Annotated in this window: 96 protein-coding genes, 36 tRNA genes, 1 rRNA gene, 1 pseudogene, 1 riboswitch and 1 other annotated feature (1 of these 136 only partly in view); of the genes and pseudogenes, 113 read left to right on the top strand and 21 right to left on the bottom strand. The window is 37.4% G+C overall.

Going from position 1 to position 115,343, the window contains the following annotated elements; genetic code table 11:
* Positions 1–27 precede the first annotated feature (27 nt).
* The 48 genes and pseudogenes from LG296_RS14140 (at position 28) to LG296_RS13905 (ending at position 16,559) form a co-directional block, all read left to right on the top strand.
* A tRNA-Gly gene (locus LG296_RS14140) sits at positions 28–102 on the top strand.
* A 5-nt stretch (positions 103–107) separates the two neighbouring features.
* Positions 108–196: transfer RNA gene (locus LG296_RS14135), tRNA-Leu, on the top strand.
* 7 nt (positions 197–203) lie between these two features.
* Positions 204–280, top strand: a tRNA-Arg gene (locus LG296_RS14130).
* Positions 281–292: 12 nt separating this feature from the next.
* A tRNA-Pro gene (locus tag LG296_RS14125) sits at positions 293–369 on the top strand.
* 27 nt (positions 370–396) lie between these two features.
* Positions 397–472 (top strand) — tRNA-Ala (locus LG296_RS14120).
* A gap of 22 nt (positions 473–494) precedes the next feature.
* A tRNA-Met gene (locus tag LG296_RS14115) sits at positions 495–568 on the top strand.
* A gap of 7 nt (positions 569–575) precedes the next feature.
* A tRNA-Ile gene (locus tag LG296_RS14110) sits at positions 576–652 on the top strand.
* 17 nt (positions 653–669) lie between these two features.
* Positions 670–762: transfer RNA gene (locus tag LG296_RS14105), tRNA-Ser, on the top strand.
* A 25-nt stretch (positions 763–787) separates the two neighbouring features.
* Positions 788–862, top strand: a tRNA-Met gene (locus LG296_RS14100).
* Positions 863–865: 3 nt separating this feature from the next.
* Positions 866–941, top strand: a tRNA-Asp gene (locus LG296_RS14095).
* A 22-nt stretch (positions 942–963) separates the two neighbouring features.
* A tRNA-Phe gene (locus LG296_RS14090) sits at positions 964–1,039 on the top strand.
* A 6-nt stretch (positions 1,040–1,045) separates the two neighbouring features.
* A tRNA-Gly gene (locus tag LG296_RS14085) sits at positions 1,046–1,119 on the top strand.
* Positions 1,120–1,124: 5 nt separating this feature from the next.
* Positions 1,125–1,201, top strand: a tRNA-Ile gene (locus LG296_RS14080).
* 11 nt (positions 1,202–1,212) lie between these two features.
* A tRNA-Asn gene (locus LG296_RS14075) sits at positions 1,213–1,287 on the top strand.
* A gap of 3 nt (positions 1,288–1,290) precedes the next feature.
* A tRNA-Ser gene (locus LG296_RS14070) sits at positions 1,291–1,381 on the top strand.
* A gap of 9 nt (positions 1,382–1,390) precedes the next feature.
* Positions 1,391–1,462, top strand: a tRNA-Glu gene (locus LG296_RS14065).
* A 108-nt stretch (positions 1,463–1,570) separates the two neighbouring features.
* Positions 1,571–1,686 (top strand): 5S ribosomal RNA (rrf, locus tag LG296_RS14060).
* A 10-nt stretch (positions 1,687–1,696) separates the two neighbouring features.
* A tRNA-Val gene (locus LG296_RS14055) sits at positions 1,697–1,772 on the top strand.
* A 6-nt stretch (positions 1,773–1,778) separates the two neighbouring features.
* Positions 1,779–1,854 (top strand) — tRNA-Thr (locus tag LG296_RS14050).
* Between the two features lie 7 nt (positions 1,855–1,861).
* Positions 1,862–1,936: transfer RNA gene (locus LG296_RS14045), tRNA-Lys, on the top strand.
* Positions 1,937–1,955: 19 nt separating this feature from the next.
* Positions 1,956–2,040 (top strand) — tRNA-Leu (locus LG296_RS14040).
* A 40-nt stretch (positions 2,041–2,080) separates the two neighbouring features.
* A tRNA-Gly gene (locus tag LG296_RS14035) sits at positions 2,081–2,155 on the top strand.
* 5 nt (positions 2,156–2,160) lie between these two features.
* Positions 2,161–2,249: transfer RNA gene (locus LG296_RS14030), tRNA-Leu, on the top strand.
* A gap of 7 nt (positions 2,250–2,256) precedes the next feature.
* A tRNA-Arg gene (locus LG296_RS14025) sits at positions 2,257–2,333 on the top strand.
* Between the two features lie 12 nt (positions 2,334–2,345).
* A tRNA-Pro gene (locus LG296_RS14020) sits at positions 2,346–2,422 on the top strand.
* Between the two features lie 27 nt (positions 2,423–2,449).
* Positions 2,450–2,525: transfer RNA gene (locus LG296_RS14015), tRNA-Ala, on the top strand.
* 22 nt (positions 2,526–2,547) lie between these two features.
* Positions 2,548–2,621, top strand: a tRNA-Met gene (locus LG296_RS14010).
* Positions 2,622–2,628: 7 nt separating this feature from the next.
* A tRNA-Ile gene (locus LG296_RS14005) sits at positions 2,629–2,705 on the top strand.
* 17 nt (positions 2,706–2,722) lie between these two features.
* Positions 2,723–2,815: transfer RNA gene (locus LG296_RS14000), tRNA-Ser, on the top strand.
* A 25-nt stretch (positions 2,816–2,840) separates the two neighbouring features.
* Positions 2,841–2,915 (top strand) — tRNA-Met (locus LG296_RS13995).
* A gap of 3 nt (positions 2,916–2,918) precedes the next feature.
* Positions 2,919–2,994: transfer RNA gene (locus LG296_RS13990), tRNA-Asp, on the top strand.
* 22 nt (positions 2,995–3,016) lie between these two features.
* Positions 3,017–3,092: transfer RNA gene (locus LG296_RS13985), tRNA-Phe, on the top strand.
* A 6-nt stretch (positions 3,093–3,098) separates the two neighbouring features.
* Positions 3,099–3,172: transfer RNA gene (locus tag LG296_RS13980), tRNA-Gly, on the top strand.
* 5 nt (positions 3,173–3,177) lie between these two features.
* Positions 3,178–3,254: transfer RNA gene (locus LG296_RS13975), tRNA-Ile, on the top strand.
* 11 nt (positions 3,255–3,265) lie between these two features.
* Positions 3,266–3,340 (top strand) — tRNA-Asn (locus tag LG296_RS13970).
* A 3-nt stretch (positions 3,341–3,343) separates the two neighbouring features.
* A tRNA-Ser gene (locus LG296_RS13965) sits at positions 3,344–3,434 on the top strand.
* 9 nt (positions 3,435–3,443) lie between these two features.
* Positions 3,444–3,515 (top strand) — tRNA-Glu (locus LG296_RS13960).
* A gap of 189 nt (positions 3,516–3,704) precedes the next feature.
* Positions 3,705–4,090: pseudogene (locus LG296_RS13955) on the top strand (IS1595 family transposase); the annotation flags it as partial.
* A gap of 169 nt (positions 4,091–4,259) precedes the next feature.
* Entirely contained in the window at positions 4,260–4,460 is a 201-nt protein-coding gene (locus LG296_RS13950; RefSeq protein WP_107937830.1) for a transcription initiation factor TFIIIB, read from the top strand.
* A gap of 652 nt (positions 4,461–5,112) precedes the next feature.
* Complete coding sequence (locus LG296_RS13945) at positions 5,113–5,634, top strand: TraR/DksA C4-type zinc finger protein (RefSeq protein ID WP_107937829.1); 522 nt, start codon at positions 5,113–5,115, stop codon at positions 5,632–5,634.
* 82 nt (positions 5,635–5,716) lie between these two features.
* A complete protein-coding gene (locus LG296_RS13940) occupies positions 5,717–6,646 on the top strand; it encodes a dipeptidase (RefSeq protein ID WP_107937828.1) in 930 nt (309 codons plus the stop codon).
* Positions 6,647–6,910: 264 nt separating this feature from the next.
* Positions 6,911–8,296, top strand: coding sequence for an isochorismate synthase MenF (locus LG296_RS13935; protein ID WP_107937827.1), 1,386 nt, complete (start codon positions 6,911–6,913; stop codon positions 8,294–8,296).
* Positions 8,289–10,004, top strand: a complete 1,716-nt coding sequence (gene menD / locus LG296_RS13930) for a 2-succinyl-5-enolpyruvyl-6-hydroxy-3-cyclohexene-1-carboxylic-acid synthase (RefSeq protein WP_107937826.1) — start codon at positions 8,289–8,291, stop codon at positions 10,002–10,004. Before LG296_RS13935 ends, menD begins: the two co-directional genes overlap by 8 nt.
* Positions 10,001–10,819 carry a 2-succinyl-6-hydroxy-2,4-cyclohexadiene-1-carboxylate synthase gene (menH, locus tag LG296_RS13925; RefSeq protein ID WP_107937825.1) on the top strand — a complete coding sequence of 273 codons (819 nt, stop codon included), beginning with the start codon at positions 10,001–10,003 and terminating at the stop codon, positions 10,817–10,819. The genes menD and menH overlap by 4 nt, the downstream gene beginning before the upstream one ends.
* 113 nt (positions 10,820–10,932) lie before the next feature.
* On the top strand, positions 10,933–11,751 hold the full coding sequence (menB, locus tag LG296_RS13920; protein WP_107937824.1) for a 1,4-dihydroxy-2-naphthoyl-CoA synthase: 819 nt from the start codon (positions 10,933–10,935) through the stop codon (positions 11,749–11,751).
* 625 nt (positions 11,752–12,376) lie between these two features.
* Positions 12,377–13,639, top strand: a complete 1,263-nt coding sequence (gene ltrA, locus LG296_RS13915; protein ID WP_107937924.1) for a group II intron reverse transcriptase/maturase — start codon at positions 12,377–12,379, stop codon at positions 13,637–13,639.
* A gap of 124 nt (positions 13,640–13,763) precedes the next feature.
* Positions 13,764–15,029, top strand: a complete 1,266-nt coding sequence (locus LG296_RS13910; protein WP_107935468.1) for a sensor domain-containing diguanylate cyclase — start codon at positions 13,764–13,766, stop codon at positions 15,027–15,029.
* Positions 15,030–15,122: 93 nt separating this feature from the next.
* Complete coding sequence (locus tag LG296_RS13905) at positions 15,123–16,559, top strand: o-succinylbenzoate--CoA ligase (protein WP_107935469.1); 1,437 nt, start codon at positions 15,123–15,125, stop codon at positions 16,557–16,559.
* Positions 16,560–16,601: 42 nt separating this feature from the next.
* Here LG296_RS13905 and LG296_RS13900 read toward each other — a convergent pair whose 3' ends face one another.
* A complete protein-coding gene (locus LG296_RS13900; RefSeq protein WP_107935470.1) occupies positions 16,602–17,633 on the bottom strand; it encodes a metal ABC transporter solute-binding protein, Zn/Mn family in 1,032 nt (343 codons plus the stop codon).
* A 150-nt stretch (positions 17,634–17,783) separates the two neighbouring features.
* Positions 17,784–18,017: a membrane protein insertion efficiency factor YidD gene (gene yidD / locus LG296_RS13895; protein ID WP_107935471.1), complete on the bottom strand. Its 234-nt coding sequence runs from the start codon at positions 18,015–18,017 to the stop codon at positions 17,784–17,786.
* Between the two features lie 333 nt (positions 18,018–18,350).
* Here yidD and LG296_RS13890 point away from each other — a divergent pair, with 333 nt between their 5' ends.
* The 4 genes from LG296_RS13890 (at position 18,351) to LG296_RS13875 (ending at position 20,534) form a co-directional block, all read left to right on the top strand.
* Positions 18,351–18,797: a Dps family protein gene (locus LG296_RS13890; RefSeq protein WP_107935472.1), complete on the top strand. Its 447-nt coding sequence runs from the start codon at positions 18,351–18,353 to the stop codon at positions 18,795–18,797.
* Between the two features lie 138 nt (positions 18,798–18,935).
* The gene (locus LG296_RS13885; protein WP_107935473.1) at positions 18,936–19,250 is read left to right on the top strand and encodes a transposase; all 315 of its coding nucleotides are present in this window, start codon (positions 18,936–18,938) and stop codon (positions 19,248–19,250) included.
* Between the two features lie 53 nt (positions 19,251–19,303).
* Entirely contained in the window at positions 19,304–19,771 is a 468-nt protein-coding gene (locus LG296_RS13880; RefSeq protein WP_107935474.1) for an NUDIX domain-containing protein, read from the top strand.
* Positions 19,755–20,534 (top strand): S9 family peptidase, encoded by a 780-nt coding sequence (locus LG296_RS13875; protein ID WP_107935475.1) that lies wholly within the window; start codon positions 19,755–19,757, stop codon positions 20,532–20,534. Before LG296_RS13880 ends, LG296_RS13875 begins: the two co-directional genes overlap by 17 nt.
* Before the next feature lie 62 nt (positions 20,535–20,596).
* Here the strand turns inward: LG296_RS13875 and pckA are convergent, their stop codons facing one another.
* Positions 20,597–22,183, bottom strand: a complete 1,587-nt coding sequence (gene pckA / locus LG296_RS13870; RefSeq protein WP_107935476.1) for a phosphoenolpyruvate carboxykinase (ATP) — start codon at positions 22,181–22,183, stop codon at positions 20,597–20,599.
* A gap of 198 nt (positions 22,184–22,381) precedes the next feature.
* Positions 22,382–22,495, top strand: a riboswitch (SAM riboswitch).
* 453 nt (positions 22,496–22,948) lie between these two features.
* Here pckA and metK point away from each other — a divergent pair.
* On the top strand, positions 22,949–24,145 hold the full coding sequence (gene metK / locus LG296_RS13865) for a methionine adenosyltransferase (protein WP_107935477.1): 1,197 nt from the start codon (positions 22,949–22,951) through the stop codon (positions 24,143–24,145).
* A 72-nt stretch (positions 24,146–24,217) separates the two neighbouring features.
* Here the strand turns inward: metK and LG296_RS13860 are convergent, their stop codons facing one another.
* Together LG296_RS13860 and LG296_RS13855 are read right to left on the bottom strand one after the other, a co-directional pair.
* The gene (locus tag LG296_RS13860) at positions 24,218–24,772 is read right to left on the bottom strand and encodes a hypothetical protein (RefSeq protein ID WP_107935478.1); all 555 of its coding nucleotides are present in this window, start codon (positions 24,770–24,772) and stop codon (positions 24,218–24,220) included.
* A gap of 118 nt (positions 24,773–24,890) precedes the next feature.
* Positions 24,891–25,403 carry a gamma carbonic anhydrase family protein gene (locus LG296_RS13855; protein ID WP_107935479.1) on the bottom strand — a complete coding sequence of 171 codons (513 nt, stop codon included), beginning with the start codon at positions 25,401–25,403 and terminating at the stop codon, positions 24,891–24,893.
* Positions 25,404–25,515: 112 nt separating this feature from the next.
* Between LG296_RS13855 and LG296_RS13850 the strand changes: the two genes are divergently transcribed.
* Both LG296_RS13850 and LG296_RS13845 read left to right on the top strand, forming a co-directional pair.
* Entirely contained in the window at positions 25,516–26,319 is an 804-nt protein-coding gene (locus LG296_RS13850) for an alpha/beta hydrolase (RefSeq protein ID WP_107935480.1), read from the top strand.
* 167 nt (positions 26,320–26,486) lie between these two features.
* On the top strand, positions 26,487–27,986 hold the full coding sequence (locus tag LG296_RS13845) for a sodium:alanine symporter family protein (RefSeq protein ID WP_107935481.1): 1,500 nt from the start codon (positions 26,487–26,489) through the stop codon (positions 27,984–27,986).
* Positions 27,987–28,032: 46 nt separating this feature from the next.
* Here LG296_RS13845 and LG296_RS13840 read toward each other — a convergent pair whose 3' ends face one another.
* Both LG296_RS13840 and LG296_RS13835 read right to left on the bottom strand, forming a co-directional pair.
* Positions 28,033–28,605, bottom strand: a complete 573-nt coding sequence (locus LG296_RS13840) for a class I SAM-dependent methyltransferase (RefSeq protein WP_107935482.1) — start codon at positions 28,603–28,605, stop codon at positions 28,033–28,035.
* Positions 28,606–28,635: 30 nt separating this feature from the next.
* Complete coding sequence (locus LG296_RS13835) at positions 28,636–29,607, bottom strand: TIGR01212 family radical SAM protein (protein WP_107935483.1); 972 nt, start codon at positions 29,605–29,607, stop codon at positions 28,636–28,638.
* Between the two features lie 312 nt (positions 29,608–29,919).
* On the opposite strand from LG296_RS13835, the gene LG296_RS13830 reads away from it, so the two are divergent.
* The 10 genes from LG296_RS13830 (at position 29,920) to LG296_RS13785 (ending at position 42,454) form a co-directional block, all read left to right on the top strand.
* A complete protein-coding gene (locus LG296_RS13830; protein WP_107935484.1) occupies positions 29,920–31,113 on the top strand; it encodes an MFS transporter in 1,194 nt (397 codons plus the stop codon).
* Positions 31,114–31,199: 86 nt separating this feature from the next.
* Positions 31,200–31,414, top strand: a binding site (T-box leader).
* A 345-nt stretch (positions 31,415–31,759) separates the two neighbouring features.
* Complete coding sequence (leuS, locus tag LG296_RS13825; protein WP_107935485.1) at positions 31,760–34,174, top strand: leucine--tRNA ligase; 2,415 nt, start codon at positions 31,760–31,762, stop codon at positions 34,172–34,174.
* Positions 34,175–34,813: 639 nt separating this feature from the next.
* Positions 34,814–36,010: a class I SAM-dependent rRNA methyltransferase gene (locus LG296_RS13820; RefSeq protein ID WP_107935487.1), complete on the top strand. Its 1,197-nt coding sequence runs from the start codon at positions 34,814–34,816 to the stop codon at positions 36,008–36,010.
* 13 nt (positions 36,011–36,023) lie between these two features.
* On the top strand, positions 36,024–36,206 hold the full coding sequence (locus LG296_RS13815) for a hypothetical protein (protein WP_107935488.1): 183 nt from the start codon (positions 36,024–36,026) through the stop codon (positions 36,204–36,206).
* 328 nt (positions 36,207–36,534) lie between these two features.
* Positions 36,535–37,296 carry a uroporphyrinogen-III C-methyltransferase gene (gene cobA, locus LG296_RS13810; protein ID WP_107935489.1) on the top strand — a complete coding sequence of 254 codons (762 nt, stop codon included), beginning with the start codon at positions 36,535–36,537 and terminating at the stop codon, positions 37,294–37,296.
* A gap of 16 nt (positions 37,297–37,312) precedes the next feature.
* Positions 37,313–38,071 (top strand): sirohydrochlorin chelatase, encoded by a 759-nt coding sequence (locus LG296_RS13805; RefSeq protein WP_107935551.1) that lies wholly within the window; start codon positions 37,313–37,315, stop codon positions 38,069–38,071.
* On the top strand, positions 38,064–38,210 hold the full coding sequence (locus LG296_RS13800) for a YezD family protein (RefSeq protein ID WP_107935490.1): 147 nt from the start codon (positions 38,064–38,066) through the stop codon (positions 38,208–38,210). The genes LG296_RS13805 and LG296_RS13800 overlap by 8 nt, the downstream gene beginning before the upstream one ends.
* A 23-nt stretch (positions 38,211–38,233) precedes the next feature.
* Complete coding sequence (locus tag LG296_RS13795; protein WP_107935491.1) at positions 38,234–40,060, top strand: assimilatory sulfite reductase (NADPH) flavoprotein subunit; 1,827 nt, start codon at positions 38,234–38,236, stop codon at positions 40,058–40,060.
* Positions 40,061–40,073: 13 nt separating this feature from the next.
* Positions 40,074–41,795: an assimilatory sulfite reductase (NADPH) hemoprotein subunit gene (gene cysI, locus LG296_RS13790; RefSeq protein WP_107935492.1), complete on the top strand. Its 1,722-nt coding sequence runs from the start codon at positions 40,074–40,076 to the stop codon at positions 41,793–41,795.
* Positions 41,796–41,857: 62 nt separating this feature from the next.
* Positions 41,858–42,454 carry an NAD(P)-binding protein gene (locus LG296_RS13785; protein WP_404427077.1) on the top strand — a complete coding sequence of 199 codons (597 nt, stop codon included), beginning with the start codon at positions 41,858–41,860 and terminating at the stop codon, positions 42,452–42,454.
* Between the two features lie 379 nt (positions 42,455–42,833).
* Here the strand turns inward: LG296_RS13785 and LG296_RS13780 are convergent, their stop codons facing one another.
* Complete coding sequence (locus tag LG296_RS13780; protein WP_404427076.1) at positions 42,834–44,090, bottom strand: NAD(P)/FAD-dependent oxidoreductase; 1,257 nt, start codon at positions 44,088–44,090, stop codon at positions 42,834–42,836.
* A 293-nt stretch (positions 44,091–44,383) separates the two neighbouring features.
* Here LG296_RS13780 and LG296_RS13775 point away from each other — a divergent pair, with 293 nt between their 5' ends.
* A complete protein-coding gene (locus tag LG296_RS13775; RefSeq protein WP_107935495.1) occupies positions 44,384–45,997 on the top strand; it encodes a polysaccharide biosynthesis protein in 1,614 nt (537 codons plus the stop codon).
* A gap of 14 nt (positions 45,998–46,011) precedes the next feature.
* On the top strand, positions 46,012–46,719 hold the full coding sequence (locus tag LG296_RS13770) for a pseudouridine synthase (protein ID WP_107935496.1): 708 nt from the start codon (positions 46,012–46,014) through the stop codon (positions 46,717–46,719).
* Between the two features lie 183 nt (positions 46,720–46,902).
* Here LG296_RS13770 and LG296_RS13765 read toward each other — a convergent pair whose 3' ends face one another.
* Complete coding sequence (locus tag LG296_RS13765; protein WP_107935497.1) at positions 46,903–47,124, bottom strand: DeoR family transcriptional regulator; 222 nt, start codon at positions 47,122–47,124, stop codon at positions 46,903–46,905.
* Positions 47,125–47,440: 316 nt separating this feature from the next.
* Here LG296_RS13765 and pepV point away from each other — a divergent pair, with 316 nt between their 5' ends.
* The 5 genes from pepV to LG296_RS13740 all read left to right on the top strand — a co-directional run bounded on the left by pepV (position 47,441) and on the right by LG296_RS13740 (position 52,905).
* The gene (pepV, locus tag LG296_RS13760; RefSeq protein WP_107935498.1) at positions 47,441–48,835 is read left to right on the top strand and encodes a dipeptidase PepV; all 1,395 of its coding nucleotides are present in this window, start codon (positions 47,441–47,443) and stop codon (positions 48,833–48,835) included.
* A gap of 19 nt (positions 48,836–48,854) precedes the next feature.
* Positions 48,855–49,709, top strand: a complete 855-nt coding sequence (gene dat / locus LG296_RS13755; protein WP_107935499.1) for a D-amino-acid transaminase — start codon at positions 48,855–48,857, stop codon at positions 49,707–49,709.
* 200 nt (positions 49,710–49,909) lie between these two features.
* Complete coding sequence (locus LG296_RS13750; protein ID WP_107935500.1) at positions 49,910–50,908, top strand: nuclease-related domain-containing protein; 999 nt, start codon at positions 49,910–49,912, stop codon at positions 50,906–50,908.
* A gap of 210 nt (positions 50,909–51,118) precedes the next feature.
* Positions 51,119–51,769 (top strand): tRNA (guanosine(46)-N7)-methyltransferase TrmB, encoded by a 651-nt coding sequence (gene trmB, locus LG296_RS13745; RefSeq protein ID WP_107935501.1) that lies wholly within the window; start codon positions 51,119–51,121, stop codon positions 51,767–51,769.
* 260 nt (positions 51,770–52,029) lie between these two features.
* Entirely contained in the window at positions 52,030–52,905 is an 876-nt protein-coding gene (locus LG296_RS13740; RefSeq protein ID WP_107935502.1) for an MBL fold metallo-hydrolase, read from the top strand.
* Positions 52,906–52,956: 51 nt separating this feature from the next.
* Here the strand turns inward: LG296_RS13740 and LG296_RS13735 are convergent, their stop codons facing one another.
* Positions 52,957–53,271, bottom strand: coding sequence for a hypothetical protein (locus LG296_RS13735; protein ID WP_107935503.1), 315 nt, complete (start codon positions 53,269–53,271; stop codon positions 52,957–52,959).
* A 248-nt stretch (positions 53,272–53,519) separates the two neighbouring features.
* On the opposite strand from LG296_RS13735, the gene LG296_RS13730 reads away from it, so the two are divergent.
* From LG296_RS13730 to LG296_RS13690, 9 genes are all read left to right on the top strand, one after another.
* The gene (locus LG296_RS13730) at positions 53,520–54,596 is read left to right on the top strand and encodes a M42 family metallopeptidase (RefSeq protein ID WP_107935504.1); all 1,077 of its coding nucleotides are present in this window, start codon (positions 53,520–53,522) and stop codon (positions 54,594–54,596) included.
* Positions 54,597–54,672: 76 nt separating this feature from the next.
* The gene (locus tag LG296_RS13725; RefSeq protein WP_107935505.1) at positions 54,673–55,194 is read left to right on the top strand and encodes a DUF84 family protein; all 522 of its coding nucleotides are present in this window, start codon (positions 54,673–54,675) and stop codon (positions 55,192–55,194) included.
* A gap of 175 nt (positions 55,195–55,369) precedes the next feature.
* Positions 55,370–55,897, top strand: coding sequence for a hypothetical protein (locus LG296_RS13720; RefSeq protein ID WP_107935506.1), 528 nt, complete (start codon positions 55,370–55,372; stop codon positions 55,895–55,897).
* Positions 55,898–56,055: 158 nt separating this feature from the next.
* On the top strand, positions 56,056–56,871 hold the full coding sequence (locus LG296_RS13715) for a DUF1444 domain-containing protein (protein WP_107935507.1): 816 nt from the start codon (positions 56,056–56,058) through the stop codon (positions 56,869–56,871).
* Entirely contained in the window at positions 56,868–57,485 is a 618-nt protein-coding gene (gene ytpR / locus LG296_RS13710; protein WP_107935508.1) for a YtpR family tRNA-binding protein, read from the top strand. Before LG296_RS13715 ends, ytpR begins: the two co-directional genes overlap by 4 nt.
* Before the next feature lie 294 nt (positions 57,486–57,779).
* A complete protein-coding gene (locus tag LG296_RS13705; RefSeq protein ID WP_404427075.1) occupies positions 57,780–61,079 on the top strand; it encodes a DNA translocase FtsK in 3,300 nt (1,099 codons plus the stop codon).
* A gap of 279 nt (positions 61,080–61,358) precedes the next feature.
* Positions 61,359–62,675, top strand: a complete 1,317-nt coding sequence (murC, locus tag LG296_RS13700) for a UDP-N-acetylmuramate--L-alanine ligase (RefSeq protein WP_107935510.1) — start codon at positions 61,359–61,361, stop codon at positions 62,673–62,675.
* A 90-nt stretch (positions 62,676–62,765) separates the two neighbouring features.
* Positions 62,766–63,248: a DUF948 domain-containing protein gene (locus LG296_RS13695; protein WP_107935511.1), complete on the top strand. Its 483-nt coding sequence runs from the start codon at positions 62,766–62,768 to the stop codon at positions 63,246–63,248.
* A 20-nt stretch (positions 63,249–63,268) separates the two neighbouring features.
* Positions 63,269–63,727: a YtxH domain-containing protein gene (locus LG296_RS13690; protein WP_107935512.1), complete on the top strand. Its 459-nt coding sequence runs from the start codon at positions 63,269–63,271 to the stop codon at positions 63,725–63,727.
* Positions 63,728–63,906: 179 nt separating this feature from the next.
* Here LG296_RS13690 and LG296_RS13685 read toward each other — a convergent pair whose 3' ends face one another.
* Positions 63,907–66,060 (bottom strand): cell division protein FtsA, encoded by a 2,154-nt coding sequence (locus LG296_RS13685; protein WP_107935513.1) that lies wholly within the window; start codon positions 66,058–66,060, stop codon positions 63,907–63,909.
* 173 nt (positions 66,061–66,233) lie between these two features.
* On the opposite strand from LG296_RS13685, the gene LG296_RS13680 reads away from it, so the two are divergent.
* Both LG296_RS13680 and ccpA read left to right on the top strand, forming a co-directional pair.
* Positions 66,234–67,319, top strand: a complete 1,086-nt coding sequence (locus tag LG296_RS13680) for a bifunctional 3-deoxy-7-phosphoheptulonate synthase/chorismate mutase (RefSeq protein WP_107935514.1) — start codon at positions 66,234–66,236, stop codon at positions 67,317–67,319.
* A 180-nt stretch (positions 67,320–67,499) separates the two neighbouring features.
* On the top strand, positions 67,500–68,501 hold the full coding sequence (ccpA, locus tag LG296_RS13675; protein WP_107935515.1) for a catabolite control protein A: 1,002 nt from the start codon (positions 67,500–67,502) through the stop codon (positions 68,499–68,501).
* A gap of 39 nt (positions 68,502–68,540) precedes the next feature.
* On the opposite strand, the gene LG296_RS13670 is transcribed toward ccpA, so the two are convergent.
* The 3 genes from LG296_RS13670 to LG296_RS13660 are packed head-to-tail and all read right to left on the bottom strand — an operon-like array spanning position 68,541 to position 71,002.
* Entirely contained in the window at positions 68,541–69,698 is a 1,158-nt protein-coding gene (locus LG296_RS13670) for an acetoin utilization protein AcuC (protein WP_107935516.1), read from the bottom strand.
* The gene (locus LG296_RS13665) at positions 69,695–70,345 is read right to left on the bottom strand and encodes an acetoin utilization AcuB family protein (RefSeq protein WP_107935553.1); all 651 of its coding nucleotides are present in this window, start codon (positions 70,343–70,345) and stop codon (positions 69,695–69,697) included. The genes LG296_RS13670 and LG296_RS13665 overlap by 4 nt, the downstream gene beginning before the upstream one ends.
* 24 nt (positions 70,346–70,369) lie before the next feature.
* Positions 70,370–71,002, bottom strand: coding sequence for a GNAT family N-acetyltransferase (locus LG296_RS13660; protein ID WP_107935518.1), 633 nt, complete (start codon positions 71,000–71,002; stop codon positions 70,370–70,372).
* Between the two features lie 307 nt (positions 71,003–71,309).
* Between LG296_RS13660 and acsA the strand changes: the two genes are divergently transcribed.
* From acsA to LG296_RS13635, 5 genes are all read left to right on the top strand, one after another.
* A complete protein-coding gene (acsA, locus tag LG296_RS13655) occupies positions 71,310–73,037 on the top strand; it encodes an acetate--CoA ligase (protein ID WP_404427074.1) in 1,728 nt (575 codons plus the stop codon).
* A gap of 335 nt (positions 73,038–73,372) precedes the next feature.
* Positions 73,373–74,407, top strand: a complete 1,035-nt coding sequence (argC, locus tag LG296_RS13650) for an N-acetyl-gamma-glutamyl-phosphate reductase (protein ID WP_404427073.1) — start codon at positions 73,373–73,375, stop codon at positions 74,405–74,407.
* Positions 74,408–74,428: 21 nt separating this feature from the next.
* Entirely contained in the window at positions 74,429–75,640 is a 1,212-nt protein-coding gene (gene argJ / locus LG296_RS13645; protein ID WP_107935555.1) for a bifunctional glutamate N-acetyltransferase/amino-acid acetyltransferase ArgJ, read from the top strand.
* The gene (argB, locus tag LG296_RS13640) at positions 75,603–76,394 is read left to right on the top strand and encodes an acetylglutamate kinase (protein WP_107935524.1); all 792 of its coding nucleotides are present in this window, start codon (positions 75,603–75,605) and stop codon (positions 76,392–76,394) included. The genes argJ and argB overlap by 38 nt, the downstream gene beginning before the upstream one ends.
* A 39-nt stretch (positions 76,395–76,433) precedes the next feature.
* On the top strand, positions 76,434–77,585 hold the full coding sequence (locus LG296_RS13635) for an acetylornithine transaminase (protein WP_107935526.1): 1,152 nt from the start codon (positions 76,434–76,436) through the stop codon (positions 77,583–77,585).
* 76 nt (positions 77,586–77,661) lie between these two features.
* Here LG296_RS13635 and LG296_RS13630 read toward each other — a convergent pair whose 3' ends face one another.
* A complete protein-coding gene (locus LG296_RS13630; protein ID WP_107935557.1) occupies positions 77,662–80,619 on the bottom strand; it encodes a transglycosylase domain-containing protein in 2,958 nt (985 codons plus the stop codon).
* A 470-nt stretch (positions 80,620–81,089) separates the two neighbouring features.
* Here LG296_RS13630 and tyrS point away from each other — a divergent pair, with 470 nt between their 5' ends.
* From tyrS to LG296_RS13605, 5 genes are all read left to right on the top strand, one after another.
* Complete coding sequence (gene tyrS, locus LG296_RS13625; protein WP_107935528.1) at positions 81,090–82,358, top strand: tyrosine--tRNA ligase; 1,269 nt, start codon at positions 81,090–81,092, stop codon at positions 82,356–82,358.
* Between the two features lie 97 nt (positions 82,359–82,455).
* Entirely contained in the window at positions 82,456–82,659 is a 204-nt protein-coding gene (locus tag LG296_RS13620) for a hypothetical protein (RefSeq protein WP_107935530.1), read from the top strand.
* Positions 82,660–82,759: 100 nt separating this feature from the next.
* Positions 82,760–82,930: a hypothetical protein gene (locus tag LG296_RS13615; protein ID WP_404427072.1), complete on the top strand. Its 171-nt coding sequence runs from the start codon at positions 82,760–82,762 to the stop codon at positions 82,928–82,930.
* Positions 82,931–83,042: 112 nt separating this feature from the next.
* Positions 83,043–83,522, top strand: a complete 480-nt coding sequence (locus tag LG296_RS13610) for a YetF domain-containing protein (protein ID WP_328588989.1) — start codon at positions 83,043–83,045, stop codon at positions 83,520–83,522.
* A gap of 38 nt (positions 83,523–83,560) precedes the next feature.
* On the top strand, positions 83,561–84,904 hold the full coding sequence (locus tag LG296_RS13605) for an FAD-dependent oxidoreductase (protein ID WP_235867545.1): 1,344 nt from the start codon (positions 83,561–83,563) through the stop codon (positions 84,902–84,904).
* A gap of 102 nt (positions 84,905–85,006) precedes the next feature.
* Here the strand turns inward: LG296_RS13605 and rpsD are convergent, their stop codons facing one another.
* Complete coding sequence (gene rpsD, locus LG296_RS13600) at positions 85,007–85,609, bottom strand: 30S ribosomal protein S4 (RefSeq protein WP_107935534.1); 603 nt, start codon at positions 85,607–85,609, stop codon at positions 85,007–85,009.
* Between the two features lie 474 nt (positions 85,610–86,083).
* Between rpsD and LG296_RS13595 the strand changes: the two genes are divergently transcribed.
* Positions 86,084–87,961, top strand: a complete 1,878-nt coding sequence (locus LG296_RS13595; RefSeq protein WP_107935536.1) for a sensor domain-containing diguanylate cyclase — start codon at positions 86,084–86,086, stop codon at positions 87,959–87,961.
* 132 nt (positions 87,962–88,093) lie between these two features.
* Here LG296_RS13595 and LG296_RS13590 read toward each other — a convergent pair whose 3' ends face one another.
* Both LG296_RS13590 and hisJ read right to left on the bottom strand, forming a co-directional pair.
* A complete protein-coding gene (locus LG296_RS13590) occupies positions 88,094–88,573 on the bottom strand; it encodes a GAF domain-containing protein (protein ID WP_107935538.1) in 480 nt (159 codons plus the stop codon).
* Between the two features lie 84 nt (positions 88,574–88,657).
* A complete protein-coding gene (hisJ, locus tag LG296_RS13585) occupies positions 88,658–89,449 on the bottom strand; it encodes a histidinol-phosphatase HisJ (RefSeq protein WP_107935540.1) in 792 nt (263 codons plus the stop codon).
* Between the two features lie 319 nt (positions 89,450–89,768).
* Here hisJ and ezrA point away from each other — a divergent pair, with 319 nt between their 5' ends.
* The 10 genes from ezrA to LG296_RS13535 all read left to right on the top strand — a co-directional run bounded on the left by ezrA (position 89,769) and on the right by LG296_RS13535 (position 101,480).
* Positions 89,769–91,478, top strand: a complete 1,710-nt coding sequence (gene ezrA, locus LG296_RS13580) for a septation ring formation regulator EzrA (RefSeq protein WP_181417921.1) — start codon at positions 89,769–89,771, stop codon at positions 91,476–91,478.
* A gap of 140 nt (positions 91,479–91,618) precedes the next feature.
* Positions 91,619–92,767, top strand: coding sequence for a cysteine desulfurase family protein (locus tag LG296_RS13575; RefSeq protein WP_107935544.1), 1,149 nt, complete (start codon positions 91,619–91,621; stop codon positions 92,765–92,767).
* Positions 92,764–93,972: a tRNA uracil 4-sulfurtransferase ThiI gene (gene thiI, locus LG296_RS13570; RefSeq protein ID WP_107935546.1), complete on the top strand. Its 1,209-nt coding sequence runs from the start codon at positions 92,764–92,766 to the stop codon at positions 93,970–93,972. The genes LG296_RS13575 and thiI overlap by 4 nt, the downstream gene beginning before the upstream one ends.
* 97 nt (positions 93,973–94,069) lie before the next feature.
* Positions 94,070–94,276 (top strand): alpha/beta-type small acid-soluble spore protein, encoded by a 207-nt coding sequence (locus tag LG296_RS13565; RefSeq protein WP_107935549.1) that lies wholly within the window; start codon positions 94,070–94,072, stop codon positions 94,274–94,276.
* Positions 94,277–95,748: 1,472 nt separating this feature from the next.
* Positions 95,749–95,958, top strand: a complete 210-nt coding sequence (locus tag LG296_RS13560) for an alpha/beta-type small acid-soluble spore protein (RefSeq protein WP_107934301.1) — start codon at positions 95,749–95,751, stop codon at positions 95,956–95,958.
* Between the two features lie 382 nt (positions 95,959–96,340).
* Positions 96,341–97,927 (top strand): acyl-CoA synthetase MbcS, encoded by a 1,587-nt coding sequence (gene mbcS, locus LG296_RS13555; RefSeq protein WP_107934299.1) that lies wholly within the window; start codon positions 96,341–96,343, stop codon positions 97,925–97,927.
* Positions 97,928–98,172: 245 nt separating this feature from the next.
* Positions 98,173–99,183: a signal peptide peptidase SppA gene (sppA, locus tag LG296_RS13550; protein ID WP_107934297.1), complete on the top strand. Its 1,011-nt coding sequence runs from the start codon at positions 98,173–98,175 to the stop codon at positions 99,181–99,183.
* A gap of 13 nt (positions 99,184–99,196) precedes the next feature.
* Positions 99,197–99,796 carry an RDD family protein gene (locus tag LG296_RS13545; protein WP_107934295.1) on the top strand — a complete coding sequence of 200 codons (600 nt, stop codon included), beginning with the start codon at positions 99,197–99,199 and terminating at the stop codon, positions 99,794–99,796.
* Positions 99,797–99,931: 135 nt separating this feature from the next.
* Positions 99,932–100,435 (top strand): thiol peroxidase, encoded by a 504-nt coding sequence (tpx, locus tag LG296_RS13540; protein WP_107934293.1) that lies wholly within the window; start codon positions 99,932–99,934, stop codon positions 100,433–100,435.
* 115 nt (positions 100,436–100,550) lie between these two features.
* Positions 100,551–101,480 (top strand): class I SAM-dependent methyltransferase, encoded by a 930-nt coding sequence (locus tag LG296_RS13535; protein WP_107934291.1) that lies wholly within the window; start codon positions 100,551–100,553, stop codon positions 101,478–101,480.
* 175 nt (positions 101,481–101,655) lie between these two features.
* Here LG296_RS13535 and LG296_RS13530 read toward each other — a convergent pair whose 3' ends face one another.
* Complete coding sequence (locus tag LG296_RS13530; RefSeq protein ID WP_107934289.1) at positions 101,656–102,105, bottom strand: universal stress protein; 450 nt, start codon at positions 102,103–102,105, stop codon at positions 101,656–101,658.
* Positions 102,106–102,461: 356 nt separating this feature from the next.
* Here LG296_RS13530 and ald point away from each other — a divergent pair, with 356 nt between their 5' ends.
* Entirely contained in the window at positions 102,462–103,574 is a 1,113-nt protein-coding gene (gene ald, locus LG296_RS13525) for an alanine dehydrogenase (RefSeq protein ID WP_107934287.1), read from the top strand.
* Positions 103,575–103,623: 49 nt separating this feature from the next.
* Here ald and LG296_RS13520 read toward each other — a convergent pair whose 3' ends face one another.
* Positions 103,624–104,712 (bottom strand): Xaa-Pro peptidase family protein, encoded by a 1,089-nt coding sequence (locus LG296_RS13520; RefSeq protein ID WP_251398648.1) that lies wholly within the window; start codon positions 104,710–104,712, stop codon positions 103,624–103,626.
* Positions 104,713–104,946: 234 nt separating this feature from the next.
* On the opposite strand from LG296_RS13520, the gene LG296_RS13515 reads away from it, so the two are divergent.
* Both LG296_RS13515 and LG296_RS13510 read left to right on the top strand, forming a co-directional pair.
* Positions 104,947–105,624 carry a metal-dependent hydrolase gene (locus tag LG296_RS13515; RefSeq protein WP_251398650.1) on the top strand — a complete coding sequence of 226 codons (678 nt, stop codon included), beginning with the start codon at positions 104,947–104,949 and terminating at the stop codon, positions 105,622–105,624.
* A gap of 144 nt (positions 105,625–105,768) precedes the next feature.
* Positions 105,769–107,076, top strand: a complete 1,308-nt coding sequence (locus LG296_RS13510) for a DRTGG domain-containing protein (protein ID WP_107934315.1) — start codon at positions 105,769–105,771, stop codon at positions 107,074–107,076.
* Positions 107,077–107,135: 59 nt separating this feature from the next.
* Here LG296_RS13510 and LG296_RS13505 read toward each other — a convergent pair whose 3' ends face one another.
* Complete coding sequence (locus tag LG296_RS13505; RefSeq protein WP_107934281.1) at positions 107,136–107,441, bottom strand: YtpI family protein; 306 nt, start codon at positions 107,439–107,441, stop codon at positions 107,136–107,138.
* Positions 107,442–107,563: 122 nt separating this feature from the next.
* On the opposite strand from LG296_RS13505, the gene LG296_RS13500 reads away from it, so the two are divergent.
* The 6 genes from LG296_RS13500 to pfkA form a co-directional block, all read left to right on the top strand.
* A complete protein-coding gene (locus LG296_RS13500; protein WP_251398652.1) occupies positions 107,564–108,511 on the top strand; it encodes a bifunctional oligoribonuclease/PAP phosphatase NrnA in 948 nt (315 codons plus the stop codon).
* Between the two features lie 21 nt (positions 108,512–108,532).
* A complete protein-coding gene (gene dnaE / locus LG296_RS13495) occupies positions 108,533–111,616 on the top strand; it encodes a DNA polymerase III subunit alpha (RefSeq protein ID WP_251398654.1) in 3,084 nt (1,027 codons plus the stop codon).
* A 259-nt stretch (positions 111,617–111,875) separates the two neighbouring features.
* Positions 111,876–112,523 (top strand): FadR/GntR family transcriptional regulator, encoded by a 648-nt coding sequence (locus tag LG296_RS13490; RefSeq protein ID WP_107934276.1) that lies wholly within the window; start codon positions 111,876–111,878, stop codon positions 112,521–112,523.
* An 18-nt stretch (positions 112,524–112,541) separates the two neighbouring features.
* On the top strand, positions 112,542–113,414 hold the full coding sequence (gene accD / locus LG296_RS13485; protein ID WP_107934274.1) for an acetyl-CoA carboxylase, carboxyltransferase subunit beta: 873 nt from the start codon (positions 112,542–112,544) through the stop codon (positions 113,412–113,414).
* Positions 113,407–114,414 carry an acetyl-CoA carboxylase carboxyl transferase subunit alpha gene (accA, locus tag LG296_RS13480; RefSeq protein ID WP_107934272.1) on the top strand — a complete coding sequence of 336 codons (1,008 nt, stop codon included), beginning with the start codon at positions 113,407–113,409 and terminating at the stop codon, positions 114,412–114,414. Before accD ends, accA begins: the two co-directional genes overlap by 8 nt.
* A 469-nt stretch (positions 114,415–114,883) precedes the next feature.
* A protein-coding gene (gene pfkA / locus LG296_RS13475) for a 6-phosphofructokinase (RefSeq protein WP_107934270.1) crosses the window boundary here: on the top strand, positions 114,884–115,343 show its beginning. 500 nt of this gene lie beyond the right edge of the window; the window shows 460 of its 960 coding nt (coding positions 1–460); it begins with the start codon at positions 114,884–114,886; its stop codon lies beyond the right edge, outside the window.

The raw sequence follows: 115,343 nt of genomic DNA, 5'->3' as shown, positions 1-115,343 counted from the left end.
GATTACAAGAATATTTATTATGCACATGCGGAAGTAGTTCAGTGGTAGAACACCACCTTGCCAAGGTGGGGGTCGCGAGTTCGAACCTCGTCTTCCGCTCCAAATGTGCCGGGGTGGCGGAACTGGCAGACGCACAGGACTTAAAATCCTGCGGTAGGTGACTACCGTACCGGTTCGATTCCGGTCCTCGGCACCATTATTATGCGCCCGTAGCTCAATTGGATAGAGCGTCTGACTACGGATCAGAAGGTTGTGGGTTCGACTCCTGCCGGGCGCGCCAATACAATACATACGAGAAGTAGCTCAGCTTGGTAGAGCACTTGGTTTGGGACCAAGGGGTCGCAGGTTCGAATCCTGTCTTCTCGACCATGCAACACTAATGAAAATTCCTTTTATGGGGCCTTAGCTCAGCTGGGAGAGCGCCTGCCTTGCACGCAGGAGGTCAGCGGTTCGATCCCGCTAGGCTCCACCAATTTTTTAAATATATATATCCTGGCGGCGTAGCTCAGCTGGCTAGAGCGTACGGTTCATACCCGTGAGGTCGGGGGTTCGATCCCCTCTGCCGCCATCTTGAAGGACCTTTAGCTCAGTTGGTTAGAGCAGACGGCTCATAACCGTCCGGTCGCAGGTTCGAGTCCTGCAAGGTCCACCATAGGAGATATAATATACGGAGGCATACCCAAGTCTGGCTGAAGGGATCGGTCTTGAAAACCGACAGGCGGGTTACACCGCGCGTGGGTTCGAATCCTACTGCCTCCGCCATTTTTTAAAATATAAATAATATTATCGCGGGGTGGAGCAGTGGTAGCTCGTCGGGCTCATAACCCGAAGGTCGCAGGTTCAAATCCTGTCCCCGCAACCAAATGGTCCCGTGGTGTAGCGGTTAACATGCCTGCCTGTCACGCAGGAGATCGCCGGTTCGATCCCGGTCGGGACCGCCATTTAAATCAAATTAGGTTAGATGGGTCAGTAGCTCAGTTGGTAGAGCATTAGATTGAAGCTCTAAGTGTCGGCGGTTCGATTCCGTCCTGACCCACCATTTTTTGCGGGTGTAGTTTAATGGTAAAACCTCAGCCTTCCAAGCTGATGTCGTGAGTTCGATTCTCATCACCCGCTCCAAGTATGGGCCTATAGCTCAGCTGGTTAGAGCGCACGCCTGATAAGCGTGAGGTCGATGGTTCGAGTCCATTTAGGCCCACCATACAAGAATATTCCGAAGTAGCTCAGTGGTAGAGCAACCGGCTGTTAACCGGTTGGTCGTAGGTTCGAGTCCTACCTTCGGAGCCATATGGGGAAGTACTCAAGTGGCTGAAGAGGCGCCCCTGCTAAGGGTGTAGGTCGGGCAACCGGCGCGAGGGTTCAAATCCCTCCTTCTCCGCCATATCAGTTAGGCCCGTTGGTCAAGTGGTTAAGACACCGCCCTTTCACGGCGGTAACACGGGTTCGAATCCCGTACGGGTCATATAAAAATATTTTTTTATAAAAAGGCTTGAAATAATATACATTTATGGTATTATAAATCTTGTCTTAATTAAATGTACTTTATTAAATTAAGTAAAGTCATTCATAGTCTAGTGATGATGGCAAAGAGGTCACACCCGTTCCCATACCGAACACGGAAGTTAAGCTCTTTAGCGCCGATGGTAGTTGGGGGATTCCCCCTGTGAGAGTAGGACGTCGCTAGGCATATTACCCAGGAGGATTAGCTCAGCTGGGAGAGCACCTGCCTTACAAGCAGGGGGTCGGCGGTTCGAGCCCGTCATCCTCCACCATAGAATGCCGGTGTAGCTCAGTTGGTAGAGCAACTGACTTGTAATCAGTAGGTCGAGGGTTCGACTCCTTTCGCCGGCACCATTTTTTAGAGCCATTAGCTCAGTGGTAGAGCATCTGACTTTTAATCAGAGGGTCGAAGGTTCAAGTCCTTCATGGCTCACCAGTTTTATTTATACTTAAATGCGGGTGTGGCGGAATTGGCAGACGCACTAGACTTAGGATCTAGCGCCGCAAGGCGTGGGGGTTCGACTCCCTTCACCCGCACCATTTAAGTTTTAAAGATTACAAGAATATTTATTATGCACATGCGGAAGTAGTTCAGTGGTAGAACACCACCTTGCCAAGGTGGGGGTCGCGAGTTCGAACCTCGTCTTCCGCTCCAAATGTGCCGGGGTGGCGGAACTGGCAGACGCACAGGACTTAAAATCCTGCGGTAGGTGACTACCGTACCGGTTCGATTCCGGTCCTCGGCACCATTATTATGCGCCCGTAGCTCAATTGGATAGAGCGTCTGACTACGGATCAGAAGGTTGTGGGTTCGACTCCTGCCGGGCGCGCCAATACAATACATACGAGAAGTAGCTCAGCTTGGTAGAGCACTTGGTTTGGGACCAAGGGGTCGCAGGTTCGAATCCTGTCTTCTCGACCATGCAACACTAATGAAAATTCCTTTTATGGGGCCTTAGCTCAGCTGGGAGAGCGCCTGCCTTGCACGCAGGAGGTCAGCGGTTCGATCCCGCTAGGCTCCACCAATTTTTTAAATATATATATCCTGGCGGCGTAGCTCAGCTGGCTAGAGCGTACGGTTCATACCCGTGAGGTCGGGGGTTCGATCCCCTCTGCCGCCATCTTGAAGGACCTTTAGCTCAGTTGGTTAGAGCAGACGGCTCATAACCGTCCGGTCGCAGGTTCGAGTCCTGCAAGGTCCACCATAGGAGATATAATATACGGAGGCATACCCAAGTCTGGCTGAAGGGATCGGTCTTGAAAACCGACAGGCGGGTTACACCGCGCGTGGGTTCGAATCCTACTGCCTCCGCCATTTTTTAAAATATAAATAATATTATCGCGGGGTGGAGCAGTGGTAGCTCGTCGGGCTCATAACCCGAAGGTCGCAGGTTCAAATCCTGTCCCCGCAACCAAATGGTCCCGTGGTGTAGCGGTTAACATGCCTGCCTGTCACGCAGGAGATCGCCGGTTCGATCCCGGTCGGGACCGCCATTTAAATCAAATTAGGTTAGATGGGTCAGTAGCTCAGTTGGTAGAGCATTAGATTGAAGCTCTAAGTGTCGGCGGTTCGATTCCGTCCTGACCCACCATTTTTTGCGGGTGTAGTTTAATGGTAAAACCTCAGCCTTCCAAGCTGATGTCGTGAGTTCGATTCTCATCACCCGCTCCAAGTATGGGCCTATAGCTCAGCTGGTTAGAGCGCACGCCTGATAAGCGTGAGGTCGATGGTTCGAGTCCATTTAGGCCCACCATACAAGAATATTCCGAAGTAGCTCAGTGGTAGAGCAACCGGCTGTTAACCGGTTGGTCGTAGGTTCGAGTCCTACCTTCGGAGCCATATGGGGAAGTACTCAAGTGGCTGAAGAGGCGCCCCTGCTAAGGGTGTAGGTCGGGCAACCGGCGCGAGGGTTCAAATCCCTCCTTCTCCGCCATATCAGTTAGGCCCGTTGGTCAAGTGGTTAAGACACCGCCCTTTCACGGCGGTAACACGGGTTCGAATCCCGTACGGGTCATAATTTAAAGAAAAAAGTCCTAAAGGTTTGATTAACAAACCTTTAGGACTTTTTTTATTTATCGCTCTGTTAAAGGATGATGTTGAAAATTGATACCTTTCATATGAATGGTTATAATGAGAACAAATATTCTTATTGGAGGGTTCAATGATGTGTAAATCGTTTAGACATTTATTAAAACATATTGATAAATTATCGCATATAATAGGTTCGAAAATAACACCTAATAATGTATTTGTAACAGATGCTTGGAGAGCCTATGAAAAGTATGCCAATGAATGAAAAAGGGATAGAACACTACCGTATTAAATCAGACGATGGAAAACACGTTATCAAAGGTTTACATTATATCCAAAATGTAAATGAACTTCATTCACGTTTAAAACATTGGATACATCGTTTTAAAGGGGTAGCTTCTAATTACCTCGATAATTACCTTGCTTGGTTTTTTATTTGTGGATAGTCATAGTAATGAAAGTACAAAACATAATATCAAAGAATTTCTGTTGACATCATTTATTTTTAAAATGACAGAAACCTATCGAAGTTTAAGGTTATCGAAATTTAATATGTAATACTTATTTGATTATGACGGCTTTCGCCAGATTATGTGGACTTACAGTGTTAAAACGAAATAAAGTTCCCAAACATCAATTTTAGATATTTGTCATTAGTTATTAGATAAGTTATGATTTATAATGTAAATTAATTGAAATTATGTTAATTAAAAGTGGAGGTTTTCGAATGAATCAACCTGCAAAAGTAACTGAATGTCCGAAATGCGGTGGAAAAGAATTAGGTAAGGGTAAGCAAAGTGGATATGGAGCGGTGCATAGTTATAGTACAATTATAGGAGTAGCCGTTGAACATATTATTTGTACGGAATGTGGATATATAATTGAAAGCTATGTGAAAAATCCAACTAAATTTAAAGGGACGCGTTAAATTTAGTTCAAGCAATAAAGTGCTTTAATTGGAATTGAACTTCAACACTTAGGTGCAAAGTTGAAGGAGAGTATTTAAATTGAAGATATTTTAGTTCATTAAAGGTTTATAAGATATACATAATCATTCAAAATAAAGTTGCAAATAAAATTTTGAGGGACAGTTAAAAAAGGCACGAACGTTAATTTAAAAACGTTTCGTGCCTTTTATTGTGAACAGTTTTTAAGCGTTATTTTATACAGATGGTTCAAATGATTAATACAACTATATTTGTGTTTGGGGTGTATTCACTATAACGAATTTAATCGTGTATATGTCTTATTGTTGTATATCCATATTTCTCTTACTATACCAAAAGTGGGAAGCCCAGATAAATCCAGGCTTCCCAAATTATTAACAACAATTAAATATACAGAGCCTTATTTATAAATCTGATTTGTTCTAAGTATCTCGATATCTCGGATAATCATTCACTTTTCGTAAAACCTATTTAACACCAATGTCGAAATAGATAGTACACAATTTATGCATGATTTAACTAACCATTTAACCTTCCCTATTCAATACTGTTTTTACACGTTGTACAAATTTTACTATGTTTAAAAAGTTAAATAAAGGAAAGCTTAATTATAGGAAAAAGGAGGACAACAATATGAAACAATCCGATATGCAGCAATTAAAAAATACATTATTAGAGGAATTGAGAGATTTAAAAGAAGGTCTTGAAACGCATGATGATATCGAAAGCACGGAGTTATCAAATTATGATAATCATCCTGGTGACATTGCATCAGATTTAACTATACAGCTAACAGAATATGCGATGGATGATTTTAAACAAGAAAGTATCGACAAAATTGAAGCAGCCCTAAATGCAATGGAAGAGGGGACTTACGGTGAATGTAAAGTTTGCCATCAAGAAATTCCTTTTGATCGACTTGAGGCTATTCCAACAACATTAACTTGTGTTGAACATAGTCAAGAGAAGGTCGATATGGAAACACGACCAGTTGAAGAGGAAATTATGAATGAACTTTCACAAAAATCATTAAAAACTGTTGACTTTGAAGACGGTTCAGGGGAGTTTCCTTCATCGGATAGTCCACAGGATGTACCACAAGAGGTTATCCATCAAAATAACCAAGAAACAACCATCCGTGATCAATTCCAATAAAGAAAAAGTTTTCATCTAGATATATGGAATTTATGCCACCATTTCCTATACAATATAGTTATATTGAATTGGTGGGGGATACATGAATATTATTGATTTGCATTGTGATGTATTGGAGAAATTAACTCGACTTGAAAATGTGAATTTCCAAAATGATGCTAGACTAAGTGCAAGCCTTGAAAAATTAAAAGCAGGAAATGTAAAGGTACAGGTATTTGCAATCTTTGTTCATTCGAATCTTCCTGACAACGAGAAGTTCTTAGCAGCAGCTCGACAAATTGAAGCTTTTCATACAAAAGTTTTAGCAGAGCCAGAAATGGTACACATCACTGAATGGGAACAATTAAATCAGCTTGAAGATGGACAAATTGGAGCAATTTTAAGCTTAGAAGGCTGTGATTGTATTGGTGAAGACTTATTGAAGCTTGAGCATATTTTAAATGCAGGTGTGAAATTAGTTGGTTTAACCTGGAATCATGAGAATGGAGTTGCCTACGGTGCTTCTGAGGATCCTTCAAAGGGATTAAAGCCTTTTGGTAGAAAAGTTGTTCAATTACTAAATGATCGTAATATTATAATTGATGTATCTCATTTAAATGAGCAAGGTTTCTTTGAATTATTACCTTTAGCTAAAAAGCTTGTCGCTAGTCATAGTAATGCAAGAGCCATTTGCAATCATCCGAGAAATCTAACGGATATCCAAATTAAAGAATTAGTAAAACATGGCGGAAGAATGCATGTTGTATTTTATCCTCCATTTATTGAAAGTGGAAAAGAAAGTACAACTATCGAATATTTAGTGAAGCATGTAGAGCATATCGCTTCCTTAGTGGGAGTCCAGCATATTGGCTTTGGATCTGATTTTGATGGGATGGGTCTTTCTATTGAAAAGTTAGCAAACGCTGGAGAGTATGAAAACTTTATAAAAGCCTTACTAAAAAGGTTTACCTATGAAGAGGTATCAATTATGGCAAATAGAGGTTTCCAGAAATATGCCTTAAAAATTAATTAGCGCTAGAGTTAAATTCTCTGCGCTTTTTTTAATTGGCAAGATTACTCAGTCTTAACAGATAAAATTGAATGAGGAAACAATATCAATATTGTATATGTAAAAAAAGTGATATGATAGAATAGATAACGTAAATTCGACAACAATACACATGAGCTATTAGAAAGGTTTATTTCCTGCTATTTTTAGTAGGAATAAATCAAATTTTTCATAAATAAAATGGCTCAAGTTTTCTAGGCAATACTGCCTTTGATGGAGGGAAATTCGATGCATCAGAAGTGGTTACATACCACTGAAGTAGAAGTGGAAACAATTAATTCAAAATTATCCTTCTATATTGAAACAATAGAAGTAAGTAGATTATCGGCATTAGCTTTCTATGCTGCTGGTGAATCACAATATAAAGGACAACGCTTTTTTTGGCAAAATCGTGAGAAAACATTCACATTAGTTGGCCTTGGACATGCTTATAAAATTGAAAATAATAGTGGCGATGAGCGCTTTGATCAAATTGAAAAGCAATGGAAAGAGCTAACTAAAAATATAGTAAAAGAAGAAACTGAACCACAGCCAATCTTATTTGGCGGGTTTACCTTTGATCCGAAGAATGACAAAAATGGAGAGTGGGACCGTTTTCCACAAAGCTTTTTTTCAGTAGCTACATATCAATTAGTAATACGTAATGATAAGGCTTACATCAGCATTCATTTAATAACAGATCAACACAATAGTCTTAAAGAATTTGAGCAGCTGCGAAAAGAACGAGACCAGTTAATTCACGCTGCACAAGTTAAAGAGCTGAAAACCTATAGTAAACCGCTTATGACAAATTATCGTGAGCCATTTAAAGACGAATATCTACAAACAATTTCAACTGTTACAAACCTTATTAAAGCAAATGAGGCAAAGAAGGTTGTAATTGCTCGTTCTTTAGAAATGGAGTTTCAGGATACAATAAGCTCACCACAAGTATTGTCCCATGTAGTAAATGAGCAACCAGAAAGCTATTTATTTGGCTTAGAGCATGAGGATCTTCTATTCTTTGGAGCGTCTCCTGAACGATTAGTAAAGGTGGAGAATGGACAAGCCTATTCTTCATGTGTTGCTGGGTCCATTAAACGTGGGAAAACGGCAGAAGAAGATCAGCTACTTGGCGAGAGCTTATTAAATGACGCGAAAAATTTAGGTGAGCATCAATATGTTGTTGAAATGATTGCTAATACTTTTGAAAAAAATTGCATTCAATACAAGGTGCCAAAGCGTCCGAAGCTATTAAAGATTCGCGATATTCAACACTTGTATACGCCAGTTGAAGGGAAGCTTTCACCAGATGCAACTATCCTGCAGCTTGTAAAACTTCTACATCCAACACCGGCTTTAGGTGGCGTACCACGGCAGGAAGCGATGGCTGTAATACGTCAAAATGAATACATGAACCGTGGATTATATGCAGCACCTCTTGGGTGGATTGATGCAGAGGGAAATGGTGAGTTTGCAGTAGCTATTCGTTCAGCAGCATTAAAGGATAACAAAGCTTATTTATATGCTGGAGGCGGTATCGTTGCAGATTCGGAGCCAATTTCAGAATATGAAGAGACATTAGTAAAGTTCCGACCAATGTTACGTGCTTTAGGAGGACAATTGCATGAATGACCGTGAAATATTAACAAGCTATGTATATAAGATGGTTGTAGCATTAATGCAAAATGGAGTTGAGGATGTGGTTATTAGTCCAGGTTCTCGTTCAACGCCTCTTGCCTATGCGTTTGCTTCAACTAAAAGCTTATCGATCTATAGACAGGTAGATGAACGCTCAGCAGCTTATTTTGCTCTTGGTATTGCAAAGGCTAAAGCGAAGCCAGTAGTTCTTTTATGTACTTCAGGAACTGCTGCAGCTAATTATTACCCTGCAATTGTAGAAGCAAAATATGCGCGAGTACCATTGATAATCATTACTGCGGATCGCCCACATGAGCTGCGTGAGGTAGGGGCTCCACAAGCGATAAATCAAATTTCCTTATATGGCGAGCGAGTGAAATGGAGTGCAGAGTTCCCGATTCCAGATGAAGCAAATGTAACTTTGCCCTATGTGGAACGCCATATAGCTAGAGGGGTTAGTATTGCCACTTCTGCACCATTGGGACCAGTTCATTTTAATGTGCCGTTTCGAGAGCCATTATTAATAGATTTTCAGGAGGAGCTGGAAGCACCAACATTTAGAAATAGTTATGTCGGTCAAATCATGCCTTCGCAAGCAGCAAAGGACGATTTAACAGCTATTATTAACCAAACAAAAAGAGGGTTTATAATTGTAGGTGAACTTGCTCTTGGTACTGATTTAAAGCTAATGTGGTCATTTATTCGTAAAGTGAAATGGCCAGTCCTAGTTGAGAGTCTATCAAATTTAAGAGCAAATATTCCAGAGGATTGTGAACAGTATCTCATTTCTACATATGATGCATTATTGAAAAACACATCATTTAAACAACAGGTGGTTGCAGATACAGTCATTCGTTTTGGGGCTCAGCCTGTTTCGAAATTTTTAACGAATTTCTTAATTGAAACTCTTCCAACAAATTATATTGTTATTGATGAAGACCCAATGTTTCGTGATTCAGCCGCTGTATCAACACATTTTATCCACGGGACAATTGGTGAGTGGATTAGTGAGTTAAATATAGATACTTCAGAATTTAGCGGAGAATATTTATTGCAATGGCGTAAAAGTGAGGAAATTGCAGTTAAGCATATTCTTTCATATCCCACACTTGAACACGATGAAGGGGCAGCTGTTCGCTATTTAATCGAAAACTTACCAAGCGGTAGTGATCTTTTTGTAAGTAGCAGTATGCCGATTCGTGATATTGATACTTTCTTAGTTCCTACAGATAAGGATATCCAAGTTTTTGCAAATCGTGGAGCAAACGGGATTGATGGTGTTATGTCCACTGCAATCGGCTTTAGCCAAGCTAGGAAAAATAGAGATATGTATTTATTAATAGGAGACTTGGCCTTATTGCATGATGTAAATGCCTTAATTGCCACACGATATCAGCCATGTAAAATCAACATCATCGTGTTTAATAACGACGGTGGCGGAATCTTCTCCTATTTAGCTCAATCTACAGTTAAGGAATACTATGAGGACTTATTTGGTACGCCAACAGCACTCCAATTCGCGGATGTTGCCAAGATGTATGAAATGGAATATATACAGATTAAAGATTTTCATGAAATAGATAAATTATTAGAGCCGCAAAATAACCCATTACGCTTAATTGAGATTTTTACTAATCGCCAGGAAAATGTCATTAGCCATAGGAATCTTTGGCAACGTATTCATGGAGAGCTAGAGCAATGAAACTCAAGGTACGCGGTGTTACAGTAAATATTCGAATCTGGAACGAGCATTTAGAGCAGACTATCGTTATGCTTCATGGGTTTACAGGGAGCGTTTCAACCTGGAACACTGTAGCACAATCCTTATCTGATTATCGTGTGGTGGCAATTGACCTAGTTGGGCATGGGCAAACAGATTCACCAAAGGATATCGCAGCCTATACAATGGATGAGCAACTACTTCAGCTAAATGAAATTTTTCAACAGCTTAAGCTTCATCATTTCATATTACTTGGCTATTCAATGGGAGGAAGGGTTGCGTTAGCTTATGCTACAGCTTTCCCTAGGGAGATATCGCATCTCCTGTTGGAAAGTGCCTCTCCTGGTTTAAAGAGTGCTCAGGAACGAGCTATAAGACGCTCATCAGATGAAGGTCTTGCTGCTATAATTGAAGCGAACGGGTTAGAAGCATTTGTAGACAAATGGGAGAACATCCCTTTATTTGCTACACAAAAAAAGCTCTCCTTAAACGCTCAACAAGCGATTAGAGAAGAACGACTATCCCAATCCGAGATAGGTTTAGCAAATAGCTTAAGAGGGATGGGAACAGGCGCTCAAAGCTCTCTTTGGTCAAGGCTAGAGGAACTAAAGATGCCTGTTACATTAATTACCGGTGAATTGGATGAAAAGTTTTGTAAAATTGCTGAAGAAATGCAAGCGCTTTTACAAAATGCACAGAATGTGACAGTTAAACAGGCTGGTCATGCGATTCATGTGGAAAATCCTGAACAATTTGCTACAATAGTAAAGGATGCTATAAAGATTAAAGAAAGCTAACCTAAGTACGTCATTATTAATTCCGTACAAAAAGGTACATTCCTTCAATTAAAAGGATTAGCAAACGCTAATCTTGGAAGCATTAGAAAAGAAATAATATAGGGGGTAAAAAAATGACTCGTGAATGGACAAGTTTACATACTTACGAAGATATTAAGTATGAATTGTATAACGGTATTGCTAAAATTACGATTAATCGTCCGGAAGTTCGTAATGCATTCCGTCCAAAAACAACAGCAGAATTAATCGATGCATTTTCTCGTGCACGTGATGATGAGCGAGTAGGCGTTATCATCTTAACTGGTGAAGGCGAGCTTGCATTCTGCTCAGGTGGAGATCAAAAAGTTCGTGGACATGGTGGTTATGTTGGAGACGACAATATCCCACGTTTAAATGTGCTTGACCTGCAAACTTTAATCCGTAAAATTCCAAAGCCAGTTGTTGCAATGGTAGCAGGGTATGCTATCGGTGGAGGTCACGTTTTACATATCGTATGTGACCTAACAATCGCTGCAGAAAACGCTCGCTTTGGACAAACAGGTCCACGTGTAGGTTCATTTGATGGCGGTTATGGTGCAGGCTATTTAGCTCGTATCGTAGGTCATAAAAAAGCACGTGAAATCTGGTTCTTATGTCGTCAATATAATGCACAAGAAGCACTTGATATGGGATTAGTTAATACAGTTGTTCCTTTAGAGCAATTAGAAGACGAAACAGTTAAATGGTGTGAGGAAATCCTTGAATTATCACCAATGGCTTTACGCTTCTTAAAAGCAGCATTCAATGCTGACTCTGATGGCTTAGCAGGTATTCAACAGCTTGCAGGTGATGCAACACTTCTTTACTATACTTCAGACGAAGCAAAAGAAGGTCGCGATGCATTTAAAGAAAAACGTAAGCCTGATTTCGGTCAATTCCCAAGATTCCCTTGATTTAAGAAGAATTATTTATACTAATATGGGTAAATTAAAGCAAGAGAAGAAAAGACTTCTCTTGCTTTTTTCTTGTGCGCCCGGCATGCGCATGAACTATAGGGTGTAAGTCCCGAACCCCGAAGACAGAAGTAGAGGTTAGCCAAGAGCAAGGGTGTCCGTGGCGACGCGGAATCTGAAGGAAGCTGGAGGCAAAACACCGGTCCGAGGAACACGAATCTCATACAAGGCTAGTTACGACTGGATGAGTTTGCAAGACAAAACAAAGTCCTTTCTGTCGAAGGTCATACCTAGTAAATGAGGCGGATAGATGGTGTGAAAGTGCATGTGCTTACCCGGGGAGGTCTGATGGAAACATGAAGTACCCTTCATAACCTACTTGGTGACAAGTAGCTGAATCATCAGAAGTCAGCAGAGGTCATAGTACGATTGGGTCTAGAACCAGTCGGAAGGACTGAACAATTAAGAGAGATTAGCCCTTGGCTTTCCATCTAGAATGAATGAGCACAGAAAACAGAGAAACCTCACGCTTAGAAAGTAGTGGTGAATCCCACGAGGGTATTTGCGGAGGGTGGAGTTCAGATGGGCATAAGAAGATAAGCTAATCACGGAAAGGAACGAAATGGTGATGTTGAATCAAATTCTTGAACGGCAAAATATGATACAAGCGCTAAAGCGAGTTGAAGCGAATAAAGGAAGCCATGGAGTAGACATGATGCCCGTACAAACCTTACGACAGCACATGCTCGAAAATTGGGAAACCATTAAATCGCAGATTTTGAATGGAACCTATGAACCGCAACCAGTACGTCGAGTCGAAATCCCGAAACCAGATGGTGGTGTGCGTTTACTAGGTATCCCAACCGTGACAGACCGTTTGATTCAACAAGCTATCTCGCAGATTTTATCGAAGGAATATGACGAAACATTTTCGGACCACAGTTATGGATTCCGTCCAAATCGGAGCGCCCATGACGCCGTTCGGAAAGCAAAGGGTTATTTAAAGGAAGGTTATCGATGGGTAATTGACATGGATTTAGAGAAATTCTTCGATAAGGTTAATCATGACCGACTAATGGCAACATTAACGAAACGAATTTCAGATAAACCTTTATTAAAACTTATTCGTAAATACCTCCAAGCCGGTGTCATGATAAATGGAGTGGTTTCAAGTACAGAAGAAGGAACACCACAAGGTGGACCTTTAAGTCCTCTACTTTCAAACGTAGTTCTAGATGAACTTGATAAAGAGTTGGAGGAACGTGGACATAAATTCGTTCGATACGCAGATGATTGCAATATTTATGTGAAAACGGAACGTGCGGGGTTAAGAGTAATGGCGAGTGTACAAAGATTTATTGAGGGAAAACTTCGTTTAAAAGTAAACCAAAAGAAATCAGCAGTAGATCGTCCTTGGAACCGAAAGTTCTTAGGTTTTAGTTTCACGAATCACAAAGAACCAAAAGTTCGTCTTGCGAAAACAAGTCTAGTCCGAATGAAGATGAAAATACGAGAGATTACCTCAAGAAAGATGCCATATTCCATGGAATACAGAATCGAGAAGTTAAACCAGTATCTAATGGGGTGGTGTGGTTATTTTGCATTAGCAGATACAAGTTCCACATTCAAATCACTAGATAGCTGGATTAAAAGAAGATTAAGGATGTGTCTATGGAAGAATTGGAAGAAACCTCGAACAAGAGTCAGAAATCTTACTCGATTGAAAGTTCCTTTTGGAAAAGCATACGAGTGGGGAAACACCCGGAAAGGGTACTGGCGCATTTCTAATAGCCCCATATTACACAGAACCCTCGGCAATTCCTATTGGGAAAGCCAAGGGCTGAAAAGTCTGCAAGTTCGTTACGAAACTTTGCGTTATTCATCTTAATTGAACCGCCGTATACGGAACCGTACGTACGGTGGTGTGAGAGGTCGGGAGTTAATCACTCCCTCCTACTCGATTGCGTTTTGACTTTTAATACTTACGTATATAACTTAAGGAGAGATGAAAAATGAACCATTCTCCTGACAACTTTAATTATCGATCACTTTTTGATTTGAACAATGATGCAATTTTAATAATCAATTTATCAGGTGAAATACAAAATGGAAATGCAGCTAGCGAAAAGGTTATCGGTTATTCATTAAGTGAGATGCAAAATCAAGCGTTTATATCTTTCATTGAAGACAAGGAACAAGCCAGAAGATGCTTTGCTGATATGATGAGTGGGATTAAAACAGATACAAATATTCAATTGCTCCATAAGAATGGAAAACGAATTAATTGTTTAGTGAAATGTATTCCTTTGGATAAATCCGACATAAAAAAAGGCTTATTTTTAGCCTTAAAGGATATGACTGAATACGATTCATTAATGAATAAGTATCACCAAAGTGAATTGTTTTTCAAAATAATAGCGGAAAATGTACAGGATGTTATTCTTTTAATGAATGAACATCGAGAATATCTCTATGTTTCACCTTCTGTTGAGGGTATGTTTGGATATGATAAGAAAACCGTAGAAGGAATGCTGCAGCAGGATCCATTCTTTTACAATCACCCAGATTATTCTGAGCAGTTAAATCAAGTCTATATTGATTCGAGGAAAACCGGAAAACCATTTCAAATCATCATTAAAATACTCCATAAAGTGAATGGATGGATTTGGACTGAAGTGAAGGGGACTCCTGTATTCGATGAAGAAGATAATTTCAGACAAATGGTTTTAGTAGCTAGTGATATTTCAATGCAAAAAGAAATGCAAGAAAAGTTAGAGTATTATGCTTATCATGATCCGTTAACTGGATTGCCAAATCGTCGTTATTTTGAAAAATGCCTAACCGAATCCATTGAAAAACTTAACTTAACAGAGCAGTTTTTTTCACTAATCTTATTTGATATTGATGATTTTAAGACTGTAAATGATACCTGGGGACATGAGATAGGAGATCAGGTGATACAGGAGGTTGCGAGACGAACGCGACAGGTAATTGGAGAAGAAGGCATTGCTGCAAGGCTAGGCGGCGATGAATTTATAGTACTGTTATATAGATGTGATAATGAAGAAGCATTAAAAGAGGTTATCCAAAAGCTTCAAAATATAATGCTTGAGGAAATTGTTACTGAGAAAACTTCAATTGCTATAACAAATAGTATAGGTGCAACAATTTGTACGACAAAGTACATGAGTGAAACGTATTATTTCAAAAGTGCAGATGTTGCCCTTTACGAGGTTAAGCATGAAGGCAAGAACCAATATCATATCAACAATTCATGAATCTGAGGCTTTCCTTACTAGGTGAGCCTCTTTTAGTTTGAAGTTTTCTCTATTAGCGTTAAAATATATATGCAGGAATTGGGGGGAGTGGCAATGTATCCAAACTGGATTTTACAGCGTGCACAATTGACACCAGCACGTAGAGCATTGAGTTTTGAAGAGCAATCTTGGACTTTTGAAGAACTAAAAAATATATCAGTTAAACGAGCAACACAATTAACTGCTTTGGGCATTAAACCTAAGGAACGAGTAGCGATTCTTGGCCCTAGTGAACCAAGCCTTATTTTTATGATGTATGCATGCATGCATCTCCAATGTGAAATGGTGATGTTAAATCGTAAGCTATCAAAGGTCGAGCTACAATATCAAATTGAGGATGCACAGGTAGAAAAAGTATTGGTAGCTGATGAGGATGCTTTACTGCTACCAGATATTCATACGCCGATTGTATTCTCTGCAGTTGAAAGTACGGTGGGTAAATCCCTTGAGATAAGTAAAGAATGGTCCCTAGATCAAACCGTTACGATTATGTATACATCTGGAACTACTGGATTACCTAAGGGCGTGCGTCAAACAGTAGGGAACCATCAAGCAAGTGCTTTAGCATCTGTATTAAATATCGGCTTATCTGAAGAAGATGTCTGGCTTTGTACGGTACCATTGTTTCACATTAGTGGGTTTTCAATATTAGTTCGTTCTTTATTATATGGGAATGCTGTAAAGCTTTATAAAAAGTTTGACAAGGATCAAGCGGCATTGGATATTGCAGAGGGACAAGTCACACATATGTCTGCAGTAGCAGTGATGCTTCAGCGTGTCCTACAAGAGCTAGAAGATAGAGGACTTGAAGCCTCACCTAAATTTAAAATGATTTTGGCCGGTGGTGGACCAGTTCCTGAAAATTATATCAAGCGAGCGCATCGCTTAAATCTAATGGTTTCACAAACTTATGGAATGACAGAGACGTCTTCTCAAACAGCTACCCTTTCAAATGAAGACGCCTTGAGAAAATTAGGTTCTGCTGGGAAGCCGTTATTCTTTAATCAAATTAAGATAGCTGGCGTCGCGTCTCCGGGAGAGATGGGGGAGATATTAATTCGTGGACCCCATGTGACACCGGGTTATATTGGAAGTTTTTCGGAGAGAAGCTCGACAGTTGATGGATGGTTACATACTGGGGATATTGGATACTTAGATGAGGAAGGTTATTTATTTGTAGTAGATCGCCGCTCTGACCTACTCATTTCAGGTGGAGAAAATATCTATCCAGCTGAGATAGAGAATGTTCTGCTGAGCCATCAGGCGGTTGGTGAGGCTGGTGTTTGTGCCATAGATGATGAAACCTGGGGACAGGTTCCAGTAGCGTTTATCGTTTTAAAGGAAGATGTTCGTGAGGATGAGCTAATAGAGTTTTGTAAAGAACGATTAGCAAAATATAAGGTACCTAAGTATTTTCATGTTGTACCGAATCTGCCGCGAAGTGGATCAGATAAATTGCTCAGAAGAAAGCTTAAAGACTTATTAAACTAACAAAAACGGTTCAACTCAAATGAAGAGATGAACCGTTTTCTATTATTGTAAAGCTTGACTCAATGTTTCAATATTCTTTTCCATCAGCGTGAAGTAGATTTCATTATTTTTAATATCCTCTTCAGTTAAAACACTTAAATTATGCAATTCAAGCGAGTCAGCGCCAACTTCGTTTTGAATAACTGAAGAAAGCTTTGAAGAAACGTTTTGTTCAAATAAAATATAAGAAACTTGTAGCATTTCAGCCTGATCGACAATTTCAGTTAACTCTTTCTGTGATGGCTCACTTTGTGAGTTAATCCCTGCAATAGCAATTTGCTCTAATCCATATTGCTGTGCGATATAACCAAATGAAGCATGAGAAACAAAGAAAGTTTTTGATGTAGCCTTTGACGCCATTTTTTCAAATTCTTGGTCAAGAGATTCTAAATCAGAAATCAACTGGTCATAGTTTTCATTTAATAGTTGTTCTTGTTCAGGTAAAGCAGCAACAAGCTCGTCTTTTACTGCACGTGCTAAATCCTGTGAAAGTGTTGGAGATAGCCAAAGATGTGGATCTGTTTCGCCATGGTTATGACCTTCATGACCTTCTTCTTCATCCTCTTCATGACCGTCACCTTCATGATCATGGTCGTGCTCTTCATGTCCCTCGTCTTCGTGGGCATGCTCCTCTTCTGCAGATGCTTGAAGCTGATCATCTGAGATAGCATCTGATGTGGCAACTAATTTTACGTTTTCATTTTTTAACGTGTTTTTAGCGTTTTCAACAAATCCTTCAAGTCCTAATCCGATATAGAAGAACAGGTCTGCATCTGCTAAAGCCATCATATCCTTTTGAGTTGGTTCAAATGTATGTTCATTTGTTCCAGGTGGGTAAATAGAAGTAACATTGACATACTCGCCACCAATACGCTCCGCAAAGTAGCTTAAAGGATAAACCGTTGTGTAAACATTAATTGTATCCGCATCTTTTTTTGTAGTTGCTGCTTCATTATTAGTAGTGGAAGTGCTATTACATGCTGTTAGTCCAAGGAAAAGGGCAGCAATTAATAGTAAATAAGAGAATTTTTTCATTTCTTTTCAAACCCTTCTAAATAGTAATTGTTACTATTTGCAATTTCAACATTCTCAATAATACATGAAGAAATGAAAAAAAACAATTAGAAAAAATATATTTTCTAAAAAAATATTAATCAATAATTGTCATAACAAAAGGCCCTCGAATTATTTTTTCTTCGAAGGCCATTTTTCTGGTACCGGGTCAAAGCCACCAGGATGGAATGGTTGGCATTTTAATATTCTTTTTGTCGTTAGGTAAAGTCCTTTAAGGGCCCCATGTTTTTGAAATGCCTCTAGCCCATATTGAGAGCATGTTGGGTAAAAGCGGCAAGACGGAGGGGTAACTGGTGAAATCACTTTACGATAAAATGTTATAAGCCAAATAAAAGGATACTTCATGAATTTTTCTTCTCCTGCTTCACTTGAAAAGTCTGCTGCGGCTTTGGATCAATTGTTTGAGTAAATATATTTTTTCTTTTGTTCATAATAAAAAGGATAGCGCAAATAATAATAACGAAGTACATAACAGCAACTAGAATTATTATAGCTAAAGTAGTATCCATAACAATCACCTCAAACATTATTATAAATCATATAGACAAGACTAGGGTAAACAATTCCAACAGTTATAAGTCTTTATATATATGGAGATGTTTTAAACAATGCTATGAAGGTTATAGTAATGGTGTCATTAGAAAGTAAAAAAATTAATTTAAATAAGAGGTGGATATTATGGCAAACAAACCATTAGTAGAACACTTAAACGATTTAGTTGCAACAACTTCAGTACTTTATACAAAGCTTCATAATTATCATTGGTATGTAAATGGACCATCCTTCTTTACATTACATGCAAAATTCGAGGAGCTTTATAATGAGGTCACATTAAATTTAGATGAAATTGCGGAACGTATTTTATCTAAGGGTGGAAAACCGGTTGCAACCTTAGCAGAGCATCTAGAGATGTCTCATATTAGAGAAGCCACTGGTACAGAAACAACTGAGGAAATGGTTGGTACAACAATTACTGACTTTAAAACGATTATGGGCTTTCTTAAAGAAGCAATGCAGCAGGCTTCAGAAGAAGGTGATGACCGTACAGAAGACATGCTAAATGCAATGGCGCAAAGCTTTGAAAAACATGTCTGGATGCTTTCGGCGTTCTTAAATGAGCGATAAGAATATAAATAATATGGCCCAAAAGATATATCTAAATACTTTTGGGTTTTTTGTTAAACTTTAAAACTTACTAATACAACTCACTTTTTTGCGGTATGAATAGTTCACTTTTTTCCGCGGCATACTGTTGAAAAGGAGTTGATTATTATCGATACTACAATTTATGTTTCTGTCGCTAATCAGTCTTACAGCTATTTGCCGCTAGGATTGCCTTGTGAATTTAAACTGCAATTAGAAGAACAGAAAGCACGTTTGTTTGAAAAGTTATTTTTACAGCTAAATTCTTTGGAATTCGATAATATTGTTCGTGCTCACTTACCATATATCCCATATCACTTGGACGAATCTAATGATGAAATTGATACAAGAATGAAAAAAATATATGCGTTAATCCATGAATTTGGTGACGAACATACGAAAAAATTTGTTGAAGAATTGCCTTATTTCCATTGATTCCAATACATCCCTTAGCTAGACTTATTAGTAAGAAGGAAGTGGCTAAAGGGATGTTTAATTTTATCGATGAAAATGGATGTAAATGTGAGCTAAGCTTTGAAAAAGGGCCTTATGAAATAGAACCGAAGCATGTTTTAGTATTGGTGTATTACGAGGGGAAATGGCTATGCACCATCAACAAAAAGCGGGGCATAGAATTTCCAGGTGGAAAAATAGAACCAGGAGAAACATTAGAAACAGCAGCAATTCGTGAGGTTTATGAAGAAACGGCAGTTCAAATTGATGATTTGAAATGGTTTGCGTATTATGTTGTTCATGATGCGCCTCCATTTTGTAAAGCAGTGTTTACAGGAAAAGTGGAAAGAATCGATGAGTTTGTCGAAGAGCATGAAACACTAGGGATGACCTGGCTTACTTCTGAGGAATTAGAGAATCATCCAAATTTAAGCTTCTATATGAAAGATGCAGGAATGAAAAAGATGTTACAGGAAGTGAAGCATCATGAAAGAAAATGGTAGTATTGAAATGATTAGAAGCTATCCATCGCCGAACCCACATGTTATCTTGCAGGAAATTGTCTATTGGTCGCAGGGGCTTCGTGTGAAAGGATTATTAGCAAAACCTAAAAAAGAAGGACAGTACGAAGCGTTACTGTATTTGCGTGGTGGTCTTCAGTCAATCGGCATGGTTCGTGCACCGAGAATAGCCCAATTTGCGAGTCAAGGCATAGTTGTCTTTGCCCCTTATTATCGTGGTAATCGAGGAGGGGAAGGGCGTGACGAGATGGCTGGAGAGGACCGTTTTGATGCAGTGAATAGCATTGAATTTCTAAAAAAGTGTGCAAATGTTAAGAAAGTACATTTATTTGGTTTCTCTCGTGGAGGCTTAATGGCTTTATGGACTGCCATTTTAAGAGATGACATCAAATCTGTTGTTACATGGGCTGGTGTTTCAGATGTTACCTCAATGTACATGGAACGTGTAGACATGAGGAGAACATTGAAACGTATTATTGGAGGCTCTCCAAATAAAGAACAGGAAAAATACGATGAACGAAATCCTCTTTTAAAGGTCGATATGATAAATGCCCCAGTTCTTATCATTCATGGTACTGATGATGAGAATGTTAGCATAGAACAAAGCTATGATTTAGAAAAAACATTAATCAAAGAAAAAAAGCAGGTAGAGACATGGTTCTCTTCAGGCTTAACTCATTACTATCCTCCACATATTAACCGACAAACAGTTAGGGCTTTAAGTGAATGGATGAAAATGAAATAAAAAAAGCGGACGTCTCTTTTTTAAGAGAAAGTCCGCTTTTATATTGTTCAATGTTATCGGAATTAAGCTATTGGTCCACCTTTTTTTAAGATATCTTCAGAAACGTTAGAGAACTTTGTGAAGTTTTCTTTAAATAGGTTAGCTAAGAAATTAGCTTTTTGATCGTATGCTTCTTTGTCAGCCCATGCAGCACGAGGATCTAACACTTCACTTGGTACACCTTCCACAGCTGTTGGAATGTGTAAGCCAAAGATTGAATCTTGTGTCGTTTCAACGTCACTAAGTTTTCCATCGATAGCAGCACGAACCATTGTGCGAGTATAAGAAAGCTTCATACGAGTACCCACACCGTATTCTCCACCAGTCCAACCAGTGTTTACTAAGAATACTTGAGAGCCGTGCTCATCAATTTTTTCACCTAACATCTCAGCGTAGCGTGTAGCTGGAAGAGGTAAGAAAGGTGAACCGAAGCAAGTAGAGAATACTGGCTCTGGAGAAGTAACTCCACGCTCTGTACCTGCTAATTTTGAAGTAAAGCCACTTAAGAAGTGGTACATCGCTTGTTCTTTTGTTAATCTACTGATTGGAGGTAACACACCAAAAGCATCAGCAGTTAAAAATACGATAGTTTTTGGATGACCTGCAACAGAAGGCATAACAATATTATCGATAAAGTTAATTGGGTAAGCAGCACGCGTATTTTCAGTTAAAGTACTATCATCGTAGTTAGGAATACGAGATTTTGAATCTACTACTACGTTTTCTAATACTGTACCAAAACGAATTGCATTATAAATTTCTGGTTCTTTTTCAGCAGAAAGGTTGATAGTTTTTGCATAGCATCCACCCTCAATGTTGAATACACCATTATCTGACCAACCATGCTCATCGTCACCGATTAGTTTGCGGTTGCTATCTGCCGATAAAGTTGTTTTACCAGTACCAGATAATCCGAAGAATAATGCAACATCTCCTGCTTCACCTACGTTTGCAGAACAGTGCATAGAGAAAATATCATTTTCAGGAAGTAGATAGTTCATAATTCCGAAGATAGATTTTTTCATTTCGCCAGCATATTCGGTACCACCGATTAAAATAATTTTCTTTTCTAATGATACGATGATAAATGTTTCAGAGGCTGTTCCATCAACTGCTGGATCTGCTTTAAAGTTTGGTGCTGATACAATTGTAAATTCAGCATTATGAATAGGTAATTCTGCTTCAGTTGGACGGATGAATAATTGATGACAGAAAAGATTATGCCATGCATATTCGTTAATAACTTGGATTTGCAGCTGAGAGTCTTTGTCAGCACCAGCATATCCTTTGAATACAAAAAGCTCATCTTTTTCTTTTAAATAGTTGACAACTTTTACATATAGATTATCAAACACTTCAGCAGAAATCGGACGGTTAACATTACCCCAGTCGATTTTATCTTTTGTGCTTTCTTCTTCTACGATATATTTATCTTTAGGAGAACGACCAGTATATTTGCCTGTTTCAGCACTTATGGCACCATCAACAGTTAATGTAGCTTCTCCACGTTCTGTAGCTTTTTCCACTAATTGTGGTACGGATAATTGAACTTTAATATTTTCGCCGTTTAATAATTCCTTCAGCTCATTAGCAATTTCTACTGAATTCATCGATTAAATACCATCCTTTTTATAGAATTCCCAAAATGGTGGGAGGTTTGATTATTTTCAAAAATTAGTATAACACATTGAATTAATTAGTCTATACTAATCCAACATTTATTTTTAAATTTTTAAACTTTAATAGAATTATTCAAAAACGATTGACAAGTGAATCTACTTTCCGTAAGATTTACTCTTGAACGGATACTCTTATCCCGAGTTGGTGGAGGGTCAAGGCCCTATGAAACCCGGCAACCTGCGTTATTCATTTAACGCGATGGTGCCAACCTGATGCAAGGGAATACCCTTGAACGATAAGAGTGAAAGGTAATGTCATGAAACCACAATTCCTTTTACTCATGTACTTAACAATGAGTGGAGGAATTTTTTTTTCTAATTAGAACAGAATGATAAGGATAGTATAGCATTTCTTTCTATTTTTATCTGAGCCTTTCTAAATCCATGTATTTGTGAAGAGATCGTCTATACATTTTAGAATGTAGTTTAAATAAGTCCTGTACTTAGTCTTTACTAAATAACTAAGATTAATTACAGTGACAACTGTTAGGCTAAAAATTGTTCCATTACTGTTTTATACATAATAATAAAACAATAATTCAAATTTTCCTAATTAAATTTTAAAAAGTGGGAAAAAATGGGCAAGTTAAAAGGTAACGGCAGGAATACCGATCTAGTAGAACGGGTTTAACATGGATAATGAGTACCGTATCAAAAACGAGAAATTATCTCGCTATAAACTTAGGAGGAAACGAAATGACAAATCGTCGACTGTTTACATCAGAAAGTGTGACAGAAGGGCACCCAGACAAAATTTGTGACCAAATTTCTGATGCAATTTTAGATGCAATTTTAAGAGAAGATCCAAATGCACGTGTAGCTTGTGAAACTACTGTAACAACAGGTTTAGTACTTGTAGCAGGTGAAATTACAACATCTACTTATGTAGATATTAAAGGTATTGTTCGCGATACAGTAGCTGAGATTGGCTACACTCGCGGAAAATATGGTTTCGATGCAGAAAACCTTGCCGTACTAGTTGCCATTGGTGAACAATCAGCAGATATAGCCTTAGGTGTTGACCAAGCTTTAGAAGCTCGTGAAGGTTCAATGACTGATGCAGATATCGAAGCAATTGGGGCAGGAGACCAAGGTTTAATGTTTGGTTTTGCATGTAATGAAACACCAGAGCTTATGCCTTTACCAATCAGCCTTGCACATCGATTAGCTCGACGCTTAACAGAGGTAAGAAAATCTGAAGAGCTTACGTACCTACGTCCAGATGGAAAAACTCAAGTAACAGTTGAGTATGATGAACAAAACAGACCAGTTCGTGTAGATACTATTGTTATCTCAACACAGCATGATGAAGAAGTAACTTTAGAACAAATTCAAGAAGATATTAAAGAAAAGGTTATTAACGTAGTGGTTCCTGAAGAATTAATTGATGCGGGTACTAAATACTTTATCAACCCAACTGGCCGTTTTGTTATCGGTGGGCCTAAAGGAGATGCCGGCTTAACTGGCCGTAAAATTATTGTTGATACTTACGGTGGTTATGCTCGTCATGGTGGCGGTGCTTTTTCGGGTAAGGATGCAACAAAAGTTGACCGCTCTGCAGCATATGCGGCAAGATATGTAGCAAAAAATATTGTAGCAGCAGGTTTAGCTGAACGTGCAGAAGTACAATTAGCTTATGCTATTGGCGTTGCTCGTCCAGTTTCTATTTCAATTGATACATTTGGAACTGGAATTGTGAAAGAAGAGCAATTAGTAGAATGGGTAAGTGAATTATTCGACTTACGTCCTGCAGGCATTATTAAAATGCTGGATTTACGTAGACCAATTTACAAGCAAACAGCAGCCTATGGACACTTTGGTCGTACGGACTTAGATGTACCTTGGGAAAATACAGATATTGCTAGCCTTTTAAAAGACAAAGCAGGTCTATAATACTAACATCAATCCTTGCAGGGGAATAGATATAAATAGGTAGAGCCTAGTTGCGCTCTACCTGTTTTCATTTCAAGGGAAATCCTGTTCTAAGGGGATGTTATAAAATTGAGTTTTGTTGTAGATATTGCTTTTTATGGAGGAGTCTACTGCACCTGTTGCTTCAAACTCAAATGAATAGCCATCGCTGAAGGTGAAGGTGTAGGTTTCTTTATCATTATAATCTTCTGGATAGACATGGCTTATGTGAGATAAATCAGACCATTCGTAAACTACTTTACTACCAAACAAAGGATTATACTCGATATAATCTTCATCTAAATAGACATAATAATTTACGCCCATAAAAAAGATAGTGAAAAATCCAAAAGCCGATAAAATCAGAACAACTATCTTAGTAATAATCTTTTTAATGAAATACAGCACTATTAATGAAATAAAGGCAATGAAAAAGGCTAAAGAATATACAACTAGATTTTTGCCAAAGGATATAAATGCAATTTTATTTGGCTCCTCAAATACAACTACAGATAATATTACAGGGGTCAATAACACGATTATTGGAGCAATAATAATAACGAGTATTGCTAATACCCAGTAGATACTTTTAGTTTCATATTGGTTCATCTCATTCTCCTTATATATAGTTTATGTAATGATTCAAAGACTCAGAGTTTTGAAAAAAAATAGGTATAAGCAAGAAGCGTTATACCTGAAAATTTAGAGTTTCTACTATCATATGTTGTTAAGGCTGAAGTGATTTGTAAATTTGTCCTTTTTCTACATATTCGCGAATGATACGGTCCATATCCTCCCGATCTTCAGGCGTAACTTCACGAACTACCTTTGCTGGTCTCCCCATTGCCAAGCTATTAGGGGGGATTTTTTTACCTGGAGGAACAAGACTCCCAGCACCGATAAAAGCTCCTTCTCCAATTTCTGCACCGTCCAAAATAATAGAACCCATTCCGATTAAAGCGCTTTTTCGAATAACACAACCATGTAATGTAACCTGGTGGCCTACAGTTACTTCGTCTTCAATAATTACCGGATTATTCGGACTTTGGTGAATACAGCTCAAGTCTTGTATACTACAGCGTTTTCCAATAATTGTTGGCGCGACATCACCACGAATCACCGTATTAAACCATATAGTAGATTCTTCCTCTATAGTGACATCCCCTGTAACTACAGCATTATCTGCGATATAGACAGATGGGTCTATTTTAGGATTTTTATCTTTAAAAGGGTAAATCATCGAAAATCTCCTCATTTCTCAGTATGATATAGTATAGCGTAACAAATATAGCAAAGAATGAAAATTAGAATGCAAGTTTGCCCATTTTAATTGGGTAGGAGGGCAAGAAGTTATGTGGAAATGGGAAGCAGAGGGACAAGCAAAAGCTGTTGTTGTTCTTTTACATAGTGCGTTCGAGCAGCATCAATGGTATGCATGGTTAATCGAAAAGCTTCGAACAGAGGGCTTTACAATCGTCATGGGTGATTTACCTGGTCATGGAAAGAATTCAAAATATGCAAAAATTCATGATGAAGATATAAAGGAATACTCGGATTTTATTAAAAAGCTAATGCAAAATGCGGTACTATATCAGCTACCTGTTTTTATCATTGGGCATGGCTTAGGAGCTACTTTAGCGATTAACTTTTTGAAAAAAAATGAAGTAGAATGTGCAGGCTTAATCCTGACATCACCATGGCTAAGTTTAAGAAAAACTACGAATTTATTAACAAATGCCATGACTAACTTAGGAAATCTGGCTTCAAATAAAAAAATCTCTTTAAAATTCGACAAGAAAATGCTAACTAGAAATAATGACGGCTATCAGGAGTTAGTAGATAAAATTCCTTACCATTCCTATGCAACGGTTGGATGGTATAAGGGTGTACAGAACCTTATGAAAAATATTATTTCTGAACAAGAAAGTAATTTGTCATTGCCGATTTTATTAATAACAGCCAAGCAGGATAAAATTACTGATCCAGCTGTAGTTCGTAAATGGTTATTCAATCAAAAATCGACAGAGGTTCAATATAAGGAGTGGCCATATAGTTATCATAATCTATTCCATGATAATGAAAGAGAAGAAATTTTCATCTACTCAAAGGATTTCATGAATAACGTTCTTAGAGCACTCGGTTATATAATTAAATAAAAAATTTTCAGTACTCAGTCCACCATAACTGAGTATTTTTTGTATTTAAAGGGGATATATTAGTAGATTATAAATCTTTAATTATCGAAAAATATTGAATAAATTCAATTTGTGTAATATATTGAATTTTATAACAATAAAATATACATAAAAAAAGAGGTGTTCAGATGGAAGGTTTAGTAAAAGCGCTAAACGACTTTTTTTGGGGTCCATGGTTTATCTATGGAATCTTGATCGTGGGGATTTTCTTCTCGATTATGACTCGTTTTTTGCAGGTACGACATATTAAAGACATGTTTGCTCTAATGTTTAAAGGTAAAAAATCTGAGAAAGGAATTTCTTCTTTCCAAGCTTTATCAATTGCACTTTCTGGTCGTGTAGGGACTGGTAATATCGCTGGTACTGCTACAGCAATTGGTTTTGGTGGTCCAGGGGCAGTGTTCTGGATGTGGGCGATTGCCTTCATAGGAGCAGCTACAGCCTATGTAGAATCGACATTAGCTCAAATCTACAAAGAAGAAAAAGAAACTGAGTATCGAGGTGGTCCTGCCTTCTATATTGAAAAAGGAATGGGACAAAAATGGTTTGCTGTAATTTTTGCAGTAGCAGCTTTAATTGCAATGCTGGTGTTAATGCCTGGTGTTCAGTCAAATGCGATTGCTGGTGCAGTTCAAAGTGCTTTTGGTATTGAAGCGTGGATTACGGGACTAGTTATTGCTATTTTACTAGGTATTATTATTATTGGTGGAGTTAAATGGATTGCCAATGCGGCTCAAATTATTGTTCCATTTATGGCGATTGCTTATATTTTAATGGCTCTTGTTATCGTCTTCATGAATATTTCTGAGGTACCAAGTGTAATCGGACTTATTTTCTCTAGTGCTTTCGGTGCTCAAGAATTATTTGGTGGATTAATAGGGTCGGCTATTGCTTGGGGAGTTAAACGTGGGATTTATTCAAACGAAGCGGGTCAAGGTACAGGTCCTCATCCAGCAGCTGCAGCTGAGGTTTCTCACCCTGCCAAACAAGGTTTAGTTCAAGCAGCCTCAGTTTACATTGATACTTTACTAGTTTGTTCGGCTACTGCATTTATGATTCTATTTACAGGAATGTATAATGTGCATGATGAAAAGGCTGCAGATCCAGCAGCTACATTCGTTCAAGTTGGGGAATTCAATTCCGGTCAATTATCAGGGGAAGAGCAAGTTACATTTGCTAAAAGCATTGAAGCAGGTGCAGCTTATACTCAATATGCAGTAGATTCTTCTTTACCTGGCTTTGGCGCACCATTTGTTGCGATTGCATTATTCTTCTTCGCATTTACAACGATTATGGCCTATTACTATATTGCAGAAACAAATGTATCTTACCTATTCTCGGGTACTTACGAAAAGATTGGTATTTGGATAGCGAAGATTGCCATCTTAGCAGCTGCATTTTACGGGACAGTTAGAACATCAAATTTAGCGTGGGCAATGGGTGACGTAGGGTTAGGATTGATGGTATGGATAAATGTCATTGCTATCTTAATCATCATGAAGCCAGCGATTCTCGCGTTGAAGGATTATGAGCAACAGAAAAAAGAAGGAAAAGATCCAGTCTTCGATCCTATTAAATTAGGTATTAAAAACGCAACATTCTGGGAAAAGAATAATAAAGACCAATAATAAAAAGCGTGAAGTAAACAAAAACTAGTTTACTTCACGCTTTTTCTCATTCAGGAAATTGTTTTACCTTTTCTAGTGCAACGATAAAGGGCGGGTCATTTTTTTGATTGATAAATTCATAGCGCAATACATGAACATATTTTTGTGGGAGGGAGCTAACGAAACGTAAAACCTCGTCACGTTCGGCTATTCCTCCTTCATGTCCATGGTATATCACAAGTACAATGACACCACCAGTTTTTAATAGCTTAAGTAATTGTTCAATAGCAATTACTGTTGTATTTCCTTGAGTAATGATTGAATGGTCAGCACCAGGTAAGTACCCTAGATTGAATATCGCACCAGCAATTTCTTGCTGAACGTAATTAGCCACGTTTTCGTGGCCATCCAATAGAACAGTAGCATTTCTTGCACCGTGTTCAGACAGTCTTTTTAAGGTAGAATCTATGGCTTGCTGCTGAACATCAAATGCATAGACATGCCCAGATTCTCCTACAAGCTGAGATAAGAATAAGGTATCATGTCCGTTCCCAGCTGTACCATCTACGGCAATCTCGCCTTTTTCAATTGTCTGCATTAAAAGGTTTTGAGCATATTGTAATACACGTTGTAGCTTCAAAATTCTTCACATCCTCTTATTAACTGGCGATTATAAGATTCCATTAGTAGATGTAGATGGAACATATAGTTTTCCTTGCCAGCTACCGCGACGTTCAAGCTCGGCATCGATTCCGTTAAGAACCTCCCATTTGTTAACACTCCACATTGGTCCAATCATTAAATCAATCGGTCCATCACCTGTAATGCGGTGGACTATCATTTCCGGTGGAATAATCTCTAATTGGTCAGCTACTAATTGGATATACTGATCTTTTTCTAGGAATTCGAGCATTCCTTTTTCATACTGCTTTACTAAAGGTGTTCCTTTTAACAAATGTAGAAGGTGGATTTTAATTCCTTGAACATCCAGCTTCGCCACTTCTCTAGCAGTTTCCATCATCATATCGTAGTCCTCTAACGGTAAGCCGTTGATGATATGCGTACATACGCGAATATTATGCTTGCGCAGCTTTTCTACACCCTCTATATATGTAGCATAATCATGGGCACGGTTGATTAAATTCGCTGTTTTTTCATGGACAGTTTGTAAGCCTAGCTCTACCCATAAATAGGTTCTCTCATTTAACTCTGCTAAGTATTCCACTACATCATCTGGTAGGCAATCTGGACGAGTCGCAATACTTAACCCCATTACACCTTCACAAGCAAGAGCAGCCTCGAATTTTTCTTTTAACACATGTAGTGGTGCATGAGTATTTGTGTATGCTTGGAAATAGGCCATCGTCATGCCATCTTTCCATTTATGCTGCATTTTATCTTTGATTTTTTCAAATTGGACTGGTATTGGATCTACGCGGTCTCCTGCAAAATCTCCACTTCCAGCTGCACTACAAAAAGTACAGCCTCCAAAGGCAACAGTGCCATCACGATTAGGACAATCGAAGCCTGCATCAAGTGCAACCTTGAATACCTTTTTACCGAATTCATCTCTTAAATAGCGATTCCATGTATAGTAACGTTTCCCATCAGAAGGGAAAGGGAATTGATGTTGTTCTGACATATAATTTCACTCCTCTAACAAATCATTCTACCATGAAAAAGTACTTGTGGCACTTGAACAAAGCTGACATTTTACTGTAATTCTAATGAAGTATGGAAATTATCGTTCTATTAACCAATCAATTCATTATCGAAAAAATATTTTGATAATCCATAATATATTGTTTCTTTTATTCCTGACAATTTTTCTTGTGCTTTTGAAAAAAGGAGACTACTATTATTTTTTGGTGAACTAAAAAATAAACAAAATGAGAAGAACATCAACTTTTAAGTTAAAGGGTGCTTTTGCTAGTTTTAATGGAGGAGTATGGAAATGCCCAAAAATGTATGGTTACTCGTGATCGGTACATTTATAAATATTACAGGAAGCTCGCTTATTTGGCCTTTAAATACAATTTACATGCATGACCATTTAGGACAATCACTATCAGTTGCTGGGTTTGTTCTAATGATGAATGCAGGTGCGACTGTGTTAGGGAATTTAGTGGGTGGATATTTGTTCGATAAATTCGGCGGCTATAGATCGATTATGCTCGGAATTTCGATCACGGTCTTTTCATTAATAGGAATTACAATCTGGCACGGCTGGCCACATTATGTTTACTTTTTAATCGTGATGGGCTTTGGAAGTGGAATTGTTATACCGGCAATGTTCGCTTTAGTAGGAGCTGTTTGGCCAGAAGGTGGAAGAAAAGGCTTTAATGCCATTTATTTAGCACAAAATCTTGGCGTTGCAGTCGGTCCAGCTCTAGCAGGTCCAATTGCCGAAATGAGCTTCGACTATTTATTTATCTCAAATTTAGGCTTGTATATCCTATTTTTACTTTTAGCTCTTATAACATATCGTCATATGGTACCGGTAATCGAAAAAGAGAAGAGTGAGACAATCGTTGAAAGTCATTCATCAAAGGCCAATTTTTACTCATTGCTTATTCTGTGTAGTGCATTTTTACTGGCATGGGTCGCTTATTCACAATGGTCCACGACACTTTCAACACATATACAAGGTCTCGGAATTGGGTTGAAAGAGTATAGTTTACTTTGGTCTATCAATGGTTTACTAATCATTACGCTTCAGCCTATTATTAGCCCCCTTGTACAAAAGTACGAGAAGCAAATAAAAGCTCAGTTAGTTGTGGGAATGCTAATCATGATGTTTTCATTCAGCATCATACTGTTTGCAGAGAGCTTTAAAATGTTCGCAATTGCCATGATGGTTTTAACTTTAGGAGAAATTTTTGTGTGGCCAGCAGTACCTACGATTGCCAATATGCTAGCACCTAAAGGGAAGGGCGGTACTTATCAAGGGGTTGTAAATAGTATTGGCTCCATCGGAAGGATGATTGGACCTTTCGTGGGAGGAATTATTGTAGACGTCTATAATATGGATGCCTTAATTATTGTGTTATGTGGACTATTTATAATTGGAATTATTCCTTGCCTTATTTATGATCGCCCACTCAAAAGGAAAAATAGCCAATATACTAATCATATTCCAGAGAATTGAATTTAAAATAAGGAAATTTTAACTAGTCCAAATAGGAAAGACTTGTTTATTTTTCCTGGATACATTAAAATGATTAAAATATGAAAAGTACGACAATGAGAAGGAATAGTAAATTTTGAAGCTTTTAAGAGAGCTAGCGGGTGGTGCGAGCTAGTAAGTCTAGAAATTGAACTCGCCTTGGAGTCTGTTTTAGTGAAGCTAGTAGCTAAAACCGTTTTTCCACGTTATGGAAGTTAAGCTGAGTGTAGTGTCACTAATTTGGGTGGTACCGCGGGAGTTAAAAATATCTCTCGTCCCTTTCTAAGGAAAGGGGCGAGTTTTTTTATTTTTTAAATATTTTGTCAACTTCATCCAAAGTAACTATTTACTTCTAGTAAAAGTCTAGTCAAAGTGCTCATGGACGATGATTAGTTTTACCATTATTAGGATAATCTACTTTTGTTACAGCTTTTGTTAACTTCATTCAGTAGAGGTTCAAACCTTTAAAGAATGAAGTTATAGCCACCAGCGGATACCACAGATTTCTAGAGGTAGTTTTCAAGCTAGCTTGATAAAATCTGGGTGAAAATACGCCAAGGTGTAATTTATAATCCATTCCTTCATGTCGACACAGAGTGCCCATTCAATATTAAGGAGGAGTAAGTACATGAGTTTTAATCATCAGCAAATCGAAAAAAAATGGCAGCAATTCTGGCTAGAAAACAAATCGTTTAAAACGTTAGACGATTCATCAAAGCCAAAGTTCTATGCATTGGATATGTTCCCGTATCCATCAGGAGCGGGCTTACACGTTGGTCACCCAGAAGGTTACACAGCGACAGATATTTTATCGCGTTTTAAACGTATGCAAGGGTATGATGTATTGCATCCAATAGGTTGGGATGCATTTGGTCTTCCAGCAGAGCAATACGCTTTAGATACTGGAAACGATCCTGCTGAATTTACAGCAAAAAACATTGCGACATTCAAGCGTCAAATTCAAGAATTAGGTTTCTCTTATGATTGGGATCGTGAAATCAATACGACAGATCCTAGCTATTATAAGTGGACTCAGTGGATTTTTACAAAGCTTGTTGAAATGGACTTAGCTTATGTAGACGAAATTCCTGTAAACTGGTGTGAAGCATTAGGTACAGTACTTGCAAATGAAGAAGTAATTGATGGAAAATCTGAGCGTGGTGGGCACCCTGTTGAACGTCGACCAATGCGTCAGTGGGTACTGCGTATTACGAAGTATGCTGATCGCCTACTAGATGATTTAGAAGAAGTTGACTGGCCAGAATCGATTAAAGACATGCAACGCAACTGGATTGGTCGTTCTGAAGGGGCACAAGTGAAATTTACTGTTGCTGGTACAGAAGACCAATTTGAAGTATTCACAACTCGTCCAGATACATTATTTGGTGCAACATACTGCGTGTTAGCTCCCGAACATAAATTAGTCGATGAAATTACAACTGCCGAACAACGTGAAGCAGTAGAAGCCTACTTAGAAAAAGTAAAAATGAAATCTGACCTAGAACGTACAGATTTAGCAAAAGAAAAAACAGGCGTTTTTACAGGAGCATTTGCTATTAATCCAATTAACGGAAAAGAAATTCCAATTTGGATTGCTGACTATGTATTAGCAACTTATGGTACTGGTGCGATTATGGCTGTTCCTGCTCATGACGAACGTGACTATGAGTTTGCTAAAGAGTTCGGTTTAGAAATCATTCCAGTTCTTGAAGGTGGAGACATTGAAAATGAAGCCTTCACTGGAGATGGTGCACATATCAACTCTGATTTCTTAAATGGTTTAAACAAAGCAGATGGTATTGCTAATGCCATCAAATGGCTTGAAACGAATAGTGTGGGCGAAAAGAAAATTACTTATCGTTTACGTGACTGGTTATTCTCTCGTCAACGTTATTGGGGTGAGCCAATTCCAGTAATTCATTGGGAAGATGGCACAATGACAACAATTCCTGTAGAGGAATTACCATTAGAATTACCGAAGACAACAAATATTCGTCCTTCAGGTACTGGTGAGTCTCCATTAGCTAATATTGAAGAATGGGTGAATGTTGTAGATCCAGTTACAGGGAAAAAAGGTCGTCGTGAAACAAATACAATGCCGCAATGGGCAGGCTCAAGCTGGTACTTCTTAAGATATATCGATCCAAATAATAATGAGGCACTTGCCGATGCCGAGCTATTAAAGCGCTGGTTACCAGTTGATATTTATATTGGTGGTGCAGAGCATGCCGTACTTCACTTACTGTACGCTCGTTTCTGGCACAAAGTCCTTTATGATTTAGGTGTTGTTCCTACAAAAGAGCCATTCCAAAAATTGTTCAACCAAGGAATGATTTTAGGTGAAGGTAACGAAAAAATGTCTAAATCAAAAGGAAATGTTGTAAATCCTGATGATATCGTAAGTTCGCATGGTGCTGATACACTTCGTTTATATGAAATGTTCATGGGGCCATTAGATGCATCAGTTGCATGGTCTACAAATGGTTTAGATGGTGCACGTCGTTTCTTAGACCGCATCTGGCGTCTATATACAACTGAAGAGGGTACTCTATCTGAAAAAGTACAACCAAGCTCAGATACAGCACTTGAAAAATCATATCACCAAACAGTGAAAAAGGTGACAGATGATTACGAAAATCTGCGTTTCAATACAGCCATTTCACAAATGATGGTATTTATTAATGATTGCTATAAAGCTGACGTTTTCCCGACTGAGTATGCAGAAGGCTTCGTGAAACTATTAGCTCCAATCGCACCTCATGTTGCCGAAGAGCTTTGGGCAATTCTTGGACACTCAGGCACATTAACTTATGAAGAGTGGCCAGCATTTGATGAGTCGAAGCTTGTAGATGATGAAGTAGAGGTAGTCGTACAAGTAAACGGTAAATTACGTGCGAAAGTAAAAGTAGCAAAAGATGTAACAAAAGAGCAGCTTGAAGAAGTAGCTAAAGCTGATGAAAAGGTTCTAGAATTTACTGAAGGCAAGCAAATCGTTAAAGTCATTGCAGTCCCAGGTAAACTAGTGAATATCGTAGTAAAATAAAATTAAAGCAGAATGTAGTCCGATTTCGGAGATTGCATTCTGTTTTTTCTTTTGGGGAAAGCGAATGAGTAAGTAAGAGTCTCAGTGACTGATTCAGCAGGATAGAGCGGTTATGGGGAAGAGAGAACAGCCATCAGTTCCCCAAACAGCAGGATAGAGCGGTTATGGGGAAGAGAGAACAGCCATCAGTTCCCCAAACAGCAGGATAGAGCGGTTATGGGGAAGAGAGAGCGAGACTCAGTGCCCCGAACAGCAGGATGGAGCAGTTATAGGGAAGAGAGAGCGGGACTCAGTGCCCCGAACAGCAGGATAGAGCGGTTATGGGGAAGAGAGAACAGCCATCAGTTCCCCAAACAACTAAAATAAGTCGTAACTGGGCAGTGACCAAAATTCTCAGTGCCCAAGAAAAGTCAAAAACAGCTATAACGGCGAAACGAGCACTAAATTTGAAACCCATAAAAATCACAAAGTGGACACAAGAGTTTCCAAGTCCGTTTGTTTCATAATTAAAATACCTGCTGTTTCACGAACTTAATCGCTTTTTTGCTGAAACAATGTCATAATAAACAGACTTGAAGACTTTCTTAGAGAAATTTTAAAAAGAGATAAAGTGAAACTATATATAGTTAGGATGACTAGATGAATCAGTTAGTTGAATTAAAACTAAAACCGAATTTTGTAGCAGAGGTTTCAAATGGATATCCTCTTATTTTAAAAGAGGCAGCAGAAACAATTGATGAAGCATTAGAGGAAGGAACGCTTTTAAAAATTGTTCGCCCTAATGGAAAATATATCGCAACGGGTTATTACGGAAAACAAAATAAAGGTATAGGCTGGGTTCTTACAAATAACCAAACAGAGGAAATCGACGAAGCCTTTTTTAAAGTGAAGTTCCAGCAAGCATTTATAAAGCGAGATTCATTCTACAATATAGAAGATACTACAGCCTTTCGTGTATTTAATGGCGAAGGGGACGGAATCGGTGGACTAACAATCGATTATTATGATGGTTTTTATTTGATCAGCTTCTATAGCCAGGGGATTTATTCATTCCGTGAAACTATTTTTGCTGCACTAAAAGAAACTGCAGAGCTTCGTGGTATTTATGAGAAAAAACGTTTTGATACCAATGGTCAATATGTAGATCAGGATGATTATGTTGAAGGGGAAGTTGGAGAATTTCCTATTATTATAAAAGAGAACGGCATGAATTTTGCTGTCAATCTTAACGATGGGGCGATGACTGGTATTTTTCTTGACCAAAGAGATGTTCGACTAGCCCTTCGTGAACGATTTTCTGAAGGGAAAACTGTTTTAAATACTTTTTCATATACTGGAGCCTTCTCCGTTGCTGCAGCATTAGGCGGCGCTTATGAAACGACAAGTGTTGACCTTGCTAAAAGAAGCTTGCCAATGACTATTGAGCAATTTAGTGTAAATGGAATTGATTATGAGCAACAGCAAATTAAGGTTATGAATGTATTTGATTACTTTTCCTATGCTGCTAGACATCAATTAAAATTTGATGTGGTTGTCCTTGATCCACCTAGCTTTGCCCGTACGAAAAAAATGACATTTAGTACTTCAAAGGATTATCCGAAGCTAATTGGGGAAGCGTTAGAAATTACAGCTGCTAAGGGGATTATCGTTGCTTCAACAAATAATGCGAGCTTTAATATGAAGAAATTTAAAACTTTTATCGATAAAGCTTTTAAAGAAAAAAATCAGCGATATAAAATCCTAGAACAACATCAGCTTCCAGAGGATTTTGTGATATTAGAGGATTATCCAGAATTTAATTATTTAAAGGTATGTATTATTCAATTACTTAAATAAGGAATGAGTTACTATGAAATATTCGAAATCTACAATGCTTAAATTAGTAAATGAAGAACGTGAGCTTCATGACGAACTTAAGCGTATTAAAAGTGAAATGGGTCTAGAAAAGAATTTAGCTCTAAAGGCACTTTATCATTCAGCAGTATCTGATGGTGGACGCTTTCAGGTACGCTATCAAGAACTAGATCGATAATCAAAATGCTTGGAGGCTTAATCTCCAAGCATTTTTTTAATGGAGCAAAGGATATCGCGATTAATTGAAATTTTTAGAAAGTGTTGTTGACACTTAAATCCATTAATTTTATTATGTATATAAGTTTACTATGAATTAAATAAGCTGACTAGAAAACTAGAGGCCCTAAAAACACTTTAAATCGAGGTAATTTGTCGACCAAAGTTTTAGGGTCATAAAAATTATTTTTAATAGACAGAAAAATCATATTTTTTAAAAACATAGTTGACCAATAAGAATTGTTATGTTTATATTAAAGTATTATTTTGTGCTACGTAGGGGGTTCATAATGGGGAAAGTATATATAGTTGGAGCAGGACCAGGGAGTGTAGATCTTATTACAGTCAAAGGGTTAAAGTGTATCCAGCAAGCTGATGTAATTCTTTATGACCGCCTGGTAAATAAGGAACTATTAGAATTTGCAAAGCCGAACGCGGAGCTTATTTTTGTTGGTAAATTACCAAACTTACATGGTGTCATTCAAGATCGAATCCATAGACTCCTAGTCGAGCATGCAGGTGAGGGAAAGGTAGTAACACGTTTAAAAGGTGGAGATCCCTTTGTATTTGGTCGTGGGGCAGAAGAAGCAGAGGTATTAGTTGAAGCTGGCATTCCTTTTGAAATCGTTCCAGGGATTACCTCAGGTGTAGCAGCCCCTGCATATGCAGGAATTCCTGTTACTCATCGTGATTTAGGATCTAGCTTTGCACTTGTGACAGGGCATATGAGAGAAGGAAAAGATGATACGATTAACTGGAAGGGTTTAGCTGAATCAGTTGATACGCTTGCCATTTACATGGGGGTAGGCAATCTGCCATACATAACAGAGCAGCTAATGAAATATAATCGTAGTCCAAAAACGCCTGTCGCCCTTATCCATTGGGGAACAACAGAACACCAGAAAACAATTACAGGTACATTAGAAACAATTGTAGACATAGCAAAAAATGAGGAGATCCAAAATCCAAGTATGATTCTTGTTGGTGAAGTTGTTAGAATGAGAGAAAAAATTGCGTGGTTTAAAGAAAAAAAACAAGGAATTCCAGTTTAGAAAGAAGGGGAAAAGTTTGAAAGCAGTACTTTATGTTGCACATGGTAGCCGTGTAAAAGCTGGTGTAGAAGAAGCGAGACAATTCATTGAAACAGTAAAGCCTCAAATTAATGTAGCGATTCAAGAAATTTGCTTCCTTGAGTTAGCGGATCCTTCTATTGTAGAAGGAGTGTCTGCATGTGTTGCAAAGGGTGCAACAGAAATTGCTATTATTCCTATTCTTTTATTAACTGCAAACCATGCCAAACAAGATATTCCCCTAGAAATTAATAAAGCTAAGGAAATGTATCCAAGTGTTACATTCACATTTGGTAAACCCTTTGGCATTAATGAAAAATTGATTGATAGTTTACAAGAAAGAGTGCACCAGAAGAGCACAAAGCAAAATGAAGAAATTGAAGTTTTATTAATTGGACGAGGAAGCAGCGATGAAAGAGTTCAAATCGATTTTCAACAAATTGCAAATAACCTAAAACGAAAATATAACTATGCATTGGTCGATATTTGTTACTTATACGGAAAAGGTCCTTCATTTGAAAATGCATTAGAGCAATTACAAACCAATCGCGAAAAGCCGGTATATGTAGTGCCATATATTTTGTTTACCGGTCTTTTAAAAATTGGTATTCAAAAGAAGATGGCTGAGCTTGGTTTTTCAGACGATGAAGTAGTACTTTGCGACTGTCTTGGATATGACGAAAACGTACGTCAGGTGCTAATCGAGCGAGTAAAAGAGACGTTATATTCGTATAGGGAGAGTGTTCTAAATGGATAAAAAACAAGAAAACTTTGAGCAGGCAGTAGAAAACCTTAAAAAGATGATGAGCACGATGAAATATGGCTCAATTACTTTAATTGTTCAGGATAACATCATCGTGCAAATCGAAAAAAATGAAAAAATTCGATTGAAATAATTTGACGAAGAGGTGTGGAAAAAGTGAAGTTAGACGTAACGAATAGCCCTTTTAACGAGCAACAAGTTCAGCAACTAAATGAAGTTTTCGCAACATTAACACAAAACCAAAAAATTTGGTTAACGGGTTACTTAAGTGCAACTGCTTTAGTAGAACCACTAGCTGCAAATGCACCAGCTGGAAATGAGCAGCCATCGAATGTTGTGGTGCTGCCAACTCCAGTAGAAAAAGCTCCTTCAAAGCATATTACAATTTTATATGCTTCCCAAACAGGAAACGCAGGTGGGCTAGCTAAAAAGTATGGTGAGCAGCTGAAGAAAGCAGGCTTTGAAGTAAATGTTTCTTCTATGAGTGACTTCAAAACAAATGCTCTGAAGAAATTAGACCATTTACTTGTCATTGCCAGTACGCATGGCGAGGGCGAGCCACCAGATAATGCAATTTCATTCCATAGCTATCTATATGGAAAACGCGCTCCAAAATTAGATCATGTTAAATTTGCAGTACTTTCTTTAGGAGATAGCTCCTATGAGTTCTTCTGTAAAACAGGTATTGATTTTGACGAGCAATTAGAAAAGCTTGGTGCACAGAGATTAGTAAACCGTGTTGACTGCGATCTTGACTATGACGAACCAGCTGCGAAATGGTTTGAGTCTGTCAAAGAGAAGCTCCAGGATGGCGAGGTTAGTCAGCAAACAATACAAGAAAGTGCGCCTACAGTTCTAGAAGCATCTGTTGAATATACACGTAAAAATCCATTCAACGCTGAAATTTTAGAAAAGATTAACTTAAATGCTGTTGGTTCAAATAAAGAAACAATCCATTTAGAATTGTCTCTTGAGAATTCAGGAATTACATTTGAGCCAGGTGATAGTTTAGCAATTTACCCAACGAATAATAAAGGTCTGGTTAACACATTAATTTCTACACTAGGCTTTGACGCTGAGAAATCAGTAAATGTTGAGGATAAAGAGGTTACATTGAAAGATGCTTTGACAAATTTACTTGAAATTACAGTACTTTCTAAACCTGTCATGCAAAAAATTGGTGAATTCACATTAAATGAGGAATTCCATGCTTTACTGGCAGATCGAGATTCATTTAAAGCCTATACTCATGGCCGAGATTTAGTTGACGTTGTCGAAAAATTCGCTCCTTTTAGCTGGAATGAACAAAGCTTTGTTAATGTCTTAAGAAAACTGCCTGCAAGACAATATTCAATTTCTAGTAGTCTAGCTGCATATCCAGAGGAAGTCCATGTCACAATTGGAGCTGTACGTTACGAAGTGGATGGTCGTGAACGACTTGGTGTTTGTTCAACAGACGTTGCAGACAACTTAGAAATTGGAGACAGTGTAAGAGTTTATGTTCAAAAAAATCCGAATTTCAAATTGCCGGCAGATGACGCGCCAATTATTATGGTTGGTCCAGGTACTGGTGTAGCACCATTCCGTTCCTTTATACAGGAGCGTGAAGAGCGCGGAGCTGAAGGGAAGAGCTGGTTATTCTTCGGAGATCAGCATTTTGTAACAGACTTTTTATATCAAACTGAGTGGCAGGGCTGGCTGAAGTCTGGTGTCCTAACAAAGCTAGATGTAGCCTTCTCACGTGACAAAGAAGAAAAAGTGTATGTACAACATAAAATGCAAAAGCATGCCGCTGAGCTATTCCAATGGTTAGAGCAGGGAGCTACTTTCTACGTATGTGGAGATAAGAATCATATGGCAGCGGACGTTCACAATACTTTGCTACATATTATTGCAGAGCAAGGAAACAAAACTGAAGAACAAGCAAAAGAATATCTTGATGATTTACGCAAACAAAAACGCTATCAACGAGATGTATATTAAGGGGGAAGTACGAATGGTAAAAAAAATTGTATTACCACCTCAAGAAGGTAAACCTAGTGATGTTGAGGAAATAAAAGCAGAAAGTAATTACTTGCGTGGCTCTCTTGTTGAATCTATGGAAGAAGAACTAAGCTCTGGTATCTCTGATTGGGATAACCGTCTTATGAAGTTCCATGGAAGCTATTTACAAGACGATCGAGATGTGCGTTTAGAGCGTGAACAAAAGAAATTAGAGCCTGCTTATCAGTTCATGGTGCGCGTACGTATGCCAGGTGGTGTCGCAACAGCAGAGCAATGGCTGAAAATGGATGAACTAGCTGAAAAGTATGGGAATCAGTCCTTTAAAATCACAACGCGTCAAACAATTCAATTCCACGGTATTTTAAAGTGGAATATGAAGAAACATATGCAAGAATTAAATAGTGTTTTATTTGATACGATTGCAGCCTGTGGAGACGTAAACCGAAATGTAATGTGTAATGCTAACCCCTTCCAATCTGAATTGCATCAAGAGATTTTTGAATGGTCTTCTAAAATTAGTGAGCATTTACTGCCTCGAACAAATGCGTATTATGAGATTTGGTTAGATAAAGAAAAAGTAGTGGATACACAGGAAGAACAAGAACCGATTTATGGCTCACTTTACTTGCCGCGTAAATTTAAAATCGGTATAGCTATCCCACCAGCAAATGACGTTGATGTATTCTCGCAGGATATCGGGCTAATTGCTGTTTTAGAAGGTAATGAGCTAGTGGGCTTCAATGTTGCCATTGGTGGCGGCATGGGAATGACTCATGGCGATACAGCAACATATCCACAGCTTAGCCGTTTAATTGGCTACGTTTCGAAGGATAAAATCGTTGATGTGTGTGAAAAAATCATGACAGTACAACGTGATTATGGGGATCGTTCTGTACGTAAATATGCACGTTTTAAATATACAGTCGATCGTCTAGGCTTAGATACTGTTAAAGCAGAAATCGAATCTCGCCTAGGTTACCAGTTTGAAGATGCTAAACCATTTAGCTTTGAGCATACTGGGGATCGTTACGGCTGGATAAAGGGTGAAGATGGTAAAAACCATTTCACTTTATTTATTCAAAACGGCCGTGTGAAGGATTTTGACAATTACCCATTAAAAACAGCATTACGTGAAATTGCCGAAATTCATAAAGGTGAGTTCCGATTTACTGGAAATCAAAATGTGGTGATTGCAAATGTTAGTTCTAGAGCTAAAAAAGCGATCAATGAAATTATTGAGAAATATCAATTAACTGAAAGCGACAACTATTCAGCATTACGTCGCAATTCAATTGCTTGTGTAGCGCTGCCAACATGTGGTCTAGCTATGGCTGAGGCAGAACGTTATCTACCTTCATTAATTGAGAAGATTGATGGAATTCTAGATGACAATGGCTTACGTGATCAAGATATTACAATTCGTATGTCAGGCTGTCCAAATGGCTGCTCACGTGCTGCGATGGGTGAGATTGGATTTATCGGGAAAGGTCCAGGGAAATATAACTTCTATCTAGGAGCAAGTCATACAGGTTCTCGTTTAAATAAAATTTATAAAGAAAACATTGGGGAAGAAGAAATCCTATCTACCCTTCGTCCAATTATCGAACACTATGCAAAAGAACGCTTAGATAACGAATACTTTGGTGATTTCGTCATCCGTGCCGGCTACGTTAAAGCAGTTACAGATGGTCGCCAGTTCCATAATCAAGCTTAATAGTTTATATTAAAGGCTGTATTTTACGTACAGCCTTTATTTGTATGTTAGGAGGGAAACGGATGTATCCTGTAATGCTGGATCTAGAGAATAAACGAGTGCTAATTGTAGGTGGGGGAGAAGTGGCAACTAAAAAAGCGAAGATGCTGCTCGGACAAGGTGCGAAAATCGTTGTGGTAAGCCCTACTCTTACTCAAAAACTTTATACATATGTTGTAAATGGAGACGTTGAATGGGTTGAGAGAGAATTTAAAACTAGTGATACAAAGCATGTCTTTCTTGTAATTGTTGCGACAAATAATCGTAGAGTTAATGCTCTAGTTAAAGAGAGTTGTGATGGAAATCAGCTTGTGAATGTCGTGGACTCTCCTAATAATAGTAATTTTTATAATATGGCTTATTTGGAACGAGGAAAGCTAAAGATTGCGATATCAACGGAAGGTGCGAGCCCTCTTTTAGCCAAACAAATAAAGCAGGATTTAAATATGTTTTTTGACGAGAGCTACGAAGAATATTTGAATTTTTTATTGACAGCTAGAGAGAAAATAAAGCTGTTGATTAATGATGAAGGCAGAAAATATGAACTGTTGCAGGAGTTATTGCAGGAGAAGCTTCGGAAAGATGTAGAGGAACGGGAGCGTTTTCTTTCTAATATATAAGAGTTTAGCTGGAGCAGATGGCGAGGGTATAGTAGAGTGTCAGTGCCCCGAAAAACGGAGAAGTGTTGTAATCGGTAAGAGAGAATCGATGTCAGTGCCCCGAAAAGAGGAGAAGCATAGTGATCGGTAAAAGAGAATCGGTGTCAGTGCCCCAAAAAGAGGAGAAGCGTAGTAATCGGTAAAAGAGGGACGTTCTCAGTGCCCCGAAAGCATCGAAAAGGCGTAACCGGTAAAAGAGACAAGCATCTCTCAACTCGAAAACACCCAAACACCTAACGGTAGTAGTAGCTTTATCAAAAAATAGAAAAAGGACAACTAACCAAAGCTTTTCCAATAGCTTTCATCAGTCGCCCTTTATCTTCTTGTAACCTTAATATAATTATTTCATCGAACCTGCACTCATGCCAGCGATGCGACCGGTTACTAGTGCACTAGTGATATTGTATCCACCTGTGTATCCGTGAATGTCTAAAATTTCACCGCAGAAGAATAGACCTGGTTTCATTTTTGAGGCCATCGTTTTAGGTTCAATCTCTTTTACGGAAACGCCGCCGCCTGTTACAAAGGCTTTTTCAAGGGGCTGTGTACCGTGAACATCCATAGTAAAGCCTACAAGCTCACGAGCCAATTGACGAATTTTTTCCTGTGAAAGCTCAGCAACTGTAATGGACGGGTCGATACCTGCACGTTCCATTAGAAACAGTAGCCATCTTTCTGGAGCCACAGATTTCCAAACATTTTTCACTGATTTTTTCGGGTCTTCTTTACCCAGCTTGTTTAAAAATTGTAAGCAGGTTTCTTCGTTGAAATCTGTTAATGTCTGAATTTGAAGCTGGACAGGTGCACCGCCATTTTTTTTGCGTTCTTTAACGATGAATTGGCTGCATCGTAAAACAGCAGGACCACTTACACCAAAATGGGTAAAAAGCATGTCCATTTGATGTGTGATGATGGCTTTTCCTTTTTTATTTAGAACTGAAACGGCAATATCTCGTAAAGCAAGACCCTGTAATTCACGAGATTGAATGAAAGGCTCTTTTGATGTCACGGGCACTTCTGTAGGATAAAGCTCTGTTACAGTATGCCCAGCACGTTCTGCCCACGGATAACCATCACCAGTAGAACCTGTTTGTGGTACAGCTTTACCACCTACAGCAACAACGACTGCTTTGGCTAAAAGTTCTGTTCCATCAGCTAAGCGCACGCCAAGAATTTTCTCGTCATCCATTAATAATTTCGCAACAGCTGTGTGAAGCTTGATGTCTACATGAAGACGCTTCAATTCTCCTACTAATGCTTCTACAACATCAGAAGCACGGTTGGAAACAGGGAACATGCGGCCGTGATCTTCTTCTTTAAGTGCTACGCCAAGACCTTCAAAAAACTCGATTATATTTTCATTGTTATAAACGGTAAAAGGGCTATAAAGGAAGCGGCCATTTCCTGGTATATGCTTAATAATTTCATCAGCAGATAAACGATTTGTAACATTACATCTGCCACCGCCTGAAATCGCTAGCTTTTTACCGAGCTTGCTTCCTTTTTCTATTAATACAACTTTTTTCTTTTGTTCTGCAGCTGCGATGGCTGCCATTAATCCGGAGGGACCTCCGCCAATTACAATTACATCAATCATTTTTGTTTCTCGCTTTCTAGAAGTTTCTCATTTATTTAATGCCTATAGACTTAACTACTCTCCACATTATACATAATTATGAAGAAACTATTTGAGTTAATCGACTTTCACATGTAAACTAACATGTAGATTCGTTTTCGAAACAATAATTGTTTGAAATCGTCGACTATTTCAGTCGGCTTTTATTTTTCTAATAATAACATTAAAGATACAGCTTACTTAGTATAGTAATTCTAAAAAGCCTATTTTTTAATACATATTTTTAACAATTTCATAAAGATTGGGATGTTTTTATGTCATCATTAATGAAGGGAACGGCGATATTAACAGTCGGTTTGTTTCTGTCGAAGGTTCTTGGGTTAGTTTATCTTTTCCCATTCTATTCAATCGTTGGTGGGGAAGAGACTCTGGGCTTATACCAATATGCGTATATCCCTTATAATATTATGTTATCTATTGCGATATCTGGATTACCTCTTGGCGTATCAAAATTTGTTTCGAAGTATAATGCAATCAATGACTATGAAGCAGGTAGAAAGCTCTTTAAATCTGGAATTTTAGTAATGTTTATAACTGGGGTTATCTCATTTGTGCTCCTTAATTTGCTGGCAAATCCAATAGCGAATATTGTTATTAAAGATGATGAACAGATATATACGGTAGATCAAATTGCTTCTGTAATTCGCTGGGTAAGTTTTGCATTGTTGGCAGTTCCAGTGATGAGTTTAATACGTGGTTTTTTCCAAGGGTATAGCCATTACATGCCGACTTCCGTTTCGCAATTAGTTGAACAAATTGTTCGTATAATTGTGTTGCTTGGTGGATCATTTGTGGTTGTTGTCCTATTAGGAGGAAAACCTGAAACGGCAATTAAATTTGCTGTGTTCGCAGCCTTTATAGGTGCAATTGGTGGATTGTTCGTTCTATATTTTTATTGGAAAAAATACAAAACGGAGTTTAACACACTTAAGCTAGAGAGTGTTTCATCTGGGGAACTATCATACAAAGATATATATACCGAAATTATTAAGTATTCGATCCCGTTTGTATTTGTTGGAATGGCGAGCTCCTTATTCCAATTAGTCGATATGCTAACGTTTAATAGTGCAATGATTTCCATTGGGTTAGCTAGTGTGACTGATACGTATTTAACGATGCTAAATTTGACAACGCAGAAAATTGTGATTATCCCTGTAATGCTGGCAACAGGCTTTTCTATGGCCTTGATTCCATCGATTACCAAACATTATACACTTGGAGAATTTGACATTCTTCGAAGCTCATTAGATAAAACCTATCAAATTTTACTATTCATCACAATTCCGGCCAGTATTGGAATTTCGATATTAGCACCAGGTATTTACCACGTGTTATTTGAACAGAGTGAGATGGGGGCAGAAGTTCTGGCACACTATGCCCCTCTGGCTATTCTATTTGCACTATTTTCAGTAACAGCAGCAATTCTTCAAGGTATCGATTATCAAAAGTGGATTATTTTTAGTTTATTAACAGGGGTATTGGTCAAGCTGACATTAAATACACCGCTGATTAGATTAATGGAAGTGGATGGAGCTCTATTAGCTACGGCTCTAGGATATGGGGTTACAATCATCATTAATATAATCGTTATTCATAAAGCATTGCATTATAGTTCTAAGCTCGTATTTAGACGAATTATTTTAATATGTATTTTAACTTTAGTGATGGCTATCTCCGTGTTAATTGTGAATAAAGTACTTTATTCAATAACAGTTCCTTCTGGTAAACTGCTTGAAGCTCTTTACTTGATGCTTTCTGTAGGTGTTGGAATGGTTGTTTATGGATATCTGTCATTCCGTTTAAAGCTTGCTCAAAAATTATTGGGTGGGCGAATTACAAAAATAGCAAACAAATTCGGATTTAAATAGGAGGGTCTAGTCAAATGCGGTTAGATAAATTATTAGCAAATATGGGCTATGGGACCCGTAAAGAAGTGAAACAATTATTAAAGCAAAAGGGAGTAACCGTGGATGGAGATGTTGTAAAAGACTCCTCCATGCATGTGGATCCTGAAGTACAGGAGGTCAGTGTTTTTGGTGAAAGGGTCGACTATACGGAATTTATCTATCTGATGATGCACAAGCCTCCTGGGGTGATTTCAGCTACAGAAGACAATGTTGATAAAACAGTTATAGACTTATTAGATCCCTTAGCACAGCATTTCAAGCCATTTCCAGTTGGTCGGCTGGACAAAGATACAGAAGGCTTGTTATTGATTACTAATGATGGTCAATTGAGTCATAATCTGTTGTCGCCAAAAAAGCATGTACCAAAAACCTATTACGCCAAAATTGATGGGGAAGTTACCCAGTCTGATATTGAGGCGTTTAAACAAGGTGTGGAATTGGATGATGGATATGTAACTAAGCCTGGAGAACTTGTAATATTAAGCTCAGGCCCACGTTCGGAGATTGAGCTTACTATTCAGGAAGGAAAGTTCCATCAGGTTAAGCGAATGTTTGAATCTGTCGGAAAGAAAGTAACTTACCTGAAAAGGTTATCGATGGGAAGCTTAGTGCTGGATGAGTCTCTTGAATTAGGAGATTACCGTGAGTTGACTGAAGAAGAATTAAAAAGCTTAATAAACTAAATACTTCTGACAAAGAACAAAAAGAATGACCCCGACGAAAGGTCATTCTTTTTTTATATTAAAATATGTTACTAATCGTAATGTCAGCAACAGTTCGCATAAGCTTAAGGTGAAAAATACTAAAGAAGTGTTTTACAGCAAACTTTCCTCATGAGTGAAACAGCGGAATTTGTTGCATTCTATCTAAGATGATAATTTAACTTTTTTCTTCGTCGTTGTCCATCTGCCTCGACTTGGGCTTGTTACCAGGTCATTAAAGGCTAACACATTCAAATCTCTTTGAATGGTGCGAGGAGTGATATTGAACTCTTCGACTAAATCCTGTGTAGATACTGTTCCTCTATCAAGGATAAACATGTACACGTCTTTAATACGATTAAGCATTCTGTCAGTAGTTGGTTTCATAAAAAATGAACCACTCCTTCGGTCTTAATTCTCATGGCAAAGACTAGCGGACGACATTAGTGCAGAGGCACCAGGCTAATTAAATTTCTGCCTTAGACATCCCCTTTATAAATTTTTTTGTCAAGTATTTTACTATGACAAGGACATTATATCAGCAATCTATTAATTTTTCCATAATTCTCAGTTAATTAATACAATTTTTATAATAGGTTTATAATTCGATAATACGAACAATAAGACACTTTTATGACAAATATGCTTGTACTTTCTTTTAGAAGGAGTAAAATGGTCGTAATTAAGTAAAGAGGTGGTAAAAATGGATTGGATAAAATTAGCTGAATCTAGAAAGGCAGAGCTAGTTTCAGAATTGCAACAGTTAATCCAAATTGAAAGTGTACTTGATCCTGAAACGTCAAGCGGGAATGCTCCTTTTGGTGAAGGTCCATTAAAGGCATTGCAGTATATGCTTACAATTGGAGAGCAGCAAGGATTTACTGCAAAAAATATTGATAACTATGCTGGTCATCTTGAAATGGGTGCAGGGGAAGAACTACTAGGTATTTTATGTCATGTAGATGTAGTGCCTGTGGGTGATTCTTGGACACATCCTCCATTTAAAGGGGAAGTTGTTGATGGAAAATTATATGGCCGTGGAGCAATTGATGACAAAGGGCCAACGATGGCTGCATATCTAGCGATGAAAATGATCAAGGACGCTGGAATTGAACTGGATAAAAGAGTTCGAATGATTATTGGGACAGATGAAGAAAGTGGCTTCCGTTGTGTTGATCATTATTTCACGAAAGAAGAAATGCCAACAATCGGCTTTGCTCCTGATGCAGATTTTCCTTTGATTAATGCTGAGAAGGGTATATCAATCTTAGACTTTTCTCAAAAAGGAAACATAGAAGAGGATGAGCAAATTATTGCTTTTAAAGCTGGCGTGCGTTCAAATATGGTACCAGATACAGCAAATGCGATTATTCAAAATGTAACACCTTCAATCGAAGAAGCGTTTAAAGCCTTTTTACAAGAAAATAGCACAGAAGGTACATTAACGAATGAAGACGGTAGATATATAATAACTATGAAGGGTAAAGCAGCACATGCAATGGAGCCTGAAAAAGGAAGAAATGCAGCTGTACTATTATCTAAATTCCTTCAAAATATAGTAACTACGAAGGCGAGTCTGGAATTTGTTTCATTTATGGTCAATACGTTTGATGAAGATCATTATGGAAGCAATGTAAAGCTAGATTACTACGATGAAATGTCCGGTCATACCACATTAAATCCAGGTGTTGTCTTATTCCACCAAAAACGCGGGGGCCATGTTCAGGTTAGTATGCGTTATTCAGTTAGCTATCCATTTGAAGAGAAAATTACAGAAGCAACTCAGCAAGCAGCTGCTTTTGGCTTTGCACTTGATGTTGCATCAAATTCAGCTCCACACTATGTTCCAGAAGAAGATGAATTTGTTCAAACATTACTGAATGTTTATCGAAAATATACTGTAGATAACTCGAAGCCATTATCAACTGGTGGAGGCACTTATGCACGAACGATGAAAAAAGGTGTGGCATTCGGCATGCTATTCCCGGGTGAGCCAGATGTTGCTCACCAAGCTGACGAGTTTGTAGTAGTCGATAATTTGGTAAGAGCAGCAGCTATTTATGCTGAAGCGATTGTAGAGTTAGCAGGAAAAAAATAAAGGTAAAAGGATTGGTTTTATGAGCTACGCTTTGTGGAATGATAAAATTGTAGAAGACAAATTAGTATCCATTGATAAGGAAGATAGAGGCTATCAATTTGGTGATGGTGTTTATGAAGTTATCAAAGTATATGATGGTGAGATGTTTACTGCTACAGAGCACATTGACAGATTCTATGCTAGTGCAGAAAAAATTAAAATTACCATTCCTTATACAAAACATAAGTTACACCAACTATTGCATGAATTAGTTGAAGCAAACGAATTGAAAACAGGTAATTTATACTTCCAAATAACACGTGGTGCTTCTTCACGTAACCACCTATTCCCTGGAGATGACGTACTACCGGTGTTAACTGGAAATGTAAAAGAAGCAGCTCGCTCTGTTGAAAATTGTAAAATTGGTGTAAAAGCTACATTTGCAGAGGATATTCGTTGGTTACGCTGTGATATTAAATCACTTAATCTGTTAGGTGCAGTACTTGCAAAACAAGAAGCACATGAAAAAGGTTGTTATGAAGCGATTTTACACCGTGGGGAAACAATTACAGAAGGTTCCTCTACTAATGTATTCGGCATTAAAGATGGTGTTTTATATACCCACCCTGCAGATAATTTTATTTTAAGAGGGATTACTCGAACTGTAATTTTAACATGTGCAAATGATATTGGACTTCCTGTAAAAGAAGAAGCATTTACAAAAGACGAGGCTCTACAAATGGATGAATTATTCGTTTCTTCAACAACATCGGAAATTACTCCTGTTATTGAAGTTGATGGAAATGCCATTAATGGTAGAGAAATTGGTGAGTGGACTCGTAAGTTACAAAAACAATTTGAAACAAAGCTCCCTGTTGTGAGTTCGACAATTTAAAAGGACTATAAATAGTCTTATAATTAGTGGGTAGGATAACATCTATCCACTATTTTTTTTGTACTTCGTCATGTAAAATTGTAATGATGTACTCAAAATAATAGAGAACCAAATGTAAATGGTAAAACTATTTAAAGTGAGTCTGCAATCGAGATGCAGTATGTAAATGCGTACAGTATTGACTAGAAGGAGTGTTTTGATTGTCTCAATTAATAAAACTTCAAGATTATATTTCGAGGTATCAAATAGATTTATCGAGATACCCTACTCAATTTGTTCGCTTAAAGAAAATTCAATGGGATCGAGTAAGAGAGCAATGGGTATCTGGTGATGAACTTCCTCAGTGGCAGCATATGGAACAACAAGAAAATGAGAAGGAAAGCAAAAAAACATTTTCTTTTTTTGATAAATTTAAAATTAAGCGTTCTCCAAAGGAAACAGATGATATAGAGGCTGTTGAGATTATGAATGATCTCATAAGTCAGGAGGGTGAGATTCCCGAGGAAGAGTCAACTCTGTTTTTTGAGCCGAACATCGTATATAAACCAAATACAATCGAAGAATTGAAGAAATTGTTTTTGGATCAGTTTTTCCATTTTCAAATTAAGTGGGCAAGCTCCACTATTCGGGAGAAGTCCTATGTGGATCCAAAATTTTTGCGTGATACCTTGCTTCGAAGCATTCTACAAGGGCTTCCGGATAGTTTTTTAGTATTCTACTATCCAATAATAAAAGTAAAAAAAGCGCCTGTTGAGTTAGATATTGTACTACTCACACCAACAGAATGCTTATGTATTACAGTGGTTGAACAAGAGAATCAAGCTGTTTTTGTTGGAGAGGGAGATCGTTTTTGGACGAAAAAGTTCGGTAAAACTAGCAATAAATTATTAAACCCATTAATCCAGTTAAATCGAATGGAATCTATTATTTCCAAGATATTTCTCGAAAATGAAGTAGAGATGCCAATTCGTAAAATTCTTCTTTCTCGAAATGGCTACTTCGACTATCCTGGCACAATCTTTAATGTTCAATTTATTGATAAAAGAGAATTCCCTAATTGGATGCAAAATCTAAAGCATTACTCTTCGCCAATGAAGCATATGCAAATGCGTGCAGCAAAAGTGTTACTACAAACTGTCCAAACGACTTCCTTTAATCGAGATATTTGGAATGCTGAAAATGAAAAGGAGAAAGATTAACACAAAAGAGGAGAACTTTTGTAGCTTGAACATGGAGCTGGCTATGGTTTTTCATTATTAAAGGAATTTGTTCAATAGCAAGCTGAACAATTCACTTTATACATAAAATATAGCAATCCGATGAAAACATAAGAAAAATGAGCTATAATGACAAAAGATTTGAAAATAAAAAGGTATTTGTTATGAACAACTAGAAATGAGGATTAGGCAGTGAGATTAAGAAATAAACCGTGGGCAGAAGAATATATTGCAAGTCATCCGGAAGTAATTATTCCAAATCCCGAAGAATATAAAGGGAACTGGCAGCGTATTTTTGGTAACGATAATCCGATTCATATTGAAGTAGGAACTGGGAAGGGGCAATTTGTTACTGGAATGGCTTTATCGAATCCCGATATCAACTATATTGGAATTGAATTATATACAAGTGTTATTGTAGTTGCCTTAGAGAAAGTGATTGAAGCGAATACGCCGCCAAACTTACGACTGTTAAAAGTGAATGGGGCGGATTTAGATAAGTATTTCACTAAGAATGATGTAAGCCGAGTTTACCTGAACTTCTCAGATCCTTGGCCAAAAACACGTCATGCAAAACGCCGTTTAACACATGAAGGCTTCTTGAAATTATATGAGTCAATTCTAATTGATAACGGGGAAATTCACTTTAAAACAGACAACCGCGGATTGTTCGAATACTCGTTGGTCAGCATGTCTGAATACAAAATGCTGTTAAAATATGTTTCGCTGGATCTTCATGTTAATATGCCAGAGGACAACATTATGACGGAGTACGAAGAGAAATTCTCAGCCAAGGGCCAGCCGATTTATAGATTAGAAAGCCAGTTTATATCACAAAAGTAAAACTAGATTAAGCTCGGCACTACATCTAAAAGGAAATCTGCGGCGAAAGCTTGCGACAGCTGCACATCTACCGATTAGAAGCACAATTTATATCGCAAAAGTAAAAATAACAGAATCGGTACTATATCCCAAGGGAGATTTGCGGCGAAAGCAGCACATTTATAGATGAGAACTAGGCTTACGATGAATACAACAATATCATCGTAAGTCTATGGTTTTAAGTCTGAATTTTCGAACTAACATTCAAGGGGGAGAAATGGATGGATAAGCTTCAATTTCACAATATGACATTATCATGGCTCAATGGGGGCGTCACTTCACTAGATGGCGGAGCAATGTTTGGGGTAGTGCCAAAACCACTATGGGCACGAAAATATCCGGTAAATGAAAAAAATCAAATCGAATTAGCCTGTGAGCCGATTTTAATTCAATTTGAGGGAAAAAACTATTTAATCGATAGTGGAGTAGGCTTCAATAAGCTAACGGAAAAACAGCTACGAAATTTTGGCGTAACAGAAGAGTCAACAATACTTGAGAGTTTAAAAGAATTAGGACTGAGTGCTTCAGACATAGATGTAATTCTGATGACTCATCTACACTTTGACCATGCCGGCGGACTTACACGCTGGGAGGGGGAAGAGTTAGTCCCAACATTCCCGAATGCTAAAATCTATACAACTCAAATCGAATGGGATGAAATGCGAAACCCTAATATTCGTTCTAGAAATACGTACTGGAAGGAAAATTGGGAGCCAGTCCAGCATCTTGTTGAGACATTTGAGGGGCAAATAACGTTAACACCTGGAATTGAAATGATTCATACTGGCGGACATAGTGATGGACATGCCATCATTAAACTGACACAGCAGGATGAGACAATACTGCATATGGCAGATATTATGCCGACACATGCCCATCAAAATCCATTATGGGTATTAGCCTATGATGACTATCCGATGACAAGTGTGTTTGCTAAGGAAAAGATTTTAAAAGAAGCTCTTGCAAATGAATATAAATTTATCTTCTACCATGATGCTTATTTCCGAATGATTCAATGGGAGCAAAATGGCAAAGAGGTAAAGGATTCATTGAAGCGCGGAAAAGAAGCTAAAATACAATTTCAAACTAATTCATAAAAATAAGCTGTTCGATTAGCATGTAATCGAACAGCTTTTTATAATACCAAATTATGACTTTACTAAATCAATTACTACACCAGATCTAGCATCTGCTGCAAACTCGAATGTTTCCATTTCACCGTTGTTCATGCGTGTAATACCGCCTCGATATACGGGAATGGTCATAACGCCATTGTTAAAATCCTCGGTTTTCATATAAATCCAAGAACCATCAATTGGTGTTTCCTTTTTAAATTCATCTTTTACATTGTCTAAAACTTGATTGGCAGGTACAAAAGGTGAAATTCTTTCAGAAGTTTCTTTAATGATGATTGCGGCAGCTAAACCTGTAGCCACGCCTATTAAAAAATCTCTTAATTTCATTTGTCATCCTCCTTTGAACTATTAACCATTTTAACATTATTTAGAAAAGAAGTCTTGTCCGACACAGTGGGAAATAGTGAATCTTCTTAAAATTATTAATGGATAAAAGCAAAATATCAGCCCATGCTTTAAAAAGAAATAAATAAAAAGATTTGAAAAATTCTCCTTAATTTCAATTCGACTAGCGAAATATTATTTCACTTTATGTTAAAATAGAATCGTATCTAACTAAATAGGGAGTGTTCTGTATGAATACTGAAACATTACAATTATTTAAAACATTAACTGAATTACCTGGTGCTCCTGGTAACGAGCATGCAGTGCGTAAGTTTATGCGCGGCGAATTAGAAAAATACTCTGATGAAATTATTCAAGATAATCTAGGTGGAATTTTTGGAGTAAGAAAAGCAGTAGATGAGAATGCTCCTAAAATTTTAGTTGCCGGTCATATGGATGAAGTAGCGTTCATGGTAAAAAACATTACTGAGAATGGAATGCTTCAATTCCAAACATTAGGTGGTTGGTCAAACCAGGTCTTACAAGCGCAAAGAGTAACAGTTTACGCGAAAGAAAACGAGATTCCTGGGGTCATTGCATCGATTCCTCCGCATTTACTTAGAGGAACAGATAACAAGGGTGCAATGGAAATTAAAGATATGCTGATTGATGTTGGTGCTGATAGTAAACAGCATGCCCTAGAAATGGGAATTCGTCCTGGTCAGTCAATTATTCCAGTTTGTCCATTTACACCAATGGCAGATCCAAAAAAGATTATGGCAAAAGCATGGGATAACCGATATGGCTGTGGTTTGGCAATCGAATTATTAAAAGAGCTTAAGGACGAAAAAGTAAGCAATCATCTATACTCAGGTGCAAATGTGATGGAAGAGGTTGGCTTACGTGGTGCACAAGTGTCAGCTACAATGATTAAACCAGATATATTCTTTGCTTTAGATGCTTCAGCGGCGAATGATACAACTGGTGATAAAACACAATTTGGCCAATTAGGTAAAGGGACGCTTCTTCGTATCTATGATCCAACTATGGTAACACATAGAGGCCTTCGTGAATTTATATTAGATACTGCTGAAACAAATGATATTCCATATCAGTATTTTGTCTCTCAAGGTGGAACAGACGCTGGTAAAGTGCATACGCAAAACGAAGGAATCCCAAGTACAGTTATTGGAATCTGCTCTCGTTATATTCACACTTCCGCATCTATTATTCATGTTGATGATTATGCTGCAGCAAAGGAGCTACTTGTTAAGCTTGTAAGAACGCTTGATAGAAGCACTGTGGATACAATCATTAATAATGGTTAAAATTGGTTAAAGGAAAAGGTGCCGTTTTGGCATCTTTTTTGCTGGAGAAGCGTTTAAAATTAGGAGATGAACAAAATTGTTAGTAGCAATCGGTACAAAAAATAGAGCAAAGACAGCAGCCATTCAAAATATCATAAACAGTTATTTTGAGGATGTTCAATATATTCAAGTAGGGGTTTCATCTAACGTATCTGAACAACCCTTTTCGAGTGAAGAAACGAGACAAGGAGCGATTAATCGTGCGCTAAATACGTTGGAACAAGCTAAGGCAGATCTGAATTTTGGTCTTGAGGGCGGAGTGCAGGAAATTAAAAATCAAATGTATTGTACAAATTGGGGAGCAGTTGCTTTAAAGGACGGAACTGTTATCTCAGCTGCAGGGGCACAATTTTTGTTACCAGAAGAGATTGCAGCTGAGTTGCGTGCAGGTAAAGAATTAGGGCCAGTGATGGACATTTATACAAAACAACAAGATACTAGATCAAGTTCAGGTGCTGTAGGAGTGTTTACAGCGGGTCTGATCGATCGTACTGAAATGTTCGAGCATATAGTGAAATTGCTCATTGGCCAATATTTGTTTGCTAATAGAGATGTATAAATCTTGCTGCCCCTAGCATAAGTCTAACTATTCCTATCGCTAAATTTCTTGGTGATAAGGCTTAGTACTCTCCTGGCTATCAGTCTCTATGAAAATATTACTAATTATAATTGAGTTGCATCGGTACCTATTTATCATTTAAAATAAATAGTTGAATAGAAAGTGAGGCGTACATATGAAACGAAAATGGTTTCTAGCTGCTACTGCTAGTGTTCTATTAGTGACATTAACAGGCTGTGGAAAAACCGTTGAAGAGCAAATTGATACAGGTGTAGCAAGTGCTCAAACAGTTTTTGAAGAAAACCCTCAACAATCAAATAAAACAATTGGTAAGATAGAATTATATGTTCCTACAGGTTTTAATGTTGAAGAAAGCGAAGACCTGAATAATTTAATTATTACTAAAGGCAAGGAAAGCTATATTCTTTTTGTGAATTATTATGAGAAGGAAGATAGTAATTTACATTATGAATTATTAAAAAATGATTCCTCAAAAAAAATCATCAAAGAAGAGACTGTTGAATTTGATGGGGCATTTGGCTTTAGTGCAGTACGAGAGTATGATAAGGAACAATTTGAACTGATTGTTAGTAGTGGTGGGGTTAAGATGTCTACGATTTCTGAAGATAAAAACATCGACCAGAAGCTTGTAGATATGATGACGATTGTTCGTTCTGTTAAAATTGCAGAAGAAAAAGAATAAGTAGCGAACAAACTAATCGACTAGAAATAGAGTATTTTGATACAATAGGATAAGATTATTTTTACGGTTCACTTTGCGTGAGCCGTTTATTTTTGTTAAGTGATAATAAGCACGAATTTAATTACATACCTCTTGGTAATTAGAAAGGATGTGAGCAGATGAAATCAAAAGAACTTGTAGAACAATTAAAGAGTCGTTTAGGCTTGGATATCTTTGAGTATAAATTCGATAAAGAAAAAGATACTTTACGACTTAATCATAAGACTTTAAACCGTGGGATGGATATCTCCCTTCCAGAGATTATATCCAAATACCAAACATTGAAAGAGAAAGCCATAGATGAAGTTGTCTATACTATTCAACAAACCTTCTCTGCCATGGAAAAAGAACGTACAGAAGGATTTCATGATTTATCTTCCGTTTATCCAGTAATTCGTTCAACTTCTTTTCCATTACAATCAAACGAAGGCTCTCCATTTTTAACAGCTGATCATACAGCAGAAACACGCATTTACTACGCGTTGGATTTGGGAACCACTTACCGATTGATTGATGAGTCAATGCTTGAAAAATTAAAGGTGAGCGCAAATCAAGTAAGAGAGGCAGCTCGTTTTGCTGTAAGAAAGCTACCTACCGGCACGAAAAGAGATGAGGTTGCAGGTAATATCTTTTATTTCTTAAATCAAAACGATGGTTATGATGCTAGCCGTATTTTAAATGAAGCATTTCTAAAAGAAATGGAAAGTAATATTGAGGGGGATATGACCGTATCAGTTCCTCATCAAGATGTGTTAATTATTGGTGATATACGCAATGAAGTAGGGTATGATGTATTAGCACAAATGACGATGCATTTCTTTTCTGTAGGTGCAGTCCCAATTACATCCTTATCATTTGTCTATGAAAAAGGCGAGTTAGAACCAATCTTTATATTGGCAAAAAACAGAGTGGAAAAGGAGCAAGATGAAAAATGATCGTAGCTTATAACAAGCCTTTTGTAGGGGACGTACTATTAGTCCAACTAGCAACGGAGAAAATCGTTAACACTGAGGTAGAAAAGGTTGGCGATATCGCTATTTTAAAGGAGCAAGCAACAGGGGAAGTTAAAGCTTTCAATATCTTTAATGCGAGCAAATATATCGATTTAGAAGCACAAGGAAATGTAGAGGTAACACCTGAAATCGTAGAAAAAATTGAAGCTGCATTAACAGCTAACGATGTAACTCTTTCTTTAGATGTTGACTTCTCACCTAAATTTGTAATCGGATATGTTGAAGAAAAAGAAAAACATCCAAATGCAGATAAGCTAAACATTTGTAAAGTAAATGTTGGGGATGAAGTATTACAAATCGTTTGTGGTGCACCAAATGTTGAGGCAGGACAAAAAGTAGTTGTTGCTAAAATCGGTGCCGTAATGCCTTCAGGATTAGTTATTAAGGATTCTGAATTACGTGGTGTAGCTTCTAGCGGAATGCTTTGTTCAGCAAGAGAATTGGCAATCCCGAATGCTCCATCTGCTAAAGGAATTTTAGTATTAGATGGAGATGCAGCAGTAGGCTCTCCTTTCGAAATTCCATCAAATCTATAATAAATATATGAATTATTAGAGGATATCTCATAAAATTGAGGTATCCTCTTTTTCTTTTCATAGAAATGTTTTAACATTGTTATCTTATTGAAATGTAATTATGATATGATTTTGCTTGTTAAGGTAGATTTATATTATTTACCTTCAAAGCTAGTTTTTGAATAATTTGGTTAAACCAAATGTAAAATGGCACGAAATTCCTTATGAAATTGGAATCATTAGTTAAATAATAGTGCCTACTTACATATAATTACTTTATAATAAAATAGCTATGCTGATAGAAAAGAGTGATAAATGATGAATTGGTTTAAAAAACAAATTAATAAACTATTTGATAGTGATATAGATGACGAAGAATTTTATGAAGAAGTATACGAAGATGAAATAACCACTACAAATAAAAATGCTGAAGATCAAAATCAATTGAACGATGAAAATCAAAATAAGAAAAAGAGCTTTAAATTTCCGATCATCGCTGATGGAGACATGGAATCACCTATTGAGTCATCTCGGTCAGCTAATAACGATTCTCACAATCGAATTACAAGTAAATTTGAAGAGTCGAAAAGAGAAATGAAGTATTTTTACCAACCTAATGCGATTTCTAAAGTGTACGACGTTGAAGTTTCAGGGATAAGAGATTTACTAGAAAAACGCCAACGGATTAAAGGGCATTCGAACGTTATCAATCGTCAGGAATCTACCAAATTAAGGCGTATTGAAAAGGTAAAACCATCTGATTCTATTAAAAAGGATTATAGAAATACAGCTCCTGTACAGAAAAATCCGGTTGAACAAGAAGATCCGCTCGTTCCAAAACATAGATTTGTCCCAACACAGGTCCCTTCGCCTGTTTATGGCTTTAAAAAACCTAGTAAAATAGACGAGTTGCTTTCAAAGAAACAGGAAAAGACAGAGTCAAAGTCAATTGAACAAGAGAATGATCTTATTGAGAGTAAAGTAATTTTAGATACCAAAGATGATGTACAGTATGAACAGAGAGTAGCAGCTGTGCTTTCAGAGGACTCGAAAAGAAATGAACAGAGTTTAAATTTAGAGCAAGAGGTAAGCTACACAGCGCCTACACAAGTTCCATTTACTAGCTTCATTGAAATAGAGGATGAAGTCGAAGAAAAACCAAACGTCCCAAAAGAAGAATTATATGAAAAAGTAGAAGAGTTTCCGATTTTAGCTGAGGCTGTTGACGAGGTAAGCTTTTCAAAAGAGAGAAATACAGCAAGTGTCCAGCCAGTGCAAGCTGACCAGCAAGCACAAATGTACAATGAAGCTGCTGTGACAGTATATGAAGAAGAGCCTCTTGAAATTGGAAAAGTGCCAGTTCAAGTTTATGAGATGGAACAAGCTGAAGCACAAAAATCTGCTGAACATGATTTGCTGGAGCAGCAACGTGAAGAATATTTTGAAACAGAACACTCTTATGAAGAAACAGAATCGGCCCAGTATGATTTAGAGACTGAAATCTACAGTGAGATTTCTGATACAGTACAAGCTGAAAAAGTTGATAATTCGATGGTGCTATATGAAGAACCAAAGAATATGTCACCTTTAGAGGTAGACTATAAGAAAGAAACGATCCAATATCCAGTCCAAAGTGCACAGGTACAGAGGTTAGTTTCTATTGCCTTGAGTGATAGTGAGATTGAGGAAGACACTGAATTACAAGGTGGGCAAGAAGACGCCCTTATGACACATCCTGAAGAATTTGAGGTTGTTAACGGAGTAACCGAGCCAATTGAATACGAAGTTGAAAATCTAACTGGTGAAAACCAAGAACAAAAGCTGGAGGAACTGCAATCTAAAGGCAGTAAAATACCTTTTAATGTGTTAATGCTGAAATCTGACAAAGAAAAATATGCGGCCAAATTAGCACAAAAACAAATGCTTCAACATAATGATGATAATAACAAAATGTATAGGCAGACAACTACGACTGAAGAACCACATGAAAAGCAAGAGCAGCATGTGAGTTCTGAGGATTTAGCTCCGTTGCCAGAGCTTATTGTAGAAAAGCAAGATCATGGACCAATTGTCATGCAGGAAGAAATGGTTCAAGAAGAAACTCTTGTGATTCAATCTCCTGAAACTGTGTCCTTACAAGAAGAGAATAAGGAAACGCCTAAAGAAACTGCTGTAACTAGTAAAGAGGTGAAAGCGCCACCGAAGATTTATGTGAAGCCTTCTTTGGATTATTTATCTCCACCAGAAGAAAAAACAGAAGATCGTGAGTGGTTAGAATCACAGGCAGATATTTTAGTTGAGTCGTTATCCTATTTCCAAGTAACAGCACAGGTGGAGGCCATTACACAGGGGCCAGCCGTTACACAATTTGAGATAACAGTAGGTCATGGAACTAAAGTAAGTAAGATTCGAAATCTGTCTGATGATTTAAAGCTTGCTTTAGCAGCAAAGGATATCCGTATTCAAGCACCGATTCCAGGTAAAAGTACAATCGGTATTGAAATACCAAATCGTATTTCAAGAGCTGTGCAATTATCTGAAGTTACATGCAGTGATTCCTTTAAAGACTCTGAGTCACCTCTGGAAGCTGCTTTAGGTCTAGATTTAACTGGTAAGCCTGTCACAATTGATTTGCGAAAAATGCCACATGGTTTAATTGCAGGGGCAACAGGCTCGGGGAAATCAGTATGTATTAACTCAATATTAATTAGCTTATTGTATAAAGCTGATCCAAATGAATTAAAGCTAATGCTAATCGACCCGAAAATGGTTGAACTTGCACCATTTAATAATATTCCACATTTAGTTAGTCCTGTTATTAGTGATGTGAAGGCAGCAACAGCAGCATTAAAATGGGCAGTAGAGGAAATGGAAAGACGCTATCAATTATTTGCTCATGTAGGTGTTCGAGACTTGCCAAGATATAACAAATTAGCCGAGTCAAAAGGTGAGTTTGGACACAAATTACCTTATATTCTAATCGTTATCGATGAGCTGGCAGATTTAATGATGATGTCACCAGCTGACGTCGAGGAAGCAATTTGTCGAATTGCCCAAAAAGCTAGAGCTTGTGGTATTCACTTAATTGTAGCTACTCAACGACCATCTGTTGATGTTATTACTGGTCTCATTAAATCCAATATCCCGACTCGTATTGCATTTGCAGTTTCTTCACAGATTGATTCACGTACGATTATTGATAGTCAAGGTGCAGAAAGATTACTCGGAAGAGGGGATATGCTCTACTTAGGTAATGGAATGAGTGATCCAATTCGTCTGCAGGGTACATTTGTAACAGATGATGAAATTGAAGAAATTATCGAGCATGTAAGAGCACAGGGAGAACCAGATTATTTCTTCCAACAAGATGAATTATTGAAAAAAACAGAAATGATTGAAGAACAGGATGAGTTATTCGAAGAGGTTTGCCGATTTGTTCATGAACAGGGTTCTGCTTCCACTTCTTCGATTCAAAGAAAATACCATATCGGTTATAATCGTGCAGCACGTTTAATTGATATATTAGAAAGTCAGGGCTTTGTTTCAGAGCCAAGAGGAAGTAAGCCGAGAGAGGTATATATTACAGACTCTGATCTAACAACAATGTTTGAGTAATGAGGGGGAGTCCCTCTCATTTTTTTGCAAGATAAAGTAAAATAATTCCAATAAGCGAGTGTGTTTAATGCTATGAAAACATGTGCACTCGCTAAATTTTCTAGACTAAATATAAAAATACGAATAAATGAGTGAATAGGTAGATAAATAAAGATATTTTTACAATATTCTTTATTAAAAATAGTGCTATAATGGGGTAAGTTTTGTTAAATTGGCACAAACTAACTTAAATTACAAACGTTCATTCATTGGGAGCTATGTATCCCGGGAGGTTTTAATATGACATTTTATCATTTTACAGGAATTAAAGGTTCAGGCATGAGTTCATTGGCTCAAATTTTATTTGATTCAGGAGAACTGGTTCAGGGCTCTGATTACGAGACGTACTATTTTACAGAAAAACCGCTTAGAGAGCGAGATATGACGATATTGCCATTTAGTGCTGACAATATTAAAGAGGGCATGACTGTTATTGCAGGAAATGCTTTTCCTGATGAGCACCCAGAAATCGTACGTGCGAAAGAATTAGGTGTAGAAGTGATTCGTTACCATAAGTTTTTAGGGGACTATATTAATCGTTATACATCCATCGCTATTACTGGTGCACATGGTAAGACATCAACTACGGGTCTAATGAGTCACGTAATTGCAGGCTTTATGCCAACTTCTTTTTTAATTGGTGATGGAACTGGTTCTGGTAAAGAAGATGCGAGCTTCTTTGTTATGGAAGCTTGTGAATATCGACGTCACTTTTTAGCTTATCACCCAGACTATGCAGTAATGCTAAATATTGATTTTGACCATCCAGATTATTTCTCCGGAATTGATGATGTATATTCAGCATTCCAGGAGTTAGCATTACAAGTAAACAAAGCGATTATTGCATGTGGCGATGATGAGCATCTGCAAAAAATCCAAGCAAATGTACCTGTAGTTTATTATGGTTTTGGTTCTCATAATGATTTTGAAGCTAGAAATATTGAGAAATCAACAGAGGGTACAACTTTTGAGGTTTATGTACGTAATGAGTATTACGATAAGTTCTTCATTCCTCTATATGGCGACCATACAATACTAAATGCACTTGCGGTTATTTCGCTATGTCATTATGAAGGAATTCCGGCTCAATTGATTCAAGAACGCTTACGTACCTATGGTGGTGTAAAAAGACGTTTTACGGAGACGAAAATTGGGAATAGTATTCTTGTAGATGATTACGCACATCATCCAACAGAAATAAGAGCAACAATACAATCAGCACGTCAGAAGTATCCTGATCGACAAGTTATAGCTGTCTTCCAACCGCATACATTCAGCCGTACTGCAGCATTTTTAAAAGATTTTGCTGACAGCTTATCTCAGGCAGATGCAGTTTATTTATGTGATATCTTCGGTTCAGCTCGTGAAAAGCAAGGAGCTCTTTCGATTGAAGATTTACAGGCCTTAATAACAAATAGTAGAGTCCTTCAAACTGATAACATTGTACATTTGAAAGAACATACCGATGCTGTTTTCTTATTTATGGGTGCAGGAGATGTTAATAAGTATCAAAGTGCATTTGAGAATGTATTGAAAAGTAACGAAGAAACAGCTTAAACGCCTATGTTTAGGCTGTTTTTTCTAAACAGAAGGATTCACTATAGATTTGTCGAATAATAGGAAGTAGTAGACGTAGGAGGTTTTTTTATGGAAATCATTTTATACATCGCAGCATTACTTGCAGCAATCGGTTTTTTAGTTTTATGTATTAGTGTTGGGATGACCCTGTTCGGCTTGAAAAATACTTTGAACAGCATTGCAGGTACAATTGCTGGTATCGAAGGACAAATGGAAGGGATTACACGTGAGACAACCTCTCTTTTAGCGAAAACTAATACTCTTGCAGAAGACATTGCAGACAAATCAGAGAAGCTAAACAGTGTAGTAGACGCAGTAAAAAATATTGGTGTTTCGGTAAATGGCTTAAATACGTCGATCAACCAAATAACTTCATCAATTACAACTGAAGTAAGTAAAAATGAAGAAAAAATAGCTCAGGTAGTTCAATGGGGTAATGTGGCTATGGAAATCGCTGACAAATGGAAGCAGCGAAAAACAATTGATCAGACAGACGTAGATGAGGCTACTGAAGATATCATCAAGAAATCTTCTAAATTCAAGCGCAGATAAAACAAAAGGGGATGGTAGTAATGTCAGGGGAAAAACCAAACTATAACGAAGTAAAAAATGAATTACCAAATTTACCTCAAGTTTATACAGGAAATGACGCAATTTACGAGGAGGAGTCGGTGAACATGAAGGATTTTGTTATTGGAGCATTAGTGGGTGGAATTGTTGGAGCAGCTGCAGGTTTATTACTCGCACCGAAAACAGGCAGAGACTTACGTAATGATGTGGTAAGTCAGGCAGAAGTATTAAAAGATAAAAGTGCTACATTATCTTCAACAGCAAAAGAAAAAACAGTACAAATTTCGAACCAATTAAAAGAACAGTCAACACAGCTAGTGGATAAAGTGAAATATAAGGCCTCAAAGGTTCCAACAGTATTCGATGACGGCACTGTTTCATATGAAGGCGAAGAACCATTAGAGAACGAAACTTACGAGGGTGTCGACATGTCTGAAGAATCTAAACCATCTTCAATTTAATAAAAGCCCGGTGAGGAAAAACTTTATGTTTTTCTTTACCGGGTTTTTATTTTTGGAATGGTAACGAATTTTGATAGCGCACTCTACTCCTATAGAAGTAAAATACTCCTCCAAACGTTCGAGCTCCAGTATAAAAAAGTGCCTTTCATTTGAATAATGAAAGACACATTTAGGCTTTACTATTGTATCGTTTGTTCGGTTAAAATAATCTCCAGCTGATCGCCGCCAAAAATCTCTGCATCGAAAGAAGAAGGCTCGCCATTTCGTAAAATTGTAAATTGCCCTTTAAAGTTCACTGGTAATTGCCAATTTGAATATCGGAATATATCCTGATAAATCCAAGACTTCGTGTCTTTCTCGATGATTGAAAGGGAAGCACCGTTTGCAACTGTTGATGAAGCCATGACTGACTCTCCACTTACCATCACTTCTCTTGCCACCTTTTTTAATTCCAGGGTTTCCTGCTGGAAGGAGACGACAATCTTTTCCTCCAGAGCCAGCCCCAGCTTATTTGCTATCATCTCAACGGTCGGTGGTACAGCCTCTGCTATCACTATTGCGTCACCATTCTTAAATGGATAAGTAATTTTACAAGGTTTATCATTCAATAATAGGCTTGAAGAGAAGTCAGGGAACAATACAGGTTTTCCATCGATATTTAAAAAGAATGAATGCAATTTTTGTAAAGCATTTGCTTGTTTAATATGTTTAAATAGATCTGCTATCGTTTCAATCGTTTCTACCTGAAGGGAGTCTCGATCCTGTAATTCTTGCTCAAGTGAGCAAACTTTATTGTTTATTTTTACAATCGGCTCGATTCTAAAAGAATCTCCTTGAACAGTTACATTTTTAATCAAAGCATCGTCCACAAGCTCACGAACGGTAGCTTTGGCATCATGACCGTTTTGTCCTTCCACTAAACTAATAACATCATTATTTTTTATAGCTGTTTTGGTAGTAGCAGGCTCACCATTTACGAGAATCGTTGCTGGATGTCCATGCCCTCCTGGTATAAAAATATCCTGGTTATTTACTGTTATCGCAATGCCATGACCTGGTTTACCATAAAGCTGTTTTGCTCGAATATTAGCCGATAAAAAGGCATCGCCAACAGTCATTTCTTTTAGTTCAAATAGTCTTACTACCTGTTCATTTACAGTTACCGACATATACTGAATAGGTGATTTCTTTGCAGCAATTGCAATGCCAATTGGTGTTACTAGCTCTGGAGTTGCAGGTATAGATGCTTCCTTTGTTAAATTTTGGATGGCATCAATTCCTCGAACAGCAACCCGATTTACAGGTAAATTTAAAGCCTTACTTAGTTCTACTGGCAGATTAGGGGTTAAACTTCCACCTCCAACAAGCATCACAGCTTTAGGTGGAGCTTGATTATTTAATCTTAATAATTCACTGCCTATAGCCTGTGCTAGTGCTTCAATCGAAGGCTGAATCGCTTGAACCACTTCATCTTTTGAATAAGATTGCTCAAAGCCGAGAATATCTTGGATAACAACTTCGTCTTCGGAAGTTAATTGTCTTTTTGTAATTTCAGCAACAGGGAAATCTAGAAGATAATGATCACTTAAGGCTTCAGTTATTTCATCACCAGCAGTTGGTACCATGCCATACGCAACAATTGTTCCTTTGTCAGTAATGGCAATATCAGAGGTACCTGCTCCAATATCCACTAGCGCTACATTCAAACGTCTCATAGATGGTGGAATTAGTACATTAATGGCTGCTATCGGCTCTAGGGTTAAAGCTTCCATTTCTAAGTCAGCTCGTTTTAAGGCAGCAAGTAAGGATTCCACAACTACGCGAGGTAAAAAGGTTGCGATAACTTCAATTGTTGCCTCGTCTCCTTGTTGATCTACTAAACTACCGATTTCTTCACCATCGAGTCTATAAAACAGGATGGAATAGCCAACACAATAATAGTGATTTAATTTTTCGTCCTCTTTGGAGGAGAGTAGCTTTGCCTGTGCAAGCTGAACAGCCTGAAGCTCTAGCCGACTAATATCTTCTTCGGTAAAGATAGGACGATTTTTTATATTAACAGTTACGCTTGCTTGTTCTGTTTTTAAGGCTCGTCCAGCAGCGGCAACACTTACTTTTTTTAATGGTCCGTGTTTTTCTTCGAGTTCACCTTTGATTTCTTTTATTAAATCTGCAACATATAACACATTATGTATTTGTCCATCTACCATAGCTCGCTCTTTATGTTCTTTCATGAGTATGTCGATTACATGAAAGTGTTCGTTCTGCTCTTCTAAAATAATGCCGACTACTGAGCGGGTGCCAATATCTAGGGCGAATAATTTTGAACTCAAGTGGAACCGCTTCCTTTCTAGATATAGATTAATATACTTTAGCGAGTTGAATCGCTAAAGAAAAAAGCGTGACAATTTGAAATTTGTTGACTATAATATGATTATTAACTTAAAATGTACCATACATTTTGATGTTCTTAAAGAGTAGATAAGACAAGGAGAGGAGAATAGAAATGAGTGAGCAAAACTTAGAAGCATTACGTAGTCAAATTGACGAATTAAACATAGAAATTCTACGTTTAATTAATGAACGAGCAGAGATTGTGGATGAAATCGGTAAAATCAAAGGGAAACAAGGTGTTAACCGATATGATCCTCTTCGTGAACGACATATGTTAAACCTATTAAAAGAGCATAATAAAGGTCCGTTAAATCAAATGACGGTTGATTATATATTTAAACAAATTTTTAAAACAGCGTTAAAACAACTAGAAGCAGATAAGAAAAAAGAGCTGCTAGTATCACGTAAGAAAAAAACAGATGATACAGTAGTTGAAATAAATGGCGAAACAGTAGGTGCAGGTGGTCCAACATTCGTATTCGGTCCATGTTCAGTAGAATCCTACGAACAGGTTGCAGCTGTTGCAGCTTCAATTCAAGCAAAAGGATTGAAGTTAATTCGTGGGGGAGCATACAAACCACGTACATCGCCATATGATTTCCAAGGCCTTGGCTTAGAGGGTCTAAAAATCTTAAAACAAATTTCAAAAGAGTATGGGCTTGCAGTTGTTACAGAAATCGTAACACCAGCTCACATTGAAGAAGCATTAGATTATATTGATGTCATTCAAATCGGTGCTCGTAATATGCAAAACTTCGAGCTATTAAAAGCTGTAGGTTCAACAGATAAACCTGTTCTTTTAAAGCGTGGTTTAGCAGCAACTATCGATGAATTCATTCATGCGGCAGAGTATATAATGTCTCAAGGAAATCAAAACATCATGCTTTGTGAGCGCGGTATCCGTACTTATGAAAAAGCAACTCGTAATACTTTAGACATTTCAGCTGTTCCAATCTTGAAACAAGAAACACATTTACCTGTATTTGTTGATGTAACACATTCAACTGGAAGACGTGATTTACTATTACCATGTGCAAAGGCGGCAATCGCGATTGGTGCTGACGGAGTGATGGCAGAAGTACATCCTGATCCTTCAGTAGCACTTTCAGATTCTCAGCAGCAAATGGATATTCCTGAATTCGATGCATTCTATAACGAAATTCAAAAGTTCCTGAAGCAATATGAGCTAAAAGCATAAATAAATCTAGAAAGTTCAAAAGTATTTTTAAATACTTTTGGACTTTCTTTTTAATTTTGTATAAAGTTGAAAAAAGGAAAATGTTGAATGTTTGTGAAGATTATACGGTTTATATTGAAATAGAAATGGAAATTGTCGTATGATTAAAATAATAATTTGACTTAAAAGGAGGCTTATCCTTTGACTGTAACGATTTATGATGTTGCACGTGAAGCAAATGTTTCAATGGCGACGGTGTCACGTGTAGTTAACGGAAACCAAAATGTAAAACCAGCTACAAGAAAAAAAGTGCTAGAAGTTATTGAACGCTTAGAATATCGACCTAATGCTGTAGCGCGTGGATTAGCTAGTAAAAAAACTACAACAGTAGGGGTTATTATTCCAGATATTTCAAATAATATTTATGCAGAAGCAGCTCGTGGAATAGAAGATATTGCTACGATGTATCGCTATAATATTATTTTAGCGAACTCAGACCAAAACGAAGACAAAGAATTGAATTTACTAGATACAATGTTAGGAAAACAAGTAGATGGTATCGTAATGATGAGTGATGCAGTAACACCAAAGCTTCATCAGTCAATGGAGCACTCTCCTGTACCAATTGTACTTGCAGGCTCAGTGGATGAAACGAATCAGTTTCCTTCCGTGAATATTGATTATTTCCAGGCGTCTTATCAAGCTGTTCAAATGTTAATAGGGAACGGTCATAAAAGAATAGCTTTTGTTTCTGGCCCCCTTGCATACACTATTAACTCTAAATTCAAGCTAGAGGCTTATAAGAAGGCATTAACAGATGCAAATATTGAAATAGATGAACAGCTGATAATAGCTGATGATGGTACTTATGATAGTGGTCTAGAAGCATGGGGCGTTTTAAGCGACCTTGAACAGCCACCTACCGCATTTTTTGCTGGAAGTGATGAATTAGCCATTGGACTTATTCATGGTGCACAGGATAACGGCAAGAACGTTCCTGAGGAGATTGAAGTAATAAGCTTTGAGGACTCCAAGCTTGCTCGAATGGTAAGACCACAGCTAACAAGTGTAGTATTGCCTTTGTACGATATTGGAGCAGTTGCAATGCGTTTACTTACTAAACTAATGAATAAAGAAAATATTGAAGACCAAACTGTAGTTATTCCGTATCGTATTGAAAAGCGTAACTCGGTAAAATCATAAGAATAGGCAGCTCGTTTCTAATACGAAGCTGCCTTTTGTCTATCTTTTTTCTGCTCGAATCATATGAAGAGCTTTTGTAAGCATTTGTGCATTTTTTTCCTCGATTTCTAGCTTACGTGGGATAGGATCATATAAAGGGCTAGGATCCTCCCAGGTTGGAATCAAGGGCACAGGGGAATCAGGCTGCCATTTTTCTAACCAGGCTTTTGGAAGTGGTCCTGTCGGTAAAGGTAAATCGTTCATTTCAGTCCAAATATAAGACCAGGCTCGTGGTACAACCCGCCATATATCATAACCGCCGCCACCTACAGCAATCCATTTTCCCCCGCAATATTCATGTGCTAGTTTATGGGCTAATCTCGGAATCTCTTGATAGATTTTCATTGTTCCATAGAGATGAGTAAGTGGGTCAAAGTAATGAGCATCGGCCCCATTTTGTGTGATAACAACATCTGGCTTGAAGTATTCAAAAACCTCGCGTACTGCTTGTTCATAGATTTCCAAATAGCTTTCATCCTCAGTGAAAGCGTCAATGGGGAAGTTAAAGGATGTTCCATAGCCTTGTCCATTTCCGCGTTCAGTTACATTCCCTGTGCCGGGAAACAGATAACGTCCAGTTTCGTGAATGGAAAGTGTACACACATTAGGATCATCATAAAAAGCCCATTGAACACCATCGCCATGATGTGCATCTGTATCTATATACAAAACCCTGGCATTGTATTTTTTTTGCATATAACGAATGGCAACTGTACTGTCATTATAGATGCAAAATCCAGAAGCGCGACCTTGGAAGCCATGATGTAGACCCCCACCTAAATTCAGTGCATGACGACTTTTACCCTGCATCACATAATCTACTGCCTGTAGTGTACTTCCAACTAGTAAAGCGCTAGCTTCATGCATATTGCTAAAGATTGGTGTATCCTCTGTTCCGATTCCGTAATTTTCGCCTTGCTCTGGTGTTAATAAGCCATGGCCAGCTTTTTTCACAATTTCGATATATTTCTCATCATGACCTAATGCAATTTCTTCATCTGTCGCAACTCTAGCAGGAATAATATCCTCATCGTTAAGGGCATTAATATTTTTTAGTAAATCCATCGTTAAAAGTAATCGCTTATGGTTAAATGGGTGAGAATCTGAAAACTTGTATCCGAGTTGTTCTGGTGAATAAATAAAAACGGCATTTTTCATGAAAGATCAACTCCAGGTAAATTAGGCCATAAAACATCAAAACCTTGTTTTCGCAAATCTTCAATGATGGATAAGGGATTTATGATTTGTACTCGTACACTAACAATCTTGCTTTCTTCATCTTTTGTACTTGGATAGACCAGTACGCTTAACACATTAGCGTGGTGCATTTTAAAAACCTCTGTGATATCAGAAAGAATACCTGGCTTATCAGTTACTCTTATATCAATTTTAGAGGAAGGCTTGTTTGCCCCCGTTAACTCTATATATGTATAAAGTAAATCTGTCGTTGTGACAATCCCAACTAATCTACCTCCAGTTACTATCGGAAGACTACTGATTTTAGAGTCATAGAGAGTAAGGGCAACCTCTTCTATAAAATCAAGCGGATGCCCGATTAATGGATTTTTCACCATTATATTTTCAAGTGGTGTTTCGTAGGTTGTTAAATTTAAATCGCTCTTAATTGTTGACGGTAAAATATTTTTTAAATCATGGGCAGTAATAATGCCTACTACTTTTCCTGTTTGCTCCACAATGGGTATATGTCGAATTTTCTTCTCTCTCATGAGCACGATAGCATCCTTAACAGTATTAGTAGGTGCTAAGGAATGGACATCTTTATTCATAATTTCTTCAATTATCATCATGTTGTTTTCCACCTCTTTACGTTAGTACATGAAGCGATTTTTAAAGCGTAAACGATCAAAGCGCTCCATTGTATCATTATTCACTCGCTTTCCGACTCTTGCCATTAAGCAATTGGCCGGATGGGATGTGATTTCTGGGTCATCTGTTGCGAAATAAACAAAATCAACACTCTGCATAAGTCGTTCCATCATTTTGCGATAATCCCAGACATTTAATCCTGTACCCTTTAAATCCCAGTGCCAGTAGTATTCAGTTGTAATTACTAAGTAATTCTCCATAGCTTCATCCATGAAAGACAGCTGTAATAATTTTTTTGCAACGCCACCAGAACGATAAGAAGGGATAACTTCAATAGCACCAAGCTCTATCATATTTTCTATTTGATCCTCAGACCATCTCTCTAATGGGTCAGGGTAAAGATAAGTTACATAGCCCACTACGGTTTCTCCATTTCGGATGATTACTATCCGACCTTCGTCCAGTTTGGCAATTTCCACTAAGGCTTTCTGTTGCTTCAAAGGGGGTCTAAATGATACTAAATCGTCATGAAAAGTATATTTTTCTAGCTGCTCGGGAGGCACAGGACCTTCTATTATTACCTGCCCATGCCTCGTTTCCATTTCCATGGAATAAAAGGTTTTAATATGTTTCATTCTACTTCGCTCCAGATGAGTTTGATGCTTACATTATATGATAAATAATGCACAAAATCGCTGTTATTTGTTAAAAATACATGAATTGTTATAAGATTTAAAATATTTTACTCAAAATGTTCAGAATATTGTAAAATAAAACGTATCATTCTTTAATACTTACGCTTAGTATTTTAGATTGAGAAATATCGCCTAGCGTATGATGTTAGAAGAGTAAAAGCATTTTTTTTGGTTATATTTCATAATTTCTCACTCTTATCTTGTGGAATTGTTTAAAGGCGAAATTGATTTGAAAGGGGTAATTTTTATGGGGATAAAAATTACAGACAGATTAGCTGTTGTAGGTGGGAATCATCATTTGAAAAACTATGATGAAAAGGCTGCTTCTTTCGATTGGAAAGAAACAGAAACGGCTTTTAGTTGGCATGAGACGGGGAAGGTTAATGCTGCCTATGAAGCCATTGACCGTCATGCGGAAAGCTTTCGAAAAAACAAAGTAGCATTATTTTTCGATGAGGGGTCACGAAAAGAAAGCTACACGTTCAATGATATGAAACGTTTTTCGAACAAAGCCGCAAATATGTTTATGGAACACACTACTTTAGAAAAAGGTGACCGTTTATTTATTTTTATGCCGCGATCGCCTGAATTGTATTTTTCTCTATTAGGTGCTATTAAAATGGGGGTTATTGTAGGTCCTTTATTTGAAGCATTTATGGAAGGAGCGGTTTATGATCGGTTAGTGGATAGCGAAGCGAAAGTATTAGTAACTACTCCTAATCTATTAAATCGAGTTCCAATAGAGAAGCTACCATATTTAGAAAAAATCTTCGTTGTTGGGGAACAAATCGAAGAAACTGATAAGATTGTGGACTTTACCAATAAATTTAAAGAAGCTTCAAGTTTATTTGATATAGAGTGGGTTGATCGAGAGGATGGTATGCTACTTCACTATACTTCTGGTTCAACTGGTGCTCCAAAAGGTGTTTTACATGTTCATAATGCAATGATTCAGCACTATCAAACTGCGCAATGGGTGCTTGATTTGCAGGAAGAAGATATTTTTTGGTGTACAGCTGATCCTGGCTGGGTAACAGGCACTGCTTATGGTATTTTTGGTCCATGGCTAAACGGTGCTACAAATTTAATAGTTGGTGGGCGTTTTAGTCCTGAAAGCTGGTATGGTGCAATTGAGAGATACGGTGTTACTGTTTGGTATAGTGCGCCTACAGCATTCAGAATGCTTATGGGTGCTGGTGCTAGTGTGATAGAGCAGTTTGATCTTTCGAGCCTTCGTCATATCCTTTCGGTAGGAGAGCCCTTAAATCCGGAAGTTATCAGATGGGGGATGGAAGCACTTAACCATAGAATTCACGACACATGGTGGATGACTGAAACAGGTGGCCATGTTATCTGTAATTATCCTTCAATGGATATTAAACCAGGTTCAATGGGGAAGCCTGTACCAGGCATTTACGCAACAATTGTAGATGACGAGGGGAGTGAGGTTGCACCATATACAATGGGGAACTTAGCAATTCGAAAAGGATGGCCTTCCATGATGCGCGAGATTTGGGGGAATCCTGAACGCTTCCAATCCTATTTCCTAAAAGATGAATGGTATGTTACAGGAGATTCAGCCTATGTCGATGAGGATGGCTATTTCTGGTTCCAGGGCCGTGTTGATGATGTAATAATGACTGCTGGTGAACGTGTTGGTCCATTTGAAGTAGAAAGTAAACTACTTGAGCATCCTGACGTAGTAGAAGCAGGAGTAATTGGTAAGCCAGACCCAATACGTGGGGAAATTATTAAAGCATTTATTGCTTTAAGAGAAGGGGTAGAGGCTAGTGATGAATTAGCTGAATCCATTCGAAATTTTGTTAAAACTGGCTTAGCTGCCCATGCTGCTCCAAGAGAAATTGAATTTAAAGACAAGCTTCCGAAAACAAGAAGCGGTAAAATTATGCGTCGTGTATTAAAAGCATGGGAACTAAAATTACCAACAGGTGATTTATCAACAATGGAAGATTAATAGCCAATAAATCAATGATAGTACTTTAGGGAATATAAAGCTTATTATAGAAAAGTAAATTGGAAGTCTTCATAAATTCTTATTAAATTATTAATATTTATACAATAACGCTTAAAGGGTACTCTCATAAATAGATGAGAAAGTACCCTTTTTCTTATGAGTTGAAAAATTTAGATAATATATAAAAATACAGTTGACTAAATAATTATGCATAAGTATACTTACGTTATCTTAGCAGATTTGAAAGCGGAAAAGTTCGTTATCTGCAAAATAAAAATAGTAATCTTAAAAAGATTTGACGCGTGCCATAATTTCATAATTTAGGGGTGAAAGCATTGAAAGTTGGAATAATTGGGGCAACAGGATATGGAGGATTAGAGTTAATCCGTTTCTTACACAATCATTCTGAGGTTGAAAAAATCGAATTATTTACTTCTTCTGAGGAGGGGGCAATTTTTTCTTCAAAATTCGGTCATTTGTTATCCATCCACGATACACCATTACAAAAAATTGATGCAGAAGCTCTAGGTAGCTTTGATGTTGTATTTACAAGTACTCCTTCAGGTGTAACTAGTAAACTACTTCCTCCATTAGTTGGAGCAGGTCCAAAGCTAATTGATCTTTCTGGTGACTATCGCTTAAAGGAGTCAGCTTCTTATGAAAAGTGGTACAAAAAAGAGCCGGCACCTGAATCCATTGTGGCAGAAAGTGTTTATGGACTTACTGAATGGAATGAGGAAAATATCAAATCAGCTAGTTTAATAGCCAATCCCGGGTGTTACCCAACTGCAGTTTTACTTTCAATTTTACCACTCCTAAAACACCGATTAATCGACCCTGGCTACCTAGTGATTGATGCTAAAAGTGGTGTTTCTGGAGCTGGAAATAAACCATCCCAAATAACGCATTTTAGTGAAATGAATGAAAACTTCTCAATTTATAAAGTAAATGAACATCAGCATATTCCAGAAATCGAACAGGCACTTACAATGTTTGCTGACGTTGATACGTCAATTACCTTTAATACTCATTTAGTGCCTATGACAAGAGGGATTTTAGCGACGTCTTATGCACCTGTATTATCAGGCGTTACAAATAAACAGCTGAATGACTGTTTAATAGAAACATATAAAAATCATCCATTTGTCCGTGTCATACAAGATACCTCCGCGTTGGGAACAAACCGTGTAAAAGGTTCGAACTATTGCGATATCTTTGTTCAATTAGATGAAAGAACGAACAGAGCTACGATTGTTAGTGTGATAGATAATTTGGTTAAAGGGGCTGCAGGCCAAGCAATCCAAAATATGAATGTACAGAATGATTTACCACAAACACTAGGTCTGGATGTCATTCCGCTATTTATTTAAGGGGGTAATACAGTGAGCTTAATGGAGATTAGAAAGATATCAAACAAAAATATTGTGTCACCTAGAGGTTTTACAGCAGGGGGTATGCATTGCGGCATTAAGCAAAATAAGAAGGATTTAGCGCTTTTAGTAAGTGAGGTTCCAGCGAGTGTTGCAGGTGTTTTTACTACAAATGCAGTTCAAGCTGCACCATTAAAAGTTACGAAAGAGGTTGTATATCAAGCTAGTAAAATGCAGGCCTTGATTGTAAACTCGGGAAATGCCAATGCTTGTACCGGTAAACAAGGACTGATAGATGCATATGAAATGCAAAGCTTGGCAGCAAAAAAGCTCGCAATAGACCCAGCTTTAGTAGGAGTTGCTTCTACAGGTGTAATTGGAGAAATCATGAAAATGGAGCCTATTCGAGCTAACATTGAGAAGCTAGAATTAGGAAGTACAACTGAGCATGGAATTGATTTTGCTCAAGCAATATTAACTACTGATACAGTGATGAAAAACACTTCCTATAGCACGATTATCGATGGTCAAGAGGTAGTCATTTCAGGTACTGCTAAAGGCTCTGGAATGATTGAGCCGAATATGGCAACGATGCTCGGATTCATAACTACAGATGCAAATATAGAATCCGATGTGCTACAAAAAGCTCTATCGGATATAACGAATGTTACATTTAATTCCATAACGGTAGATGGAGACACATCTACCAACGATACCGTAATTGTCATGGCGAATGGCTTAGCGGGGAATGCCTCTTTAACACCTGTACATCCGGATTGGGATAGTTTTTATAGCACTTTACAATTAGTTGCTGAGGATCTAGCCAAAGCAATTGCTCGTGATGGTGAAGGGGCAACGAAACTAATTGAAGTTGAGGTATCTGGGGCTCTATGTGATGAGGAAGCTCGTAAAATTGCCAAAACAGTTGTCGGGTCACCTCTTGTCAAAACGGCAGTATTCGGAAACGATGCAAACTGGGGCCGTATCATCGCAGCGGTGGGCTATAGTGGTGCGACAGTAGACCCAGAAAAAATTTCGATTAAAATCGGGAATGCGTTAATGGTTCAAGATGGGGAGCCAATACCTTTCTCTGAGGAGGAATTGATTGAAATTTTAAAAGCAGACGAGGTGAAAATTTATGTTTTTTTAGGTCAGGGTGAAGGACACGGATTAGCATGGGGGTGCGATTTAACTTATGACTACGTTAAAATCAACGCTTCCTACCGCTCGTAAGAAAATTGTCATTAAGCTTGGGGGAAGTACATTAGAAGGCTTAAATAAAGCCTTCTTTTCCAATTTTAAAAATCTACAGCAGGAGGGATATGACATCATTATTACTCATGGTGGAGGCCCTGCTATTAATAAAGAGCTTGAAAAACAAAATGTAAGTTCCTCGATTTTAAATGGCATTCGTGTAACCAACGAAGAGGCAATCAACATCGTACAAACTACCTTAATCGGAAAGGTGAATACAGCTTTAGTAGGCGAGTTAAATCAAGCCGGAATTACGGCAATAGGTTTAAATGGCTTCGATGGCCAATTGCTGCAAAGTGAGTTTTTAGATAAAGAAACCTATGGCTATGTAGGAAAAGTCACAAGTGTGAATACACAGCTGATTAATACTTTATGTGAAAACCAAATAGTTCCTGTTATTGCCTGTGTAGGTGCAACTGCTGACGGGCAAGCACTGAATATAAATGGAGATACGATAGCTAGTGAAGTGGCATTAGCCCTGGCTGCAGAAAGCTTGTTACTTGTAACAGATGTTTCAGGTATACGTATTGATGGAGAATACAAAGAAGAAGCCAATCCCAATCTCATCAACCAATGGATTGAGCATGGTCATATATATGGTGGTATGATTCCTAAGGTTCAAGGAGCGATACAGGTATTAAAATCGGGTATCCCATCTGTGCAAATTGTTAACGACCAACTAGTAGGAACGGTAATTGTTCCTTCTCTTGACGAAACTCTAGCACCAAGCTAGTAAGGTATCTTACAACTAACAAAAAAAGGAGCTAGTAATATGAATGCATTATTTAATAACTATTCGAGAAGACCAATTTGTATTGTTGAAGGAAAAGGGACAATAGTGAAAGACTCAAATGGAAAACAATACCTCGATTTCACAAGTGGAATCGCTGTTTGCTGCTTAGGCCATGCCCATCCAGCCCTAGTTAAAACAGTACAGGAGCAAAGTGAAAAGCTATGGCATATCAGCAATTTGTTTGAAAGTCCTGGTCAGGTTGCTCTAGCAGAAAGCCTAGTGAAGGATAATCATTTAGCACACGCACTATTTTGTAATAGTGGAGCAGAGGCAAATGAAGCAGCTATTAAATTAGCGAGAAAGCATACAGGGAAGCACCATATCATTACTTTCAAAAACTCCTTCCATGGAAGAACCTTTGGTGCAATGTCAGCCACAGGGCAAGAAAAAATTCATAAAGGATTTGGCCCCTTAGTAGACCAATTTACGTATCTACCTTTCAATGACGTAGAAGCACTTAAAGAAGCTGTTGATGAAACTGTGGGTGCTATCATGCTTGAAATTATTCAAGGTGAAGGGGGCATCCACGAGGTCACAGAGGAATTTGCACAGGCAATTAATGAAATCTGTGTAAATCATGATATATTGCTAATCGTCGATGAGGTTCAAACAGGAATTGGTCGAACGGGTACTCAATTTGCTTTTGAGCAAACACAGTTAAAACCAGACATAGTGTCAATGGCGAAGGGCTTGGGTGGTGGGTTCCCAATTGGGGGGATTTTAGCAACAGCCGAGTTATATGAAACATTTGGCCCAGGTTCACATGGAACAACTTATGGAGGAAATCCTTTGGCTGTTTCTGTAGCTCAGACAGTTCTTGACCATGTATTTAACGAGTCCTTCTTAAATGAAGTTCAAGATAAATCTAAGTATTTAATCAATAAATTACAAGAAGTACTACCACAAGAGCAATTTGAAATTCGAGGAAAAGGATTATTACTAGGCATTGATTGTGGGAAGGATGTAGCTGCTTTAGTTGAAAAGGCTGAGAAGGAAGGGTTATTACTTGTAGCAGCAGGGCCTCAGGTTCTTCGATTATTGCCACCTCTTACGGTAACAAATCAAGAAATCGATGAAGCCGTAGAAATTTTGAAAAAGTTATTAGTGGAAGAAAAAAGCCCAGTCGTATGACTGAGCTTTTTTATTTTCCATTAAATTAAGTACAGCTTATCTCATTAAAAGATATTGAGATAAGCTGCGGAATTCCTTAAGGAGTGTTATCTGTTGGAGGAGCTTGACCTGTACCGTTTCCTCCACCGTTATTATTTCCTGTGCCATTACCATTGCCATTCCCGTTTGAATTGCCTTCACCAGTTGAGCCATCGGTAGAGCCCTCATCAGTTCCACCACTACCAGCTCCATCATCTGGATTTGGTTTGTTATTTTCAGGTGATTCTTCTGGCTCTTTTGGAGGTTCCACAACTGTTGAAATTGCATTGGATTGAGCTGATTCAAGTCCAGTTATATCAACGGCTACAACAATATAAGTTCTACCACTCGTAATAGTTGATTTTAATGCACTGCCATCTCTAATTGTAGTTACTAGTGAACGACTGCCATTTGTAATATCATAAACACGATAACCAATAACATCATTTGATGCTGATTTAGTCCATGTTAACGTATTATTAGATTGTGCTGCATTAACTGCCTGTGGTGGACTTCCATCTGCGTTAAATTTAGCAGATGAGACAACATTACTAGTACCAGTTGGCCATAATTTTGTAGGATCTCCACCAAGTCTACCAAGTATTCTTTCGGCAAATTGAGGGTTAATGCCTGAGCCACTAGTTGTCACAAATTCGCTAGGTGTGGAATCTAGTGCAATATAAGCTTTACCACCAATCATTACAGATGAGGAGCCACTTAAGCTATCATCGATTCTGCTTGGTATAAATACATTTCGATTAAATAAATCTGAACGAACTAAACCTGCTTGCGAGCAAGCTGTAGAAGGTGCGTCACCAGAAATACCGCAGAATGAAGCATTTACAACATTCGCTGGGCGTTGGAATTGTTCAGCTGGATCCACTAATTCTGGATTTACATCGTATATGGAATTCATCAAGCTTGCCCATAACGTGTTGACCCTCGTACTAGGCTGTCCATAGGTATTATTGAATTGATTCAGAGATTTATTTTTTGTATACCCCATCCAAACACCTAGTGAAATATTTGGATTATATCCGACTAACCATACGTCATTATGGTCATTTGTTGTACCAGTTTTAGCAGCAAAATCAGATGAGAATTTCAAAGTACTTCTTGCTCTTGTGGCTGTTCCATATTCTAAAACGTCTCTTAACATATCTGTAACTATGTAAGATGTCTCAGGTGAGAATACTTGAACAGGTTCTACTTCATGCTCGTAGATGATATTGCCATCAAGGTCTTCGATTCTGTCAATCATATAGGCATCTATAAATTGCCCGCCATTTGCAAAGGTTGCAAATGCATTTGTATTTTCTTCAACTGTTGTACCATGCGTGATACCGCCAATAGCTGTTGCTAAGTTAACATAATCTGCATCTACTAATCTAGAGAACCCCATTTTTTCTAAATATGAGGCAGGCTTTTTATCCAAGATAGAATCATACAAGCGTAAAGCTGGTAAGTTTTGTGATTTTGCCAATGCTTCTCGGGCAGGAATTAGTCCTAACTCCTGACTTTCAATATAGTTTGATGGGCTATATCCATCAAAACCACGAGTGAATTTCACATCGACTACTGGGCTACCCGCACCAATAACTCCATATTCGATCGCAGGTGCATATACTAATAATGGCTTCATGGTTGAGCCGTTTGCTCGAGCTGCTCTTGTCGCATAGTTAAATTGCTGCTCAAGATTAAATTCTCGTCCTCCGACAAAGCTTAAGATTCTGCCTGTACTATTTTCGATTGCAATACTTCCGACTTGAACCTTCTCTTCGGTTACAATTTCTTCGCCAGTTTCTTTATCGATTTGGGTAGTTGTAAAGGTTTGTCCATAATTTTTGAAGTTCTTTGCAGCTTCCTGCATGGCATCATACATACCCTTATCGATTGTCGAATAAATTCTGTAGCCTCCAGAACGTACATCACGGTCTGCAAGAATCATATATTTCTCTTTTAAGTTATCTTCTTCATCTAAACGTTCAGGATCGATGCCATCCTTTTCTGCTAAGATACGAGCGATAAGTTCTTTTGCTCGGTTTTCCAGCTCATAAGTAAGCCATGGATAATTATCTGTTGCTTCAGGTTCTGGCTCTCGGAAATCCTTCGTAATATCATATTTAGAAGCTTCCTCGTATTCAGCTTGGGTAATATAGCCAACAGCTAACATACGTTTTAGTACAGTTTCCATTCGATCGATACCAGGTTTTAAACCTGCAGCATCTTTAATCTCACCTTTGTTAGTAAAAGGTGTGTGTGCAAATGGTGCTTGTGGAATACCGGCAATATAAGCTGCTTGAGCTAAATTTAATTCAGATGCTGAAATTCCAAAAATTCCACGTGCAGCAGTTTCTACTCCGGCTATATTTTTACCGGAAGCATTACGACCATAAGGAATGATATTTAAATAGGCCTCAATAATTTCTTCCTTAGTCATGAATTTTTCTAATCGTATAGCTAGTAAAATTTCGCGTGCCTTTCGTTCATAGGAGACTTCGTTCGTTAGAATTTGGTTTTTAATCAATTGCTGTGTTAATGTTGAACCACCTGTTTGGGTAGATGAGTTTGTAAAGTCCTGTAAAAGCCCGCGTAAAACGGCTTTTGGAACGATTCCATAGTGTTCACGGAAATACTCATCCTCCGTTGCAAGTACAGCGTTAATTAGTGTAGGAGAAACTTTTCCAAGGGAGGTTTCTCTTCTCTCCAAATCAGTTCGTAGCTTACCTATGTAAATGTCACCAGCAAAGTAAATTTCACTTGTTTCATCATAGTTATAAATTTGATCTCGCATTTCTGCTTTAGCCATTAGTGGATCGTCTTTAACGAGTGATGCAAAGTAGCCAAGTCCAAGACCGCCAACGAAAACAACCGCTGTAGTGGTAAGGATTATGAAAATAAGGACTAAATTCCAAATAACACTACCAGTGATCCTTAGTCTACTCATTTGCTTTGACGTTGTTAATCTATCTAGTTTTGTATTCAATTCTCGTATATATTCTGTTAAACGATTCATCCATTCTTTCACTAACCGTCACCCCCTAAAATCTCGTTTATTATAGCATATTTCAGGGTAGTTCGAATATAGTTATTGACATTGAATTTAAAACGAGTAGAATAATCATTATAATTTTCAAGCAGTGATAAGTTTGAAGTAGTGTTTTCATTCCCTGATATAGAGAGCTAGCGGGTGGTGCAAGCTAGTCAAAATGTAAACACGAATTACGTTCTTTGAGCTTGAACGACTCACGTTGCGTTAAAACGTATAAGAGGGGAAGAGTTTCTATTTTTAGAGATGTCTTCAAGCCGGGTGGTACCGCGTTAAATTGCTTATTAACGTCCCAGCATGCAAATGATTTTGCGTGTTGGGGCTTTTTTGTGTTCTAGTATTTAGCAAACCTTAGCACGACTGAATTTGTTACATTTTTTGGTTTATTTTAATTATTAATTATAAATAATGCAAAGAGAAGGAATGGAGGAAGAATTATGACGAACCCTTTAATTGAAGATTTACAATGGCGTGGGCTTTTATACCAACAAACAGATGCTGAAGGAATGGAGAAGCTTTTAAACGAAGAGAAGGTATCCTTATATGTAGGGGTAGACCCAACAGCAGATTCTATGCATATTGGTCATATCGTGCCATTACTTACATTACGTCGATTCCAGCAAGCTGGGCATCGTCCTGTACTAGTTGTTGGTGGAGCAACGGGGATGATTGGTGATCCATCTGGTCGTTCTGACGAGAGAAATTTACTGACTGAGGAACAAATTGCCCATAATGTTACGGGCTTAAAAGCACAAATGGAGCGTATTTTCGATTTTGGTAAAAATGAAAATGGCGCTCAGCTCGTTAATAACTATGACTGGGTAGGGAAGTTAAGTGTAATTGATTTCTTGCGTGATTACGGGAAGTTAGTAAATGTAAATTACTTGTTAGCTAAAGACACAATTGCCTCTCGCTTAGAATCAGGAATATCATTTACTGAATTCACATACACAATCATTCAGGGGCTTGATTTTAACTACCTATATGATAACTACAATGTAAAAATCCAGGTTGGTGGATCAGACCAATGGGGGAATATTACAACGGGATTAGAAGTAATCAGAAAGACACATGAAGAAGAAACGAATGCCTTTGGGATTACCATTCCATTAGTAACTAAAGCGGATGGTACAAAATTCGGTAAAACTGCTGGAGGCTCAGTATGGCTAGATGCTGAAAAAACTTCACCATATGAGTTCTACCAATTCTGGGTAAATGCTGCCGATTCTGATGTGATAAAATATTTGAAAATCTTCACATTCTTATCCCGTGAAGATATTGAAGCTTTAGAAGTAACTGTTCAGGAAGAGCCTCATTTACGTAAAGCGCAAAAAACTTTAGCTGCCGAAATGACGAAACTAATTCACGGTGAAGCTGGTTTAGAGCAAGCAGAAAAAATTACAGCTGCCTTATTCTCAGGTGATTTAAAAGCATTATCAGTAGAAGAGATGAAAGTCGCTTTTGCTGGTGTTCCTTCTATAGAATTGGCTAAGGAAGATAAAAATATTGTCGAGTTAATCGTAGAAGCTGGAATTTCCTCTTCAAAACGTCAAGCTCGTGAAGATGTAACAAATGGTGCAATTTCAGTAAACGGTGAAAAAGTAACGGATCTTGACTATGTAGTTAATGGGAAAGACCGTTTAGAAGACGCGTTTGCAATTATCCGTCGCGGTAAGAAAAAATATCACATGGTGAAATTTAATTAAATCAATGCGTCCTAAGCTAAATCGGCTAGGGCGTTTTTTTATTATTGCGTATAAAAAAAATAATATTACTCATAATAATTTGGTGGAGGTGAGAGACATGGCACAAAACAATAACAACAACAACAACAACAACCAACGCAACAACCGTCAAAACAATCAAGCTGAAAACAACAATAACAACAACAACAATGCAGAGTTTGCTGAAGAGCTAAACTTTGACAACAACAACCAAAGCAACCGCAACAACCGCAACAACCGCAACAATAACAACCAAAACAACAACAACAGTGATAACAACTAAGTAAATCACACAAATTAATCAGGATAGAAATGTCGGTTAGACATTCTAAACTGACCCCGAATAGTAAGCTTCCTTTAGGGAAGGTGCTATTCGGGGTTTTTTGTATATAAAAACTTATTTAAAAAGTACAAACTCCGCTGGAAAAAGAAAGGATGTTATAAAAATGGAGTTACAAGAGCTTGCCATAAGAATGTTTATAGCCTTTATAGTATTATTAACCGTTACTAGAATTATGGGACGTAAAGAAATAGCACAAATGACATTTTTTTAATTTTGTTTCAGCTATTTCTATTGGTTTTATTACTGCAAATTTAGCTGTTAATAGTAATTTATCAATACTACATGGTGTTATTGTCATTATTGGGTGGGCAATTTTCACTCTAATGCTTGGTTATATTGATATTAAATCTAAGAAGGCAAGGAAAATTCCCATAGGGGAGCCGATTATTGTTATAAAAGAAGGGAATATTATGGAGAATGCACTCCGAAAGACACGATTAGATATCAATGAATTAAATTCATTGCTGAGAGAGAAAGATGTTTTTTCTTTGCGGGATGTAGAATTTGCAATATTTGAGACCAGTGGGAATCTTTCTGTATTGAAGAAAGAACATAAACAATCCCTTACAAAAAGTGATATTAGTATACAAAGTCCGAATCAACTTTATTACACTGCTACTGAAGTAATATCAGATGGTGTTATTAACTTTGTAAATCTCTCCCGCTTGAATTTAGAAGATAATTGGCTAAGAGAAGAGTTGGAAAAGGCAGGGATTAAATCTATCGATAAAGTGTTCTATGCTGAGATTCAGCCGGATGGAAGTATCTATTTTGATTGTAAAGATGATGAGTTGAAAATTTGAATTGAATAGACAGAAGTTATATTTGAATTTAATAAAGGGTGATTAGATTGGAAAAATTTGATGTTATTATAGTTGGTTCTGGTTTAGCAGGTTTAACAACAGCATTGGAACTTAGTGAAGATGGAAAAACTGTTGCTGTTCTAGAAAAACACAAAGTGATTGGAGGAAGAACCTCATCTTGGGATGAAGATGGGATGATAGTTGAATCAGGTTTTCACCGGCATATAGGTTATTATGAAGAACTGCCCAAAATACTTAAAAAGGTTGGTGTCGAGGTTGATGATATTGTTCAGTGGGAGGAACAAATTGATGTCCGTATAAAGGGCAGCAAGAATAAGGCATCATTTGGAATCTCACCAGTTTTTGGTCCTATTGATACAATTAAAGGGATAATTGGCAATAACGATATTCTTTCACCAAAAGACAAGTTTTCATTGATAGCATTCTTTACGAATGGATTCTTAGAAATTGTAAAAAATCCTGAAAAATTGGATAAATATAATGTGAGAGAGTTTGCAGAAAAGTATGAAGTCAGTGAAAATGCACTCCATTATGTTGTGATTCCCCTTAGTGCAGGTATATTCTTTTTGCCGCCGGAAAGATATTCTGCAAAGGTTTTCTTTGGTCTCTTTCTGCCTGGCATTCCGCGCTTCTATAAATTAAGAATCGGTGCTTACTTAGGAGGAATGACAGAAGTTTTGGCGAAACCACTGGCTAAGCATATTGTTAAAAATAATGGAATTATTAAAACTGATATAAATGTAAAGGGATTAATATTGGATGAAGATATGGTAAAAGGAGTTAAATTAGAAGACGGATCTGAAATTTTTGCTAAGCATGTCGTAGTTGCAACAAATTTAGGTGGTGCAAAAGAAATTTTAAGGGGTCATTTTTTAAATCACCCTTCATTTGAAAATTTATTTGCTTTACCTACTATGCCAGCTGTGACAATTCAAATGGAATTCGAAAAGCCTATACTACCGGTCGACCGCACAACTTTTGGTCCGCTCACTTCACTTGCCAGTTTTGCCGAGCAATCACGCTCAACATTTACACATGTACCAGGAAGGCTTTCTGTAATCCTAACCCCACCGGAGAAATTCCTTGATATGAATCATGACGAGATATTAAAGCATGTACAGAAGGATGGGAGGGAGCTCGGACTAGATTTGGAATCTGGCTTAATGAATTATCGAGTTGTCAGTCATCCTGAAGATTTCCATAGTCTAGAGCCGGGAAATGATCATTTACGTCCGGATCAAAAAACTCCAATTGAAGGTTTGGTCTTAGCAGGCGACTACACTCGACAGCCTTATTTTGCAACGATGGAAGGGGCAGTACGATCAGGACTGTATGCAGCGAAAATAGTATTAGAAGAATAGTTATTTAAGAGGGGTGTTAATTCGAATAAGGATTAACACACTTCTTTATACATAAAAGAGGACGACCAATATTGGTCGTCCTCTTTAAGTACAAACAAGAGATTAACGAGAGTAGAACTCAACGATTAATTGTTCTTGAATTTCAGCTGATAATTCAGAACGCTCTGGAAGACGTACAAAAGTACCTTCTTTTTTGTCTGCATCAAATGATAAGTAATCTGGTACGAAGTTGTTTACTTCGATAGCTTCTGTTACTACAGCAAGGTTTAAAGATTTTTCACGTAGAGAAATCACTTGACCTGGTTTAACGCTGTAAGAAGGGATGTCAACGCGTTTACCATCAACTAATACGTGACCGTGGTTAACTAGTTGACGAGCTCCACGACGAGTACGAGCTAATCCTAAACGGTAAACTAAGTTGTCAAGGCGAGTTTCAAGAAGGATCATGAAGTTTTCACCAGCAACACCTTTTAGTTTAGAAGCTTTGTTGAATACGTTTTTGAATTGACGCTCAGTCATACCGAACATATGACGAAGTTTTTGTTTTTCTTGTAATTGTAAACCATATTCAGATAACTTTTTGCGTTGGTTTGGACCGTGTTGACCTGGAGCATAAGGGCGTTTTTCTAATTCTTTACCTGTGCCGCTTAATGAAATTCCAAGGCGACGTGACACTTTCCATGATGGACCTGTATAACGAGACATAATTTTGTCTCCTCCTTTAAGTTTGGTTTTTTGTACTGATTGTTCATCAGCCTTTAGTAAAACAAAAACCAGTTGTACCCGACACTTGCTGGATTTTATATTCATGTACCTTCGCCCTTGCAGCCGTTAGGGTTACACAATACACCATCTTAAATAACAAAATGTTAATAATTAAGAGGAATAAAATACAAACATAGCTTATACAACTGCTGCGTTTATTTTACACGAGGTTTATTGTATAATTTTTTAGTATATGAGTCAAGAAATAATATTGCGAAGTATGTCGTACAAAGTAGTTATTTAGTTTACAACAATTGTTAAAAATATGAAATAGGTATGTTATAATGAGAAAAAACATTGAATACAAAATCCTACTCGTTTAGAAATATATAGGTAATTTGGCATAAGATGTAAACATTTTACAATAAGTTACATAAATAATTGATTTTTGTTACTTGAGAAAAGGTGATTTTTATGAGAGAACATCGAGAGATTTTAACGAATATTAAATCCGATTTGTTAAGTTTATGTATCGACTCAATGAATCAAAGAAACGGCTACGATGAATATATGTCATTGATACAAAATAGCTTAAAGCAATATTTTGATATCGATAAATGTTGTTTTCTTTTATATGAATGTGAATCATTAAAACCATTTAACATAAAGTCTTCTATCGATATAGACTTAAATTCAATCACTTGGAGCGACTTTACTACACATTTTTCCCAAAAGAAATTGATTGATTTACCCGAATGCCTTTCACATATAAAAGAATTTAACTTATTCTCAAAAATGCTCCTGTTAAAAACGGGTCAATTCGGTGAGTATTGTATTTTATTACTTCAAGAAACTCCTAAGTGGACAGCCTTTACCAAAAGTGAGTTTTTTGAAAATTTTGTAGATACTGCAGCGGACATGTTAAAAGTATTGTGCAAAAACATCGAAATTCTACAAAATGAAAAGCAATACCGTAAATTATACAATATGACAGATTTATTTCATTCCACTATGGATATCGATTTAATTTTAGAAAATGTATTAATAACTATACAGGATAATTTCCCTAACTTTAATGTAGAACTTATATTATCCAATGACCATGACCGTCAAACAAAGGTTCATATAAAGCCGTTTGACTACCTTTCAGAAAGACCCTCAGCGATAGAGGCCTTTGTATCAGGTAAAATAATTGTTGAACAAGCTGTTGAAATGAATCGTTGCTTATTAAACGCGCCCATGAAAGGAAGACAGGCAATCTACGGAATTCTTCAAGTGAGTGCTCCTATTTTTTATGTCTTTTCTAAAACTGAGGAAGATTTCATCCGAATGCTTGCACATGCATCAGGGAATGCACTGGAAAATGCTAAGCTTTACCATCAGTCGCATCGCCTAATTAGCGACCTGCAGCTTATTAATGAAACTTCTCATCGATTAAATATGAAGTTAGACAGCAAAGAAATGTTTATGTTTTTACATAAGCAACTTATGAAATCCTTTCAACCAATGGAAGTTTGTTTTGTTTTGAAAAGCGACTCTGAGTTAAAGCTAACAGAAGCATCAACAGAACTTTTTGATACGGAAGAGGGGTCTATTTATATTAACCATGCTGCAAATCACTTTAAAAACAGTCAAGAGCCGTTGTTTATTGCAGACTGTAGCCGTTTAATAGGAAAAGAGCTTAATTATAATTCCATGATGGCCATCCCTATGATAGTAGAACAGCGTATTAATGGATTTAGTATTGTTTTGCATAGGGATTCCTACTTTTTCTCATTTGACAGCTTTAAATTGATGCAATCCCTAATCCATCATTCCTCACTAGCGATTGCGAACTCTATATTACGCAATAAATTACAGGAAATGGTTGATCATGATCATCTAACAAAGCTGCATACTCGTAGTTACCTGGATAGATTTGTGGAGAGCTCCTTGGAAAGTGATAGCTCCGGCATGTTCTTATTAATAGATATTGATAATTTTAAGCATGTAAATGACACATACGGACATCAGGTTGGTGATGAGGTGCTTGTTCAAATTGCAGACCAGCTTAAGAAAGTAATTGGAACACGAGGTATCTGTGCTAGATGGGGTGGGGAAGAGTTAGCCGTCTATGTACCAAATATTTTGGTTGCGGAAGTGGAGAAGTTAGCAAGTCAAATCGTAGAATCTGTACCAGTGGCCACAAATCCAACGGTAACTGTTTCTGCTGGGTTGATCACATGGAATACAAAGCAGCGTCCAGAATTCCAGTCAATCTTTTTGCATGCAGATACGGCTCTCTATAATGCCAAATCTACAGGTAAAAACAAATTTTCCATCTTTAATGAATCAATGCTATTTCTATCTTAAAAAAACTTACTACAGCCAAAGAAGCAAGTGTGTTTTGCTTTTTTGGAGTAGTAAGTTTATTTTTTGCGGTCGAAAGACCAAATAAGTATGAGTAGAGTGGGGAGAATTGCCACCCATACGATCTAATTACATTTAAATGAATTTAAGTAAAGTTTGGACAAATAATTCTAAGCCTTGCTGATCCTCTAAAGTAAATCGAGCTTTATTTGGACTATCAATATCTAATACCCCAATTACTTCGTCATTTTTTACTAAGGGAATAACGATTTCAGAATTTGATGCAGCATCGCAGGCGATATGACCAGGGAATGCATGAACATCATCTATTAGCATTGTTTTGCGTTCTGCTACTGCCGTTCCACAAACTCCACGACCAATAGCAATTCGAACACAGGCAGGTAAGCCTTGGAATGGGCCCAACACAAGTTCTCCCTCATCCATTAAGTAAAAGCCTACCCAGTTGATATTATCTAGAAATTGATTTAAAAGGGCTGAAGCATTACTTAAATTGGCGATTACATTTGTTTCTCCATCAAGTAAAGCATCTAATTGCTTTGATAATGTTTCATATTGTTTTAAAACGGAACCTTCATAATTTATTTGTGAATACATATTATTACCTCCAAAATTAGTTATCCTGTTTCAACAATTAGTTCAGGCAATCACATAGACTGCCTAAGCTGATTATTATTAATTTTACTTCATAATTAGTTCATAGTGTTGATGTAAGTCTTTTACGCTATGAGCATCCGAGCCAAAAATCATTGGTAAAGAGATTGAACGGGCATATTCTATCATATGCATTGGCGGATAGGGTTCTTTGCAAAAAGGCTTACTTAAGCCAGCACTGTTTACATCCAGTATATAACCTTTTTCCTGCATTATCTTTAATACTTCAATGATTCGGTGATCATCATCGATTTTCTCGCCATGTGCAAGCTGGAATTTATGCACAAGTGAAGGGTGACCTATTCTACGTGGCTTGTATCGACCTAAATTAGCATCAATGGATTTTAATACTGTATCATAATACAGGTTATAAAGAGCCTCCATTCCACCTACCTGCTGAGCGAACTCAAGATAGACCTCCTCTGAGAAATCAATACAAGTATATGTATCATTATGCTTTAAAAAATGAACAGAGAGAATGGCATCATCAAGTACTGGCCCAACAATGTCTAATAATGCCCGTACTTCTGTTTCATAGCCAACAATATAGTCAATCTCTAATCCAACATTAATCTTTATTTGATCTTTATATTGTTTCTTAAGCTGCTTCAAAGTATCGAGATAATCAGTTAAATACTTTGGAGCCATCCCACTATCCTTATTCGGTGTAGGATCGACAAAGTTTGTTGGCAATGGTGCATGCTCGGTAAATGTAATCTCAGTAAAATTTTCTTCAATCGCTTTTTCAATATATTTTTCAAATGGATCCTTAGTACCGTGTGGACAAAAAGGTGAATGGATATGACCGTCTTTTTTCATAAACTGAACCTCCATTTTCATTTATAAAGTCAACGCTTCCACAATTTCTGGAAGCATAGGAAAAAAATATTTATAATCAATCTTATAATTATATGCTAACTTAATAGAATAATAGTTTAAAATTGCCGATTTTTGTTGGTAGAAAGACGCATATTGTTTAAAATTAAACCAGGAAATTTAAAATTTACATACCTATTATCAACTTATTACAATTTACTTTAGCAAAAAGCTGTATTTTTTTAAACAAATGAAAAAAAACATGGTATATTATAGTTAGAAAATAGTAGCAGGTAAGTGATTTGGGAATAGGGGGCTTATGATGCAGTATATCATCATTGTCGTCATCGTACTATTAGCATTATTTATCGTTGGACTAGTCATCCGTCGTAAACATAATGTTGTTATACAGCGACTTGAACAAGAAAAGATGCAAATTCAGCATTATCCTATATTTGAGGAGCTAACAAAAGTAAAGTCTTTAAATATGAATGGACAAACAGAGGAAATGTTTGAACATTGGCGTAATATTTGGACGGAAGTAATAGATGTCCACGTTATCAAAATAGATTCTATGCTTTTTGATGCGGAAGAATACATCGATCGATTCAAATTTAAAAAAGCGTCCAATGTAGAACAAGCGATAGAAGAATATATCGCAAAATGTGAAAAAAGTAAAAATCAAATTATTAGCGAGTTGGATGAGCTAATAGGCAGCGAAGAAAAAAATCGTATTGAAATCGAGCAAATAAAAGAGCATTATCGTTCTGCAAGAAAAACTTTACTTGCTCACCAATATTCTTTTGGTCCAGCACTATCGGCATTAGAAAAAAGAGTAGAACAATTTGTTCCGAAATTTGAAGAATTTGATGAGTTAACAGTAGACGGGAATTATTTACAGGCTCGAGAAATCGTTTTAGCTTTGAATAGTGAATCTCAAACAATTTATCATTTATTATCTGAAGTCCCGACGTTGCTATCAGAAATTCAAACAAAAATACCTGCTGCTATACATGAGTTGCGAAATGGTCAACGTGAAATGGAGGAGCAATCTTATTACTTAAATCATTTGGAGTTAACCAAGTACTTAGATAATCTTGAAGAAGAGCTTGAAACTCTCAAATCGAAATTGGCCGAATTAGATGTAGAGTCCGTTGCTCCGAGACTTAATGAAATAATTGATGAGATTGAGAACTATTACGACCTTTTAGAAAAAGAAGTTATTGCAAGAAGCTATGTCGATAAAAATTGCGATGATACATTTGAAACGTTAACTGAAGTTGTTAAAGTAACGAAAGAAATTAGTAACGAGGCAGTATACGTACAAAGTAGCTATCATCTACCTGAAAACGAAGCGGAAATTCCAAAAGCAGGACTAAAACAGCTAGAATTGATTCAAAAACGTTTTGAACTTCTTGTTACACGAGTAAGAGATGAAAAATCTGCTTATTCAAGCTTGCAGGAGGAGCTAGTCGAAATTAGCGAACAAATCGATCGTATAAAGGATGAACAGGAGCAGTTTTCTAGTCGTCTGAAAAATTTACGAATCGATGAAAACAAAGCTCGTGCAAAGCTGGATTCTTTAAAGCGAATTTTACAAGAAACTGATCGCCAGCTAAACAAGGCCAATATCCCTGGAATTCCAGAAGAAATGGATGCTCGCATTGAAGAGGCTGAAGAACAAATTTACATCGTTATTCAAAGCTTACAGGATATACCGCTCAATATGAATCGTGTACAAAGTAACATAGAAAATGCTGAAAAATGTATTCAAGAAGTAAGTAAGCATGCTCATGAAATGATTGAAAATGTCATGTTAATCGAAAGAATCATTCAATATGGTAACAGATATCGTGGGACGAACCCAAAAGTGAATGATCTCTTACTTGAATCTGAACATGCATTCCATCAATATCGTTACATAAAAGCGTTAGAGGATGCAGCTGCTGCCGTTGAAATGGCAGAACCAGGTGCTATTAAGCGGATAGAAGAGCTTGTTCAGGATGAACTTTACGAAAAATCTCAATATTAGTCATTACTTGACATAAGCGTTATAATTAATAAAAGAAGCCACCGCACTTAATTTGTGTTGGTGGCTTTCTCTACGAATTCAAAGGATAAATAGAATGGTTTTTTAATTTCTAAATGTAAGAAAAGAAGGTAGGATATCCAATGATCTATTTAGATAACAGTGCGACGACAAAACCACATAAAGAGGTTTTAAATACATTTGTACAGGTAAATGAGTCCTTCTATGCTAACCCGGCATCCATTCATGGAGCTGGTGTGGAAGCCAATGCATTATTGGACCGTGCAAGAGGTCAAATAGCGGATCTTCTTAAAACAGAGGACCAGTTTGTATTGTTTACAGCTGGAGGAACAGAATCCAATAACCTTGCGATATTCGGAGTTCCAAAGGCAAATACTCATAAAGGTAAACATATTATCACTACAGAGATTGAACATCCATCTATCTTAGAGGCAGTGAAATCTCTAGAGCAAGAAGGCTATAAGGTTGATTTTTTGAAGGTGGATGTAAATGGTGTCATTTCGTTACAAGAGCTTCAAGCCAAGATTCGAAAGGAAACGGTCCTTGTTAGTATAATGCATGTGAACAATGAAATGGGTGCCATTCAGCCAATTGAAGAGGCGGCGAAAATTATCCACGAAAATAGCCGTGCTGCCTTCCATGTAGATGCTGTACAAAGCTTTGGCAAGCTACCGATTTACTTTAATGGTGAAGCAGGTCCCGATATCATTTCCATTTCTGGACATAAAATTCATGGTTTAAAGGGTTCGGGAATTATTGCCTTTCGTAAAAAAATGAATATTATCCCACTTCTTTTAGGTGGTGGACAGGAACAGGGCCTACGTAGTGGTACTGTTGCAGTACCGCAAGCGGTATCTCTTGCAAAAGCAGCTCGCATGGCTGTTGAAACGATGGAGCAAGCCACATTAAAATATCGAAAATGGCATAATGATTTGTTAGAATTTTTAGCTGGCTTCGGTGAAAATATTCATTTACTATCTACAAATACAGGAGCTGCACATATTTTATCGTTTAGTGTAATGGATTTAAAGGGTGAAATATTGATCAATGCACTCCAAAAAAGAGGAATTATCGTTTCTACATCAAGTGCTTGTTCATCAAAGCAAAAGAAAACAAGTCATGTTGTAGAAGCTTTAGAGCTACATTCCAATTATAAAAAAGGTGTCATTCGCTTAAGCTTCGGTGCTTTAAATACAGAAGAGGACATTCTTGAGTTTAAAAAGGCCTTCACAGATGTGATGAAAGAGTTAAAAGGAGATATAAATCGATGATCTGGAAAGAAATATTAATAAGATATGGTGAATTATCAACAAAAGGGCGCAACAAAAAGGATTTTATCAATCGTCTACGTGCAAATATTCGCCATGCATTCTCGGATATTGCCCCATTAGAAATTGTTACTGAACGTGATCGTATGCATATTAAGATTGAAAATGAAGAGCAATATGAAGTTCTTATGAAGAAATTACCGACTGTTTTTGGTATTCAATCCTTTAGTCCAGTAGCTGTATGTACAAAAGAATTAGATGAAATGAAAAGCTTGGCTTTAATTATAATGGAACAATTTAAAGAGCAAGAGCTTACATTTAAAGTAGAAGTTCGTCGTTCAGATAAGTCCTTCCCATTAGAATCACACGAAATTCAACGTGAAATTGGTGGACATGTATTAAGAAATAATCCAAATATCTCAGTACAAGTTAGAAAGCCGGATGTAGAGCTTCGTATTGAAGTAAGACAGGATGCAATCTACATGATGGCACAAGTTATACAGGGTGCTGGTGGAATGCCAGTCGGATCGAACGGTAAATCACTTCTAATGCTTTCTGGCGGAATCGATAGTCCTGTTGCTGGATATTTATTAATGAAGCGTGGAGTTCGTCTAGAAGCGATTCATTTCTTTAGTCCACCATATACAAGTGATAACTCATTAGAAAAAGTAAAAGTGCTAGCAAATGAATTAACTAAATTTGGTGCAAATATCAGATTACACGTCATTCCATTTACTGAGATCCAAGTATTAATCAAAGATCGCGTGCCAGCAAATACGATTATGACAACTACTCGTAGAATGATGATGCGTATCGCTGACCAATTGCGAGAAGAAATCGGAGCATTAGGAATAGTGACTGGTGAAAGCTTAGGTCAGGTAGCTAGTCAAACATTAGAAAGCTTAACAGCCATCAATGACGTTACAAACACACCAATCCTACGTCCATTAATCGCATTTGATAAACTTGAAATTATCGATATTGCTGAGCAAATTGGAACTTACGAAACATCGATTCAACCTTTTGAGGATTGCTGTACAATCTTTACACCAGCAAATCCAAAAACAAAGCCGAAAGTTGAAAAAGTAACGTATTATGAAAGCTTTACTGAATTTGACGAATTGATTGACCGTGCAGTACGTAACCGCGAAGTATATAAGTTCCCAGAAGCCAATAAGATGCAAGATAAATTTGAGGGATTATTATAATAGTTAAAGCTGTTTGACAGGAAAAACTTACCTTTAAAAGTTTTGTGTATTAAAAAACGATTTTCGCACAATCTAAATGCACAAGGAGGTGAGATAAATGTCAAACAACAGCGGTAGCCGTAACAAGTTAACTGTACCTGGTGCAGAACAGGCTTTAGATCAAATGAAATACGAAATCGCGCAAGAGTTTGGTGTTCAACTCGGACCTGAAGCGTCTTCTCGTGCAAACGGATCAGTTGGAGGAGAAATCACTAAACGTCTTGTACAAATGGCTGAATCACAATTACGTGGTTCACAACAATAATTAAAAATTAAAGCGGAGCTAGTAGCGTAAAAGCTACTAGCTCTTTTAATGTGTAACAAAGCTTGGCGAAAGATACTTTTTAGATATGGAGCAGTTATAGTTCGGTTGGAAGTGAGGGAGGATAAGTAAGTATGTGCATGCGGTTGCGGTTATGCGATCGTGGTTGGGTTGGAGTTGGTTGGAGTTGGTTTGAGAAGGTTTGCTAGAAGTGGATTGCTGCGGAAAGAGTCTGGATTGGTGGATGAAGAGTGTTTAGAAGGTCGATGTAAATAGGGAAAGCGGATTGAAATACATAGAGAAGTTATTGTTTGTGGTGAATGCGTTTTATCAAGGGAATGAAACGTGAAAGGAAGTTGATGTTAGTGGGGAATGAGTTTCATGAACATCTTTAAGACATTACGGAGCAATCCTGCAAATGAAAGGTAGCAAACGAGTAAACATTGCGACGAATCCGACTAATCATCCGAACAAAAGGTAGCAAAGGAGCAAGTATTACGACGATCTAGATCAATCGAACAAACAAAAGGTAGTAAACAAGCAAGTATTATGACGATCTAGAGCAATCGCGCAAACGAAATGTAGCAAACCAACAAGTATTAAGACATTACGGAGCAATCCTGCAAATGAAAGGTAGCAAACGAGTAAATATTGCGACGAATCCGACTAATCATCCAAACAAAAGGTAGCAAAGGAGCAAGTATTGCGACGATCTAGATTAATCGCGCAAACGAAAGGTAGCAAACGAGCAAGTATTACGACGATCTAGATCGATAACCCAAACGAAAGGTAGCAAACGAGCAAGTATTACGACGATCTAGATCAATCCTGCAAATGAAAGGTAGCAAAAGAGCAAACATTACGACGATTGAGATCAATCACCCAAACGAAAGGTAGCAAACGAGCAAGTATTACGACGATCTAGATCAATTGCGCAAACGAAAGGTAACAAACGAGTAAACATTGAGACGAATCTGACTAATAACCCAAACGAAAGGTAGCAAACCAGCAAGTATTACGACAATCTAGAGAAATCGCGCAAACAAAAGGTAGCAAACGAGCAAGTATTACGACGATCTAGATTAATGGCGCAAACAAAAGGTAGCAAACGAGCAAGTATTACGACGATCTAGATTAATCGCGCAAACGAAAGGTAGCAAACGAGCAAGTATTACGACGATCTAGATCAATAACCCAAACGAAAGGTAGCAAACGAGCAAACATTACGACGATCGAGATCAATCACCCAAACAAAAGGTAGCAATACTACAAGTATTACGACGATTCCACCCACCCCAATCCCACCACCCACCCCACTTTTTTCGAAATATACGAAAAAACTTTGTAACAATTGAAATATTTACGTTAAAAAAAATAGAACTTGTCTACACTAGTGAGCTAATTAAAAAAATGATATTTATTGTGTATTAAAACTCGAATTCTGCACAATCTAAACTCACAAGGAGGTGAGGTAAATGTCAAACAACAACAGCGGTAGCCGTAACAAGTTAACTGTACCTGGTGCAGAACAAGCTTTAGATCAAATGAAATACGAAATCGCGCAAGAGTTTGGTGTTCAACTCGGACCTGAAGCGTCTTCTCGTGCAAACGGATCAGTTGGAGGAGAAATTACTAAACGTCTTGTACAAATGGCTGAATCACAATTACGTGGTTCACAACAATAATTAAAAATGAGGGCTAGTAGCTTAAAACGCTACTAGCTTTTATTTTGCTCAAAAAATTAATATTTACTTGTACTCGGAGGTCCCATTTCTTCCCCAAAAAATCCTACAATAAAATAAGGACCAATTCTCCTTCCTAACAATGCTATTGCCAAACTGAAATCTAATCCACACCCCTTGCATTTACGACCACTCATTAAAAATTATCACAGCCATCACCCAAATAATCTCATTTATTCTTAGCACTTACTATTGTTTCCTACATATCAAATTCTCATTTAGTACAGTTATTTCTCTTTTTCGAGGAATATTTTGATATATTAGTCGAATATTATTATAATTAGCATAATGTATCATTTTTGGGATGCATAAAAGGGGGATGAATATGAGAAGAGATGATTTACTTGCTCCTAAGAATTACAATATTGTAGATGAGATTGAGAAGTATGCAGCATCAAGCTCAAAAATTGCATTATTGATTCATCATGAAAGCGGACAAATCGAGAAAATTTCATATGAAAAATTGATTAAAAAGGCTAATAAGGTGGCCAATTTATTTAAAAGCAGCGGTTTGAAAAAAGGGGACGTAATTCTAATCATGGTACCTCGCTCTGAGGAAGCATATGTTACATATGTAGGGGCCTTAAAAGCAGGTTTAACGATAATTCCAAGCTCTGAAATGCTACGAGCTAAAGATATCGATTACCGAATTACACATTCAGATGCAAAAGCTATTGTTGCTTTTGAAAATGAAATCAGTCAATTTGACGATGCACAGCATCTAGATGGACTAAAGCTTTTTGTTTATGGGCAGTCCAAGAATGCTTGGGTGTCTATTGGAGAAAAATTAGAAAATGAATCGGATGTTTTTGAAGGGGTTCAAACACAAGATTCCGATATTGCATTTTTATCATATACAAGTGGAACAACAGGCAATCCAAAAGGAGTTGTCCATTCTCATGGTTGGGGATATGCCCATTTGAGAACAACGGCAGCACAGTGGCTTGGCGTTCAAGAGGATGATTTAGTATGGGCAACGGCAGCACCTGGCTGGCAAAAATGGATTTGGAGTCCGTTTTTGGCTACCTTAGGGAGTGGGGCAACGGCATTTATCCATATGGGAAAATTTGAACCACAAGCCTACCTTCAAATGCTTGAGAATTATCAAGTAAATGTTTTATGCTGTACACCTACTGAATATCGTCTAATGGCCAAAGTAGACAAGCTTGAACAATATAATTTATCAAGTCTGAGAAGTGCTGTTTCTGCTGGAGAGCCATTAAATAGTGAAGTGATCAACAAATTTTTGAATGTTTTCTCACTGCAAGTACGTGATGGCTATGGGCAAACTGAAAATACTTTACTCGTTGGGACACTTTTAGGCATGACACCAAAGCCGGGCTCAATGGGGAAACCTACTCCAGGTAACCTTGTAGAAATCATTGATGACTTAGGGGAGCCAACCGAGGCTGGTGAAGTAGGGGATATTGCAGTACATTCATCCACACCAGCATTGTTTAAAGGTTACTTAAAGGATAGTGAAAGAACAAATAAGCAATATCGTGGTGAATGGTTCTTAACAGGAGACCGTGCTTATAAAGACGAGGAAGGCTACTTCTGGTTTGAAGGTCGTGGGGACGATATTATTATCTCTTCCGGTTATACTATTGGCCCATTTGAAGTAGAGGATGCACTTGTTAAGCATCCAGCTGTAAAGGAATGTGCGGTTGTTGCCAGTCCAGACGAAATTCGCGGTAATATAGTAAAGGCTTATATCGTTTTACGTGACTCCGAGCAAAAGAATAGCCCAACGATAGTGAAGGAATTACAGGAGCATGTAAAAGAGATAACGGCACCATACAAATACCCACGTGCTATTGAATTTATCGATGAATTACCAAAAACCTCATCTGGTAAAATTAGACGTGTCGAACTCCGTCAGAAGGAATTCAAAAAAGAAATCACCAACTAATTAATAATTATAGGCAGGTTTTATTTCCTAGGGAATAATGTCGAATTCTTAAGGGGATTTTAAAGTCATAGCTATTGGCTTTAAAATCTCTTTTTTTGATACTGACTAATGGTGATTACCTTAGTTTTCTAATTAGCAGGAAAAATGTTATATTAATAAATGGATTAATTTTCTAAATAAAATAGAAGATTTTTGAAACAAATAAACAGTTAATACGTATGTATGGATGGAGGAGGAATAATGAGATGAATACAAAAAGATGGATTGCCTTGGGGGCAGCAGCAGTGTTGGTTGTTTTTTCAATTGGATTGAATACAGTGATGTCTATATTCAAAACGGACTTCTTTTCCAACTTTGAAAGCTTAACTGCAACAGAAGAAACTATGATTGAAACAGTATTAGAGCCAGGTAGTATGGGAGAAAGAATCGCCTTATTATCTGTTGACGGAACGATTCAGGATGTTGGTTCAGGTACAGCCTTTACAGCGGTAGAATATGATCATCAAAACTTCCTGGGGCAATTAGAGACGATTTTATATGATCAATCTGTACAAGCAGTCGTATTATATGTAAATTCACCGGGTGGTGGAGTTATCGAATCAGCTGAAATTTATGAAAAGCTACTTGAAATTAAAGAACAAAGAAATATTCCAATTTATGTGTCGATGGGCTCTTATGCTGCATCAGGCGGCTATTATATTTCAGCACCAGCAGATAAAATCTTTGCACATAAAGAAACAATTACAGGTTCAATCGGGGTAATTATGCAAAGCTATAACTTCTCTGAGCTTGCAAGTAATTTAGGGATTGAATTCGAAACAATTAAATCGGGCGAGCACAAAGATATGTTTGGTGGAACACGTCCAACGACAGAAGTAGAAAAAGCGATGGTACAAGAAATGATTAACGAATCCTATGAGGAATTTGTTGATGTGATCGAGCAAGGTAGGGGCATGTCTGAGGCTGATGTGAAAAAGGTAGCAGATGGTCGTATAATGGGTGGATCACAAGCACTTAAAGCAGGCTTTGTTGATGAAATCGGTGGACTTGAGGATACAATTGCTTCAGTAAGAGCGGACTTCGGTTTAGAGAATGCTGAACTATTTGAATACGAAACAAGCTTAGGTAGTTTAACATCTATGTTCGGTATGAAAATCGGTTCTTTCTTTGGACCATCTCCTGAGCAGCAATTCTTAACAAAGCTTATGTCTTCAAATAGTGGACCACGTATGATGTATTTATATGGTGAATATTAAGGAGGGGTAATCGATGTCAGAAAATGAAAATTATGACTCAAATGTTGCTCTTCCTCAAGAAGAACCTGTGACTGCTCTTACAAAAAAGCAATTACAAATTGTTGAACAGATTGAAGAGAAGACAGCCGGTTTTTGGATGCGCTTTTGGGCGTTTGTGCTGGACATTATAATTGTAGCAGCTATTGTGGGCATTATTGTTAATCCGATTTTCCATTTATTTGGATGGAGTTTAAGAGAAACGCATTGGTATTCACCGATGACAATCGTATCAGGTGTCTTTTACTATGCTTATTTTGTGATTACAACGAAATATTGGCAGCAAACAGTAGGGAAAATGATTTTTGGTCTAAAGGTGAAGGGGACAAATGGAGAAAATCTAGATTGGTTTACTGTGTTATTTAGAGAAATCATTGGACGCTTTATAAGTAATAAAATTCCGATTATCTATCTAATGGTAGCCTTCATGCCAAAAAATCATGGCTTAAATGATATCATTGCCGATACAAAGGTTGTTCAGGAAAAGCTATTTATAAAACACAAAAAAGAAGTAGTTATCGAAAATCCTAAAATTGATGATTTTGATAATCAAAATTCAGTTTCACCAAGTATTTAAGGAAATATTAGAGGGAGCGAAGAGTGGTTCTTCGCTCTTTTTATATTAACCGTAAAAATATGTAAGGTAAGTTATTTGCAAAGATGGAATTATCTTTAGTAAGATTATTAACGTAATATAAAGGAGGGTTCCAAATTGGCACAAGTAACATTTAAAAATAACCCAGTAACATTAATTGGAAACGAAGTAAAGGTTGGGGAGAAAGCACCTGATTTTACAGTATTAGCTAACGATTTATCACCAGTAACATTAAAGGATTCTGAAGGAAAAGTACGTCTTATTAGTGTTGTACCATCATTAGATACAGGCGTTTGTGATGCACAAACTCGCCGTTTCAATGAGGAAGTAGTAGCTTTAGGAGACGGTGTAGCGTTCTATACTGTTTCAGTTGATCTACCATTTGCTCAAAAACGTTGGTGTGCAGCTGCTGGTCTTGAGGGTGCTCAGACTGTTTCTGACCACAAGGATTTATCTTTTGGTAAAGCATACGGAGTTTACATGGAGGAGCTACGTTTACTTGCTCGTTCAGTATTTGTAATCGATTCAGAAGGTACTGTAACATATGCTGAGTATGTATCAGAAGGTACTAGCCACCCAAATTATGAAGCAGCAATCGAAGCTGTAAAAGCATTAATTTAAGTTTATCTAATAGATAAATGGTAGACTAAGATTGTCTATTATATAGGAATGCTTAGATGACACCCACTCGGAGGAAGATCTGGAGTGGGTTGTTCATTTCAAAAGGAGTTTTTTTATGGAAAAATTTGAACAGATATTTTCATTACTAAATGAAAAAGCAGAAAAATATGAAAAAGCTGAAGGCATCTCTTTTTTAGATGGTGTATTACAAGCCCTTGAGGATGTTCTGGACGAAAAAGAACAGCCACTCTTCCAGGATTCTACAAAGGATGATATCCGCAAAGCGATTCAAATTGCAATATTGAAGGGGATGCGTAAAACCTCTCAGCCAAATCATCAAATGACACCAGATACACTTGGATTGTTAGTTGGTTATTTTGTAGAGCAGTTTTTCGAGGAACAGTTAAAAACAGGTCCAATCTCTTTACTTGACCCAGCTGTAGGAACGGGAAATTTACTACTTACGGTGATGAATTTATTTGATGGGAAAACGTCTGCTACAGGTATTGAAGTAGATGAATTACTTATTCGTTTAGCAGCTGATAGTGCAGAGCTAACTGAACAGCCGATTGTGTTATACCATCAGGATGCATTACAAAAAATGCTGGTAGACCCGGTAGATGCTGTAATTTGTGATTTACCGGTTGGATATTACCCAAATGAAGAAGTTGCACTAGAATATGAGCTTTGCGCCCATGAAGGAATGAGCTATGCTCACCACCTATTTATCGAGCAATCGATTAAGCATACAAAAGAGGGTGGGTACTTATTTTTCTTAATTCCGGCAAATATGTTTGAATCTGAGCAGTCAAAGGATTTACATAAATATTTGAAAAAAACAACTTGGATTCAGGCCGTTATTCAGCTTCCAGAGAATTTGTTTTCAGCAAAAGCACACGAAAAAAGCATCTTGATTTTACAAAAGCAAACGAAGTCCGAAAGAGCCCCACGTGAAGTATTACTTGCGAAAGTGCCAAACATGTCAAATAAAGAAGCTTTAGCCATGTTCTTTGAAAAGGTTCAAATGTGGAAAGAAAGTAAATAAATAATCAATAGGTATCCGGGTGTATAAAACTATTATACTCGGATGCCTTTTTAATTTTAGAAAGGGTAGTCACCCTAAAACTATTCGAAATTTACACATAAAATAGAATGAATTCAATAAAAAAATCCCTTCTACAGATTAAGAATTGTGTAGAAGGGCTAATCTATTATTGGTATTAGATTGATTCAGGAGTTCTAACTACTAATACATCGCATTTTGAAGAGCGAACGATTGCTTCCGACACAGATCCAATAAGGAAACGTTCGACAGTGCTTAATCCAGTTGCGCCACAGATGATTAAATCAGCTTCAACAGTATTAGAAAGCTCCTTCGTAATAATTGTTTTAGGAGAACCATATTCGATAATTGTGTTTACACTTGTAAGGCCTGCTTCTTCAGCTTGCTTTTTATAGCCATTTAATAATTCTTCTGAGAAGCTTTGTGCACGTTCAGCAATTGATCTGTCATAAGCTTCAATTGCTGCAAAGGAGCGAGTATCAATCACGTTTACTAAATTAAGTGTTGATTCAGGATTACGTTTTGCGATTTCAATTGATTTTTCGAAGGCGAATTCAGCTTCTTTAGAACCATCTACTGCCACTACGATACTTTTATATTGAGTCATAAAAAATTCCTCCTTTTTCTATAGTCTTATTATATCAAATAAGACAGGAAAAGATATTGAGTCTGGGACTGAAATGAAAACGTTCACAGTTATTACTAAATTTATCCACAGTTTTGTCAATTTAAACATGTTGCAAATTGCTGTTAGATTCTGTTCTTAGAATAATCCTGTTTTTAGTAGGTATAGACTCATTTTTACGTCGAATCTTCTTAAATGTCCTATTTTTTTATAATTTTGATAATAATTTTAACGAACATGAAATTAGTATCTTACAATATGGGGAAATTATTGTTATTATGGATTTGAATTCATATTAATGGATACATAAAATTCTACAACAGGGAGAGAAATCAGCTATGAAAATCGGAGTACCTAAGGAAATAAAAAACAATGAAAATCGTGTAGCAATGACACCTGCTGGAGTAGTTACATTAACAAGTGCTGGTCATGAAGTATTTATCGAAACTGGCGCGGGCATAGGGTCTTCATTTTCTGATGAGGATTATGTAGCTGCTGGTGCAACAATTGTTGACACAGCAAAAGAAGCTTGGGCACAAGAAATGGTAATGAAGGTTAAAGAGCCAATTTCAGGTGAATATCAATACTTCCATGAGGGCTTAGTATTATTTACGTATTTACATTTAGCTCCAGAACTAGAACTAACGCAAAGTCTGCTAGATAACAAAGTAGTTGGAATTGCTTATGAAACTGTACAGCTTCCAAACCGTTCTCTACCATTACTTACTCCGATGAGTGAAGTAGCTGGTAAAATGTCTGTCCAAATTGGTGCGCAATATCTAGAAAAAATGAATGGTGGAAAAGGGATTCTACTAGGCGGAGTTTCTGGTGTCCCACGCGGGAAAGTAACAATTGTTGGTGGTGGTATGGCTGGTACAAATGCAGCTCGTATCGCAGTTGGTATGGGAGCAGAGGTAACAATTTTAGACTTAAATCCTGAGCGCCTGCGCCAATTAGAGGATATCTTTGGATCTTCTGTTCAAACATTAATCTCAAACCCTTATAATATTGCTGAATCAGTCATGGATTCAGATTTAGTAATCGGTTCAGTGTTAATTCCAGGAGCAAAAGCACCAAAGCTTGTAACAGAAGAAATGGTGAAATCAATGCGTCCAGGCTCTGTTATTGTTGATATCGCTATCGACCAAGGCGGAAGCTTCGAGACAACTGACCGAGTGACAACACATGATGATCCTACTTATATTAAACATGGTGTTGTACACTATGCTGTAGCTAACATGCCAGGTGCAGTTCCACGTACAGCAACAATTGCTTTAACGAACAATACAGTTCCTTATGCATTACAAATTGCTAATAAGGGCTATAAACAAGCTTGTATTGAAAATGAAGCGTTAAGAAAAGGTATTAATACATTAGATGGTTACGTGGTTTATAAAGCGGTTGCTGAAGACCAAGGTCGCGAATACGTACCTGTTGATTCACTTTTATAAAAAATAAAAAAATGGTGGCGTGAATAAAAATTCACACCACCATTTTTACTTATAGAATGATTAATTCTTTTGTGAACTTAGTTAAAACCTCTACTCCATCAGCTGTTACAACCACATCATCCTCGACGCGTACGCCAGTAACATCTGCTTTGTAAACTCCTGGTTCGATAGTAAAGACCATACCTTCTTTAAGCTCCATATCATTTGTGCCTGTTACAGAAGGGAACTCATGAACAGAAATCCCAAGACCATGACCTAAACGATGAGTGAAATATTCGCCGTAGCCTGCCTCAGTAATTGTATCTCGAGCAATTTTGTCTAAATCCATTGCACGAACACCTGGTTTAACAGCAGCAATGGCATTTTCATTAGCTTGACGCACAGTATTATATATTTCTTTTTGTGCTTCAGTTACTTCACCGAATGCTACGGTACGTGTAATATCTGAGCAGTAACCATCGTAAATAACACCTAGGTCAAATAAGATCATATCGCCCTTTTGAATTTTACGATCTCCGGGTGTCCCATGAGGAGAAGCTGTTTTTGGACCAGAAAGGACCATTGTTTCGAAGGACATTTTACAACCCTTAGCCTGAATGGCATTTTCGACAGCAGTTAAGATTTCCATCTCTGTTTTGCCTTCTGCAATTTCCTTGCAGCCTACCTCGATAGCATAATCAGCAAGTCTTGCAGCTTCTCGCATTTTCTCAATCTCAATTTCATCCTTAATAACACGCATTTCATTGATTTTGTCATCAAGTCGTACAAAGTTTGCTTGCACATAAATTTTTTGTAAACTCTCTAATCGCTCAACAGTTAAGTGTGATTTTTCAATTGCTAACGTTACTACCTTAATACCACGTGATTGGATTGCATCAGCAATTAAATTCCATGGGTTATCAGTATCTAAGTGGCCGATGATTTCTTGACTCCAGCCTGCGTTTACAGCATCCGGAACTTCCATTTTTGGACAAACTAAGAAGGGCTCTGCCTCCTGGAATACCATAACACCTAATAATCGTTCATGTGGATTGCTTTTGAAATTTGAAAAATAGAAAACATTGTCTGGTGTTGTGATAAAAGCAGCATCAATTTGATTTTCTTTTAAATAAGTTTGTAGCTGTTGTAATTTACTCATAAAGAGTCCTCCTAATTTTCTTGAGTCATATAATTGCATGTGCATCGTTTTATACAGTAATATTTTGTATATATCTTGTCATGCAGTTTTATAGCATATATGCCCAACTAGTTCAGTGAATTGAAAATAGTAACTGAATGCTAGTATCGCTGTCTATAGTATAGCAAAAGAAGGAAAAAAACGATTTAATTTCGAATCAAGATTAGTTGAAGACAATTTGAAGGAGGAGAAATGATGCAAGTCTCATATCATGGACATTCAATTGTAAAAATTAAAACGAACGGTACAACGATTTTGATAGATCCTTTCATAAATGGGAATGGTCTAACTGATTTAAAAGTAGAAGAAGAAAAACCGGATGTTATTCTTTTAACTCATGGTCACAATGATCATGTGGGGGATACGATTGAATTGGCAAAAGCAAATAATACTCTTGTTGTCGCTCCAAATGAATTAGCAGTGTATCTAGGAAAGCAAGGGTTAAATGTACATCCGATGGGTATCGGTGGAGCCTATGAATTTCCTTTTGGGAAAGTGAAATATACTCTTGCATTCCATGGCTCTGTTTATGAAACAGAATCAGAAGTTGTTAATGCAGGCAACCCAGGTGGGATTCTCTTCTACGCAGAAGGAGTAACGCTGTACCATGCAGGTGACACAGCCTTATTTGGAGATATGAAGCTTATCGGTGATAGAAATTCAATCGATGTAGCCTTCTTACCAATTGGTGATAACTTTACTATGGGACCGGAGGATGCAGCATATGCGGTAGAGCTGCTGAAGCCTAAATCAGTTGTACCAATCCATTACAATACTTTCCCTGTTATTAAACAGGATCCAACAGTCTTCGCTGAGCTTGTAAAGGATAGTAAAGTGCAAATTTTAAATGCAGGCGAAGAAGTTAAATTCTAATTAAATAACTAGAAAGTGGTGTAAATTTGAACGTTTGAAAAACATTCTTCAAACAGCAAAATTTTACGCTACTTTCTTTTTTTATACATAAATTAAAATATGTTACACTTATATCAGGAAAGATAGATGGGAATAGGTGATAGAGTGTCAACAAAACATGAGAAGATATTACAATATATAGAATCTCTACCTGTAGGCGATAAGATTTCAGTACGACAAATAGCGAAGGAAATGCATGTAAGTGAAGGGACTGCATACCGAGCTATAAAAGAAGCTGAAAACCGTCGTCTAGTTAGTTCCATTGAACGCGTTGGAACAATTCGAATTGAGAAAAAGAAAAAAGAGAATATCGAACGATTAACTTTTGCGGAGATTGTTAACATAGTAGACGGACAAGTACTAGGTGGACGAGATGGCTTGCATAAAACCTTAGGAAAGTTTGTTATAGGAGCTATGCAATTAGAGGACATGATGCGTTATACAGATGCAGGTAGCCTGTTAATTGTAGGAAACCGTTTTAAAGCACATGAGAATGCTTTAAAAGCAGGGGCTGCAGTACTAATTACTGGTGGCTTTGATACAACTGAAGAAAACAAACAATTAGCTGATGAATTAGAATTGCCAATCATTTCTTCTAGCTACGATTCCTTCACCGTAGCTACTATGATCAACCGTGCAATCTACGACCAATTAATCAAAAAAGATATCTTATTAATTGAGGATATCTATGTTCCGATTGAAGAAACGTATTCTTTAAAAACAACTGAAACAATTGCAGATTTCCATAAGCTGAATTTACAGACATCGCACGGTGCCTTTCCAATAGTGACTGCTACAAATAAGCTAGTAGGTATGATCTCTGTAAAAGACGTTATTGGAAAAGATGATAGTGAGACAGTCGATAAGGTTATGACTAAAAATCCAATCTCAGGATCTATGAAAACAAGTGTAGCTTCTGCAGGTCACCGTATGATCTGGGAAGGAATCGATTTGTTGCCAATAGTGAATGTTGATGGTGTCCTTCAAGGTATTATTAGCCGTCAAGATGTACTAAAAGCCCTCCAGCATGCACAACGACAGCCGCAGCATGGTGAAACTATCGACGATTTAGTAAAAAGTGAAATGAAAGTTATGGGTGAAGAGGATGTTGTGGTTGAGTTTACGGTAACGCCGCAAATGACCAATCAATATGGGGCAATTTCTTATGGTGCCTTTACAACATTACTGGCAGAAGTGGGCTCATTTGCATTAAAACGTAGAAAACGTGGCGATGCAGTAGCTGAAAACATGACAATTTACTTTATTAAGCCAATTCAAATGGAAAGTGTTTTAACGGTTGTACCTCACATTCTGGATATGAGTCGCAAATTCGTAAAAATGGATTTTGATGTATTTAATGAATCAGTGCTCGTAGGAAAAGCGATGATGATGTTCCAATTATTAGAACGTTAAATAATGAAAAAAAGCAATATACAAGGATTACTTGTATATTGCTTAGTCGTTAAATGAAGTTATTTATTTAACTCATACTCTTCTTTAACATATTGACCTTCATGTCGTACTCGTTTATAGCTAGAATAGGCTTTTACAGCCCCTATAAGAATAAACACTGCCGCAATCAAAAAGCCGACAAGTGATGGGTAAACGATACATGTATTGATTCCAAATACAATCACAAAAATGCCTAATGCAAGACCAGCTTTTGCTTTATACCATTTTTTTCGAATAGGTAGTGTCGAGCGGAAATCCTTTGTTTTATAGTAAAAATAAGCTACAAATGATATGACAATGAAAAATACGAAAACTAAGTTTGCCATTTTTTACCTCCAAATGGTGTATAATTTCATGTATGTAGAAAGTGCTTACATTATTGTAACGATTTTTATCCAAAAAAGCTAACACATAAAACGGAAAATAGAGATAACAGGGGGAATTCCTTTTGAAACGACAAATCATCGACAAAATTGAGCAATATGATACAATAATCATCCATAGACATGTTCGTCCAGACCCGGATGCATATGGGTCTCAATTCGGTCTAAAGCGATTATTAGAAGCTAACTATCCAAACAAAACAATCTATGCAATTGGTGAGCATGATCCCTCACTTACTTTTTTAGAAACTCCTGAAACTATTAGTGATGCCGTTTTTGCAGAAAGTCTAGTTATCGTTACAGATACAGCAAATACAGGACGCATTGATGATAGTCGATATAATACTGGTGCGTACCTCATTAAAATTGATCATCATCCGAATGATGATCAATACGGTGATTTACTATGGGTAGACACTAATGCTAGCTCATGCAGTGAAATGATTTATGAATTATTTATAGAAGGTAAAGAATATAAAAATTGGCAACTGTCAGATGCTTCTGCACGTCTTTTATTTGCAGGAATCGTTGGTGATACAGGACGCTTCCTATATCCAAGTGCATCACTGAGAACATTTGAGGTTGCTGGACAGTTAATTAAATACGATTTCGATCGTACGGAAGTATTTAATGGCATGTATGAAAAAGAGGCAAACCTATTGCACTTGCAGGGTTATATTTATGAGAATTTTAAAATCGATGAAAACGGAGCTTGTTATATTAAACTAACAAAAGACGTTTTAGAAAGATTCCAAGTAACCCCTAATGATACATCGTTACTGGTAGGATCCTTAAGCGACATTAAAGGTGTTTGTGCGTGGGTGTTCTTTGTAGAGGAAAGCGATCAAATTCGTATCCGATTACGTTCTAAAGGCCCGATTATTAACGAGCTTGCAAAGAAATATAACGGCGGTGGACATCCTCTTGCATCAGGAGCAACAGCTTACTCTTGGGAAGAAGTTGAACGAGCTATTGAGGATTTAAAAGATATCTGTCGTCAATATAAAATATAAATAATAATGGAGGGATGTAGTTTGACAGTCGTATATCCACAAATACGGACAAGTGCAGATTTATTAAAAAGTACAATTCGTATGGAAGAGCTCATCCCTTTTTTACAATCACAAAAGGCAATAGCTTGTGCAATGGTTAATACGAAATTGTACGGGCTTTTGCCTTTTTGGTATGCGTTAAAAAATGCAGGTATACATCCAGTTGTAGGTTTATCTATTCAGGTTGAATTTACTGATGAAGTGACACTGCCGATACTTATCTATGCTAAAAATAATGAGGGCTATCAAAATCTTTTAAAAATTAGCAGCAGTATTTCGATTCGTGAAGATGAAAAGATTCCATGGCGCTGGCTAGTAGCTTACTCACAAGGGTGCGCGGCAGTTATTTCAAGTGACTCTGAACAGTGGTTTAATGAGGATAATTTGGGCTATACACAAGCGGTAGCTAAAAACTTTCAATCAGATTTTTATTTTGGGATTGCCCGGAGTGGAGGGTTTATTTCCTCAATAGAGCAAAAAGCATTCCATTTAAGCCAAAGTCTCAATGTTCGCTGTATTGCAATTTCAGAATCCTTATTTCTAAAACGTGAGGACCATTTTGCATACAAGGTTGCAAGAGCTATTGAAACAGGTGTGAAGCTAAGTGAAGAAATACATAGTAATCGTGAAAACCAGTATGTCCCTACAGTAGCCGAGTGGCAAAATTGGTACCAAGACCAACCGTACTTGCTCGAAAATAGTAGACAATTTATGCTGGGCTGTCAGGTAGACTTAAAGCATGATAAACATTTCATGCCAAAATTCCCTTTGCAATCCGGACAAACCTCAGAAAAGGTCCTCACAGAGCAAGCGATAGCTGGATTAAAGGAACGTTTACAATCGAATACTCCGCCAGAAGAGTACTTAAGTCGTTTACAGTATGAATTACATGTAATTACTTCAATGGGCTATGCCGATTATTTTCTAATTGTTGCGGATTTCATGAATTTCGCTAAAAAGTCGAATATATTAACTGGACCAGGTAGGGGTTCATCGGCAAGTTCACTTGTCGCTTATTGTTTAAATATCACCCAGGTGGATCCATTAAAATACGGCTTGTTATTTGAGCGTTTTTTAAATCCTGAACGTATTACTCTTCCTGATATAGATATTGATTTTGTTGATACCAAGCGTCAGGAAGTTATTCAATATGTAGCAGCGAAATATGGCAAACAGCATGTAGCTCAAATTATTACTTTTGGCACTTTGTCCGCAAAGGCAGTGGCGAGAGATGTTGCGAGGATGTTTAACTTTGAGAGTGAGACTCTTTCAATGATATCAAGGCTGATTCCAAATAAACCTGGGGTCACGTTACAGGAAGCCTATAATACATCAGAAGCATTCCGGAAATGGGTGGAAGCAGAGCAGATTCATACTACTTGGTTCCATGCAGCGAAAAAGCTTGAAGGCTTACCTCGAAATGCCTCGACCCATGCAGCTGGAGTAGTACTTAGCCCTATGTCCTTAGTAGATGTAGTGCCGATTGAACAAGGTCATGATGGAATTTATCTAACTCAATGGCCAATGCAAGAGGTTGAGCAAATTGGCTTATTGAAAATGGATTTTTTAGGGCTTCGTAATTTAACCATCTTAGAAAATATACGCCATTCGATTTACTATACACATAAACAATTGATTGATTTTAACCAAATTCCATTAAATGATGAAAAAACCTTTCAGCTATTAAGGCAAGGGGATACAGCGGGGATTTTCCAGCTCGAATCCGATGGAATGAAAAATGCTTTGCGAGAAATTGCCCCAACTGAATTTTTGGATATCGTGGCTGTAAATGCACTCTATCGTCCAGGCCCAATGGAATTTATTCCTGTATATGCAAGAAGAAAAGCGAATCGTGAGCAGGTTCGAATGCCCCATCCAATATTAGAGAAAATCTTAAAGGAAACCTATGGCGTAATCGTGTATCAAGAGCAGATTATGCAAATTGCCCATCTATTTGCTGGATTTACGATTGGTCAGGCAGATCTGCTTCGAAGAGCTGTCAGTAAAAAGAAAAGAGAAGTACTAGAGCAGCAAGAAAATGCTTTCGTTAAAGGAGCAGTATCTCAAGGATACCCTGAGCATATCGCAAAGGAAGTGTATGAGTTAATCGTTCGATTTGCTGATTACGGCTTTGCTAAAAGTCATGCTGTTGCTTATAGTTTTATCTCCTATCAGATGGCTTATTTAAAGGCTAATTACCCAGCTAATTTTTATGCAGCTCTGATGACCAATGCAATAGGTAACCAAGAAAAGCTTTTCCAGCTTATTTTAGAAGCAAGAAACAAAGGTATAGAGATTTTAGGGCCGTCCATTCGTAAGAGCCAAAGAGCCTTTACGGTTGAGCAAGGAAAGATTCGCTTCAGTTTATCAGCTATTAAAGGTGTACCAGCGCCTCTACTACAAAAAATTGTGGCCATTCGAAAATCAAAGGAGCAGCCATTTGAGGATATTTTTGACTTAGCAGTTTCGCTAAGTGCAGCTCATTTCACTCGAAAAGTCATTGAGCCCTTGATTAAATCCGGTGCATTGGATGATTTCGGGAAAGACCGAGCAACGCTATTAGCCACAATCGATGCAGCAGAAAAGCATGCTTCCCTTGTTCGACCAAATGAAGACGAAAATGATTTGTTTGGCTCAGATAGTTTAATCTTTGGTAAGCCTAAATATGTAGAAACTCATGAAATTCCAGATAAGATGAAGCTACAATTTGAAAAAGAAGCATTAGGCTTTTATTTGTCTGAGCATCCAGTTGCTTTAGAAAGAGCGAAATGGAGTGAAGTCAATGCTACGACAAAGGGAATTTTGCAGGTACGACCAAATAGCTTTATTAAATTAGTCGGCATGGTTGAAAGTATTCGCCAAATCCGTACGAAAAAAGGAGAGCTAATGGCCTTTGTCCAGCTTCAGGATGAGTATGGGACAACCTCTGCAACACTTTTTCCACAAAGCTATAATGAAGTTATCGGTTGGATAAAAGAGGACAAAATAGTTTATGTTGAAGGTGTATTAGAATTCCGTAATGGAAATTCGCAAATCAAGGTAAAAACGATGAAAAACAGTCAATAGCGAGCGAATAATAGAAGTAATTACAAAAACTGTGCGAATTTTGCACAGTTTTTTCTTTACAAATAAAAAAACTTTATGTATTCTAATAAAAAGTGGTCAGACCACTTTTGAACTGATAAGAAATAAAATGTGGAAATTGAAATTATAATTCGTTAATGTGCTCTAGTATTGCCAAAAATCGTAGTTTTTATTGTTTGTTATGTGATTTACATTGTACGGTAAATAATGCCTTTAGTTCCTAACGTTATGCGGGGTGCTTATGGATAAAAAACAGGAAAACAAAAAAGTATTTTTAGAGATTGTTAATCAATTAAGAGAGTTAATTAAACACGAGGGGATTCAACCGGGAGAAAAATTACCTTCAGAACGTGTGCTATCTGAAAGACTGAATGTTGGCCGTTCTTCAGTAAGAGAGGCATTAAGAAGCCTAGAATTGCTTGGGCTTATTGAAACGAGACATGGCGGGGGAACCTTTTTATCAGCAGTTCATTCTAACCAGCTGGTCGAACTTTTAGCATCCTTTATATTGCAGGAAAATAAAGCAGTAGAGGATGTTCATATAGTAAGAAGAATGCACGAAAAGGAAGCCATACGAGTCATCTGTTCAGAACAATCTTTAAGAAGTTTGCCGGTTTGGGAAAGCTTGTTTATGAAACTGGAGCTAGAAAATGAAATCGTTCGAGATCTTTTATTAAGAGAATTAATGATTGCTTCTGGTAATCGACTAGCTTTAAAAATATGGATACAGCTTGCCGCATATAGTGCAACTCCACTGAAAAAATTATCGACTGAAGAAGAAAAGCCAATGCTTCAGATGCTCATAAAATCCTTACAGTTAGGCTATGAAAGAGAAGCATTAAGCGCTTATGAAAACTGGATTCACTATTTGAGAAATTCATCATCATAATGGTAAGGGGGAAAAACAGTGGCAATTAGAAGTTTATTATCTATTAACAAAAAGAAACAAAAAGGGGTCATTGTAGATCGTAATAAAGAAAATTCCTTTCCTGCAGATTTAATGACAAAATGTCCTGAATGTAAAAAAATCTACTTATCTAAGGAATTAGAAAACAATTTAAAAGTTTGTACTAATTGTGATTATCACTACAAAATGACTGCTTGGGAACGAGTTTCTATTTTACTAGATGAAGGTACATTTGAATCTTTTGATGAAAACTTACGTACTTCTAACCCATTAAAATTCCCTTCCTATTTAGAAAAAATTGAAATTGATTCACTCAAAACGGGGTTAAATGAAGCAGTTTTAACAGGGATGGGAAGTATTAAAGGGGCACAAGTAGTTATAGCGATTATGGATTCCCATTTCAGAATGGGATCGATGGGATCAGTAGTTGGAGAAAAAATCACTCGTGCGATTGAAAAAGCAACTGAATATGAATTGCCATTTATTATTTTCACAGCAAGTGGTGGGGCGCGTATGCAAGAAGGGGTAATCTCGCTTATGCAAATGGCTAAAACAAGTGTTGCTTTAAAACGTCATAGTGATCATGGTTTACTTTTCGTTTCAATTATGACTCATCCAACAACAGGGGGAGTTTCAGCAAGCTTTGCATCATTAGGGGATTTAAACATTGCAGAGCCACAAGCTTTGATTGGATTTGCTGGGCGTCGTGTAATTGAGCAAACTGTTCGTGAAAAGCTGCCAGATGATTTCCAAACAGCTGAATTTTTACTTGCACATGGCCAACTAGATGCTATTTTCCATCGTAAGGAAATGAGAGATAAATTAGCAACGATTGTAAAGCTGCATCAAAAAGGAGGAGTTTCAAATGTCTAAGTCACTTGACTTCGAAGTACCAGTTGTAAAGCTTCGCGAAAAGATCCAAGAATTAAAGGAAATTGCGAAAAATGCAGATGTCGATATGTCAACTGAAATTGAAACACTTGAAACAAGGCTTCAGCAATTAGAAACGAAGATTTACACAAATATGGAGCCATGGGACCGAGTTCAAGTAGCTCGACATGCACAGCGTCCAACAACTTTAGATTATATTAATGAGATTTTCTCTGATTTTATAGAGCTGCATGGGGATCGCAGCTTTGGAGATGACGAAGCTATCATCGGGGGAATTGCTAGCTTCAATGGTCAACCGATTACGATTATTGGACATCAAAGGGGTAAAACAACAAAAGAAAACATTCGTCGTAATTTTGGGATGCCACATCCAGAAGGCTATCGAAAAGCACTACGCTTAATGAAGCAAGCAGAGAAATTTAAACGACCAATAATATGTTTTATTGATACAAAGGGAGCATATCCAGGTAAAGCAGCTGAGGAACGAGGTCAAAGTGAAGCCATTGCAAAAAACCTTTTTGAAATGGCAGGACTAAAGGTTCCAGTAATCAGTGTTGTTATTGGTGAAGGCGGCAGTGGGGGAGCGTTAGCATTAGGGGTTGCAAATAGAATATTTATGCTTGAGAATTCAACATATTCCGTAATATCTCCAGAAGGAGCAGCATCGATCCTTTGGAAGGATGCCACTTTAGCAAAACAAGCAGCAGAGGCTATGAAAATTACTGCTTACGACCTAAAGGCGATGAATATAATTGATGGAATTGTCATTGAGGTTGCTGGGGGAGCACACCGAGATGTACAAGCTCAAGCCAATGAACTAAAAGAATGTATTCACAATGCATTAACAGAATTAACTATCTTATCAGAAACAGAACTTATCAATGATCGTTACGACAAATTTAGAAAAATTGGCGAATTCATCGAAGAAGAAGTTGAAGTAAAAGTAGATGGAAAAGTAGATGTAGAAGTAGAAGTAAACTGATTTGAATGATAAATTCATCTATCTAAAGCTTTCGAGAAATGATCAAAATAAAATGACAAAATCCAACTTGGGTTTTGTCGTTTTTTTTGCTAAGCTCACGTTCGATTCGAGGGAATTATGGTCAGACATTCAAATGGGCTAGCCCCAGAAATTTTTCTAGCAATTTTTACTAGTATTACCCTTTTTCGGGTATCTATATAAAGCCAATAGTTGAATTATTTACATATTTCTAATTATCTGTTTATGAAAACATCTAATTTCACATTATAGAGATGCTCGTGTTTTTTGCAGAATAAGAGTAGAATAAAACACAAGATTAGTTATTATTTAAATTTTGAGCATTTCTCCAATATTTATTTAATTTATTTTTATTGTAAAGTATCATTACAACTTTTTTGAAATAATCACATTCATTTCAATTTATGCTAATGTGTTTAATAAGAGGAAACTTTAGGAGGTTCTTTATGCAATGAAGAGAATTGCCGTTTTAACAAGTGGGGGAGATTCACCAGGGATGAATGCTGCCATTCGAGCTGTTGTCCGTAAAGCAAATTTCCATGGTGTTGATGTAATGGGTATTTACCATGGATATGAGGGCTTTATCAATGGTAGGATGGAGCTTTTAGATTTAGGCTCTGTAGGCGGGATTATTCAAAGAGGTGGAACTAAATTATTCTCCTCCCGTTGCCCAGAATTTAAAGAAGATCAATATCAATTGCAGGGTATTGAAAAAATGAAAGAAGCAGGAGTAGAAGGCCTAGTAGTCATTGGGGGAGATGGTTCTTATCGAGGTGCATTAGCACTAACGAAAAAAGGATTCCCAAGTGTGGGCGTTCCTGGAACTATCGATAATGATATACCCGGTACAGAATATACAATCGGCTTTGATACGGCTTTAAATACCGTTATTGAATCCATAGATAAAATTC

Source organism: Ureibacillus chungkukjangi, from assembly GCF_044795995.1.
In the GTDB taxonomy this organism is placed as follows: Bacteria; Bacillota; Bacilli; order Bacillales_A; family Planococcaceae; genus Ureibacillus; species Ureibacillus chungkukjangi.
Note: the sequence above shows the minus strand (reverse complement) of the source record. Positions and strands in the feature narration are given on the sequence as shown.

Excerpts from the sequence above, each read along its gene's own strand:
- LG296_RS13785 (WP_404427077.1), top strand. The coding sequence starts at position 41,858 with ATGTATCCTGTAATGCTGGATCTAGAGAATAAACGAGTGCTAATTGTA.
- LG296_RS13715 (WP_107935507.1), top strand. The coding sequence starts at position 56,056 with ATGAAATCAAAAGAACTTGTAGAACAATTAAAGAGTCGTTTAGGCTTG.
- LG296_RS13820 (WP_107935487.1), top strand. The coding sequence starts at position 34,814 with ATGAATCAGTTAGTTGAATTAAAACTAAAACCGAATTTTGTAGCAGAG.
- yidD (WP_107935471.1), bottom strand. The coding sequence starts at position 18,017 with ATGAAGTATCCTTTTATTTGGCTTATAACATTTTATCGTAAAGTGATT.
- LG296_RS13695 (WP_107935511.1), top strand. The coding sequence starts at position 62,766 with ATGGAAATCATTTTATACATCGCAGCATTACTTGCAGCAATCGGTTTT.
- LG296_RS13740 (WP_107935502.1), top strand. The coding sequence starts at position 52,030 with ATGGATAAGCTTCAATTTCACAATATGACATTATCATGGCTCAATGGG.
- LG296_RS13720 (WP_107935506.1), top strand. The coding sequence starts at position 55,370 with ATGAAACGAAAATGGTTTCTAGCTGCTACTGCTAGTGTTCTATTAGTG.
- LG296_RS13935 (WP_107937827.1), top strand. The coding sequence starts at position 6,911 with ATGCATCAGAAGTGGTTACATACCACTGAAGTAGAAGTGGAAACAATT.
- pckA (WP_107935476.1), bottom strand. The coding sequence starts at position 22,183 with ATGAATTCAGTAGAAATTGCTAATGAGCTGAAGGAATTATTAAACGGC.
- murC (WP_107935510.1), top strand. The coding sequence starts at position 61,359 with ATGACATTTTATCATTTTACAGGAATTAAAGGTTCAGGCATGAGTTCA.
- LG296_RS13950 (WP_107937830.1), top strand. The coding sequence starts at position 4,260 with ATGAATCAACCTGCAAAAGTAACTGAATGTCCGAAATGCGGTGGAAAA.
- LG296_RS13520 (WP_251398648.1), bottom strand. The coding sequence starts at position 104,712 with ATGAGTAAATTACAACAGCTACAAACTTATTTAAAAGAAAATCAAATT.
- LG296_RS13845 (WP_107935481.1), top strand. The coding sequence starts at position 26,487 with ATGGAAGGTTTAGTAAAAGCGCTAAACGACTTTTTTTGGGGTCCATGG.
- LG296_RS13490 (WP_107934276.1), top strand. The coding sequence starts at position 111,876 with ATGGATAAAAAACAGGAAAACAAAAAAGTATTTTTAGAGATTGTTAAT.
- LG296_RS13590 (WP_107935538.1), bottom strand. The coding sequence starts at position 88,573 with ATGTATTCACAAATAAATTATGAAGGTTCCGTTTTAAAACAATATGAA.
- LG296_RS13765 (WP_107935497.1), bottom strand. The coding sequence starts at position 47,124 with ATGAAACCAACTACTGACAGAATGCTTAATCGTATTAAAGACGTGTAC.
- LG296_RS13900 (WP_107935470.1), bottom strand. The coding sequence starts at position 17,633 with ATGAAAAAATTCTCTTATTTACTATTAATTGCTGCCCTTTTCCTTGGA.
- LG296_RS13690 (WP_107935512.1), top strand. The coding sequence starts at position 63,269 with ATGTCAGGGGAAAAACCAAACTATAACGAAGTAAAAAATGAATTACCA.
- LG296_RS13860 (WP_107935478.1), bottom strand. The coding sequence starts at position 24,772 with ATGAACCAATATGAAACTAAAAGTATCTACTGGGTATTAGCAATACTC.
- LG296_RS13660 (WP_107935518.1), bottom strand. The coding sequence starts at position 71,002 with ATGAAACATATTAAAACCTTTTATTCCATGGAAATGGAAACGAGGCAT.
- pepV (WP_107935498.1), top strand. The coding sequence starts at position 47,441 with ATGGATTGGATAAAATTAGCTGAATCTAGAAAGGCAGAGCTAGTTTCA.
- LG296_RS13680 (WP_107935514.1), top strand. The coding sequence starts at position 66,234 with ATGAGTGAGCAAAACTTAGAAGCATTACGTAGTCAAATTGACGAATTA.
- LG296_RS13735 (WP_107935503.1), bottom strand. The coding sequence starts at position 53,271 with ATGAAATTAAGAGATTTTTTAATAGGCGTGGCTACAGGTTTAGCTGCC.
- LG296_RS13875 (WP_107935475.1), top strand. The coding sequence starts at position 19,755 with ATGAAAGAAAATGGTAGTATTGAAATGATTAGAAGCTATCCATCGCCG.
- LG296_RS13940 (WP_107937828.1), top strand. The coding sequence starts at position 5,717 with ATGAATATTATTGATTTGCATTGTGATGTATTGGAGAAATTAACTCGA.
- dat (WP_107935499.1), top strand. The coding sequence starts at position 48,855 with ATGAGCTACGCTTTGTGGAATGATAAAATTGTAGAAGACAAATTAGTA.
- sppA (WP_107934297.1), top strand. The coding sequence starts at position 98,173 with ATGAATACAAAAAGATGGATTGCCTTGGGGGCAGCAGCAGTGTTGGTT.
- LG296_RS13775 (WP_107935495.1), top strand. The coding sequence starts at position 44,384 with ATGTCATCATTAATGAAGGGAACGGCGATATTAACAGTCGGTTTGTTT.
- rpsD (WP_107935534.1), bottom strand. The coding sequence starts at position 85,609 with ATGTCTCGTTATACAGGTCCATCATGGAAAGTGTCACGTCGCCTTGGA.
- LG296_RS13945 (WP_107937829.1), top strand. The coding sequence starts at position 5,113 with ATGAAACAATCCGATATGCAGCAATTAAAAAATACATTATTAGAGGAA.
- LG296_RS13880 (WP_107935474.1), top strand. The coding sequence starts at position 19,304 with ATGTTTAATTTTATCGATGAAAATGGATGTAAATGTGAGCTAAGCTTT.
- LG296_RS13530 (WP_107934289.1), bottom strand. The coding sequence starts at position 102,105 with ATGACTCAATATAAAAGTATCGTAGTGGCAGTAGATGGTTCTAAAGAA.
- ytpR (WP_107935508.1), top strand. The coding sequence starts at position 56,868 with ATGATCGTAGCTTATAACAAGCCTTTTGTAGGGGACGTACTATTAGTC.
- LG296_RS13905 (WP_107935469.1), top strand. The coding sequence starts at position 15,123 with ATGTATCCAAACTGGATTTTACAGCGTGCACAATTGACACCAGCACGT.
- ald (WP_107934287.1), top strand. The coding sequence starts at position 102,462 with ATGAAAATCGGAGTACCTAAGGAAATAAAAAACAATGAAAATCGTGTA.
- LG296_RS13665 (WP_107935553.1), bottom strand. The coding sequence starts at position 70,345 with ATGATAATTGAAGAAATTATGAATAAAGATGTCCATTCCTTAGCACCT.
- mbcS (WP_107934299.1), top strand. The coding sequence starts at position 96,341 with ATGAGAAGAGATGATTTACTTGCTCCTAAGAATTACAATATTGTAGAT.
- LG296_RS13855 (WP_107935479.1), bottom strand. The coding sequence starts at position 25,403 with ATGATTTACCCTTTTAAAGATAAAAATCCTAAAATAGACCCATCTGTC.
- acsA (WP_404427074.1), top strand. The coding sequence starts at position 71,310 with ATGGGGATAAAAATTACAGACAGATTAGCTGTTGTAGGTGGGAATCAT.
- LG296_RS13515 (WP_251398650.1), top strand. The coding sequence starts at position 104,947 with ATGCAAGTCTCATATCATGGACATTCAATTGTAAAAATTAAAACGAAC.
- LG296_RS13830 (WP_107935484.1), top strand. The coding sequence starts at position 29,920 with ATGCCCAAAAATGTATGGTTACTCGTGATCGGTACATTTATAAATATT.
- LG296_RS13850 (WP_107935480.1), top strand. The coding sequence starts at position 25,516 with ATGTGGAAATGGGAAGCAGAGGGACAAGCAAAAGCTGTTGTTGTTCTT.
- LG296_RS13635 (WP_107935526.1), top strand. The coding sequence starts at position 76,434 with ATGAATGCATTATTTAATAACTATTCGAGAAGACCAATTTGTATTGTT.
- LG296_RS13505 (WP_107934281.1), bottom strand. The coding sequence starts at position 107,441 with ATGGCAAACTTAGTTTTCGTATTTTTCATTGTCATATCATTTGTAGCT.
- LG296_RS13890 (WP_107935472.1), top strand. The coding sequence starts at position 18,351 with ATGGCAAACAAACCATTAGTAGAACACTTAAACGATTTAGTTGCAACA.
- LG296_RS13815 (WP_107935488.1), top strand. The coding sequence starts at position 36,024 with ATGAAATATTCGAAATCTACAATGCTTAAATTAGTAAATGAAGAACGT.
- LG296_RS13620 (WP_107935530.1), top strand. The coding sequence starts at position 82,456 with ATGGCACAAAACAATAACAACAACAACAACAACAACCAACGCAACAAC.
- LG296_RS13835 (WP_107935483.1), bottom strand. The coding sequence starts at position 29,607 with ATGTCAGAACAACATCAATTCCCTTTCCCTTCTGATGGGAAACGTTAC.
- metK (WP_107935477.1), top strand. The coding sequence starts at position 22,949 with ATGACAAATCGTCGACTGTTTACATCAGAAAGTGTGACAGAAGGGCAC.
- LG296_RS13800 (WP_107935490.1), top strand. The coding sequence starts at position 38,064 with ATGGATAAAAAACAAGAAAACTTTGAGCAGGCAGTAGAAAACCTTAAA.
- menB (WP_107937824.1), top strand. The coding sequence starts at position 10,933 with ATGACTCGTGAATGGACAAGTTTACATACTTACGAAGATATTAAGTAT.
- LG296_RS13545 (WP_107934295.1), top strand. The coding sequence starts at position 99,197 with ATGTCAGAAAATGAAAATTATGACTCAAATGTTGCTCTTCCTCAAGAA.
- LG296_RS13575 (WP_107935544.1), top strand. The coding sequence starts at position 91,619 with ATGATCTATTTAGATAACAGTGCGACGACAAAACCACATAAAGAGGTT.
- LG296_RS13770 (WP_107935496.1), top strand. The coding sequence starts at position 46,012 with ATGCGGTTAGATAAATTATTAGCAAATATGGGCTATGGGACCCGTAAA.
- LG296_RS13910 (WP_107935468.1), top strand. The coding sequence starts at position 13,764 with ATGAACCATTCTCCTGACAACTTTAATTATCGATCACTTTTTGATTTG.
- leuS (WP_107935485.1), top strand. The coding sequence starts at position 31,760 with ATGAGTTTTAATCATCAGCAAATCGAAAAAAAATGGCAGCAATTCTGG.
- LG296_RS13780 (WP_404427076.1), bottom strand. The coding sequence starts at position 44,090 with ATGATTGATGTAATTGTAATTGGCGGAGGTCCCTCCGGATTAATGGCA.
- LG296_RS13730 (WP_107935504.1), top strand. The coding sequence starts at position 53,520 with ATGAATACTGAAACATTACAATTATTTAAAACATTAACTGAATTACCT.
- thiI (WP_107935546.1), top strand. The coding sequence starts at position 92,764 with ATGATCTGGAAAGAAATATTAATAAGATATGGTGAATTATCAACAAAA.
- argJ (WP_107935555.1), top strand. The coding sequence starts at position 74,429 with ATGGAGATTAGAAAGATATCAAACAAAAATATTGTGTCACCTAGAGGT.
- LG296_RS13630 (WP_107935557.1), bottom strand. The coding sequence starts at position 80,619 with ATGAATCGTTTAACAGAATATATACGAGAATTGAATACAAAACTAGAT.
- LG296_RS13535 (WP_107934291.1), top strand. The coding sequence starts at position 100,551 with ATGGAAAAATTTGAACAGATATTTTCATTACTAAATGAAAAAGCAGAA.
- tyrS (WP_107935528.1), top strand. The coding sequence starts at position 81,090 with ATGACGAACCCTTTAATTGAAGATTTACAATGGCGTGGGCTTTTATAC.
- LG296_RS13705 (WP_404427075.1), top strand. The coding sequence starts at position 57,780 with ATGATGAATTGGTTTAAAAAACAAATTAATAAACTATTTGATAGTGAT.
- accA (WP_107934272.1), top strand. The coding sequence starts at position 113,407 with ATGTCTAAGTCACTTGACTTCGAAGTACCAGTTGTAAAGCTTCGCGAA.
- LG296_RS13560 (WP_107934301.1), top strand. The coding sequence starts at position 95,749 with ATGTCAAACAACAACAGCGGTAGCCGTAACAAGTTAACTGTACCTGGT.
- LG296_RS13670 (WP_107935516.1), bottom strand. The coding sequence starts at position 69,698 with ATGAAAAATGCCGTTTTTATTTATTCACCAGAACAACTCGGATACAAG.
- menH (WP_107937825.1), top strand. The coding sequence starts at position 10,001 with ATGAAACTCAAGGTACGCGGTGTTACAGTAAATATTCGAATCTGGAAC.
- cysI (WP_107935492.1), top strand. The coding sequence starts at position 40,074 with ATGGTAAAAAAAATTGTATTACCACCTCAAGAAGGTAAACCTAGTGAT.
- menD (WP_107937826.1), top strand. The coding sequence starts at position 8,289 with ATGAATGACCGTGAAATATTAACAAGCTATGTATATAAGATGGTTGTA.
- LG296_RS13610 (WP_328588989.1), top strand. The coding sequence starts at position 83,043 with ATGCTTGGTTATATTGATATTAAATCTAAGAAGGCAAGGAAAATTCCC.
- ezrA (WP_181417921.1), top strand. The coding sequence starts at position 89,769 with ATGCAGTATATCATCATTGTCGTCATCGTACTATTAGCATTATTTATC.
- LG296_RS13595 (WP_107935536.1), top strand. The coding sequence starts at position 86,084 with ATGAGAGAACATCGAGAGATTTTAACGAATATTAAATCCGATTTGTTA.
- cobA (WP_107935489.1), top strand. The coding sequence starts at position 36,535 with ATGGGGAAAGTATATATAGTTGGAGCAGGACCAGGGAGTGTAGATCTT.
- LG296_RS13565 (WP_107935549.1), top strand. The coding sequence starts at position 94,070 with ATGTCAAACAACAGCGGTAGCCGTAACAAGTTAACTGTACCTGGTGCA.
- argB (WP_107935524.1), top strand. The coding sequence starts at position 75,603 with ATGACTACGTTAAAATCAACGCTTCCTACCGCTCGTAAGAAAATTGTC.
- hisJ (WP_107935540.1), bottom strand. The coding sequence starts at position 89,449 with ATGAAAAAAGACGGTCATATCCATTCACCTTTTTGTCCACACGGTACT.